The organism is Marinomonas sp. 63XJN7_9_ISO-PGPR-S23-217 (assembly GCF_056173515.1).
Genome location: NZ_CM149678.1, coordinates 1,263,186 through 1,352,500, shown reverse-complemented (window position 1 = coordinate 1,352,500; position 89,315 = coordinate 1,263,186). Strand labels below are relative to the sequence as shown.

92 protein-coding genes and 5 tRNA genes (2 of these 97 cut by a window edge) are annotated in these 89,315 nt (G+C 43.4%); 39 read left to right on the top strand and 58 right to left on the bottom strand.

Going from position 1 to position 89,315, the window contains the following annotated elements; genetic code table 11:
- Positions 1-889: the 3' portion of a peptidoglycan DD-metalloendopeptidase family protein gene (locus AC0VYI_RS06310; RefSeq protein WP_475448046.1), read on the top strand. Its footprint begins 473 nt before the window's first position; only the last 889 of its 1,362 coding nucleotides appear in the window; its start codon lies beyond the left edge, outside the window; its stop codon occupies positions 887-889.
- An 85-nt stretch (positions 890-974) separates the two neighbouring features.
- Here the strand turns inward: AC0VYI_RS06310 and trxA are convergent, their stop codons facing one another.
- The 6 genes from trxA to lptM all read right to left on the bottom strand — a co-directional run bounded on the left by trxA (position 975) and on the right by lptM (position 5,013).
- Positions 975-1,301 carry a thioredoxin TrxA gene (gene trxA / locus AC0VYI_RS06305; protein WP_199477008.1) on the bottom strand — a complete coding sequence of 109 codons (327 nt, stop codon included), beginning with the start codon at positions 1,299-1,301 and terminating at the stop codon, positions 975-977.
- 101 nt (positions 1,302-1,402) lie between these two features.
- Positions 1,403-2,116 (bottom strand): HAD family hydrolase, encoded by a 714-nt coding sequence (locus AC0VYI_RS06300; protein ID WP_475448044.1) that lies wholly within the window; start codon positions 2,114-2,116, stop codon positions 1,403-1,405.
- Positions 2,113-2,778 carry a DUF484 family protein gene (locus AC0VYI_RS06295; RefSeq protein WP_475448042.1) on the bottom strand — a complete coding sequence of 222 codons (666 nt, stop codon included), beginning with the start codon at positions 2,776-2,778 and terminating at the stop codon, positions 2,113-2,115. The genes AC0VYI_RS06300 and AC0VYI_RS06295 overlap by 4 nt, the downstream gene beginning before the upstream one ends.
- Before the next feature lie 7 nt (positions 2,779-2,785).
- A complete protein-coding gene (gene dapF, locus AC0VYI_RS06290) occupies positions 2,786-3,616 on the bottom strand; it encodes a diaminopimelate epimerase (protein WP_475448040.1) in 831 nt (276 codons plus the stop codon).
- A 10-nt stretch (positions 3,617-3,626) separates the two neighbouring features.
- Positions 3,627-4,880, bottom strand: coding sequence for a diaminopimelate decarboxylase (lysA, locus tag AC0VYI_RS06285; protein WP_199477004.1), 1,254 nt, complete (start codon positions 4,878-4,880; stop codon positions 3,627-3,629).
- Positions 4,881-4,890: 10 nt separating this feature from the next.
- Positions 4,891-5,013 (bottom strand): LPS translocon maturation chaperone LptM, encoded by a 123-nt coding sequence (gene lptM / locus AC0VYI_RS06280; RefSeq protein WP_199477003.1) that lies wholly within the window; start codon positions 5,011-5,013, stop codon positions 4,891-4,893.
- Positions 5,014-5,217: 204 nt separating this feature from the next.
- On the opposite strand from lptM, the gene AC0VYI_RS06275 reads away from it, so the two are divergent.
- The gene (locus AC0VYI_RS06275) at positions 5,218-6,114 is read left to right on the top strand and encodes a hypothetical protein (RefSeq protein WP_475448037.1); all 897 of its coding nucleotides are present in this window, start codon (positions 5,218-5,220) and stop codon (positions 6,112-6,114) included.
- Between the two features lie 49 nt (positions 6,115-6,163).
- On the opposite strand, the gene AC0VYI_RS06270 is transcribed toward AC0VYI_RS06275, so the two are convergent.
- From AC0VYI_RS06270 to argH, 6 genes are all read right to left on the bottom strand, one after another.
- A complete protein-coding gene (locus AC0VYI_RS06270; protein WP_475448035.1) occupies positions 6,164-7,156 on the bottom strand; it encodes a family 8 glycosyl hydrolase in 993 nt (330 codons plus the stop codon).
- A gap of 23 nt (positions 7,157-7,179) precedes the next feature.
- Positions 7,180-10,944 carry a cellulose biosynthesis protein BcsC gene (locus tag AC0VYI_RS06265; RefSeq protein WP_475448032.1) on the bottom strand — a complete coding sequence of 1,255 codons (3,765 nt, stop codon included), beginning with the start codon at positions 10,942-10,944 and terminating at the stop codon, positions 7,180-7,182.
- Complete coding sequence (gene bcsA / locus AC0VYI_RS06260; RefSeq protein WP_475448030.1) at positions 10,937-15,253, bottom strand: UDP-forming cellulose synthase catalytic subunit; 4,317 nt, start codon at positions 15,251-15,253, stop codon at positions 10,937-10,939. The genes AC0VYI_RS06265 and bcsA overlap by 8 nt, the downstream gene beginning before the upstream one ends.
- A 21-nt stretch (positions 15,254-15,274) precedes the next feature.
- The gene (bcsQ, locus tag AC0VYI_RS06255) at positions 15,275-15,994 is read right to left on the bottom strand and encodes a cellulose biosynthesis protein BcsQ (RefSeq protein WP_475448028.1); all 720 of its coding nucleotides are present in this window, start codon (positions 15,992-15,994) and stop codon (positions 15,275-15,277) included.
- The gene (locus tag AC0VYI_RS06250; RefSeq protein WP_475448026.1) at positions 15,994-16,317 is read right to left on the bottom strand and encodes a hypothetical protein; all 324 of its coding nucleotides are present in this window, start codon (positions 16,315-16,317) and stop codon (positions 15,994-15,996) included. Before AC0VYI_RS06250 ends, bcsQ begins: the two co-directional genes overlap by 1 nt.
- A 499-nt stretch (positions 16,318-16,816) precedes the next feature.
- On the bottom strand, positions 16,817-18,220 hold the full coding sequence (argH, locus tag AC0VYI_RS06245) for an argininosuccinate lyase (RefSeq protein ID WP_475448024.1): 1,404 nt from the start codon (positions 18,218-18,220) through the stop codon (positions 16,817-16,819).
- Positions 18,221-18,386: 166 nt separating this feature from the next.
- Between argH and hemC the strand changes: the two genes are divergently transcribed.
- From hemC to AC0VYI_RS06225, 4 genes are read left to right on the top strand one after another with little or no spacing between them, the layout of a single operon-like run.
- On the top strand, positions 18,387-19,310 hold the full coding sequence (gene hemC / locus AC0VYI_RS06240) for a hydroxymethylbilane synthase (RefSeq protein ID WP_475448023.1): 924 nt from the start codon (positions 18,387-18,389) through the stop codon (positions 19,308-19,310).
- Positions 19,311-19,319: 9 nt separating this feature from the next.
- Positions 19,320-20,108, top strand: coding sequence for a uroporphyrinogen-III synthase (locus tag AC0VYI_RS06235; RefSeq protein ID WP_199476999.1), 789 nt, complete (start codon positions 19,320-19,322; stop codon positions 20,106-20,108).
- Positions 20,098-21,438 (top strand): uroporphyrinogen-III C-methyltransferase, encoded by a 1,341-nt coding sequence (locus AC0VYI_RS06230; RefSeq protein WP_475448021.1) that lies wholly within the window; start codon positions 20,098-20,100, stop codon positions 21,436-21,438. The genes AC0VYI_RS06235 and AC0VYI_RS06230 overlap by 11 nt, the downstream gene beginning before the upstream one ends.
- Positions 21,435-22,664, top strand: coding sequence for a heme biosynthesis HemY N-terminal domain-containing protein (locus AC0VYI_RS06225; RefSeq protein WP_475448019.1), 1,230 nt, complete (start codon positions 21,435-21,437; stop codon positions 22,662-22,664). The genes AC0VYI_RS06230 and AC0VYI_RS06225 overlap by 4 nt, the downstream gene beginning before the upstream one ends.
- A gap of 108 nt (positions 22,665-22,772) precedes the next feature.
- Here the strand turns inward: AC0VYI_RS06225 and AC0VYI_RS06220 are convergent, their stop codons facing one another.
- The 3 genes from AC0VYI_RS06220 to AC0VYI_RS06210 all read right to left on the bottom strand — a co-directional run bounded on the left by AC0VYI_RS06220 (position 22,773) and on the right by AC0VYI_RS06210 (position 25,706).
- Complete coding sequence (locus AC0VYI_RS06220) at positions 22,773-24,323, bottom strand: methyl-accepting chemotaxis protein (protein ID WP_475448017.1); 1,551 nt, start codon at positions 24,321-24,323, stop codon at positions 22,773-22,775.
- 240 nt (positions 24,324-24,563) lie between these two features.
- Complete coding sequence (locus AC0VYI_RS06215; RefSeq protein WP_475448015.1) at positions 24,564-25,349, bottom strand: hypothetical protein; 786 nt, start codon at positions 25,347-25,349, stop codon at positions 24,564-24,566.
- Between the two features lie 174 nt (positions 25,350-25,523).
- Positions 25,524-25,706, bottom strand: a complete 183-nt coding sequence (locus tag AC0VYI_RS06210) for a hypothetical protein (RefSeq protein WP_199476994.1) — start codon at positions 25,704-25,706, stop codon at positions 25,524-25,526.
- A 91-nt stretch (positions 25,707-25,797) separates the two neighbouring features.
- Here AC0VYI_RS06210 and yaaA point away from each other — a divergent pair, with 91 nt between their 5' ends.
- Positions 25,798-26,580 (top strand): peroxide stress protein YaaA, encoded by a 783-nt coding sequence (gene yaaA / locus AC0VYI_RS06205; RefSeq protein ID WP_475448013.1) that lies wholly within the window; start codon positions 25,798-25,800, stop codon positions 26,578-26,580.
- 189 nt (positions 26,581-26,769) lie between these two features.
- Positions 26,770-27,288: an ATP-binding cassette domain-containing protein gene (locus AC0VYI_RS06200; protein ID WP_475448011.1), complete on the top strand. Its 519-nt coding sequence runs from the start codon at positions 26,770-26,772 to the stop codon at positions 27,286-27,288.
- Here AC0VYI_RS06200 and eno read toward each other — a convergent pair.
- Genes eno through hemA form a run of 5 tightly spaced genes read right to left on the bottom strand, consistent with a single transcriptional unit; the run spans position 27,241 to position 32,236 of the window.
- Positions 27,241-28,530, bottom strand: coding sequence for a phosphopyruvate hydratase (gene eno / locus AC0VYI_RS06195; protein WP_475448009.1), 1,290 nt, complete (start codon positions 28,528-28,530; stop codon positions 27,241-27,243). The genes AC0VYI_RS06200 and eno overlap by 48 nt on opposite strands.
- Positions 28,531-28,549: 19 nt before the next feature.
- Entirely contained in the window at positions 28,550-28,981 is a 432-nt protein-coding gene (locus AC0VYI_RS06190; RefSeq protein ID WP_475448007.1) for an adenine nucleotide alpha hydrolase family protein, read from the bottom strand.
- Between the two features lie 32 nt (positions 28,982-29,013).
- A complete protein-coding gene (gene prmC, locus AC0VYI_RS06185) occupies positions 29,014-29,877 on the bottom strand; it encodes a peptide chain release factor N(5)-glutamine methyltransferase (protein WP_475448005.1) in 864 nt (287 codons plus the stop codon).
- A complete protein-coding gene (gene prfA / locus AC0VYI_RS06180) occupies positions 29,877-30,965 on the bottom strand; it encodes a peptide chain release factor 1 (protein WP_199476988.1) in 1,089 nt (362 codons plus the stop codon). Before prfA ends, prmC begins: the two co-directional genes overlap by 1 nt.
- A complete protein-coding gene (gene hemA / locus AC0VYI_RS06175) occupies positions 30,962-32,236 on the bottom strand; it encodes a glutamyl-tRNA reductase (RefSeq protein WP_199476987.1) in 1,275 nt (424 codons plus the stop codon). Before hemA ends, prfA begins: the two co-directional genes overlap by 4 nt.
- 222 nt (positions 32,237-32,458) lie before the next feature.
- Here hemA and AC0VYI_RS06170 point away from each other — a divergent pair, with 222 nt between their 5' ends.
- The 13 genes from AC0VYI_RS06170 to AC0VYI_RS06110 all read left to right on the top strand — a co-directional run bounded on the left by AC0VYI_RS06170 (position 32,459) and on the right by AC0VYI_RS06110 (position 40,551).
- Positions 32,459-34,372: a tetratricopeptide repeat protein gene (locus AC0VYI_RS06170; protein ID WP_475448003.1), complete on the top strand. Its 1,914-nt coding sequence runs from the start codon at positions 32,459-32,461 to the stop codon at positions 34,370-34,372.
- Positions 34,369-34,947 (top strand): lipoprotein insertase outer membrane protein LolB, encoded by a 579-nt coding sequence (lolB, locus tag AC0VYI_RS06165; RefSeq protein ID WP_199476985.1) that lies wholly within the window; start codon positions 34,369-34,371, stop codon positions 34,945-34,947. The genes AC0VYI_RS06170 and lolB overlap by 4 nt, the downstream gene beginning before the upstream one ends.
- 5 nt (positions 34,948-34,952) lie before the next feature.
- A complete protein-coding gene (gene ispE / locus AC0VYI_RS06160; RefSeq protein WP_475448001.1) occupies positions 34,953-35,807 on the top strand; it encodes a 4-(cytidine 5'-diphospho)-2-C-methyl-D-erythritol kinase in 855 nt (284 codons plus the stop codon).
- A gap of 69 nt (positions 35,808-35,876) precedes the next feature.
- Complete coding sequence (locus AC0VYI_RS06155) at positions 35,877-36,824, top strand: ribose-phosphate diphosphokinase (RefSeq protein WP_199476983.1); 948 nt, start codon at positions 35,877-35,879, stop codon at positions 36,822-36,824.
- Between the two features lie 67 nt (positions 36,825-36,891).
- Entirely contained in the window at positions 36,892-37,470 is a 579-nt protein-coding gene (locus AC0VYI_RS06150; protein WP_475447999.1) for a 50S ribosomal protein L25/general stress protein Ctc, read from the top strand.
- 18 nt (positions 37,471-37,488) lie between these two features.
- Positions 37,489-38,073: an aminoacyl-tRNA hydrolase gene (gene pth / locus AC0VYI_RS06145; protein ID WP_199476981.1), complete on the top strand. Its 585-nt coding sequence runs from the start codon at positions 37,489-37,491 to the stop codon at positions 38,071-38,073.
- Between the two features lie 26 nt (positions 38,074-38,099).
- Positions 38,100-39,191, top strand: coding sequence for a redox-regulated ATPase YchF (gene ychF / locus AC0VYI_RS06140; RefSeq protein WP_475447997.1), 1,092 nt, complete (start codon positions 38,100-38,102; stop codon positions 39,189-39,191).
- Between the two features lie 112 nt (positions 39,192-39,303).
- Positions 39,304-39,378, top strand: a tRNA-Gln gene (locus tag AC0VYI_RS06135).
- Between the two features lie 10 nt (positions 39,379-39,388).
- Positions 39,389-39,465 (top strand) — tRNA-Met (locus tag AC0VYI_RS06130).
- 13 nt (positions 39,466-39,478) lie between these two features.
- A tRNA-Gln gene (locus AC0VYI_RS06125) sits at positions 39,479-39,553 on the top strand.
- 10 nt (positions 39,554-39,563) lie between these two features.
- Positions 39,564-39,640, top strand: a tRNA-Met gene (locus AC0VYI_RS06120).
- 11 nt (positions 39,641-39,651) lie between these two features.
- A tRNA-Gln gene (locus tag AC0VYI_RS06115) sits at positions 39,652-39,726 on the top strand.
- A gap of 150 nt (positions 39,727-39,876) precedes the next feature.
- Positions 39,877-40,551: a TIGR04219 family outer membrane beta-barrel protein gene (locus tag AC0VYI_RS06110; protein WP_475447995.1), complete on the top strand. Its 675-nt coding sequence runs from the start codon at positions 39,877-39,879 to the stop codon at positions 40,549-40,551.
- 76 nt (positions 40,552-40,627) lie between these two features.
- On the opposite strand, the gene clpB is transcribed toward AC0VYI_RS06110, so the two are convergent.
- The 3 genes from clpB to rluD form a co-directional block, all read right to left on the bottom strand.
- A complete protein-coding gene (gene clpB / locus AC0VYI_RS06105; RefSeq protein WP_475447993.1) occupies positions 40,628-43,222 on the bottom strand; it encodes an ATP-dependent chaperone ClpB in 2,595 nt (864 codons plus the stop codon).
- A 119-nt stretch (positions 43,223-43,341) separates the two neighbouring features.
- Positions 43,342-44,106, bottom strand: coding sequence for a peptidoglycan editing factor PgeF (gene pgeF / locus AC0VYI_RS06100; RefSeq protein ID WP_475447991.1), 765 nt, complete (start codon positions 44,104-44,106; stop codon positions 43,342-43,344).
- A gap of 103 nt (positions 44,107-44,209) precedes the next feature.
- A complete protein-coding gene (gene rluD / locus AC0VYI_RS06095; protein WP_475447989.1) occupies positions 44,210-45,193 on the bottom strand; it encodes a 23S rRNA pseudouridine(1911/1915/1917) synthase RluD in 984 nt (327 codons plus the stop codon).
- Between the two features lie 159 nt (positions 45,194-45,352).
- Here rluD and AC0VYI_RS06090 point away from each other — a divergent pair, with 159 nt between their 5' ends.
- On the top strand, positions 45,353-46,201 hold the full coding sequence (locus AC0VYI_RS06090; RefSeq protein WP_199476975.1) for an outer membrane protein assembly factor BamD: 849 nt from the start codon (positions 45,353-45,355) through the stop codon (positions 46,199-46,201).
- A 73-nt stretch (positions 46,202-46,274) separates the two neighbouring features.
- Here AC0VYI_RS06090 and AC0VYI_RS06085 read toward each other — a convergent pair whose 3' ends face one another.
- Positions 46,275-46,964, bottom strand: coding sequence for a glutathione S-transferase (locus AC0VYI_RS06085; protein ID WP_475447987.1), 690 nt, complete (start codon positions 46,962-46,964; stop codon positions 46,275-46,277).
- A 213-nt stretch (positions 46,965-47,177) separates the two neighbouring features.
- Between AC0VYI_RS06085 and istA (AC0VYI_RS06080) the strand changes: the two genes are divergently transcribed.
- Positions 47,178-48,710 carry an IS21 family transposase gene (gene istA / locus AC0VYI_RS06080; protein ID WP_475443424.1) on the top strand — a complete coding sequence of 511 codons (1,533 nt, stop codon included), beginning with the start codon at positions 47,178-47,180 and terminating at the stop codon, positions 48,708-48,710.
- Positions 48,711-48,720: 10 nt separating this feature from the next.
- Positions 48,721-49,443 (top strand): IS21-like element ISVch3 family helper ATPase IstB, encoded by a 723-nt coding sequence (gene istB / locus AC0VYI_RS06075; RefSeq protein ID WP_475443426.1) that lies wholly within the window; start codon positions 48,721-48,723, stop codon positions 49,441-49,443.
- 275 nt (positions 49,444-49,718) lie between these two features.
- Here istB (AC0VYI_RS06075) and AC0VYI_RS06070 read toward each other — a convergent pair whose 3' ends face one another.
- On the bottom strand, positions 49,719-49,931 hold the full coding sequence (locus AC0VYI_RS06070) for a cold-shock protein (RefSeq protein WP_067017047.1): 213 nt from the start codon (positions 49,929-49,931) through the stop codon (positions 49,719-49,721).
- Positions 49,932-50,231: 300 nt separating this feature from the next.
- Between AC0VYI_RS06070 and AC0VYI_RS06065 the strand changes: the two genes are divergently transcribed.
- Positions 50,232-50,684, top strand: a complete 453-nt coding sequence (locus tag AC0VYI_RS06065) for a DTW domain-containing protein (protein WP_475447985.1) — start codon at positions 50,232-50,234, stop codon at positions 50,682-50,684.
- A 105-nt stretch (positions 50,685-50,789) separates the two neighbouring features.
- Here AC0VYI_RS06065 and AC0VYI_RS06060 read toward each other — a convergent pair whose 3' ends face one another.
- The 5 genes from AC0VYI_RS06060 to AC0VYI_RS06040 all read right to left on the bottom strand — a co-directional run bounded on the left by AC0VYI_RS06060 (position 50,790) and on the right by AC0VYI_RS06040 (position 54,782).
- Positions 50,790-51,503, bottom strand: coding sequence for a fumarylacetoacetate hydrolase family protein (locus tag AC0VYI_RS06060; RefSeq protein ID WP_475447983.1), 714 nt, complete (start codon positions 51,501-51,503; stop codon positions 50,790-50,792).
- 42 nt (positions 51,504-51,545) lie between these two features.
- Positions 51,546-51,830 (bottom strand): cupin domain-containing protein, encoded by a 285-nt coding sequence (locus AC0VYI_RS06055; protein WP_475447981.1) that lies wholly within the window; start codon positions 51,828-51,830, stop codon positions 51,546-51,548.
- Positions 51,831-51,861: 31 nt separating this feature from the next.
- Positions 51,862-52,602 carry an IS21-like element helper ATPase IstB gene (gene istB, locus AC0VYI_RS06050; protein ID WP_475443432.1) on the bottom strand — a complete coding sequence of 247 codons (741 nt, stop codon included), beginning with the start codon at positions 52,600-52,602 and terminating at the stop codon, positions 51,862-51,864.
- A gap of 9 nt (positions 52,603-52,611) precedes the next feature.
- Entirely contained in the window at positions 52,612-54,144 is a 1,533-nt protein-coding gene (gene istA / locus AC0VYI_RS06045) for an IS21 family transposase (RefSeq protein ID WP_475443430.1), read from the bottom strand.
- 95 nt (positions 54,145-54,239) lie between these two features.
- Positions 54,240-54,782 (bottom strand): cupin domain-containing protein, encoded by a 543-nt coding sequence (locus AC0VYI_RS06040; RefSeq protein ID WP_475447979.1) that lies wholly within the window; start codon positions 54,780-54,782, stop codon positions 54,240-54,242.
- A gap of 235 nt (positions 54,783-55,017) precedes the next feature.
- Between AC0VYI_RS06040 and AC0VYI_RS06035 the strand changes: the two genes are divergently transcribed.
- The gene (locus AC0VYI_RS06035; protein WP_475447977.1) at positions 55,018-55,449 is read left to right on the top strand and encodes a hypothetical protein; all 432 of its coding nucleotides are present in this window, start codon (positions 55,018-55,020) and stop codon (positions 55,447-55,449) included.
- A gap of 223 nt (positions 55,450-55,672) precedes the next feature.
- Here the strand turns inward: AC0VYI_RS06035 and AC0VYI_RS06030 are convergent, their stop codons facing one another.
- The 3 genes from AC0VYI_RS06030 to AC0VYI_RS06020 all read right to left on the bottom strand — a co-directional run bounded on the left by AC0VYI_RS06030 (position 55,673) and on the right by AC0VYI_RS06020 (position 58,054).
- A complete protein-coding gene (locus AC0VYI_RS06030; protein ID WP_475447975.1) occupies positions 55,673-56,698 on the bottom strand; it encodes a porin in 1,026 nt (341 codons plus the stop codon).
- A 418-nt stretch (positions 56,699-57,116) separates the two neighbouring features.
- Positions 57,117-57,665 (bottom strand): DUF2058 domain-containing protein, encoded by a 549-nt coding sequence (locus AC0VYI_RS06025; RefSeq protein WP_475447973.1) that lies wholly within the window; start codon positions 57,663-57,665, stop codon positions 57,117-57,119.
- 179 nt (positions 57,666-57,844) lie between these two features.
- The gene (locus tag AC0VYI_RS06020) at positions 57,845-58,054 is read right to left on the bottom strand and encodes a cold-shock protein (protein ID WP_024024079.1); all 210 of its coding nucleotides are present in this window, start codon (positions 58,052-58,054) and stop codon (positions 57,845-57,847) included.
- A 402-nt stretch (positions 58,055-58,456) separates the two neighbouring features.
- On the opposite strand from AC0VYI_RS06020, the gene AC0VYI_RS06015 reads away from it, so the two are divergent.
- Complete coding sequence (locus tag AC0VYI_RS06015) at positions 58,457-59,452, top strand: 2-hydroxyacid dehydrogenase (protein WP_475447971.1); 996 nt, start codon at positions 58,457-58,459, stop codon at positions 59,450-59,452.
- Positions 59,453-59,603: 151 nt separating this feature from the next.
- Positions 59,604-60,482 carry a LysR substrate-binding domain-containing protein gene (locus AC0VYI_RS06010; RefSeq protein WP_475447969.1) on the top strand — a complete coding sequence of 293 codons (879 nt, stop codon included), beginning with the start codon at positions 59,604-59,606 and terminating at the stop codon, positions 60,480-60,482.
- 80 nt (positions 60,483-60,562) lie between these two features.
- On the opposite strand, the gene AC0VYI_RS06005 is transcribed toward AC0VYI_RS06010, so the two are convergent.
- Positions 60,563-60,955, bottom strand: coding sequence for a GFA family protein (locus AC0VYI_RS06005; protein WP_199476965.1), 393 nt, complete (start codon positions 60,953-60,955; stop codon positions 60,563-60,565).
- Positions 60,956-61,170: 215 nt separating this feature from the next.
- On the opposite strand from AC0VYI_RS06005, the gene AC0VYI_RS06000 reads away from it, so the two are divergent.
- Positions 61,171-62,142, top strand: coding sequence for a LysR family transcriptional regulator (locus tag AC0VYI_RS06000; protein WP_199476964.1), 972 nt, complete (start codon positions 61,171-61,173; stop codon positions 62,140-62,142).
- 45 nt (positions 62,143-62,187) lie between these two features.
- On the top strand, positions 62,188-62,577 hold the full coding sequence (gene gloA2, locus AC0VYI_RS05995; protein WP_475447967.1) for an SMU1112c/YaeR family gloxylase I-like metalloprotein: 390 nt from the start codon (positions 62,188-62,190) through the stop codon (positions 62,575-62,577).
- Positions 62,578-62,706: 129 nt separating this feature from the next.
- On the opposite strand, the gene AC0VYI_RS05990 is transcribed toward gloA2, so the two are convergent.
- Together AC0VYI_RS05990 and grxD are read right to left on the bottom strand one after the other, a co-directional pair.
- Complete coding sequence (locus tag AC0VYI_RS05990) at positions 62,707-63,330, bottom strand: peroxiredoxin (RefSeq protein ID WP_475447965.1); 624 nt, start codon at positions 63,328-63,330, stop codon at positions 62,707-62,709.
- Positions 63,331-63,405: 75 nt separating this feature from the next.
- A complete protein-coding gene (gene grxD, locus AC0VYI_RS05985; protein ID WP_475447964.1) occupies positions 63,406-63,747 on the bottom strand; it encodes a Grx4 family monothiol glutaredoxin in 342 nt (113 codons plus the stop codon).
- Positions 63,748-63,970: 223 nt separating this feature from the next.
- Between grxD and argF the strand changes: the two genes are divergently transcribed.
- Together argF and AC0VYI_RS05975 are read left to right on the top strand one after the other, a co-directional pair.
- Positions 63,971-64,876: an ornithine carbamoyltransferase gene (gene argF, locus AC0VYI_RS05980; RefSeq protein WP_199476960.1), complete on the top strand. Its 906-nt coding sequence runs from the start codon at positions 63,971-63,973 to the stop codon at positions 64,874-64,876.
- Positions 64,877-64,963: 87 nt separating this feature from the next.
- On the top strand, positions 64,964-65,890 hold the full coding sequence (locus AC0VYI_RS05975) for a LysR family transcriptional regulator (RefSeq protein ID WP_233407817.1): 927 nt from the start codon (positions 64,964-64,966) through the stop codon (positions 65,888-65,890).
- A gap of 41 nt (positions 65,891-65,931) precedes the next feature.
- Here AC0VYI_RS05975 and AC0VYI_RS05970 read toward each other — a convergent pair whose 3' ends face one another.
- The 6 genes from AC0VYI_RS05970 to AC0VYI_RS05945 form a co-directional block, all read right to left on the bottom strand.
- On the bottom strand, positions 65,932-67,452 hold the full coding sequence (locus tag AC0VYI_RS05970; RefSeq protein WP_475447961.1) for an ATP-binding protein: 1,521 nt from the start codon (positions 67,450-67,452) through the stop codon (positions 65,932-65,934).
- A 7-nt stretch (positions 67,453-67,459) separates the two neighbouring features.
- Positions 67,460-68,182 carry a response regulator gene (locus AC0VYI_RS05965; protein ID WP_199476958.1) on the bottom strand — a complete coding sequence of 241 codons (723 nt, stop codon included), beginning with the start codon at positions 68,180-68,182 and terminating at the stop codon, positions 67,460-67,462.
- A 44-nt stretch (positions 68,183-68,226) separates the two neighbouring features.
- Positions 68,227-68,685, bottom strand: coding sequence for a DUF1499 domain-containing protein (locus AC0VYI_RS05960; protein ID WP_199476957.1), 459 nt, complete (start codon positions 68,683-68,685; stop codon positions 68,227-68,229).
- A 76-nt stretch (positions 68,686-68,761) separates the two neighbouring features.
- On the bottom strand, positions 68,762-69,655 hold the full coding sequence (gene rluB / locus AC0VYI_RS05955; protein WP_475447958.1) for a 23S rRNA pseudouridine(2605) synthase RluB: 894 nt from the start codon (positions 69,653-69,655) through the stop codon (positions 68,762-68,764).
- Positions 69,656-69,772: 117 nt separating this feature from the next.
- A complete protein-coding gene (locus AC0VYI_RS05950; RefSeq protein WP_199476955.1) occupies positions 69,773-70,393 on the bottom strand; it encodes an L-threonylcarbamoyladenylate synthase in 621 nt (206 codons plus the stop codon).
- Between the two features lie 169 nt (positions 70,394-70,562).
- Positions 70,563-71,411: a PHP domain-containing protein gene (locus AC0VYI_RS05945; protein ID WP_199476954.1), complete on the bottom strand. Its 849-nt coding sequence runs from the start codon at positions 71,409-71,411 to the stop codon at positions 70,563-70,565.
- A gap of 66 nt (positions 71,412-71,477) precedes the next feature.
- On the opposite strand from AC0VYI_RS05945, the gene AC0VYI_RS05940 reads away from it, so the two are divergent.
- Together AC0VYI_RS05940 and AC0VYI_RS05935 are read left to right on the top strand one after the other, a co-directional pair.
- A complete protein-coding gene (locus AC0VYI_RS05940; protein ID WP_199476953.1) occupies positions 71,478-72,014 on the top strand; it encodes a septation protein A in 537 nt (178 codons plus the stop codon).
- Between the two features lie 2 nt (positions 72,015-72,016).
- Positions 72,017-72,319, top strand: coding sequence for a YciI family protein (locus AC0VYI_RS05935; RefSeq protein ID WP_199476952.1), 303 nt, complete (start codon positions 72,017-72,019; stop codon positions 72,317-72,319).
- A gap of 97 nt (positions 72,320-72,416) precedes the next feature.
- On the opposite strand, the gene AC0VYI_RS05930 is transcribed toward AC0VYI_RS05935, so the two are convergent.
- A complete protein-coding gene (locus AC0VYI_RS05930; protein WP_199476951.1) occupies positions 72,417-72,704 on the bottom strand; it encodes an Rdx family protein in 288 nt (95 codons plus the stop codon).
- 116 nt (positions 72,705-72,820) lie between these two features.
- Between AC0VYI_RS05930 and AC0VYI_RS05925 the strand changes: the two genes are divergently transcribed.
- A complete protein-coding gene (locus AC0VYI_RS05925) occupies positions 72,821-73,375 on the top strand; it encodes a peptidylprolyl isomerase (protein WP_199476950.1) in 555 nt (184 codons plus the stop codon).
- Positions 73,365-75,368 carry a bifunctional tRNA (5-methylaminomethyl-2-thiouridine)(34)-methyltransferase MnmC2/FAD-dependent 5-carboxymethylaminomethyl-2-thiouridine(34) oxidoreductase MnmC1 gene (mnmC, locus tag AC0VYI_RS05920; RefSeq protein ID WP_475447955.1) on the top strand — a complete coding sequence of 668 codons (2,004 nt, stop codon included), beginning with the start codon at positions 73,365-73,367 and terminating at the stop codon, positions 75,366-75,368. The genes AC0VYI_RS05925 and mnmC overlap by 11 nt, the downstream gene beginning before the upstream one ends.
- Before the next feature lie 85 nt (positions 75,369-75,453).
- On the opposite strand, the gene AC0VYI_RS05915 is transcribed toward mnmC, so the two are convergent.
- Positions 75,454-75,783, bottom strand: a complete 330-nt coding sequence (locus AC0VYI_RS05915) for a hypothetical protein (RefSeq protein WP_199476948.1) — start codon at positions 75,781-75,783, stop codon at positions 75,454-75,456.
- 116 nt (positions 75,784-75,899) lie between these two features.
- Between AC0VYI_RS05915 and cysE the strand changes: the two genes are divergently transcribed.
- The gene (cysE, locus tag AC0VYI_RS05910) at positions 75,900-76,721 is read left to right on the top strand and encodes a serine O-acetyltransferase (protein ID WP_199477018.1); all 822 of its coding nucleotides are present in this window, start codon (positions 75,900-75,902) and stop codon (positions 76,719-76,721) included.
- 27 nt (positions 76,722-76,748) lie between these two features.
- Here cysE and AC0VYI_RS05905 read toward each other — a convergent pair whose 3' ends face one another.
- From AC0VYI_RS05905 to ccmA, 12 genes are all read right to left on the bottom strand, one after another.
- A complete protein-coding gene (locus AC0VYI_RS05905; RefSeq protein ID WP_475447952.1) occupies positions 76,749-76,985 on the bottom strand; it encodes a YheU family protein in 237 nt (78 codons plus the stop codon).
- Positions 76,986-79,076, bottom strand: coding sequence for an NAD-dependent DNA ligase LigA (gene ligA / locus AC0VYI_RS05900; protein WP_475447950.1), 2,091 nt, complete (start codon positions 79,074-79,076; stop codon positions 76,986-76,988).
- A 78-nt stretch (positions 79,077-79,154) separates the two neighbouring features.
- Positions 79,155-80,216, bottom strand: coding sequence for a cell division protein ZipA (zipA, locus tag AC0VYI_RS05895; protein ID WP_475447948.1), 1,062 nt, complete (start codon positions 80,214-80,216; stop codon positions 79,155-79,157).
- A 64-nt stretch (positions 80,217-80,280) separates the two neighbouring features.
- Positions 80,281-81,462: a tetratricopeptide repeat protein gene (locus tag AC0VYI_RS05890; RefSeq protein ID WP_475447946.1), complete on the bottom strand. Its 1,182-nt coding sequence runs from the start codon at positions 81,460-81,462 to the stop codon at positions 80,281-80,283.
- Positions 81,459-81,890 (bottom strand): cytochrome c-type biogenesis protein, encoded by a 432-nt coding sequence (locus AC0VYI_RS05885; protein ID WP_475447944.1) that lies wholly within the window; start codon positions 81,888-81,890, stop codon positions 81,459-81,461. Before AC0VYI_RS05885 ends, AC0VYI_RS05890 begins: the two co-directional genes overlap by 4 nt.
- Positions 81,887-82,396 carry a DsbE family thiol:disulfide interchange protein gene (locus tag AC0VYI_RS05880; RefSeq protein WP_475447942.1) on the bottom strand — a complete coding sequence of 170 codons (510 nt, stop codon included), beginning with the start codon at positions 82,394-82,396 and terminating at the stop codon, positions 81,887-81,889. Before AC0VYI_RS05880 ends, AC0VYI_RS05885 begins: the two co-directional genes overlap by 4 nt.
- Positions 82,389-84,335, bottom strand: coding sequence for a heme lyase CcmF/NrfE family subunit (locus tag AC0VYI_RS05875; protein ID WP_475447939.1), 1,947 nt, complete (start codon positions 84,333-84,335; stop codon positions 82,389-82,391). Before AC0VYI_RS05875 ends, AC0VYI_RS05880 begins: the two co-directional genes overlap by 8 nt.
- A gap of 8 nt (positions 84,336-84,343) precedes the next feature.
- Positions 84,344-84,802, bottom strand: a complete 459-nt coding sequence (ccmE, locus tag AC0VYI_RS05870; protein WP_475447937.1) for a cytochrome c maturation protein CcmE — start codon at positions 84,800-84,802, stop codon at positions 84,344-84,346.
- A complete protein-coding gene (gene ccmD, locus AC0VYI_RS05865) occupies positions 84,802-84,978 on the bottom strand; it encodes a heme exporter protein CcmD (protein ID WP_475447935.1) in 177 nt (58 codons plus the stop codon). Before ccmD ends, ccmE begins: the two co-directional genes overlap by 1 nt.
- The gene (locus AC0VYI_RS05860; RefSeq protein ID WP_199476939.1) at positions 84,968-85,714 is read right to left on the bottom strand and encodes a heme ABC transporter permease; all 747 of its coding nucleotides are present in this window, start codon (positions 85,712-85,714) and stop codon (positions 84,968-84,970) included. Before AC0VYI_RS05860 ends, ccmD begins: the two co-directional genes overlap by 11 nt.
- Positions 85,714-86,376, bottom strand: coding sequence for a heme exporter protein CcmB (gene ccmB, locus AC0VYI_RS05855; RefSeq protein WP_199476938.1), 663 nt, complete (start codon positions 86,374-86,376; stop codon positions 85,714-85,716). Before ccmB ends, AC0VYI_RS05860 begins: the two co-directional genes overlap by 1 nt.
- Positions 86,373-86,987 carry a cytochrome c biogenesis heme-transporting ATPase CcmA gene (ccmA, locus tag AC0VYI_RS05850; protein ID WP_475447933.1) on the bottom strand — a complete coding sequence of 205 codons (615 nt, stop codon included), beginning with the start codon at positions 86,985-86,987 and terminating at the stop codon, positions 86,373-86,375. The genes ccmB and ccmA overlap by 4 nt, the downstream gene beginning before the upstream one ends.
- Positions 86,988-87,113: 126 nt before the next feature.
- On the opposite strand from ccmA, the gene fliK reads away from it, so the two are divergent.
- Both fliK and AC0VYI_RS05840 read left to right on the top strand, forming a co-directional pair.
- On the top strand, positions 87,114-88,466 hold the full coding sequence (gene fliK, locus AC0VYI_RS05845; protein ID WP_475447931.1) for a flagellar hook-length control protein FliK: 1,353 nt from the start codon (positions 87,114-87,116) through the stop codon (positions 88,464-88,466).
- Complete coding sequence (locus tag AC0VYI_RS05840; protein WP_475447929.1) at positions 88,466-88,717, top strand: EscU/YscU/HrcU family type III secretion system export apparatus switch protein; 252 nt, start codon at positions 88,466-88,468, stop codon at positions 88,715-88,717. Before fliK ends, AC0VYI_RS05840 begins: the two co-directional genes overlap by 1 nt.
- A 41-nt stretch (positions 88,718-88,758) precedes the next feature.
- Here AC0VYI_RS05840 and AC0VYI_RS05835 read toward each other — a convergent pair whose 3' ends face one another.
- Both AC0VYI_RS05835 and AC0VYI_RS05830 read right to left on the bottom strand, forming a co-directional pair.
- Complete coding sequence (locus AC0VYI_RS05835; protein ID WP_233407815.1) at positions 88,759-89,061, bottom strand: DUF2802 domain-containing protein; 303 nt, start codon at positions 89,059-89,061, stop codon at positions 88,759-88,761.
- 123 nt (positions 89,062-89,184) lie between these two features.
- Positions 89,185-89,315, bottom strand: partial view of a chemotaxis protein CheW gene (locus AC0VYI_RS05830; RefSeq protein WP_233407814.1) — the end only. 364 nt of this gene lie beyond the right edge of the window; the window shows 131 of its 495 coding nt (coding positions 365-495); the start codon falls outside the window, past its right edge — the gene reads right to left on this strand; its stop codon occupies positions 89,185-89,187.

Sequence of the window (89,315 nt, the reverse complement as noted above, 5' to 3'; positions counted from 1 at the left end):
TGAACGAGACAACGACACCTTTCATCGACATACAGTAACTAAAACTCCAGATATTATTCACACTTATAAAGAAGCCACTATTAACGACTCTTTATTTGTTGATGGTATGCTGGCAGATATCGACGAGTCCTTACTTATTAATATGGCGAACATTTTTGGTTGGGACATTGACTTTGCATTGGATCTTCGCAAAGGAGACCGCTTTAGTATTCTCTATGAAGACAAGTTATTGGATGGTCAGCGCATTGGTCATGGTAACATTTTGGCCGCACAGTTTATCAACAATGGACGCGTTTATCAGGCCATTCGCTATCAATCTAAAAAGGGAGCCCATTACTATACCCCTGACGGTTTGGCCATGCGAAAAGCCTTTTTAAGGACCCCTGTCGATTTTACTCGAATATCATCTGTTTTTAATCCGAATAGACTCCATCCGATTTTTAAAACCAGTCGTCCTCATCGTGGCGTGGACTATGCTGCTGCGAGCGGTACGCCAGTCAAAGCAGCGGGAGATGGGCGTATTGCGTTTGCAGGAAAACAACGAGGCTATGGAAACGTCGTCATTATTGATCATGGAAAAGGCTACCAAACGCTTTATGCCCATTTGAAGGGCTTCGCAAGAAACATAAAACGCGGAAAATATACTAAGCAAGGTAATATCATTGCTTATGTTGGACAGACAGGCTGGGCAACGGGACCTCACCTTCACTACGAGTTTCGCATCAATGGTGTCCACAAAAATCCAGTAACAGTAAAACTTCCCAATGATGACCCAATGCCAAAATCAGATTTGAAACGCTACCTACCTTATGCTCAGAAGATGGTCGCTACATTAGCAAGTTCTCATTCCCCAGCTTTTTCTGAGCAATTAGCTTTACTAGAGGATTAAAAGAACAGGACAAGCCAAACGAAAAAAGCAGCCATAGATGACTGCTTTTTTATATTCAAAATGTTATCCAATCTATCACTTCAGATTAGATAGCACCGTTGATAAAGTCTGTAAGTTGTGTTTTAGAGACTGCACCCACTTTCGTACCAACCACTTCACCGCCTTTAACAACTAGCAAAGTTGGGATACCACGAACATTGTATTTAGGTGCCGTTTCTGTATTCTCATCGACGTTCAACTTAACAACTTTTAGTTTGCCTTCGTATTCCGCAGCAATGTCTTCAAGGACTGGTGCGATCATTTTGCAAGGTCCACACCAAGGAGCCCAAAAATCAACAACGACAGGCAGGTCAGACTTCAGCACTTCTTCTTCGAACTGAGCGTCTGTAATTTGGATAGTATTGTCACCCATGGTAATTCCTTAAAATCAGTTTTAACTAATGAATGAGCTTAGTATAACACTAAACACCTAGCGTAAACATGAGTTACTTCTAATAAGACAATAGAAAAGCACTATTGCAATAAAGACCTAATCACATCCGGTAACTCAAGCAACGAATGAACTTCTGCATCTGCTCGCACGCCCCAGGACTCATCCCAGTGCCGAGCACCATGGCGATTAAACCAAATCGCTTTTACTCCTGCCGCTGCTGCCCCAGAGACATCATCAACAGGATGATCGCCAATATGAACCATCTGAGTATAGTCAACTTCTGCTTTTTTCAAGGCTGTTTCAAAAAGTATTGGGTCAGGCTTAGCCGCACCTATTTGATCCGCTCGGATCGCAAAATCAAAATACGATGCCAATCCAATATAAGGATGATATACATCCGCATTTCCGTTACTAATAGCAACTAATTGATAATCCTGGCGAAGTACTTCTAAAACATTTTTTACATGTGGGTATAGATCGACTTTTTGTCGCCACTCAGAAAAAACCATCATCGCCGACTCCGCAACGATGGCAGACTCTTCGCTCGACAATCCAAATTGTTTAAGTGCTTGCTTATAGGTTTCATAGCGTAATAATGTGACATTAAGCCCTAGAGAAGGTGTTTGTGCGATGAGAGCATTACGAATGTCCAAACGATTCGAGGCCGTAAAAAGCGACATAAAACCAGGAAATCGCTCATTAAACCAAGACTCCATAGCGTATTCAGCACGCACAATCACAGGATCAACATCCCATAAAGTATTGTCTAAATCAAAGGCCACTAACTTTTTCATTCGATTAACCTCTGAAAAATCCCACTTAACATCTCAGTAAGATATTGCAAAAAGAGTGTCTCTTTTTCCTTAGAAAACGTATAGGGGGACTGAGATCCCAAAACCAATATACCAATGCAGTCCTTTTCATTTTCTTGGGAGCCAAGAATAGGAACCAATGCCGTCGAGAGGATAAGACGATGGGTTTCAGGAAATAAAAACTGTATTGCTGTTTTGTCTAACAACGCACAAGAGCTTCTTTTTAAACTAGGCAAACCATTAAGGTGTTTATTTCTCTCTTCTTCGGAACAATATCGGATCGACGATCCTCGGTTAGTATCGAATAATAACAAAGTATGGTGAGACGCATCGAACTCCTCCCTCACCATATCATCGATCACAATGACCAAGTCATCCAATGAGGAACAGGCTACCCCAGCCAAAATAAGGCGACGGGTTTTTTGCATGATCGCTTCATTTTGCCGAGCCACCTCAACCAAGCGTTCAAACTCTTGGCGATAACTCGCCGTCGTTTTTCTAAGCAGTGAAACTTGGTACTCAAGTAATGAAATAACATTACCACGCACCGGATGAGGAAGCGTTAAACTCTCCAATAGATCAGGATTTTTAACAAAAAAATCCGGCGACTTTGATAGGTACTGAACGACATCCTCTTCTTTCATATTTCCTCTATAGATAAATTTGCCCTTCAAACACTTTCTCAGCAGGGCCTGTCATTAAAATAGGACAGCCCTCGCCTTGCCATTCGATGTGTAAATCACCACCGCGCAAATGCGCCGTGACTCTTGGAGCCAACCAGCCTTGTTTGATTCCAGCCACAACCGCTGCACAAGCCCCCGTTCCACAGGCCTGAGTCTCCCCAGCACCACGTTCATAGACTCGTAAAGCAATCTCTTCAGAGTTAATGACTTGCATAAAGCCAACATTAACCCGATTTTCAAAGCGCTCATGAGACTCTAATATCGGCCCAACTGTCGATACCAACTCATCAGATAAAGCATCCACTCTTAAAACGGCATGCGGATTACCGACGGACACTGGCGTTATTTGATGGAACTCGCCCCTCGCCTCAATCGTATATAAACCTAGTTGTTGTTCAGCAGTGAAAGGCAAATCTTTAGGGTCAAAACTTGGCGCTCCCATATCAACCGTCACCAAGCCTGCCTCCTCTACACGTAGCTGAATATGGCCTCGCTTGGTTTCCACATTGATAATGCGCTTGTTCGTCAGCTCGCGGTCCAAAACAAACTTGGCAAAGCAACGAGCACCGTTACCACAATGCTCAACCTCAGATCCATCCGCATTAAAGATACGATAACGGAAATCCATATCAGGATGAGTAGGTGGCTCAACGATCAATAGCTGATCAAAACCAATCCCTCGGTTACGATCACCTAAACGCTGAATTTGTTGCTTATTAAAAAATACTTTTCTGGAAACTGCATCCACCACAACAAAGTCATTTCCAAGCCCATGCATCTTGGTAAATTTTAACAACACAGCGTACTCCTTAGTCGGGCAATACTTGCTCGCCGGCCAATTGATGCTCTATTGTTTCTCGAACACGAATCAAGTGAGCGTTGTCCCCATCCACCATCACTTCTGCGGCACGGCTGCGGCTGTTGTAATTCGATGACATAGTAAATCCATAGGCACCAGCAGAACGCACAGCCAGTAAATCACCTGCTTGAATGTCCAACTCTCGATCTTTACCTAGAAAGTCTCCGGTTTCACACACAGGACCAACCAAGTCATAAGTACGTACACCCTCTGGAGTCGGTGCCAGAGAAACGGGAACAATATTCATCCACGCACCGTAGAGAGAGGGGCGAATCAAATCATTCATTGCACCATCAATCACTGCAAAGTTCTTATGAGGTGTACACTTAAGAAATTCGACTTTAGTCAATAAAATACCAGCATTAGCCGCAATAGAGCGACCTGGTTCAAAAGCAAGCGTGACAGGTCTATCTTTCACTTTTTCAAGAATCAGCTTCGCGTATTCCGCAGGCTCAGGCGGCACTTCATCGCGATAACGAACACCCAGGCCACCACCTAGATCCAAATGTTTAATAGTGATACCCGCTTCCGCCAACTCGTCCACCAGTCCAATCAGACGATCAAATGTGTCCAAGAAAGGTGTCAGTTCTGTTAACTGTGAACCGATGTGGCAATCCACACCCATTACATTCAAATTGGGTAGCTTATGGGCAATTTTATAAATGCGTACGGCATCTTGAATATCGATACCAAACTTGTTTTCTTTTAGGCCAGTAGAAATATACGGGTGGGTTTTCGCGTCCACATCGGGGTTTACACGCAACGAAACCGGAGCCACTTTGCCCATTTCACCAGCCACATCATTAAGGCGGTAAAGCTCTGCTTCGGACTCCACATTAAAACAGTGGATACCAACCTCTAAAGCCCGCTTCATCTCATGGGCTTGCTTACCTAAACCCGAAAACATGACTTTAGAGGGGTCACCTCCCGCCTTCAAGACTCGCTCTAATTCACCAATCGAGACGATATCAAATCCAGAACCGAGGCGAGCCAACACATTCAAAATAGCAATATTCGAACAGGCTTTTACTGCATAGCAGATCAACGTAGGATGTGAAGCAAAAGCTTCAGCGTAGGCGTTATAGTGCCGCTCAAAGGTTGCACGGGAATACACGTAGCAAGGGGTGCCAAATTGTTCTGCAATTTGCGTTAATGCAACATTCTCTGCTTGCAATAGGCCATTGTTATAATTAAAAAAGTCCAAAGGGGAATCCTCAATTAGTCGAAGACGATTCTTGCTGGGTCGCTGTCCCACTAGTTGGTAGATAAAGGGGGCCTTTATTACCACAAGCACTGAGAAACACAGCTAAGATAAGCACAGAAAACCATTTAAACATCGTCTTTATCTCTTTAGTTTTTGATTTCAACAGTATACTGGTAGCCATCTCGTTTCCCAACCCTAAGCATACATTTAAAACAATATTCTTTACGAAGATGACAAATAACTTATGGACTTGAATCTGCTATATTGACACCCAGCTATAGAGATACAGCAACAAGGACTAGATAGAGAAGCTTATTTCCAGCTTTCAAACAACCATATGCCCATACACAGAAGCAGCAGCATCAAAAAATCTTGGCTGATAGCCTTATTCTGCGCCATCGCCATCCATGGTCTTATTTTGTTTGCAAGCAAAGACCAAAACTGGTTGGACTTATTGAAGCCTTCAGCTTTAACGTCAAAAAAAACGTTAGAGGTGTCTTTGCTCAAGCCAGAAGAGCAAGCACAAACCTCAACCAATAAACAAGAGCAAACGTCAGCTTTAGACATAAAGACATCTGAACAATCTTCTAACGCCACGGATCCAGAACGTCATATCACCCCAAGGACAGATCCAGCAAAAGCAGCAGACTCAACAACAAAACAAGGTGCGGAGTTTTTCCAAAGTACTTCCCCCTCTGATAGCATCCAGAAGAAGAATAAGCAGGATAGCCAGTTTGGTACAGTAAAGCGTAATGGCATTTCCGTACCCGCAGGTAATCGCCATGGCTTAGATACCCACTTATTAACAAGCCAACAAACAGAAAACCTCATCGACAAACCTGAGCTGTTGGACATCTCCAAAATATCATTATCACCCGATGCCGATATACAAGCGACCAGTAAAATCTTTTCAAAAGAACTACGACAAAAAATAGCGGAATCAAAAGCCGCTCAACAAGAATATTTAAAAGGTGTAGATAAAAGCGACAACACAAACTATCCCATAACAGAAGACGCCGACGGCACACGATATGTCAACATTAAAGGGGTATGCTGGCGAATGCCAAAAGAAGACGCTACTGATGGTTCGAAAAAGGGCTGGGCGATTGTCTTTGATGGTTGCGGCATCAAATCAAAACTGTTTCATTTTGAGTTAAACATCTCCCCTAGCATTTTAACAAACGAGCTATTAGGGCCCGATTCACCCTTTAACCTAGAGCAGCAGCCTAAGTAGGTATTTGAGGACAGTCAAATACCTACTTTCGAATGCAAGAGAGACTTAACTAACGAGACTCGCTAGCTATGCGAGAAAGTAAAAATAACGATGCGCTATAGTAGAGTGCCGTTTTATCTAAATGGGCAGGTATAGGCTGGTCATTTACCAAAGCGATAATTGCCTTCACACCTTGAGATGCTGAATACGACGACTTAGCCCCTGACAAAACATTTATCCATGCTGGCTCACTTCCCTTTTGGGTCTGCCAAAACCGCTTTATAGGTTGTAAGGATGACGACTTCGACATCCCAGCCAAATAAAAGTATAGGGGAATTCGCACGGCATCAAAACCAAAACGAGGAGCCTGATTTGGCGATGGTATGACTTTCCCAGTTTTAGTTACTCGAATCCAGTCTGTTGGCAATTTATCTGCACCAAATTGGCTTTTTTGTAGCAGTGCCTGACCACTATCAATCAACTTTTGCCATTCTTCCCCATCCTCACTAGCAAAGTCTCGTAAAGCCGGCATTATCCAGTAAGCTAAATTAATCTCCATATAATCTTTATGTGCAAACCCTTTTAACCCTGGCAAAATCAGGTCATAGCCTCCAAAATCTACCACTAAGTGCTTTAGTATGGCGGCTCTAATCAGTTTGGAGGCATTCCTATAGTTGGTGTCTCTCCATTGCTTTCCTGCCTCAAACAACGCCCAAGCAATCAGTAAATCCCCATCAGAGGCATCATTTTTATCTATAACGTGGGGAATCGTATTAGGGTCATACTTCCAAGAAAATAACGGCAAATCGTAACGTCCAAGATGCCTCTTAGTCCATTCCCAAATTAGCGAGAAAGTCTGCCTATCATTATAATGAAGGGCTAAGATCAACCCATACCCCTGCCCCTCAGAATGGCTAATGTCATTATTTCCAGTATCCACAATTCGCCCTTGAGGCGATAGAAAGTGCTCTTTATAGAGACTCCAGTTACTATCTTGGGCCAATGCAAAATTACTCAATAGAAAACCCAAAAACCCCAAAAATAACGTAAGATACTGTTTCACCCCCTACCTCCCCCTCAAACAGTTTAGTTTGTTGTACCTATTAAGTATTTTGCACCTAATGAAGCCGACACTTGATTATAATCACCAAAATTATCGTATCCAGCACCAAAGTATACGCTTAACATCGGATTCAGATGGTAGGTTGCCTTTCCTGATAGACTAATACCAAAACCCCGCGTTGTTTCAGAATCGTAAAAGGATTTCTTGAGCTTACTCTTATTCTCTGAAACAAGACTGTTTAGCTGTCCTTGAAAAGACGAATTCTCGGGATAAAAAGGCACGGAGTCTTCTGAAAAACTTTGGAAGCCTGGACTAAACTTAAGCGTAAAATCCATATTTTCATGTTTTTCAGATAACGTGATGGGCAAAGTAAGCGCCGCATAGTTTTGTGGACTAAAATAGCCACCATGCCCTAGTGAGTATTTGCTCACATTATGATCAAAACTAATAATAGTGATATCCATGCCAGCCAACAGCTGGCGTGTCTCATTATTTACAATATGAAAATAACCACCTATAGAAGTTTGAAGCTTAAGGTTACTTTGTACACCATTACCTTGATAGCGGTAAGCACCCGCATTGCCGTATAAGCCGATTACGCTGTTATCAAAGTTAAGGCCCAATGTACCTCCTGTTTTAGTTATCCCTCCCCATTGTTCACGTGTTGTAGGATCAGATGTTCCAGCATACGATAGTAGGCTGTCCTTGACCGCTCGACGCTCAAGGTTGACATTAAGAGAGAGATGATCAGCCAAATACGGCTGCCAATTAACACCTCCAACCAAGTGACTTTCTTGAAATCCTAGTGGTGTTGTACCAAGGTCTAGCTTTAATCTTTGCCACTGTTGAGACACATTAAGCCCAACACCTCCATCATTTTGACTTGGTGTGGCCGCCGTGCTCGCAAACACAGCATTCGTTCCAAATAACTCAGGGTTGTTGGAGTCACTACCAGCATTTAATACGGTTGGCGTGACGGTTAACTGGAAACGACCATTTGCATAAGGCGTATTAACGATAACAGGTGCCTCTATGCTATCGAGTCGGCTCAAGCCTGACTCGCCACTCCTAGAGTGAATCTGTGCCCCTATCTTCAAATACGTCGCATTCTTTTTCTGAATCGCTTTTGTCAATTGATAAACTTGATAAGATAACGACGTTTTGTCTGTATCGTTATTCTGCTTATTAAACACCTCTGACTTCTTAGCTCCATTGCCAGGCAACCAAATTGGCCGTGCAATGCTTTCTGATACTTGATTACCAGACACTTCTCCCTGATTCTCATTAAAGTCAGAATCTATAAAAGGGTTTTTAGAAGTAAAAATATCTGTATTCACTCCAGATACGTCCCCTGAGTAATTTGTCTGCAATACTGCTCTTGCTTGAGACAAAGCCTTCAAGGCATCACTATTATTACCCAGTGCCGATTCAACTCGAGCCTTCAACAACAACACCCTAGGATTATTCGCTATTCCTTTAGGCACATCATCCACAGTAGCTTTTGCCAAATCTAACTTTTGCAATGATAACTCTATCGATACGACACCTTCTATGGCACTTAGGTTTTGAGGGTTTGTTTTGAACACATACTGATAAATCTGCAATGCCTTATCGTCTTTATGACCAGTTCGATACAAACGCCCCATCGCTAACAACAAATCAGCATTATTCGGATACAAACGCATTCTATCGGCTAATAGTTCATAAGCCTGTGCTAACTGTCCATCGTTTCTGAGTTTATCAGCTTGTATAATCGTCAAATCATTACGGATATGATGTATCGCTAGATGATCATCACTAGAAAGCACTTGACGACCTGATAATTGCTGGAGTAAGTGGCTTGCATCATCTGGATCACCAGCCTTGGCCATTACCGTTAACAAAGTACGATAATCCTCAACAGGCTGATCTAAAGCTGGTGGATAAGTCTGCAAATAAGACAAAGCCAAATCATGCTGCCCACTTTGATAAATCGCAGAGGCAATACTCCCCTCATCGGACACACTACTTGGAGTCGTCTGATAAAGTGTCGAAATAATCTTGCGAACCCCCATCATATCACCAACATTTTGAAGCTGTTTAATACGCACTAGTGAGAGCTCCAAAGTTGCCATATTCTTTAGTTGGATAATTTTTTTATCTTGCTGAACCTTTGGAATAGGCTTAAGCATTGCAATAACATCTGACCAGTGTTTTTGCTCTTGTGCATACAAAGCAGCCACATAACGATCAGTTGCTGTACCATACTGTTTAACGCCACGAGCGAGCAATGACTCTGCAGCTTGGGGATTATCTACTTTATTAAGAGTGCGGGCTAAATCTAAACGAATCCATGGATCACTTGGTGCCAAATTAGAAGCCTGCCTTAATGTGCTCAAAGCCATTGATGCGGATTGTGATTCAGCCTCTGATTTGAGTACTAAAGCCTGACTTAAAGCCTCTTGTTTAAATTCTTTTTGAACAGAAGGCGGCAATGTCTGTACTAAGGCACTGGCTTCTCCCCATTCATCTTCCTTTTGTAACACATGCATAAGACCAATTCGAGCAGGAAGATTTGTGCTGTCTTTAATAAGTATACTATTATAAATAATCAACGCTTGCGTCAGCTTATTCTCCTTTTGAAGAATATCCGCCTTAGTGATCTGAGCATCTAATTCCTGTTTATCGTTATAATACTTCAAAGTATCGAGCTTAGATAAAGCGCTATCGTATTGTCCATTTTTAGCTAATTGCTTCACGTCATTTAAATGAGCGTAAAAATAGGCACTGTCTCTCGCAGCAGTCCATTGATCAGCCTCATTAGGCGCTAACTTGATTGCTTTATCCAAATATTCATACGCAACCTTAAGATGATTCAGGCTCAGGTTTACTAACCCAATCCCAGCAATTGAAGCGGCATCATGTTTGTCATATCTCAACGCCAGTCTAAACTCCCTTAATGCAACATCATTCTGGCCTTTTTTATACGCTTTATACCCTCTAACCCTAGCCATTGAACCAGCTTGTGTAGCAGTTAATGTTGTCGCTTTTTTAAAGTGATCAGCCACTTCTTGATCGTTAGGATATTTGCTCAAGTAGGCATCGTACAACCTACGATCTGAGGAGTTAGCCCCTAACCAAAGCAATGCTTGACGCCAACTTTTATCCACATCAGGGTGCGACTTATCTTCTTTTTCTAATATTTCAATTCCCCGTCGACGGGTAGATTCTTTGTAAGTTAGCACCTTAGCGTAAGCAATCTTAAAAACACTGTCATCAGGATGCTCTCGATAAAGTTTATATAAAGCATCACGGGCCTGATCGACCCCGCCTTTGGTGCCAGCCAAAGTTAAATAATATTCAACAGCAAACTCTTCAGGAGGCACATGCCCGTTAAATGCTTTTTGATAATAGCTTACAGCTTGCGAGTATTGCCCTTCAGAAGACAATGACCTAGCTTTGGATAGTAGAGAGCTGTGTGATAAAGGATTCTGTAATCGTTCAAGATACAGACTATCTGGGTCGATACTTTTAATTTTATCAATATACTGTTTTTTTGCCTCAGCATCATGATTCTGAGCCGACAATTGAGCTAATTTATACAAAGCTTTAAGATTATTCGGATCAGATAATAGGATTCGTTGTAAAGAGTCTTCCGCTAAATTAGGGCGCTGTTTTGCCATCCAAAAATCGGCTTGCTGAAACAAAGTATTATATTGATTTTGCTCAGTACTATTCTGAGCACTAAATGCTTGAGAAGAAAACACCATTAGCAGTACAGATACTAGTGAACACTTTTTACTATTCATTTTTTTCTTTCCTTACCTCAGAAAGCCTTTTTACTGCCCTGCGTTTTATAATGGGATAAAGCAACAGTGCTCCGAGTAACACACCCGCCAACAAAATACTGACAAGTAAAAAAACATGTTGGCTAAAGTACCAAAGAGTTCTCTTATACCAAGACAACTCACCATAGCCATAAGTTGCACCTACTTGATAAGAGCGAATATTTTCATTGCCAACAACGACTAAATCACCATGTATGTAAGCACTTACACCAGAAGAAAAAAGGCGCCGTTGAGTCGCAATCAGCTTGTCATCGCTGGATGCTATAATTACCACTGTTTTGGATACACTTTGAGGTGAAGGAAAACTTAACAAACCCGAAAATGCATCCTGTCGTAGGAGATCGCTACTAGCCGCTTTCTCGTCTTTCCCTTCATTGTTAAGTAAAAACAGTTTTAATCTTTGCCAAATAGAACGTTTCGTTAAAATCAAATGACGTTGAATCAACTTAAACGGCGATCCCTGCAACATATTCGAATTTTCTAAACGACTAATACGCCCGATCACTAGAACATTTTTCCCTTGTGTTTCGGGATCAAAAGACAACCCTTGTTTTACATGAACGTTAAACACCGGCGACTCAGTAAAAGCTCCCATTTTGGCCATAGTATCTAGAAATGTGGATAACTCAGATTTCGAGGGATGCTTAGGTAGCACAACAACCGTATCGGACAAATCTGCCATCCGCGTGAAAGGAAACCCAGAACTCACGAAATACGACAAATTAGGTAGTGATGTAAAATGCCTCAACTTTGTAAGATCTAAGGTGGAAGATGGCAATATTCGGCTAACTAACCCTATATTATTAAACTCTTGGCAATCAGCAGCCGTTTTTGGCTTTAAATCAAAATAAAACTGCAAGCTGTTTTCACCATACAATAACGAGGCTGGGATAGAGATGGTGGCACTTTGCTTTCTAATATCATACCCAAGTAACGCTTTCAGACTGGCCCACATTCCAGTTTCATTCACTCTTAAAGAGGTCAAATATTTACCATTTAACGTAACGTCTAGCTTAGAGTTATGCTTGCTAAAACCACTCTCAGGAAAAAGGTAGTTAACCTTCATAAACGCAGATTGATTTCGCCATTGATATAAATCAGGCGGAGCGCGAAAGTAGACATCAATCTCTGAGTGATGTATTCCTTTTGATATTAAATCTGCTGGCTTGGATATCTCAGAGAAAAGTGTAGGGTGATCGATTCTGATCCAGCTCTTCGCATCATAGGGTTGGCTCTTGGGAAGACTCAATTTTGGCACAGAAAATGAATTGCCATTCATTTTTTTGCTTTCTGCAAAAAATTGAGCCGCTTCCTTCAACTCCTTATCATTACGCCCCATTACTAGCATAATCTTAAAATGCCTGTCTTTTGGATTATCAATCAAGCGTATTTCAGGCCCTGATAATGGAGGAAGGTGTCTTCCAAAAAACTTATTACCAATAACCAAAGCAATCGCATTAGCCTCAGGAAAACTATCCTCGCTAATAGGAAATATGACTGTTTTTTGCTTAGCTAGCATTCCAAAGTAAGAGGCTATAACTCCAGCACTTTCAAGAAGACTAGACGGACTTTCTCTTGGCAAAATAATGGGAATAGTACTCCCCATCATCTGATAAGGATCGAAAAAAGGTCTAGGCAAACCAGCCAAATCACCTCCAACAACTAAAGGATGACTAATGAAAGAGAAGCTTGATTTATTACTAATAACTACACGTCTGAGTTTTGTTTTATCAGCCCCTGTACATTGACTACTATTTTTATCTAATATTTTAAAAGAGAGATTATTTTTACTTAATATCAAGTCTGGACTAATGGGAATTGACAAGGAAATACCTGAAGAACTAAAAGTATCTAAAGGCACTTCCTTTATAACTTGTCCATTCAATTTAATTTGCAAAAAGCTATCTTCAGGAAACACAATATCTGGATATTTAAAAGACAAATGAAAATCTGCTTTACTAACATACTCATCTTTTCTTAACGTAATATAAGCACCAATTTGACTACCATTATCATAAAGTTCTAAAGGCTTATGAAAACCCGCAGCTTCAAGTGATAATATTTGGTTATAAACAATGTCGCTTGCCCATACCCTACTTGTGATAGAAATTGATAACAAAGAGATCAAAAAAATAAAAAAAATACGCACTTTCCAATACCCAAAAAACTGTCTACACCATTTCTTCCATCCTGAATTTCGATCACTATTTGAAAACAAGCTAACACTTTGACGTACTACAGTTATTAAAGATGTTATTATCTGATCTTTTTTATCTGATCTATTCAACCAAGCATCCGCACGTCCCATTACAACTTCCACAAGATGTCTTCGCTGTTTTATAGGTAAAAACTTAAAACGAAAACGTATATTTTTTTCATTTGAAAAGATATATTCAACAGGAAATAACAAAGCCTTTCCATCAAAAAAAATCTCTATATAATCTATTTCTTTTGCTTCACTGATAGAAAGTTTTAACGAATCTACTCTAATTCCTCCCATTGACAAATCATAAGATTTTGTCACTAATGTTTTTCCATTATTTAAATATAAAATTGTTTTTAAATCTATATTTATACGGACAGATTGACGCTCTTGTTTGGACTCTCTAGCAACGGACAAAGAAGCCAGAATAATCATCGCACTAAAAGATGCCCAAAAAATATTCAGCAATAAAGAAAATGGCTCTATACTATAGTACTTATATAAAATAGTACGGGTTATCCCCCATACAATAGCAACAATCAGAACTAATAAAATAACTAAATGAGGGCGCACCGATTTTGCGTCAAAAAAACCTTCTTTCAACGTCCCCCCTTTTTCTGTCACATTAAAGCTTCCCTTTTTAGGGTTATAAAGTGTCAATAGAGTAGGTTTTACTAAAGCAAAACATAATACAGTTTCATAAACCTCACCCCAGAAAGAAAAACGATGTCTACCTTGCACTAAAGTGTTGGTTTTAATAGAGTGAATAAGGTGAGGTAATGCGTAGGCTAATAATACAAAAGGCGACGCATGAATAACATTGAGACCAAACAGTAAATAGGCAAGCGGGGCAGTTATAAATACAATTCTTGCTAAGGGAAACTGGAAATGGAGCATGGCATTTAAATAACAAAGTCGTTGGTGTAAGGCCAGCCCCTTACCTAACAAAGGGTTGTCAATCCGAAATATTTGACTCATCCCTCGTGCCCACCGAGCACGTTGCCCAATGTGAAGCGCCAATCGTTCAGTTGACAAACCTGCCGCCAAGGGAATACTCAAATAGGCAGTATTCCAGCCATTACGCTGTAACCGTAATGCCGTATGAGCATCCTCTGTCACGGTTTCTACCGCAAAACCATTAATATCTTCCAATGCAGAACGCTTTATAACCGCACAAGACCCACAAAAGAATGCGGCATTCCAGTAATCATTCCCCTCTTGAACTGGACCATAAAACAACTCAACTTCGCTAGGCACATGACTCGCTTTGTCCATGTTGCGCTCAAATGGATCTGGCGAATAAAAATGGTGGGGAGTTTGCATTAACGCCAACTTAGGATCAGCAATAAATGCACCTACCGTCGATTGTAAAAATAACTTAGTAGCCACATGATCACAGTCGAAGATGCAGATCAGCTCCCCTTGTGTCTGTTTTAGAGCATTATTCAGATTACCGGCTTTAGCATGTTCATTATTAGAACGCGTAATATAACCAACACCAGCCGAAGCTGCGTATTTTCCAAACTCAGGTCGTTTTCCGTCATCTAAGAGATATACTTTTACTTTGTCTTTTGGATAACTAATATTAATGGCGGCTAGCACCGTATCTTGGACAATATCTAAGCTTTCATTATAAGTTGGTATATAAATATCAACGGTTGGCCATGTGTTATAATCTTTAGGCAACGGGTATATTTTTCTCTTTAAAGGATATATAGTCTGCACATAACCAAGCAGCATAATAACCCATGCATAAACCTCAGCCAACAAAAGGCCACAACCTAGAACAAATTCTAATGGTGATGACAATGGTAATGTATTAACCATTCGCCAATATAAATAACGAGTAGAAACAATAACGCTCAATAAAATGAGAACGATTCTTACAAATCTGAACTTTATACCACTCATAAACAGCATAAAGACCACACTAATAATCGCAAAAAGAGTTTGATTACGCAGATCCAGGGGGGTGACAACAACAAGCGCTATAAACAAAAATAAAACAACAAGCAGACCAACACGAAATACATCAAATACCCATTGGTTATGATTTTTTTCATTCACGAAGAAGTCCTTCTTTAAAATTCAAAAAACTCGGCTTAAGCTTCGAGATATAGCATCCAGATCACTAATAAATGACGAATAAGGGGAGTAATCGAAGATGGATTTTTTAATAGAAAAGGATTCTGGTACAGCCTCATCTTTATGAATATTTCCCATTAATAATGAGCCAAGCTTTTGCTCATAAAAATCCGTAATATCTCGATTCAAACGATGAGGGCGAGATACTTTATTAATAATGAAAAAGGTTTTTTTTCCTGCCATTACCAAAGGCAAAGTAACAACAGACTCACCATCAGCTGTTAAAACTATCAGTTCAACAGAAGGCACTTTCTCAATACATTCTAAAGCTCTACTGTCTCCAGATGGTAAATCGATTAAGATAATAGATTTCTCAGGGAGCACTAACTGTCCTAATTTTTCATATAAAAAATTAGGCATACTCGTCAATTTATTATCAAATGCTTTTTTCTGATCTCTATTAGACTGTCCATAGGGTAATATAGAAACGCCACTTGATGTTTCCAATAGATAGCTTTGCCAATTTATCTCAGGACTTAATAAAGTAACTAATCCTCTAGCATCATGCATATCAAGACCAAAATGGTGACGTAAACTGTTTTGAGGATCTAGATCAATGGCGATAACTTGATAGCCTAAACGTTGCATAGAAAGGGATAAGTTAGCCGTTATCGTTGTCTTTCCGACGCCTCCCTTAGGTGAAGAGATATAAGCAATATTCATTAACGTTCACCAATATTAATCAAAGCAAAACGGGAGTTAAATAACGGATCCTCTTTCTCTTTTATAACTGTGTTCACTAATTCAAAATGTTCGTCTTGTGTATTTTCTTCTGGAACAAAAAGAGAATATGAAGAAGGTATGTTTTTCTCTAATGAAGTGTTTAATACGCCTTCGCTATCAATATGAAAGTTTATAGCTTCGTTTATTTCATTAATCACGCCCCAGAAAGAGTTCTTAAACTCTTCATCCCTACTGAAAGCCTGAAAATCTATATTTTTACAATTAGCCTTTTCCTTAAAAGCCTCAAAGTCATTAACATTCATTGTGAACTCCAAGAAAAGTTAACCACGCTCTTTTATGTACTCCTACGCGCTAGACCCCTTCTAACAGCCCGACAGACAAAACGGCCACACTAGGGTTCTCTAACGCCTTCTTCTAGAGTCATCTAGAACGGATAGAACGGATGTGCTAAGTAAACCTTTGGCTATACTATGGAATAGATCATGGCAAATCATGCTCGATATTGTTAAAGAATAACGATGCAATCAAAAAAAAATGTAACTTTATGTTAAAAAACTATATCTATATGTAATTGTGAGTGATTTTTTTGTAATCATGAAAAGGGAAGGTGAGCGCAAACAATTCGTATCTAAATCAACTGACTAGTCTAGATCTTACATAGGAGGCAATCAGACGGGTGCAAGCTAGCAAAAAGCCCACTCTGTGAGTAAACACTAGACTAATATCTTCATTGGTTAAGTGTTTACTCGCAGAGCGGGCTTTCATTTAAACAGCCAATTAATTAAAGCAAACAGGGCAGGATCAATCTCGTAAAGCTAGATCCGACTTTGCTCGCTCAACTGCTTTCAGTACTTGAGCAGGTGCCGTTCCGCCAATATGATCGCGAGCCGCTACAGAACCTTCTAACGTTAAGACATCAAAAACATCGCCTTTGATCATGCTTCCAAAGGACTGCAATTCTTCTAGTGTCATTTCTGAAAGATCTTTGCCCTCTTTCACACCATATCCAACAGCTTTGCCCACCACTTCGTGAGCATCACGGAAAGCCACACCTTGACGAACCAAGTAATCCGCTAAATCCGTCGCGGTAGAGAAACCACGGCGTGCTGCTTCGTACATATTTTCCTGACGAGATTCAATCGCAGGAATCATATCCGCGAAGGCACGTAATGAACCTTTTAATGTATCAACAGTGTCAAACAATGGCTCTTTGTCTTCTTGGTTGTCTTTGTTATAGGCCAAACATTGCGATTTCATCAAAGTCAGCAAGCCCATTAAATGCCCATAGACACGACCTGTTTTTCCTCGTACTAATTCTGGTACATCAGGGTTCTTTTTCTGAGGCATAATAGATGAGCCCGTACAAAAACGATCCGGCAAGAAGATAAAGTTAAATTGAGCTGAGGCCCACATCACCATTTCTTCCGCCCAACGAGACAAATGCATCATGATGATAGAAGCCGTCGAGGTAAACTCAATGGCAAAATCACGATCACTAACAGAATCAAGAGAGTTATAAGTCGGGCGCTCAAAACCGAGTAATTCAGCGGTCATATTTCGATCAATCGGATAAGTCGTTCCAGCAAGCGCCGCCGCCCCAAGAGGTAAGATATTAATCCGCTTACGACAATCAACAAGACGTTCGTAGTCACGCTGCGCCATTTCGTACCAGGCCATAAGGTGGTGACCAAAGGTGACTGGCTGAGCCGTTTGCAGGTGAGTAAAACCTGGCATAATGGTATTCGCCTCTTTTTCGGCCAAGCTCAAAATACCTTGTTGCAAACGGGTAACTTCTTCCAATAAAAAATCTACTTCGTCACGCAAGTAGAGGCGAATGTCGGTGGCTACCTGATCATTACGGGAGCGTCCGGTATGCAGTTTTTTTCCAGTAATACCAATTTTTTGTGTCAGCCGTGCCTCGATGTTCATATGTACATCTTCCAGCTCAACTGACCATGCAAACTCACCACGAGCGATCTCTTCCTCGATTTCTGTCAGACCTTGAATAATCTGATCTCGCTCTTCTTCGGTCAAAACCCCCACACTGGCAAGCATTTTGCCATGCGCTATCGATCCTTGAATATCCTGCTTTGCCATACGCTGATCAAATTCAACAGACGCAGTAAAACGCGCCACAAACGCATCCACAGGCTCAGAAAAACGACCACCCCATTGCTGGTTTGTGGTTTTATTAGTATCAGTCATTCAGTTGGTTCCCACACAAATTCAAACAGACGCACAGAGTACCTTAAGCGTCACGACTTATAAAGTATAGAAAGATGACGCTCTCGACGTTAACGAGTATGATTAGCAGCATTGATCTCAAAGCAGATAGCCCATTTCTTCTGCCCACATTTAACTAGGAGATAGCGTGAAAGATAAGATAGTGATTGCCACTCGAGAAAGTCAGTTAGCCCTTTGGCAAGCCAACAAGGTGAAAGCTCAATTGGAGTCGTTATACCCGACGCTACGCGTTGAGTTGCTAGGCATGACAACGAAAGGAGATCAAATCTTAGATTCACCTTTATCGAAAATCGGCGGCAAAGGCCTGTTCGTAAAAGAACTGGAAAACGCTCTAATGGACGGACGAGCTGACATCGCAGTGCACTCAATGAAAGATGTGCCCATGGCTTTCCCAGAAGGGTTAGGCTTAGCGGTAATTTGCGAGCGAGAAGATCCAACCGATGCTTTTGTGTCCAACCATTTTGCTACCATTGATGACCTTCCTGCTGGTAGCGTCATAGGTACATCTAGCTTGCGTCGCTCTTGTCAGCTTCGCATGAACCGTCCTGACCTGGTTATCAAAGACCTACGTGGTAATGTGAACACTCGCTTACGGAAAATGGATGAAGGCGAATATGATGCCATAATATTAGCAACCGCTGGTCTTATTCGCTTAAACATGCAAGATCGTATTCGCTTGCGTATTCCTGTGGAAATCAGCTTGCCTGCAGGTGGTCAAGGTGCGATGGGAATTGAATGTCGTTCCGATGATATTGATACCATTGAACTCTTAACACCCCTACAACACAATGATACGGCCATCCGTGTGACCGCAGAGCGCGCGGTTAATGAACGGCTCAATGGTGGCTGCCAAGCACCGATTGCCTGCTATGCGACCTTATCAGGAGATGACCTTTTTATCCGCGGCCTTGTTGGTAGCCCTGATGGAAAAACCATGATTGAAAGCCAAACCACTGGCCATAAAGACAACGCGAAAGCATTAGGTGTTGCAGTTGCCGAAGACTTGCTAATAAAAGGCGCTGACGCTATTTTGGCCGCTATTTATCAATAACATGACAATATGCAGTTAACGGAAGGTAAACAGGTGAATAAGCTAAGCATTTTAATCACTCGCCCTGAGCCAGAGAACAGCCTAAGCTGTCAACGAGCTAAGCAACATGGTTATTTACCCGTCCCTCTTCCGATGCTCTCTATTTCGCCCCTTACTGAGCCTAATCAAGTCGCCGCCATTCGCTCTCTTGTCTTTAATATAGATGAGTTCCATTATGTCATCTTCGTCAGCAAAAATGCCGTGCGCTTTGGTGTTGAATGGCTAGATGACTGCTGGCCAATGATCCCCGAAGGCATCCATTGGATTGGCATTGGCAAGGGCACAACTAAAGCATTACAGGAGCAAGGAATTCCAGCCATTGCCAATCCAGGTCATACCTCTGAGGCACTGCTAGAATGGCTGAAACCTGTCAAAATGCGCGACCAAAAAGTGCTCATTATTAAAGGGGAAGGCGGGAGAACGGAGCTCGGAGATCAGTTAATAAAACGGGGGGCGAGTATACAATACTTGTCCTTATATCAGAGACAACAACCTTCTTATGTTGCTCAAACGTTTCTTATGCTCCCTGACATTGATCTTATTTGGATCACCAGTGGTGAAAGCTTGGACAATTTAAACAGCTATACTGAACAATTTAAACCTGAGCTAAAAGCACTTCCCATCCTAACTCCGAGTGCTAGAGTAAACGACCTAGCAATAGAAATGGGCTGGAAACAGGCAAAATGCGCTAATGGTGCCGATGACCAAAGCCTCATCTCAGCGACGGAACTTCACATAGGAAATAAGAATGACAGATAACAACAAAACCAACTTGGAAGAAAACGGCCAACCCTCTAAGGTGCTGCCAGAAGATACTCGATCTGGTGCCCAAAAGGCCCGTGACAGAAAACGTGAAGAGCAGAACTCACAAAGAGAAAAGAACACATTTTCAATGAATCAAACACTGCTTAGCGCTAGTATTGTCATCTCTCTTGCCTCGTTATCAGCAAGTGGTTGGCTGTTTTATCAAGCTCAACACCATAATCCCGCTGGAGCCATTGCACAGTTACAGCAGCAACAGGATAAGATAAACGATCAGCTTGTTGCCTATAACCAATCACGCTCTCAAATCAACACGCTTTCCAGTCAAGTTGCTCAAACAGAGCAACAAATTAAACAGCAAACAGAGCAAGTGGTTAGCGAACAAAGCCAGCAAAGCCAACAAATTAAAACCATCCAAAAACAATTAAGCCGAATTCACAACAATACAAAAGAAGACTGGAAATTAGCAGAAGCAGAATACCTTGTTCGCCTTGCCAACCAGCGCATTCTTTTGGAATCCGACGTAAAAGGAGCCATTGGCTTATTGTCCAGCGCTGACTCGATTTTAGCTGAACTGCAAGATCCCATGTTTTTTGCCGCTCGCAAAGCCATCGCAAAAGACATTCAGGCGCTTAAATCAACGCGACACTTTGATTTGCAAGGCCGCTACTTGCAGCTAGATGCGCTGTATGACCAAGTTAGTCAGCTTCCTCAACGGGAACCGTCTAAAGCTTGGCAACAAGATCATCAAGCGAACAATACAGAACCACAATCTCAAAAAATAACAGACAAAGTCACTGGTGTATTAAGCGAACTTTGGCAGTCGTTAAAATCGCTAGTCATTATCAACTACGATCATACCCCCATTAAAACCTTATTACCGCCAACCGAATACCAACAACTGGTAACAGGTTTGCAACTGCAACTTGATGTAGCACAAGTCGCCATGGTGAAAGGCGAATCAAAAATCTACCAAAATGCTCTTTCTCGTGTCGCCAAAGCCGTTACAGAACATTTTGATACGAAATCACAACAGGTTATTGCCTTCTTGGCCAGCATTACGTCATTGCAACAAGTGAACCCAGCACCAGATCTGCCACAACCTAATGACTCCCTTGAAGCAATGAAAACACTTATGAAGAATTGGAATGAGAGGACCCAATCCACAGAACAACCTCAAAAACCACTACAAGATTCAACTCCTGTAGAATCAACCACGCCTGCGGACTCAGCCCCTCCGGCAACAGAAACAAGCAAACAAAATATCGCTCCCCCTGCAACTCAAAGCTCCCCAAAAAATCAAAGTGATCAAGGAGCGAAAGCATGAGAAAACTTTTATTTATCCTTGTTATTATGATGGTCGTTGGCGGGGTGATTGGATTGCTCATGCGCCAAGACAGCGGCTATGTGCTAATTGCTTATAATGGTGTGACCGTCGAAACCAGTTTATGGGTGTTAGTGGCGGCAATCATTATTGCGCTGTTTGTATTGGGTTGGGTAAAAAAGATTTTGTTTATTGCCCTAAGGCCCAGCAGCTCACTGTCTAAAATTACTGACAGCTTAGCCCATAAACGTGCCGCTAAGAACACCATTCGTGGCATGCTGGAACTGGTCGGCGGAAACTGGAAAAAAGCCGAAAAATTACTAACCAGTAGTGCAGGAAATGCCTCCTATCCACTTATCAACTATATTGGCGCTGCTTACGCTGCCAGTGAACAAGAAGAGCATGAACGTTCTAAAGCGCTACTTCGTACCGCTCACCAATCCACACCGGAGGCAGAATTCGCCATCGGCTTTGCACAAAGTCAAATTCAAATTCGACAAAAACATTACGAAGGCGCCCTCGCCTCTCTGTTACGCTTACAAAAAATCAAACCAAAACACAGGCAGATCTTAAAAATGTTGGTATCAGTCTATACCAAATTAAAAGATTGGGATGCCTTACTCAGCCTCACACCGACGCTAAAAAAAGAGGGGATTTTCGATGAAGAAAATATGCTGGACTTAGAGCGTAATGCCTTTTTGGCTCTTTTGGAAAAAATTAAGTTCCGCAATAAGCTTGGTGAGAGTAATAAGTCGCTCGTCTCGGACGTCGAGTCTTTATGGAATAAACTCGACTCACTGTCCCAAGACGATCATATGCGCAAGCTATATGCCCAAACACTCATTGCCTTTAAAGACGAAGAAAAAGCAGAGTCCTTTATCCGTCAAAGCTTAAACAAAAGATGGTCAGAAGAACTCATCTACGAATATGGCAACTTACGCGAGCTCAATAGCAACAAACTGTTAAACAACTGCGAAAATTGGCTTAAGAAAGAGCCACGTAGCTCAAACCTGTATCTTGTTTGTGGGCGATTAAGTCAATCTATTCGTTTATGGGGCAAAGCCAAAGACTACTATGAAAACGCGTTTAACTTAAATGCAAATAGCGAAGCAATGGCTGAGCTGAGTCGCTTACTTCAAGCAATGGGGGATGCGAAAGGCAGTCAGAACATTGTGATGATGAGCATGAATCAGGCTAGTGAGCGCTTAAAACCTCTCCCTTTACCTTAGTTTCAACTATGCCTCAGTAAAAAGCCGAGTTGTGATCCAACTCGGCTTTTTAGTTTTTAACCCTTTCCATATAACAGTACCTCTGTCCTTAGAAGATCATGAATACATTTACTTAAAGCGAGTCACCAACTCATGCAAGTCTGAAGAAATAGTCAGCAACATCTGAATACTTTCCGAAGAACTGTTTGCCTTATCTAAACTTTCGGTTGCCAAATTAGAGATACGGACGATTTGCTGATTGATGTCCTCCGATACATGGGCTTGCTCCTCTACGGCTGCCGCCATCTGGTTCGCCATATCCGCAATTCCAGAGACGCCAGAAACAATAGACACTAATGAAGCTTCCGCCGCTAACATTTGCTGCACCCCTTTTTCCGCCCCAACTTTACCCTGATTGGCTTTTGCAACTGATTGTTTAGCGCTTTGTCTCAACACTTCGATGATGTCATGAATCTCTTGTGTCGAGCCTTGTGTTCGTTGCGCTAACTGACGCACCTCGTCCGCGACCACCGCAAATCCACGACCATGCTCACCGGCGCGAGCCGCTTCAATAGCCGCATTCAGTGCTAATAAATTCGTCTGCTCAGCAATTTGATCAATCATCTGTGCCACTTGAGCGATTTTCTCCGAGCGATCAGATAACTCTTCCACGGTATCACTGATTTCATTAACGGTTTGACTCAATGCTTCAATGGAGTGACGTGTCTCTTCAATTACTTTTCTGCCTTCTTGTGCGGAGTCTGAGGTTTCCTTTGCTCCGTCAGCAGTACTTTGCACATGGGCAGACACCTCACTGATAGTCGTCGTCATTTGGTGCATAGCTGCCGCCACATCTTGCGTTTCGTGCTGTTGACTCGTCATTTTTTGTGCCGATTCATCCGTCAGCCGATACCCGATATTTGCCTGATCAAATACTTTACTGGACTCATCTTCAATACGGGTTAACACCGCATCTAAACGCGATCTAAGACTTTTAATCCCCACATCCAACTTACCAGTAGAAAGTAATGCATCAGAATAGGTAATTGCCGCAAGAGGGTGCATAAACGAAGTTGATAACCTTTGCGTTAGCGTTTTGACAGAGTTGTTCCTCCCTATAAAAAGCAACGCATTCGACAATAAACTTGCCACTAGGAAAACAGCCATCCCCTCCCAAAGCCCAGCAACAAACCCTCCTACGACACCAAGCACTGCACCAATAATCAATATCAGCATAGGAAGCGAGAGTCCAACACGTGGCATCACGCGCTTTCCAGCATTTATTCTTTTGTAGACTTTTTCAGCTCGTGCTACATCCGCTCGATCAGGCAAGGTTCGAACCGATTCATAACCAACCACCTTGCCATGCTCTGTAACGGGTGTGACATAAGCATCAACCCAATAAAAGTCACCATTTTTACAGCGATTTTTTACCATCCCCATCCAAGGTTCGCCGCGCTTTAAATGCTTCCACATCACATCAAATGCTTCAACTGGCATGTCTGGGTGACGAACGATATTATGAGGACTACCAATAAGCTCTTCTTTATCAAATCCACTAATATCTAAAAACGCCTTGTTGCAATTTGTGATACGGCCTTTTAAATCTGTGGTAGATATAAGCTTTACATCTTTGGCAAAGGTTTTCTCGTTTGTTGTAACCGGAAGATTGTTTCTCATCAATATGGACCTTATTTAGCCACTCTTCTCTTTGTAAGTCTTACATTTCGAAGACAAACATCCTTTTTAATAACAATAACTTGAATAACAATGATTTTTATTGTCGCCTATTCACTTAATTTTTTGTATGAATAATAAAACGACTCGAGACAATTTAATTCATCGTAAGATTAGCTTCTATTCTAAAGCTTTCAAGCATCTACAACAAAAAGTAACCAATTCGAGTATTTACAACAAAACTTAACCAATTTTACGAGAAAGGTAACGTGTAACCACTGGCAATAACGATGTTGGTATCTGAAGTGCGCCCGCAAGAGGCAAAAAAGCAGGCCCTAACAGCCCTCCAGCAATAGTATAGGTTAGTAAAACATTTCGATTGCCCGAAGTTATAGCTGCGGTTAATGCGAACTCCTTTCCTGATTTTCTATAAACCCAATAAGAAACAATAAAAAACACACAACATAACAATACTGCAACCATTAAATAAATGAAAGCATCATGTGGATTCCCATCGAACAGTTTTCTAAAACTGCCTACCAACCCAAAAGGAAAAGCCAATACAAACAATATCGTATAAGGAGAAATTCGATTCAAAATAATATTTAGCGTATTTTTCTGTATGGTTTTGTGAATAACAAATGAAAAAAACATTGGCCCAAATATAAATATAATCAACCGTGACATATAAGACGTTAAGTCAAGAGATATATGCCCAGAATGATATATCAGCAGGGTAATAAAAATAGCGGCAGGTAAAAGAAGGGTCGAAGCGATTGTCATCGCCATGGCTTCAATACTATCGAAGCCAAGCGCTCTAACAATCGCAGGTGTTGCGAATAAAGAGCCCGTTGCCGCCACAGACACCATCGCCAGCTGTAAATTTTTATCCAAATGAAAAAGGCCTGCTATACAGCCAACAAACAGCATGTAAACAGCACTGTGTATGAAAGCATACCCCCAGACACGGATTTTTTTTAATCGACGCAGCAACTCATTTTGTCTAATACCCAACAAGGTTAACGTCATTAAACAAAACAAGGTATAAGGAAGAAAAACAAAAAAATGACCAGAGAGGTCAGGCAGCGCAAACCCTAGTACCGCAGAGAGAAACATAAAAACCAAGGAATGGCGAATAAGAAAGGCAAACATAACAACAATGACCTTAGTCAACACAAAGAGAAGATTAGTTTACAGCCAAACTTACTTTTTGTGGGCGTATTTTTTATTATTTTCCGGTAGCTCTGCAATTTCTAGCGGCCATTGCTCTCGCGCACGATCAAATGCGTCTCGCAATTCGATGAGATCTCTATCACTAATAGCATCATAAAAAGAACACTTGGGTGATCTTTTGTGTATGGGGAGGTAGATCAGATTATCAGCCATATCCTATCTCTATTACCATTAACTCTAGATATCTATCGACACTCTATGGATAATCTTTAACAAACGCAACATTTGAACCGATGGAATGTCTATGAAATTTTTAATATCCCCTGCCAAAACCCTCGACACAAGCTCCAAACCAAGTGTTGATGAAGTGTCTCAACCCGACTATCTGGACGACGCCCAACAACTGATCGAAACCATAAAGCCCTACACCCCCGCGCAAGTGGGGTCTTTAATGAAACTGAGCGATAAGTTGGCTACCCTCAATGTCGAGCGTTACCAATCTTGGGAAAAAACACACAGCAAAGACAACAGTCGTCCTGCTATCTATACCTTCATGGGGGATGTTTATACTGGACTGGATGCCTATAGCCTAAACAACAAAGAGATAAAATACGCCCAAGACCACTTACGCATACTCAGTGGATTGTATGGTCTGCTTAAACCACTTGATTTGATGCAAGCGTATCGTCTCGAAATGGGTACTCACCTAGAAAACCCTCGCGGTACAAACTTATACCAATTTTGGGGTGACACCATTGTCAACGCGCTCAATGAGCAACTAAGCGAGGGGGAATTATTAGTAAACCTTGCGTCTAATGAATACTTTAAAGCGGTCAATATTAAAAAACTCAATGCGCCATTGATTTCTCCAAACTTTTTAGATGAGAAGAATGGTAAATTTAAAGTCATTAGTTTTTATGCAAAAAAAGCGCGAGGTCTTATGGCTCGCTACTTAATTCAAAACCAATGTAAAACGCTCGAAGATATTAAAGCCTTCAACGTAAATGGCTATCAATACGATGATGCCCAATCCACCAGCCAGGTTCCGGTTTTTATTCGCCCAGAAAGTGCCCAACCACAAAAGTAAAAACGTAACTTCCATCAGAAACAAGAAAGCCTTTTCATGATCTGTCTGAAAAGGCTTTTGAAGGACAATACTGTCAGCAGCAATAACCAAAAGACGTGGCTGGCAATGATTGCTGAATTTGAAACAGCCTCTGGAGTGCTGCTGTGGTAGGGACAATCGATTCTGGAGCTGCTGGTAGCCAAGTGGCCTGTGAGCAGTTTGTTTCAGCAGCATAATTTATTTGAGCATTTGACGGTTCAGCAGAATTTAGCGCTAGGAATTAATGGTCGATTAAAGCTTGATCGTCATGAGCAAGCGCATATTGATAAGGTTGCAGAGCAATTAGGTATCGCGCAGTGGCTGGCCAGTTATCCTGGTACTCTTTCCGGAGGGCAGAATCAACGGGCAGCGTTAGCTCGGGCATTGCTTCGTCAGCGGCCGATTTTGTTACTCGATGGGCCATTTAGCGCACTGGATCCGGTCTTGCGGGCGGATTGTTTAACGTTGGTTCGCAATCTGGCCAGTGAGCACCTACTGGCGGTGTTATTGGTGACCCACCAATTTAGTGATGCCTGTGCGATCGCCAATGTGTTTGCATTTATAGAACAAGGGCGGGTCATTCAACAATGCCCGCCTCAAGAGTTACAAACCAACCCGGCTAATGCTCAGGTGGCTCAATTTTTAGCAATTGCGGATAAAGGCATTTTTCCCAGCAAAGACTGCAGCTGAGCCTAATTGTTGTTCAATCCGCATAAGCTGATTGTATTTTTCCACACGTTCACCACGACATGGTGCGCCTGTTTTGAGGTGTCCGGCGCGCATGGCAACGGTCATATCAGCGATGAAACTGTCGGTGGTTTCGCCACTGCGATGGGAGATAAATGTGCCCCAGTTGTTTTGATGACACAGGTTGACCGCATCGAAGGTTTCAGACAGTGAACCAATCTGATTTAATTTAATTAGGGCAGAATTGGCCAGCTGTTCATCAATCCCCCGTTGGATATAGGTAATATTGGTTACAAATATGTCATCACCGACGAGTTCAACGCGCCCAGCGAGTTTCTTATACAGAACTTTCCAACCTTCCCAGTCATCTTCGGCTAAACCGTCTTCAAGCAGAACCACTGGAAAATCATCGATCAGCTTCGCATAGTAGTCACTCATCTGCGTGGCGTTCAGTTTGGCATTTTCTGTTTTTAGGGTGTAAATCCCGTTCTCAGCGAACTCACTAGAAGCTGGATCTATGCAAATTGCAACATCTTCTCCGGGTTTAAAGCCAGCGGCTTCAATCGCTTGGACAATGTACTCAAGTGGTTCACGGTTTGATTTAACTTGCGGTGCAAAACCACCTTCATCACCGATCCCTGTTGAGAGTCCTTTTTCTTTAAGTACATTGCGCAAGGCTTGATAGACTTCACTGCCCCAACGAACGGCTTCGCTGATACTACCTGCGCCCCAAGGTGCAATCATAAATTCCTGAAAGTCAGCACCCTGCCAGCGGGCGTGTACGCCACCATTAATAATGTTCATGCAGGGGACCGGTAGCAGGTTGGCACCAGTGCCGCCAAGATATTGGTACAGTGGTAAATCGGATTGCAAAGCCCCCAGTCGGGCACAAGCCAAGGACACACCTAAAATGGCGTTCGCACCAAGTTTAGCTTTGTTTTCAGTCCCATCTAATTCGATCATCTTGGCGTCAATCTGGCGCATTTGGCGGGCATCGCAGCCAATCAACGCCGGAGCAATGGTTTGGTTGATGTGTTCAATTGCTTGTAAAACACCTTTGCCGCCAAAACGACTTTTGTCATTATCTCGAAATTCAATAGCTTCGCGAGAGCCTGTGCTGGCTCCCGATGGCACAGATGCACGAGCACTTCGCCCTGCCGTATCAAACACGTCGACTTCGATGGTAGGATTACCACGAGAGTCAAGTATTTCACGGGCTGTGATCTGCTGAATTTGGTTATTCATAAAGCCTCCATTAAGGATTTTATTTTTTACTGTGAATATGTTGCACCAACACATCGATATCGATGCGATTAATAAACTCAAACGAATAGGATGATAAAACACCAAATAGACGGTTTTTATGACCGACGATTAAAAGGTCGATTGGGCGTTCGCTGATGAGATGATCGATATCTTTAAACCGAGTAATGCTGGCCAGCTCTTCAATTCCAGCCGGAAAATCAATGTTTTTGGCAAGTTCTGAGAACATTTCTTTGGCTTCAATCACATGCTTGGATTGCTTATCAACAATGGTATTATCGTTGAGATACTGCAGTTCTCGGTAGTCAGAGCGAATGTGGCCAATGGTAAGTTTTGTTCCCAGAGCATGAGCCATTTTGCAGCCATGAGTGAGTAAAACTTCTCCATCAATTGCATCGTGAGCAAGAACTAGGGCGTGGCGATAGTAGGTCATAACGACTTCCTTCTATATTAGAACTCTTCTCTCTAACTTTCTCTGCAACCTACCGTCACCCTGTCGTTTCCACCCAAATCTTGATACGTCTTAATACAACCATATCCTTTTGCTTCAAACAGGGCTTGTACCGCTTGAGATTGATCATAACCATGCTCTAATAACAAATAGGCACCGACTTTAAGAAAGCGTGGCGCGGTCTCGATAATATGCTCAATATCCGCAAGACCATGATTCCCTGCAACCAGTGCACTTTTAGGTTCAAAACGCACATCCCCTTGGGATAAATGCGCATCATTAGGATCAATATAGGGAGGATTGGAGACGATCAAATCAAACAACTCATGACTTTCCAGTTCACTGCCTTCCAATACGCTAAACCAACAACTTTGCCGAAAGTCGACAATCAGCTGGTTTTTCTCCGCATTACGCCGAGCAAGCGCTACCGCCTCATCAATTAGATCAACCCCCACCACTTGAGCATTAGGGCATTCCGATGCCAGCGCCAACGCAATGGCGCCTGTCCCAGTGCCTAAATCCAAAATTCGCAGCTTTTCACGGGGATTAATAAGCGACAGAGCCGTTTCTACTAAACATTCTGTATCCGCTCTTGGGATCAAAGTACAGGGGGCGACCTCTAGCGACAATGACCAGAACACCTGTTGCTTAATTAAATAGGCAACCGGCTCACCTTGTTCTCGCCTTTTTAGCAGCGCCTCAAATTCTGCCGACGCTTTTTCATTCAGCCGCTTGTCTGGCCAAGTATAAAAGTAGGCAGTCGTCACACCCAAGACATGGGCTAATAGCAACTGAGCATCCAGTTGCGTGGTATCAGACACAAAACGAAGGCGCTCGTAAGCGCCTTTCAAGAGTTCATCAATTCGCAACCCTGCCATTAATTATCGCCACTTAGAGCGGCCAACTGCTCAGCTTGGAACTCGTTCACCAGCGGGTTAATCAGCACATCTAGATCGCCTGTTACGATCTCATCTAATTTATACAAAGTTAAATTAATGCGGTGATCAGTAACACGACCTTGAGGGTAGTTATAGGTTCGAATACGTTCAGAACGGTCACCACTGCCCACTAAAGATTTACGCGTTTCAGATTGTTCACTTGCCGCTTTCTCTTGTTCAGCTGCTAGCAGGCGAGAAGCCAGCAGTGACATAGCTTTAGCACGGTTTTTATGTTGCGAGCGTTCTTCTTGGCATTCCACCACCACACCGGTGGGGATATGAGTCAAACGAATCGCTGAGTCGGTTTTGTTGACATGCTGACCACCCGCACCAGAAGCACGGAAGGTATCTATACGCAGATCATTTTTATTAATCACAATATCTGCTACCTCATCCATTTCCGGCATAATAGCCACAGTACAGGCAGAAGTATGGATACGCCCTTGAGATTCGGTAGCCGGCACCCGTTGTACTCGGTGTACACCAGACTCAAATTTCAGTTTGGAATACGCCCCCTCACCCACTATTCGAGCAATAATTTCTTTATAACCACCATGCTCACCGTCACTTGCACTAATGACTTCGACTTTCCATCGTTGCGTCTCTGCATAACGAGAGTACATACGGAATAAATCGCCAGAAAAGATAGAGGCTTCGTCCCCCCCCGTCCCTGCCCGTACTTCTAGAAAGACGTTACGCGAATCATTTGGGTCTTTCGGCAATAACAGCTTTTGTAAAGCCAGCTGCAATGTCTCTTTTTGTTGCTCACCAGACTTCATTTCCTCTAAACCCATTTCCTTAATATCAGGGTCTGGGTCCGTCATCATCAGCTCAGCTTCTGCTAAATTTTCTTCCACTTGCTGGTATTCATTGAAACAATTTACCACAGGCTCCAGCTCGGCATATTCTTTTGAGTAGGAGCGGAATAGATCCTGATCCATAATCACCTCGGCGTCGCTTAATAAAGCGGCCAATTCATCATAACGATCAGACAAACTTTCTAACTTAAACTTGATCGAATCTTTCATTTTAAATTGTCTTTATCTTCATTTAGGCCCAATACATTTGCGGCAATGGTTAATGCTTCTTGATTTGATTCGGCTCCGGCATCCCGTAAATAACGCGTCGGGGAATGAATCAATTTATTCATCAGACCATGTGCAAGCTTATTAATCACTTGCTCTGGCGATTGGCCGGACTCCAAACCTTTCAATGCTTTTTCTAATTCTGCGTTTTTTATTTCATCCGCCGAGCGTCGGTACTGTACAATTAAGTCCGACACCTTTCTTGACTCAACAGCACGTCGGAATGTGTCAACGCCTTCCTCAATGATCAATTCAGCAGCTTGCGCGGCATCTTGCCTTGCTCGCACATTTTCTTCAATCACTGAATGCAAATCATCCACTGTATAAAGGTAGGCATCACTCACCTCCTCAACTTCTGGCTCAATGTCTCTAGGCACAGCAATGTCAATTAACAGCATAGGTGCAAAACGACGTTTTGATATAGCCTTTTCAACCAAGCCCTTACCAATAATGGGCAGTTGGCTCGCCGTTGAAGAAATAACGATATCCGCCTCGGATAAATGATCGCCAATATCTCCCAGTAAAATGGCTTCAGCACCTAATTCATCTGCCAAGCACTGAGCCCGGGCCAAAGTGCGGTTCGCAACAATGATACGCTTCACGCCTTGCTCTTTTAGGTGTCGAGCCACCAGCTCAATGGTTTGACCCGCCCCGATTAGCAGCGCTGTATTGTCTCTGACATCAGCAAAAATACGCTGTGCTAAACTGACTGCAGCAAACGCAATAGACACGGGATTTTCGCCGATGGCCGTATCAGTGCGCACCCGTTTAGCAACAGAAAAGGTTCGTTGGAAAAGAGACTGTAGGTCTGGCCCTATGCACTCCCCCTCTTTAGACACGGCATAAGCGGATTTGACCTGCCCCAAAATTTGCGGTTCACCAAGAATCAACGAATCCAACCCTGATGCAACACGCATAATATGACGCACGCTATCATCGTTAAGATGAGCGTAGCAATACGGCTTAAGTTCTTCAAAATCAATTTGATGGTATTCACTTAACCAACGGACAATACTCTCAACATCGGCATCATTTTCGATAGAACAGTACAATTCCGTACGATTACACGTAGAGACGATGACGGCTTCTGACGCTTTTTTCCCGGAAACCAAAGACGACAAAGCGTCAATCATTTTTTCGGGAGCAAAAGCGACACGCTCACGAATCGCAACTGGCGCTGTTTTGTGGTTCACACCCACTGTAATTAGTGACATTCAGAAACTCTTCTCAAAGGTCGAGATATCAAGGTCAGGAAAGGAGGAACAAACACCCCACACGACTCTTTACATAAAGAACACACATTATACGAGGAATTCGCTTATTTTCGCACCCCATAGACTCAATAAATGTAATAGGATTAGTTTATAGTAAGTACTGACATCCCTCACAGCTAAAGATACCATAAGGACATTATGAATTTCGCACCGGGAACGCACATGCCATCATATTTGCACTACGCAACAAAAGTTTCGTCGAAATACACACACATTCGATTGCTACCTTCTTACCTATTAGTCTTTTGTACCTTAACGCTTTTAGGTTGTAGTCAGACACCTGTTTCCCAACAGAAGGTAGCACAAGAGCATCGCAACTCGGTATCGTCATCTGGCACATCCCCAATTACCTCTAAAAGTAATATAACAAATAAAGGCGACACCACCAGTACGACAAAAGAAGCCGGGGACAAGCCCTCCAAAGCAGCCGAAGATACAACAACAGCGCAAATCAGTGACAAATATTTAAAAGCCGTTCTGGAAGCAGAATTCACCTTGCAACGAGAAGGCACGGAGAGAGCCTTCGGGCCTTTTTATAAACTCACTGAGCAAACTAGAAATACAGCATTAGCAGAACATTTGCTGCGCATTGCTACTGCGACTCAAAATAAACAAGACATCGAAAAAAGTGCTGACTTGGTCATGTCTATAGCACCGCAGGATCAGCAAGCCTATGCCCTCAAATTTCAAGTGTTGGCACAATCCCAACGCCCTAGAGACGTTGCAAATTTATTGGAGAGCGCTGTACGACATAACGTTAAGCTTGATTTTTTACCCGTCTACGCGGATGAAAACATTCGTTCTGATGAAATAATGGGCACTTTATCTGACACCTTTCTCTTGCTACCAGCCAAAATCAAACAAAATGAATTTGTCCAAGCCACTAAAGCGCGCCTGCTTTTCAGCCAAGGCCATTATACAGAATCCGCAGCGCTGGCTAAAAAACTTATATCAGCAAGCAACCATCTACACAAAGCGCCTATCTATTTGATTCTTGCTTATAGTCAAGATCAATTAGGTAAGCGAAATGAAGCCATCAAGACCCTAGAACAAGGTTTCACTAAGTACCCGAGCGAACCCCAAATCATTACCCCATTACTGAATTTTTTAGTGCAAACGCACCAATTAAAAAAATCTGAGCATGTTTATCAGAACACTAAGCTTACACCGCTAGAACGAATCCAAACGGGTATTCGCTACAGCAATACATTACTCACCAATCAATATCCAGAACTCGCTCTTAAGACATTAAATCAATTACCTGCTAACCATTATGGTTTACAAGATCAAATCCTCTACCTAAAAGCAACCGCGCTCTACCATACAGGTAACAAACAAGCTGCCATCCAGGCAATGCAAAATGTAAAAGGCGCCCTACTAAACAGCGCCACCAACCAAATGGCACTATGGATGTACGATGAAGGAAGACCAAAAGACATTAACAAAATGGTCCTAGAGCGCACGCCACGTCAATATATTTCTGACGTTGTCACTGCGATCAGTCAACTGCATGAAGAAAAACATCATCCAGATTTATCTTGGCAATTACTCACAGAGGCGCTAAAAAAATACCCTCAATCCAATGCGTTGCGATACCACAAAGCACTTTTAGCTGAAGGCATGGATCACTGGCACGACACCATCAAAGAGTTGAAGTTTTTACTCTCTAAAGAACCACACAACCCTCAGTATTTAAATGCGTTAGGCTATACCTTATTGACTCGAACCCCGAATACGAAACAAGCTATGGATTACATTCAAGAAGCTTATAAGTACGACCCGAAAGACCCAGCAATTGTTGATAGTTTGGGGTGGGGGTATTTCATGCAGGGCAAATTAAAACAAGCCACACACTATCTAAACCAAGCTTGGCAGCTGTATCCGGATTCAGACATTGCCGCCCATTTAGGAGAATCTCTATGGCAACAAAAAAACTACTCTCAAGCCGATAATATATGGCAACAGGCCCTACAAATACGTCAGTCATCACCTTTACTCATGGACACAATCAAACGTCTCAACCCTTCACTTATCGAGAAACACGTCACACCTCAGAAAAAGGAAAGTACACAATGATCTTGCGCTTCTTAGCCGTCACTGTTATCGCCAGCTTATTATCGGCTTGTAGCATGTTTCAAACGGCCCCAAAGCCACCTGCGCCTAAAAGCGTTCAAGCGATTACTCAGTGGGATACAGAAGGAAGAGTCGGTATTCGTACTCCCAATGACGCCGTCTCAGGAAATTTTAATTGGCATGAAAGCCCAACGAAATTTTCCCTCAATATATATGGCCCTTTTGGCCAAGGCGCAACCAAATTGAGTGGTATAAATGGCAAAAAAGTTACTCTAGCCTATGAAGATCAAACCATCATTGGCAAAGATGCTGCATCGTTACTAAAACAAAAACTTGGCTGGGAATTTCCGGTGAATCAAGTCACCTATTGGATGCGTGGCTTACCTTACCCGTATACGCCCCACCACTCAAAACGTAACGCCAAAACTCATCTTCTAGAACAATTACAGCAGGATGGTTGGACAATTACTTACAAGAAATTCTCTGAAGTAGAAGGCTTACAATTGCCACAAACGATGCAGGTATCGCGCCCACCTTACCGCGTTAACTTAATTATCACCGATTGGACGGTTCAGTAATCGTTATGAAGTTGCCCTCTCCAGCAAAACTCAACCTTTTTTTACACATCATTGGTCAACGAAAAAATGGCTATCATGACCTTCAAACTCTATTTCAAATTATTGACTTATGTGATCAGCTGACCTTTGCAATAAACCACGACAATGTTATTCGGCTATCACCTGCTATTGAAGGGGTCGCACTGGAAGATAATCTTATTTATAAAGCAGCATCACTGCTCCAAAAACATCGTCAAGATACGTCCCTTGGGGCTGATATTTTTCTTGAAAAACAACTTCCTATGGGAGGCGGCATTGGTGGTGGAAGTTCTAATGCTGCCACCACACTACTCGCCCTAAATACACTTTGGGAATGTCATTTATCATTACCTGAATTGGCTGAAATTGGATTACAGTTAGGTGCCGATGTACCAGTCTTTGTTATGGGGCATTCTGCTTTTGCTGAAGGTGTTGGCGAGCGCTTACAGAGGGTCGAACTGGAGACGCCGTATTTTTTGTTACTAAAACCCAACTGCCATGTCTCAACTGGTCAAATTTTTACCGATAAATATTTGACAAGAGACACCCCTCCGATCAAAATATCGCACGCCTTGAAGCTGGGTGGGCATAATGACTGTTTAAATGTTGTAAGAAAACACAATCCGCAGGTCGATGAAGCCTATTTATGGTTGAAAAATCATGGTGATGCTAAGTTGACTGGAACGGGGGCTTGTTTGTTTATCGCATTTAACCACAAGCAGGACGCTGAACGAGTAAAAGCGTTGACTCCCGAAAAATGGCAGGCTTGGGTTTGTCAGGGCTGCAACCTTTCCCCAACTCATTACGCATTAAACCAGTGGATTGAGCAAAACAGGGGATAAGCAACACTTTTACACAAACCTCCCCAGCCAATCTATATTCATCGCTACAAAATACAAAGGGTATACACAGTGTCCAAGTTGATGGTTTTTACCGGTAATGCCAACCCTGAACTCGCTCGCAGGGTGGTTCGCCGTCTAGGTCTGCCTATTGGAAATGCCACCGTAGGTAAATTCAGTGACGGTGAAATTACGGTCGAGATCAATGAAAACGTACGAGGTAAAGACGTTTTTATTATCCAGTCCACATGTGCACCAAGTAACGACAACTTGATGGAATTGATTGTCATGGCAGATGCTCTGCGTCGTGCTTCTGCAAGCCGTGTGACCGCTGTTGTTCCTTATTTTGGATACGCTCGCCAAGACCGTCGTGTACGATCTGCCCGTGTCCCGATTACCGCAAAAGTAGTAGCGGATATGATTTCTGCTGTTGGTATTAATCGCGTGTTGACCGTGGATCTTCACGCAGACCAAATCCAGGGATTTTTTGATATCCCTGTTGACAACGTCTATGCCACACCATTACTGCTTGATGATTTGCAACGCCAAGGCCATGAAAACATCGCGGTTGTTTCTCCAGATGTAGGCGGTGTGGTGCGCGCACGCGCCTTTGCAAAGTTACTAGACGATGCAGATTTAGCCATCATCGATAAGCGTCGCCCCCGTGCGAATGAAGCGCAGATCATGCATTTGATCGGTGATGTCGCAGGCAAAACATGCGTCCTGATTGATGACATGTGTGATACTGGTGGCACTTTATGCGCCGCCGCAAAAGCATTAAAAGAACACGGGGCGGCCAAAGTACTGGCCTACTGTACACACCCTGTTCTTTCAGGCAAAGCCATTGAAAACATTAAAAGTTCCGTGCTCGATGAGTTGGTCGTGACTGATACCATCCCATTGACACAAGAGGCGCAGAATTGCCCTCAAATACGCCAATTGTCGATGTCCGACATTTTGGCGGAAGCTGTTCGTCGCGTCTGCAACGAAGAGTCTATCAGTGCTATGTTTGGGGCCTAAACCAAACACTAACGCTCGGAACGGGTCGCAGTTCTGGGCACCATTTATTATTAACTAGGAAATTATCATGACATTATCTCTTAATGCCGTTGCACGTACTAATGAAGGTAAAGGTGCGAGCCGCCGCCTTCGTAACGAAGGCCTAGTGCCTGCTGTTATCTATGGCGCTGGCGTCGAGCCAAAATCTGTTGCAATGAAAGACAACGAAGTATTTAAAGCTGTGGGCACACCAGGCTTTTTGACTAGCGTTGTTGAAATTGTTGTTGAAGGTACGACTGAAAAAGTGATCGTTAAAGCACTTCAACGCCACCCTTCATCAGGTGACGTTATGCACATCGACCTTCTTCGCGTTTCTGAAGACAAAGTCATCACGACTCGTGTTCCTCTTAAATTCATCAACGCTGCCAAAAGCGAAGGTGTTAAGAGCCAAGGTGGTCGCTTGACTGTTGAAGCAAAATTAGCTGAAGTTCGCTGCCTACCAACCAACCTTCCAGCAGAATTGATTGTTGACACTATCGATGGTCAGCTAGGTCAAATTTTCCACCTATCTGATGCAATCCTTCCTGAAGGCGTTGAATTGGTTGCTTTGCTTAAAGGCGAAGACCACAACCAACCAATCGGTCGTATCGACAAATCAAAACGTTAAGATATTGAAGGCGGCATTGTGACAGGTTTCAAATTATTAGTTGGTCTGGGTAACCCAGGTAGCGAATACGAGAATACTCGTCATAATGCAGGCGCTCAATGGATTGAAGCATTGGCTCGTCAGAGCCAATGCTCTTTGCGTACTGAAAAGAAGTTTTTTGGTCAATTTGGCAAAGTTTCTATAGCTGGTGAAGAATGTTATCTACTGATTCCCACCACCTATATGAATTTAAGCGGCAAAGCGGTTCAAGCAGTTTGCCAGTTCTATAAAATTCCTCCAGAAGAAATACTCGTCATTCACGACGAACTCGACATTCCACCCGGTACAGCCAAACTCAAAAAAGGCGGTGGTCATGGTGGTCATAATGGCTTAAAAGACATCATTGCAAGGCTGGCTAACAATCGAGAATTTGGTCGCCTGCGAATTGGTATCGGCCACCCAGGTCACGCCAGTCAAGTTGCGAATTACGTTCTTAAAAAAGCCTCCCCAGATGAATACCGCAAAATAGAGCAAACGATTGATGAATCTTTGCGTTATATTGATGATATTGTCGGTGGCAACCTAAATGCTGTAATGAATCAGCTGCACAGTTTTAAAGCATAATCACTTAATTATTCAGGAATCTCACTATGGGTTTTAATTGCGGCATCGTTGGGTTACCCAACGTTGGTAAATCGACTCTTTTTAACGCGCTAACCAAAGCGGGGATTGGCGCAGAAAACTTTCCATTTTGCACCATCGAGCCAAACGCAGGTGTGGTCGCAATGCCAGACCCACGACTAGATGCTTTAGCAGAAATTGTAAAGCCAGAACGCGTACTGGCCACCACCATGGAATTCGTAGACATCGCGGGTCTAGTGGAAGGCGCCTCTAAAGGTGAAGGCTTGGGCAATAAATTCCTCGCCAACATTCGTGAAACCGATGCCATTGCCCATGTTGTCCGTTGCTTTGAAGACGAGAACGTTATCCACGTTTCTAACCATGTGAATCCAAAGCTAGACATTGAAGTCATCAATCTTGAGTTAATTTTTGCTGACATCGAATCCATCGACAAGCAACTTTTACGTACTGCGAAAAATGCCAAAAGCGGCAACAAAGAAGCGATTGCTCACAAAGCTTTCCTAGAAAGTATTAAAGAGCACTTAGAGAATGGTCAACCTGTACGCTCTATGCAACTGACCGATGATCAAAAGAAAGAGGTAAAATTGCTTCATCTTTTGACAACGAAACCCACTATGTACATTGCCAACGTCGCTGAGGACGGATTTGAGAATAATCCTTATCTAGATCAAGTGCGTGAAATCGCTGAAGCAGAAGGCGCCATGGTCGTCCCTATCTGCAACCAGCTTGAAGCGGAGATCTCCGAACTCGATGCCGAAGAGATGCAAGAATTTCTAGACGAAATGGGAATGGAAGAGCCAGGACTGGATCGAGTGATCCGCGCAGGTTATGAGCTTCTAGGCCTTCAGACCTACTTTACAGCAGGTGTAAAAGAAGTACGAGCTTGGACTATAAAGCAAGGCGCAACCGCTCCACAAGCCGCTGGTGTGATCCACACAGACTTTGAGAAAGGTTTTATCCGTGCTGAAGTGGTTGGCTACAACGATTTCATTCAATATAAGGGTGAAAACGGCGCTAAGGAAGCGGGTAAGTGGCGCCTAGAAGGAAAGGAATACATCGTCAAAGACGGTGATGTCATGCACTTCCGCTTTAATGTTTGATTTTTTTAAAAGTTTTCAACAAAAGACTTGACCCATTAACGGGTTATATGAATAATATCGCGCCACAGAGACAGAGTATCTTTTTAGAAAATTTGTTTCTGTGTCAGTCTGTTGGGGTATAGCCAAGCGGTAAGGCAACGGGTTTTGATCCCGTCATGCGTTGGTTCGAATCCAGCTACCCCAGCCAACAGACGAACGGCTATGTAGCTCAGTTGGTTAGAGCACATCACTCATAATGATGGGGTCACTAGTTCGAATCTAGTCATAGCCACCAACAATTAGGCAATTGGGGTATAGCCAAGCGGTAAGGCAACGGGTTTTGATCCCGTCATGCGTTGGTTCGAATCCAGCTACCCCAGCCACTCTCTTTAAGGCTATGTAGCTCAGTTGGTTAGAGCACATCACTCATAATGATGGGGTCACTAGTTCGAATCTAGTCATAGCCACCAATAAAAATTGATGGGGTATAGCCAAGCGGTAAGGCAACGGGTTTTGATCCCGTCATGCGTTGGTTCGAATCCAGCTACCCCAGCCAATATCAACTCTTGTTAACTCTCCTAAAAATCGCATAATACGTCTGTAATTTTTACCTCATATCTAATTTGCTCCTCATTCGACTGGATTTTGTATTCTAAAGATCTATAATGACGTCAAACTGTCTTTTATGATCTATGGATGCACAATTATGAAAAAAGCGCTTCTTCTATCTACTCTTTTATTTGCTGGCGCCGCCAACGCTGACTTTCTTGGCGTTACTGCCGAAGCTGGTGCATTCTCACCAGATGTTAGCAATGCTAAATACGCCACACACGGTAATGTAAGCAGCCCAATGGATCTTGACGGCAAGACAGGTGCTTATTTTGGTATCGCCTTGGATCATCCCATTCCATTGATCCCAAACATTCGCTTACAACACGTCTCTTTAAAAGCAGATGGCAGTATGGGCTCAGCCCCTGCTAAGCTGGATTTATCCAATACGGACTACACCCTTTATTATCGCTTCTTAGACGGTCTATTCTGGTTAGACTTTGATGCTGGTGTCTCATTACGAAAAATTGATGGTTCTGCCACTATTAGCGGTAGTAAACATGACTTATCCGATACTCAACCATTAGGCTATGTTTCAGCTTTTGTGACACTCCCAGGTACCAGCTTGTCTTTTGGCGGGGAAGTAAAAGCAGGTGGTTATGGCGGCACAAGCATTACCGACACCACATTAAAAGTGAAATATGAAACACCTTTCTTTGTTGGTCTAGAAGGCGGATACCGTGCTATCTCTATGGATTTGAACGACATCGATAATCGTGATGTGAAAGCGGATTTCAAAGGTGCCTTCATTGGTGCCTTTGTTCACTTCTAAAGATCCATCAAAAAGCAAAAAAAGCCCTGTTACCAAAAGATAACAGGGCTTTTTTTATACCCAAGTCTAGCAATTTCTATTGCAAGAGCTGACCTTTTGCAAATACGATCTTCTCATTCTCAACATCAGCAACAATATTATCGCCCGTGACAAAATGTCCAGACAATAACTCATTAGCTAGCGGGTTTTCGATCCACTGTTGAATCGCCCGCTTTAACGGTCTTGCTCCATAAATAGGATCGTAACCCACTTCCGCCAAACGGTCTGAAGCCGCCTCTGAAAGCGTGAGCGTCATGCCCATTTCAGCCAATCGCTCGTTGAGATGCAGCAACTGAATTTTGGCAATACCTTTAATTTGCGATTGCATTAACTGATGGAAAACTACTGTTTCATCGATACGGTTAATAAACTCCGGACGGAAATGCATTCCCACCACTTCCATAACCTTAGATTTAATCTCTTCATACTGATCATCTGAACGATACTCCTGAATGACATCCGACCCTAGATTCGAAGTCATAACAACAACGGTATTTCTAAAATCGACCGTTCTGCCTTGTCCGTCTGTCAAACGACCATCATCCAACACTTGCAATAAGATATTAAAGACATCTGGATGCGCCTTCTCTATTTCATCCAACAACAACACAGAATAAGGACGACGACGAACCGCTTCCGTTAAATAGCCACCTTCTTCATACCCAACATAACCTGGAGGCGCACCAATTAATCGAGCGACGGAGTGCTTCTCCATAAACTCTGACATATCAATGCGCACCATGGCTTGTTCCGTATCAAACAAGAACTTAGCCAATGACTTACAAAGCTCGGTTTTACCGACACCAGTAGGCCCTAGGAAGAGAAAGGAGCCATTGGGGCGGTTAGGGTCTGCCAAACCTGACCGAGAGCGCCTTACCGCATTAGACACAGCATGAACCGCCTCGTCTTGACCGATAACCGATTCATGCAATGCATCTTCCATACGCAGCAACTTATCACGCTCCCCCTCCAGCATTTTATCGACTGGAATACCTGTCCAACGAGAGACCACTGTCGCAATCTCTTCTTCGGTGACTCGATTTCTAAGCAATTTAGTTTCCGACTGTTGCTCTTCTGCCTTACTGGCTTTGTCGATTTCTGCTTCCAGCATAGGAATCACGCCATATTGCAACTCAGACATTTTCGCCAAGTTACCATTGCGACGCGCCTCCTCCATCTCTTGCTTAACAGCTTCCAAGTCTTCTTTGAGTTTCTGCGCTCCTTGAACCGCCGCTTTCTCAGCATTCCAGATTTCTTCTAAGTCTGAATATTGTTTTTGCAGTACATCAATTTCAGACTCAAGCTCTTCTAGACGCTGTTTTGAGGCCTTATCTTTTTCTTTTTTCAAGGCTTCTTGCTCAATCTTCAATTGAATCAAGCGACGCTCTAAGCGATCCATGTTTTCTGGCTTAGAATCCATTTCCATACGAATACGACTTGCCGCTTCATCAATCAAATCAATCGCCTTATCAGGTAACTGACGATCAGTGATGTAACGCTGAGACAACTTAGCCGCCGCAATGATCGCAGCATCAGTAATGTCCACACCGTGGTGCACCTCGTAGCGTTCTTTTAAACCACGCAAGATAGCAATGGAATCCAATACACTTGGCTCTTCCACTAAAACCTTTTGGAAACGACGCTCCAGTGCCGCGTCTTTTTCAATATACTGACGGTATTCATCCAATGTGGTCGCCCCCACACAGTGAAGTTCACCGCGTGCTAGAGCAGGCTTTAACATATTGCCCGCATCCATAGAGCCTTCGGATTTACCCGCACCCACCATGGTATGAATTTCATCAATAAAGAGGATAACTTGGCCCTCTTGTTTCGACAGCTCACTCAATACCGCTTTTAGACGCTCTTCAAACTCACCACGGTATTTGGCACCAGCAATCAAAGCGCCCATATCAAGTGCCAATACACGCTTATTTTTTAAGCCCTCTGGCACCTCAGCATTGATAATTCGCTGGGCCAACCCCTCGACAATAGCGGTCTTACCCACCCCAGGCTCACCAATTAATACAGGGTTATTTTTACGGCGACGCTGTAAAACCTGAATGGTACGACGAATTTCATCGTCCCGCCCAATCACAGGATCCAATTTACCTTCCGCCGCACGGGCCGTTAAATCCACGGTATACTTATCCAGCGCTTGGCGATTCTCCTCTGCATTGGGGTCATTCACAGAATCCCCGCCACGAACATGATCAATTACAGAAGCAATATCCGCTTTGGTTACCCCCGTTGCTTTCAATGCTTTAGCAAGATCGTCTTTACCATCAAACATAGCCATCAAAACTAATTCCGACGATATATACTGGTCTTTGCGCTTTTGCGCTTCTTTATCCGCAAGATTGAGAAGGCGACCCAATTCTGGTGACATTTGCACATTACCATCATGATCATTGACGGTAGGCAGACGAGTCAGTAACTCGTTTAGACTCTCACGAAATTTGGCGACTTGAACACCAGCTTGCTGGAGAATAGGACGAGTACTGCCGCCCTGTTGATCCAACAACGCTATCATCAAGTGAATAGATTCGATATAGGAATGGTCTTGGCCAAGCGCGATGGACTGCGAATCAGAAAGAGCCAGTTGTAGCTTGCTTGTTAAACGGTCAATTCGCATAGGAACGTCCTCATTGTAAATAGAAAAAATACGATAGTTACAACCTTAATAGGTACGCTTATTCGCTTTTCAATGAGGGAGTGTCATTTTTTTGACACCCATCAATAAAATCCACCGCCTTAAGTTTCAAACCAAATAACGGATGCCATGCGTCCCGTTTGACCATCACGCCGATAAGAATAAAAAAGTGACGACTCACTAAAGGTACAATGATCCCCTCCGTAGATTTGCACAACACCTTTAGCCGCAAGACGCTGTTTGGCAATCAGATACAAATCTCCCAGCCATTTGCCGTTTTCTTTGGCCTTAAACGCCAGCTCAGCTTGCGATTGCACAGCGACAAAAGCCTCCCGAACCTCTCCTCCCACTTCAAAAGCATTAGCTCCTATCCCAGGCCCTAACCACACCATGACTTTTTCAGGAGCATCAAAACACGCCAAAGTCTCTTCTAACACGCCAGCGCACAAACTCCGCCAACCTGCATGAGCCACCGCCACTTTCTGCCCCGTCTCATCACAAAAGAAAACGGGCAAACAATCTGCCGTTAATATGGTACATACTTGGTTCTTTTGCTGAGTAAATGCAGCATCCGCACTTTCAATATCACTATCAAACGGTAGATGTGCCACTGTCACGCCATGGACTTGATTTAGCCATTGCACCGAATCGGGCATACTCGTTGCCAGAGCAAATAAGCGACGATTCTCATTGACATGCTCAATATTATCTCCCACATGTGCCCCTAAATTTAGCGCATCAAAAGGTGACTCACTGACACCGCCAATACGTGTCGAAACAAAGGCTTTGATTTGTTTCGGGGCAGGCCATGTCGGCGAAAGAAACAACCCATTTGATACCCGTAACGCACGGTCTACATTACTCACACAATACCTCCAACACATTGACCTTCAGCCGCTTTACTCTTATTAAAGCATCCTTTCAAGACAAGAAAAAAGCAGCCGAAGCTGCTTTGTCCATTTTGCCTTCTTAAAAATAATCCGAGTCTTCACTACCCGACTCGACCATGTCTTTTTTCAGCGCATCCAGCAAGTGCTGCATATCATCGGGAAGATCAACTTCCCAAGCCATCCACTCCCCTGTTACCGGGTGGGACAATTCTAGTCTTTTAGCGTGCAACGCTTGTCGACGGAAACCACGCAAGGCCTCTTGCAACTCAGGCGAGCAAGCTTTAGGCATTTTCAAACGACCACCATATTGTGGATCCCCCACTAATGGATATTGTATGAATGCCATGTGCACACGAATTTGGTGGGTTCTGCCCGTTTCCAACTTCAAACGAATGTGTGTGTGATTTTTAAAACGCTGCACCAGACGATAATGAGTCACCGCGTCTTTACCGTTAACCGGCTCAACCGCTTGCTTTTGTCGATTATGTGGATGGCGCCCAATGGGCTCATCGACAACACCACCGCCAGTCATTTCACCAATGGTAATGGCTTCGTATTCCCGCCCCATACTGCGTTCCTGCAGTTGTGCCACCAGATCTGTTTGCGCTGCCAACGTTTTAGCAACCACCATCAAACCTGTTGTTTCTTTATCCAGACGATGAACAATACCTGCACGAGGAACATGAGCCGTTTCAGGAGCATGATGCAAAATAGCATTCATCAAAGTCCCGTCGCGATTACCAACGGCTGGATGCACAACCAACCCTGCTGGTTTATTAATAACAATAATGTCATCATCTTCATAAACGATATCTAATGGCATCGCTTGTGCTTCATGTTCAGCCTGATCTTCCAGCTCCACATCCAAAACCATTCGCTCACCACCAAACAACTTTTCTTTTGGTTTGGTGACTTTGCCATCCACCAATAGCATCCCATCATTAATCCAGATTTTGATTCTAGATCGAGAATAGTCACTAAACAGCTCCGCTGCTATCTGATCAAATCGATTCCCTCCCAACTCAAACGGGACCTGGGCTTCTCTTACTATGCGCTCTGCCATACAATGTACTTTTATCGGTTGTTTTCAGCCTTATGGTTTAATCATAGTGACTGAAAGTGAAAAAAACGTTAGCATCTTGCCTATTACTGTTTTCGCTATAAAACGCAACAACATGCCGATTGAGGCTAATTTACCACAATATCAAGGTTTTGATTATACATGGGATTTCATCACTCGTTGCTTCGATTCGCAGGAATCGCAAGTTTTTCTTTGCTGATCGCCGCCTGTTCTAGCACTCAGGTTCAAACACCAGACCTTCCAGAGCATGTTTATTATGAAAAAGCTCAAAAAGCACTGGCCGACGATCTACCATCCACAGCCATAAAATACTTACAAGATCTCGATAACCGCTACCCCTTTGGTGAATACAGCACTCGGGCAGAGCTTGATCTTATTTATGCGCAATATAACGCAGGGGATTATGTATCTGCTCATGCCACTGCCGAGCGTTTCATTAAAGATCATCCAGACTATGAAACCCTTGACTATGCCTACTACATGCGTGCTTTATCAACCTTCACAGGCTCTCAAACTCTGTTAGAACGCTATCTAGATAGCGATCCAAGTAAGCGCGATATCAGTGATTTACAAAAAGCTTTTCAAGAGTTTGCCGATTTTCTTGCTCGCTACCCGAAAAGCAAATACGCTCCTGATGCAAAAGCTCGCATGATCTTTTTACGCAACACTATTGCACGCCATGAAATCGATGTTGCTCGCTATTATCTTAAACGCCAAGCCCCTTTATCGGCTCTACGTCGTGGACAAGTGGTTATTGACCATTACCCAAGCTCAATGTCTGTAGAAGATGCACTAGCCATCACAATTCAATCTTACAATGATCTACATCTACCTCTCTTAGCCAACACCAACCTAGAGGTTCTGAAAAAGAGCTACCCTCATTCCTCCTATGTTGACAAAAATGGTCACTTCATTCCAATACCATTACCAAGCGATGCCGACCCAGGATTCTGGTATTGGATCAGTTTTGGCTTAATCAGCAAAAACTAAGATCAACAAGCGATAAAAAAAGAGCCATGCGCTCTTTTTTATCCTACCTTTTTATCCTTAACAAGCTGTCACTCTAGCTCCCTATTTTCTCTGGTGGGAAATAAACGGTCTCTTGACCTTCTTTCCAAGCTGGCCATTTTGTCATGACATTCTGAAATAAGACACCCCCAACAAAGCTGGAAAGCCAAGACCTTACATTAGAGTAACGCGATGACTCAAACCACTGTTGATTCACAGCAGCAAATTGGCGCACAAAAGGAAACAGGCAAATATCGGCCAATGACATATCATCTGCCAATAAATACCGAGATTGAACTAGACGCCTTTCTAAGCGCTGCAAGAATCGCTCACCTTGTTGTCGATAATACATCTCCGTCTGCTCTGGGTATCGATCGGCGTATTTATATCGATCCAACCAATGTTTAAAAAAACGATCATTATAATGAATCCATGCCATAATCTTGTTCTGCCCCACCGTCTGACGGCGCCAAAGTGTCTCCTTTAGCTTATCATTTGAGCAATGCTTTAATGCCCAAAAAATGATATCCAAACTTTCAAGATAACGCTGACCATTGCGATCAATTAATTGCGGTACACTAGAACGACCGCCTAAGCGAAGTAAAGCCTCAGGTTTTGATTTGAGAACAACCTCTCGTAACACCACCTTCACACCGACTAACGCCAACACGTAACGAGCGCGAATAGCATAGGGACAACGTCGAAAGGAATATAAAACAGCAGTCAAGTGCATATTTCGGAGCATTCCGAACAGCCATTTCGGAATGAACCGAACACCTATTTCGGTTTAATCCGAACGCACATTCCGCGATTATCCGAACACTTTTAGGCGAACTCCGAAATCAGCGTTCGGAATAGCGAAAAGCCCGTTCGGAATGTCCGAAATCCTAATTTTTTCTCTTTTAAATCAATCACTCGCTATTCTTTATCTCTCAAATCAGAAGGTAAGGAAGCGACCATGGCTAAAAAGAGAACTCCAATGAAAAAAATCAAAGAGATATTACGACTCAAATACGACTGCGGTCTGTCCTATCGTCATATCGCTAGTTGCCTCAATGTCAGCCTTGCAACTGTCTCAGAACTTATCGCGCGCTTTAAGCAAAGTCAGATAGGTTGGCCCCTCCCAGAAGACTGTAGCGATACCGATCTCAATCAAGCGCTTTATCACTCAAAGAAAGCCAGTCGTCATAAAGTCATGCCGGACTTCGTTCAGTACGCTGTCGAACTCAGGCGTAAAGGCATGACGAAGATGCTGCTCTGGCAGGAATATCATGAACAATATCAAGAGCAAGCTTACGCTTACACTCAGTTCTGCGAGTACTTCATTCGCTGGTTCAAAACCCAAAAGCGCAGCATGCGTCAGCTTCATGTGGCGGGGGATAAGCTGTTTATTGACTATTGTGGACCTAGGCTTCAGGTGGTCAACCCTGACACAGGCGAAGTGCGAGAAGCGGAAGTGTTCGTGGCGACCTTAGGTGCGTCCAATTACACTTATGTTGAAGCCTTCCCAAGCCAAGGTAAATCCTATTGGCTAGAAGCCCATGCCAATGCGTTCGAACACTTCGGCGGTGTTCCCCAACTTTTAGTCCCCGATAATCTGCGCAGCGCGGTCACCAAAGCGAACCGCTATGAGCCAAGGCTTAATGACAGCTATCAAAAACTGGCGAATCATTATCAAACCGCGGTGATGCCAGCTCGCCCTTACAAACCAAAAGACAAAGCCAAGGCTGAAAATGCCGTGCTCCTAGTGGAACGTTGGATCATGATGCGATTGCGTCACCAAACCTTCCATACCTTCAAAGAACTGAACCTAGCCATCCGCGAACTTATGAATGAGCTAAATCAGCGAGAGATGAAACAGTACGGTGCGAGTCGCCAAGCATTGTTCAACAAACTCGATAAGCCAGCGTTAAAACCATTGCCCAAACAGCGTTATCTGTATACCGAAACCAAACGCGCCAAAGTTGGGCCGGACTATCACATCGAATATCGCCGCCATTATTACTCCGTTCCCCATCAACTGGTCGGCCATCATGTTGAACTGGAAGCCTCTAATCGTCTAGTGCAGATCTACCACCAAGGTAACTTGGTGGCTCAGCACCCACGCAGTCAAAGGGAGCGCGGAAACAGCACACAACCCGAGCACATGCCAAGTCATCATCAATATCAAAAGTGGTCACCTGGGCGCTTGCTCAACTGGGGAGCGAACATAGGACCAGCGACCCGAGAAGTCATTAACAAAATGCTCCACTCCAAGCCTCATCCAGAGCAATCCTATCGTTCCAGTCTGGGGTTGCTCAATCTGAGTAAAGTGCATGGAGAGTCGCGTTTAGAGCAAGCCTGTAACGATGCCTTGATGCTAACAAAACCTAACTACACCTTCATCAGTAACTTGCTTAAAAACAACCGCGAAGGACAACTGGATAAAGGCAAAACGAGCACACCTAACCTTGTTCATAGCAATGTCCGTGGCCCGAACTGTTATCACTAGGAGAAGATAAATGAACGCACTCGACGAGAAACTAAAAACCCTCCGCTTGAGCCATGCAGCGAAAGCACTAGAGCAGCAACAAGAGCAACTGACCACCTACGCAGAACTGAACTTCGAGGAACGGTTAAGTCTGCTTCTAGAAAGTGAGATATTGAATCGTAACCAGACCAAAATCCAACGCTTAAAACGACAAGCCAAGCTAAGAATGGACGCACAACCGAGTCAACTTATCTATAAAGAAAGGCGAAACCTTAACCGAAAACAAATGAGCGAATTACTCACTGGCAGCTACCTACACAAACATCAGAACATCTTGATAACAGGCCCAACGGGCGCAGGCAAAACCTATCTAGGCTGTGCACTGGCAACCAGTGCCTGCGATCAACAACACACCGTTAGGTACTATCGATTAACTCGCTTGCTTGATGACCTAAGTGCAGGTCGTCTCGATGGCAGCTATCAAAAACAGCTTCAGTCTCTGGCTAAAAAAACCTTACTGATCCTCGACGACTGGGGGATGGAAAAACTGACTCAAGAGCACTCAGGTCATCTGCTGGAAGTGCTTGAGGATCGTTACCAAAACAGCAGCACCATCGTCATCAGTCAACTTCCTGTAAAAGAGTGGTACAGCATGATCGACAACGCCACTGTAGCAGACGCCCTAATGGATCGATTGGTACACAATAGTCATCGAATAGAATTAGGAGGTGAGTCAATGAGAAAACTGGCGTAATCCGAACAGTTAGAGTAAAAATAAGGAAAGAGAAAAAAAGTAGGTTCAGGTGTTCGGAATAAACCGAAATGAGCGTTCGCAATCACCGAAATACGCAGTCAAGCCAAATACCTCATGAAAACAAGCAAAACAAAAAGCAACGAGAATGAACAGAGCAGACACTCATTATTTCAATAATGAAGAGAAAAGTACTTCCACAAGCATGACAATACACAAAACACGGACATAAAAAAACCACGCGGTTTAGCATGGTTTTTCAGGAACAGGATTCAGACTTAGATAACAGAAACGTTTTCTGCCTGAGGGCCTTTTTGACCTTGTGTTACTTCAAAAGACACTTTTTGACCTTCCAGCAATGTACGACGGCCAGTGCCGTTAATAGCACGGAAATGAACGAAAACGTCTGGACCACCCTCACGTTCGATGAAACCAAAGCCTTTTTCATCGTTAAACCATTTAACAATACCGGAAACTAATTGACCTGACATAACAACCCCATATCTCACTTCTGCTGCTCTAAAAAGCAATTTACTTTTATAATCAAAACCTAAAACGGTTTTAACAATTTTTAGCTACTGAACCCATTAAACAATGGCATATATCACATATCAGTCGTTTGATAATAAGGGGTTCAAGACAAAATGGAAGATATATGCTTGAATAGTTTGTTAAAAAACGTAAACATTAAATTCAAAAAAATGAGAATAATATGTTTTATAATTTTATAATATAACTGACTTGACGGACAAATTACCGATACCATCAAGACTCAAAAAGGACCACCTACAGTGAAAATTTGGCTATTAACCCATAGCGAAGAGAAGAAAAAGAAAACAGGGACAGGCAAACTAGTGAAAGAAATATTAACGGATGAATGTAATATCATTGAATGGTCACGCGTTTTACCAAATAAAGACATCTTACAGCTTGATATAAGCCGTACCATACTGCTTTATCCGCAAGAAGATAGCTGCCAACAGGCGACTATCATGCAAGACATTGAAAATATTATTATATTAGATGGAACCTGGCAGCAGGCACGGAAGATGTATAATCAATCTCCTTACCTGAAATTTTTTCCCCATTATGAAATACAGGGAAAAGCCTCAGAATACACCAAAAGACGCAACCAAAAGCGAACAGGGCTATGCACCGCTGAAACGGTCATTCATCTACTAGAACAAAAAGGGCATATTAAAGCACTTAGTCTAAAAAAGCATTTCGATGATTTTAATAGATAACCATTAAAATCATCAAGTAAATGTCACCTAAAACAATATTTTAGACAATTAAACCCATACAACCAGGAAAGGCTTTTTATAGCGACTTATCCAATACCCTTGCAATCAAGAAGGACTCACCACCTGTACAGAAATCTTTCCTAATCCTTCTATACTTGCTTCCATCACATCCCCAGTAACAACCGGGCCTACATTTTCAGGAGTGCCAGTCATAATTAAGTCTCCCGGACGCAATTCAAATGCTTCTGACAACTTACACACAACCTCTTCGATAGACCAGGTAAGATTCGCGATATAGCTTGACTGCTTTACTTCCCCATTTACTTTTAGAGCAATCTGACTTCGAGAAACGGCATCATCAGGTAGGTCTTGCTTGAGAAAAATGGGACTAATGGGCGCAGACTGAGAAAAGGATTTACCAATCTCCCAAGGTCGACCTTTCTTTTTCGCTTGAGATTGCAAGTCTCGCCTCGTCATATCCAACCCTATCGCATACCCCAAAACAGCATCGTTTGCTTGCTCCATCGTCAGATTTGAGCCCCCTTTTCCCAAAGCCACCACCAGCTCTACCTCATATTCAAATTGAGAGGTCATCGAGGGATAAGTAATGGTATTTACCTCATCAAAGAAAACCGGGACCACACAGGAGGCATCTTTACAAAAGAAAAATGGCGGATCACGATCTGGATCATCTCCCATCTCTCTCGAATGTTCCGCATAATTTCGTCCAACACAATAAATACGGGCAACTGGAAAATGCTGATTACGCCCTTTAATCGCTAAAGACACTCTCGGTGATTTTTCTATTATATAGTTCATTTGATACTCTTACTCAAAGAATAATTTTCTGCAAAGCAGCCATTAAAAATGCCCTGTTTTAAGCCAAAAAAAACAGGATGTTTGAACAATCCATTTACTCAAATCAAAATCAGCTAACCTTAGCCACACACCAGGCCTCAAAGACAAGCCATCATATTCGGCCTGCCCCTCTAAAACAAACAGTTCAGCAGATGCAGCAGGAACAAGCGATTTCAAGTGGGTTGAAAGATGATCTTCTCGAACGAGATAAACACGCTCCGTACCATATTCATACAGTGGTGCATATTCCGCTGATTCCGGACACCGGTACCGTTTTAATCCGGACACCTTTTTCTCTTCATTTTCTCAGTCTCTAGTTTTACTCCATGTGTCCGGATTGCGCCAGTTTTCTCATCGATTCTCCTCCTAGTTCTATGCGGTGACTGTTGTGGATTAAACGGTCCAGTAAAGCGTCCGCAACCGTGGCATTGCCTATCATGTTGTACCACTCTTTCACTGGCAGTTGACTGATCATGATCGTGCTGCTGGTTTGGTAACGATCTTCTAAAAGCTCTAATAAATGGCCTGCATGATCGGCACTGAGTTTTTCCATCCCCCAGTCATCGAGTATCAGCAGCTGCTTTTTGGCGAGGGCGGCAAGTTGTTTTTGATAGGTGCCGTCTAAGCGGCCAAGGCTGAGGTCATCCAGCAGTCGACTCAGGCGCAGATAGCGAACGCTATAAAGTTGCTCGCACGCCTGTGAGGCAAGGGCGCAGGCAACATAGGTTTTGCCCGCGCCCGTTGGGCCTGTGATGAGGATATTTTGATGCTTTTGCAGGTAACCTCCTGTCAACAGTTCTCCTAGTTGGATGCGCTTTAGTCCACGCCCTTCTTTGTAGAGTAGTTGGCTGGCGCTGGCTTCTACGCGCAGTTTTGCTTGTCGTTTGAGCCGTTCGATTTTGCCATGATTTCTGCCTAGCAGCTCACTGTCAAGGAGCAGTGTGAGACGTTGCTCGAAGTCCAGTTCTCCATAGGTGGTTAACTGTTCTCGTTGTTGTTCTAACGCGGTAACGGCATGACTCAGTCGCAGCATTTTGAGTTGTTCAGTCAGGTGATTCATGTTGTTCTCCTAGTGGTAGCAGTGTGGCCCGCGAACATTGCTGTGCGGGGTGTCGGGTGTCGAGTCAGAAGGAAGAGACAGTGTGCCTTCCCGATGATGATCGAGCAGATTTCGGATAAAGCGCAGAGAAGGTTTGTTGACCAGTAAGGCATCCTGACAGGCTTGCTCTAGGCGGACATCCCCATGTTTGCGCGCGAGACTCAGTATGCCAAGACAGCGACGAGTGGCTTGGGCTGGATGGGCTTTGGACAGGATCTGTTGTTTGATGACGTTTTCGGTGGCGACACCAATCTGCTTGCTCCATCCGATTAAGCGTTCTGGTGACCATTTTTGATGTTGATGATGGCTCGGCATATGTTCCATGTGGGTGCTCAGACCATAGTCTTTTCGGCTGATTGGGTGAGACGAGACGGGCTGACCTTGATGGAAGATTTGTATGATCTGCGACGTCGCTTCCAGCGTCACATATTGACCCACAAGCTGATGCGGTACCGAGTAATAATGCTTTGCGTACTCAATGTGGTAATCCGGTCCCACTTTGGCGCGTTTATGTTCTGTGTAGACATACTTCTGCATCGGTAACGGTTTCAACGCGGGTTTATCGAGGGTGTCAAAAAGGGCTTGGCGACTCACGCCAATCTTTTGCATCGGCCGTTGGTTCAGAGCGTTCATCAGCTCTCGAACCGCATTATTCAGCTCTCTTAGGGTATGGAAGGTGCGATGACGAAGGCGCATCATGATCCAGCGTTCGACAATCAGAACCGCATTTTCGGCCTTGGCTTTGTCTTTGGGTTTATAGGGACGAGCCGGCATAATGGCGGTTTGATAGTGATGCGCTAACTGACGATAACTGTCGTTGAGTTTCGGCTCATAACGATCTGTTTTTGTCACGGCAGCTTTTAAGTTGTCTGGCACCAATAAAGCGGGAACGCCACCGAAGTGTTCAAACGCATTGGCGTGACACTGTAGCCAATGCTCCAGCTTTTGACTTTCGCTGGCTTCAACGTAGGTGTAGTTAGACGCTCCCAGTGTGGCGACAAACACTTGTGAGTGGCGAACGTCGCCCGTTTCCGGATTGACGATCGGGATAGTCGGTCCGCAATAATCAATGAATAACTTGTCACCTGCGGTATGGAGTTGACGCATACTGCGTTTTTGTGTGGCGAGCCAACGACGGAAGTACTCGCAGAACTGGCTGTAGCCATAAGTGCGCTCTTGGTGCTCGGCAACATATTCTTCCCACAACAATTGCTTCGTCGCCCCTTTGCGCTTGAGTTCGATAAAAAAGTACGCAAAGTCCGGCATCACTTTCAGGCGATTAGCCGGTTTTTCTTGATACAGCGCTTTAGACAGATCGGTATCGGAAACGTCACTGGCAAGGGGCCAATAATAGTCACTTTGTTTGAAACGAGTCAGGACATCGGACACGGTAGAGCGGCCGACATTCAAACAAGAAGCAATCTGCCGCGTGGATAAATGGCACTCATGTTTGAGACGCAAAATCTCTTTAATATTGGTCATTGAGGTTCTCTTTCTGGTCATGATCACTTCCTGGCAACGTATTAGGTGTAACCAAGTGTAGTGAGCGATTGATTTAAAAGAGAAAACGAAGGGATTCCGGTGAATCCGGACAGGGTTTACGCTAATCCGGACAGGGATTCCGGGGAAAGCCAAAAAGTGTCCGGTTTAGAGCGTAATAGGTGTCCGGATAAAAACGGAATGGGTGTCCGAGTTATATCGGAATGGGTGTCCGGATTGCTCCGGTATATGCACAGTGGCACATAAGTAGACTCCCCCACTCCCCAAATTGCAGAAGCATCAATCGACACACTATTGAGATCAAATGGGGCGAATTGATGGAGCTTGACTAACAGTAAGCAACCTTGCTTGCTGTAGGGTGCATGACTCGAACCCGGGGGATTACGAAAATAACTTCCTTTATGATAATCCCCTGAGTCATCAGAAAAGACGCCATCCAAAACCAATATCTCCTCACCTAAAGGGTGAGGATGGGGACGAAAAATAGAGCCTGCAGAATAGCGAACAAGACTCGTCGCATGGCCTCTTTCTGCCTCTTCTCTCGCCAAAGGCTTTCTATCCACCCCAGGTAGAGGACTATTTGACCACTCAGTCGCGTTTGTATCGACATAGACTAATCTAGAAAAATCCATGTTAAGCATCAGCATCACCAAGTGTCAGTAAACGTTCAGTTTACCGTCTTGTTCAAATAACAATCAAGAAAAAAGCGGCAAGTCTATGCCCATACTATGCCATTTTCATTACTTATCAATAAAGCCTCCCTCCTAGATAAAGAATACCCAAGATAAGACAATAAGTTAGCAAACTAAAGATAATACACAAAGTGGCACAAGCTTTGCTGTACAAAATAATCCAGTGCAAAAAGAGTTAAATACGATGAATCAAGCTAAAAACAACATAGTTTATAATGCAGACTATGGTGATAAAAAAAACGCAAAACGTTGCGTGAAAGCATTATTCGAAACAGAGCAAAGCCATTACCCCACAAAGCTAGAAGAAGCTCTCCCCTCGGAAAGCGAATTACAGTATTTAATGGCGCGAATCACAGAGAAGACCGATAGAAAAGCTCTGCCAGATGACACCAGCTTTTACAATGAATTAAGAGACAGACTTTGCTATAACTTTCGAGAAGCCCTGCTTAATTGGCTGGATAATAGACCTAACACAACGAATTGCACAAGACAGCAATTTATTAATCTAAACGGAGAAAGAATCGCGAAAAGCACACTAGACAGTGTTAGAAATGAATACCAAGCATCAGACTGTGCAAGATCCTATTGGGGAGAGAAGGTTGGTTATTTCTCTTAAATCAGGCATAACATCAGAAAAACAACACTTAATCAGAGAGAAACAACTCCAACCAAAAAAAAGCGCTAGACCTTAGAAGACCCAACGCATAATACTACTCATTATTCATCTATAAGAATAATTCTGTTACACATCTTGTTTAACATAAGGCTCCCTAAAGAAGCCTTAGAGTAAACAAGATCAAAGCCTAAAGAAAGCTCTCTAGGCTAGACAACTTTGCTAATTAGAAGTTGTAAGTCACACCCATCGCAGTGGTTTTAGCCTCATTAGCACCAACAGTACCTAGCTCAGTGTAAACATACATAGAAGAGTTGATACTATAAGTCACACCAAATGCGTATTCATTGTAAGTATCATGGCCATATATGTTATTTTTATTGTTTTTACCCATGTCAACATTCTCATAAGAAGCGTACATATCACCCATGCCGTAGCCATAGCGAGTTGCTAAACCAAAAGCTTTTTGACCCGCATCAGATGAATCTGCGTCAGTCGTTTTTTCATACTTAGCCGACACAGATAGATTCTCAATAGGCATAACGGTTGCTGTTATACCCATAGTATCGCCAAGAGCTTTAGTAGCGCCTAGGATAGCTTTATTTTGGTTTGTTAGGCTATCATAACCCACAGCAACTGTTACAAGGTCGTTAGAGTATTTAACAACACCAGTGTAGGTAGTATTGCTGTTAGATTTGATAGATTTTACGCCGGTACCATCATCTTCACCTAGACCAGCAGATACCTGAACTTGGAAACCAGAAATAGTTGGCGAGAAGTAAGCAACTGTCTTACCTTTGGCAGACGTTTTGTTGTTCGTCATACCAATCCATTCTAATTGGTCAATTGGATCTTGGATAGCGTCGTTATAGATACTGTCGTAAGAACCCACTTTCACGTTACCAAAATCACCCTTCGCACCAACAAAAGCTTTATCCATGGTGATATCAAGACCGTTGTCTGTATCCATGTTACGAGTCGCTGGTATTTTGTATTTCACATAGAAATAAGCAGTGGTCGCATCGCTAACTTTAGACTCGCCTTTAAAGCCAAAAGACGAACCATTATCTTTGAAACCATTAGTTGAGTTGCCAGAAGTAGGCTTTGTAGGATCAGCATATTTAGGATCTGTCGTAACATATGTGTACTGGATGTTACCAAAGAAGCCTACAGTCGTGTCTTCTGCAGCGTGAGCAGAGATAGAAGCAAAAGCAGCGCTAGAAACTGCAAGAGCGACAAGTGATTTTTTCATTCTCATTTTCCCTTATAGATGATGTTATTGCGTTCATTATTATGAGCGCTTGATATGTGCAAGCAACAGTCAAACAATCTAAACATTCCTAGAAAATAGGCAACAATGATTTACCGATTTACACAATTTATCCTTATTTTAATTTTTTTGTTTACATTTTTTATTCACAAAAAAGTCACATTTTTCGTGTATTTGATAAAAGCAATACAAATCAAGCATTTGAATATCATAGTTTTTACCAATAAAGAAAAAATAAAGGAAGGAATCGATTGGAGAGAAAATTAGGCTGATTGATGAGCCACTAAAAGAAGGATTAAAAAAGAAAATATAAAGAAAGGTTTAGAAATCAATAACATACAAACTTAATCGAAAAATGCGACGGAGCAGGACTTTTCACTCCGCCACTTTCTTCTAAGCTTTACCACATGAGGTCATCTGGAATCTGAAAGTCTGCGTAGGGATCCTCTTCGTCCTCCACAGTCTCTACCCGATTGTTACAAACCAAAATGCACTCAGCATCGCGCTCACTGATCTTTACCGCCACTGGCTCGGGAATAAATTCATAAGCACCATCAAGAGCAACAATAGCCAAACGACCTTTCGTTAGGTCATCATGCATACCTTGGCTGATGTAGAGTTTCTTCACTTTTTTGTGATCCGTAAAGTGATAGGCAATGTCGCCATCCTGTTTATTAATACGATTTTGCATAATCATTTGGCGGATTTGCCCTTGAATAGCCTTTTGCTCAAGTTCTCGCTGACGCTCTAAGTTTAGCGCTTTATCTTTCGCCGCCTTTTCCTCACGCTGCCTTTTGAGCTCGGCTTGGCGTTGGGCATCACTTTGATCAACCACCTTGCCTTTTTTTACTTTTTGCTTGTGCTGCAACTTCTCAGCTTTTAACTTATTTACTTTCTTTTTATCGACCAGACCAGCTCCTAGTAGCTGTTCCTGTAATGATTTAGCCATACTCACCCTCTTTAACACTCAATGAGACCATACAATAACACATGAATATGCCATCATTTGACACATGCATCGAAGCTATCTTTATGAGCAACACTCATTTCATCAAGCACAAAAACAAAAAAAGCGACACAAGGTCGCTTTTTTGAGTTTTTTTGCTGAGAGACCTCAGCAACGCTTCCTTATAAAGGAGTAACGTTTTGAGCTTCTGGGCCTTTTTTGCCTTGAGCTACTTGGAATTCAACTTTTTGGCCTTCAGCCAAAGTTTTGAAGCCAGAAGTATTGATTGCAGAGAAATGAACAAATACATCTGGACCTGAATCCTGAGTGATGAAACCGAAACCTTTAGTTTCGTTGAAGAACTTTACTGTACCAGTTACTACGTCAGACATGTCTTTTTATCCTGTAGGTAAGTTAATTTATCCGCTAGCGATGATGCTAGCTCTGTTGTGCTAAAAAAACTCGGTATTACTTATGACTTAACAGGATCGAACATACATGACGTAATATTCGCAACTCTGGACATAAATATTGCCAACTCTTTTAAACGAATTTGATTGTAGACCTGTAACAGCGACTAGGTCAATCATGTTTTCAACAATTTTTTTCAAATAAGGAGACTTCATAATTATTTTGAGATAAATCAACAGACTAGCAAATCGAAACTCGCAAAAAATATATTTTATCTCTAGGCTTAGCGGATAAAGTTCCCGACTTAGACAATAAAATACATATACATCTTTCGCTAGACTGAACATTTTGACTTAATCGGATGATTTAATTGGACGGATATAATGAAAATTGCCATTTTTTCCTGTAAACCTTATGACAAACGCACACTTGAACATTTTTCTCAGACCTCAAAAGAACTTGAATTTAGTTTTTTTGAAAGCCGGCTTAGCCAAGAAACGATGACACTGGCAAGTGGTTTTGACGCCATTTGTTGCTTCGTCAATGATGATGTAAACAACACTGTTATTCGCTACTTAGCCAAACAAGGTATCACCGCCATTGCATTGCGCTGCGCAGGATTCAACAATGTCGATTTATCTGCTGCAAAAGCCTCTAGTATTAAGGTTTATCATGTACCAGACTATAGCCCGACTTCCGTTGCTGAACACGCACTGGCTTTAATCATGACTCTAACTCGTAAAACCCACATAGCCTACCAAAGAGTCAAAGCAGGCAATTTTGCGTTAGAAGGACTATTAGGTTTTAACTTACAAAGCAAAACAATAGGCTGTATCGGTACAGGCCGTATTGGGCAAGCGTTTTGCCGCATTATGAAAGGCTTTGGGTGCAATGTGCTGTGTTACGACGTATCTCCGAATGAAGCACTAATTGACTTAGGTTGCCATTATACCGACTTGGAAACACTTTATAAAAAAAGCGACATAATCAGCCTACATTGCCCATTGAACGCCTCAACCCATCATTTAATCAACAGGAAAAGTCTCAGTAAAATGAAAGACGGCGTGATGCTCATTAACACAAGCCGTGGCGCTTTAGTTAACGCCCAAGAAGCCATCGATGCTTTATACTCTGGAAAAATTGGCTACTTAGGCATGGACGTTTACGAACAAGAAAACAAAATATTTTTTGAAGACATGTCAACACACATCATACAGGATAGCGTGTTTCAGTTAATGCTCACTTTCCCAAATGTTGTTGTGACAGGTCATCAAGGCTTTTTCACTCAAGAAGCCCTAGATCATATCGCCATAACCACTATAGATAACTTGAACAAACATAGAAAAGGTGAAGTATGTCAGAGATTATTGAACCCATAATCTTGACCAACCGCACAGAACTCTAACCATACGAACACAGCATTGAAAGGACGCCATATACTTATAGCCAGTATACTTTGCTATAAAAATAAACGACGGTAACGACAAAAACTACTACTCAAACAAAAGTCATTGCCGTTACAATAGACCAATGAGAATAACACTTAGACAATTACAAATATTTGAGGCCGTGGTTCACACAGGCTCCGTCACAGCCGCAGCCGAAATGGTCTCTATTAGCCAACCGGCAGCTAGCCAAGCGTTACGAGAATTAGAGGCACTACTAGGACGTCCTCTTTTTCGCCGCCATGGCAAAAGGTTGCAAATTACTCCTCAAGCAAGACTCCTTCTACCTCAAGCGCGTTCAGTTCTAAGTCAAATTGAACAAATCGAAAGCATGGGCACTGATGATGAGCTAAGCGGCTCACTTCATCTCGCCTCAAGTGTCAGTGTTGGAAATTATCTGTTGCCAGAGCAGATGGCCTCATTTAGACAAAAGTACCCTAACATTCGCTTCAACTTAGACATAGGCAATACTCAACATGTGATTCAACAATTACTCACAGGCAAGGCCGAAGTCGGCTTTATCGAAGGGTATTGTCAGCATGCAGAGTTAACAACACAAATCTGGCGACGGGATGAACTGGTTGTTTTTGGTTCATCACAGGAGGAACGACCAGAAGACTTATCTTGGGGAGACCTTCAAGAAGCAGACTGGGTGATGCGAGAAGTAGGATCAGGTACACGCAATATTCTTGAGCAGGCCATAGGCAAATCAACGACTCAACTTAATGTTGTCTTATCACTCGCTCATATGGAAGCCGTTAAGCAAGCAGTCATTCATAAAATGGGATTAGGCTGCCTGTCACGCATGGCTATCTCTCAAGAACTCAACTCTGGCCTTATTCGCCTGTATAATACACCTCTTGAGCTGAATCGTAATTTATTGATTGTTATTCCCAAGAATACAACCCTCACCAAAAACGCTCAGGGCTTTGTGGATCAATGCTACGAAATGGTGTCGACTTAGTCCTCTTACCTAAATGAGCATCCCCAACTTTCTCATTTTTAAATGGGGCTTATTATCAGACAACTACAGCTATGGTGATACTACTTTAGCTCATCGTATTGCGGTAAATCATCATGAATGCCATACCATTGAGGCTTACTCTTAACGAATAAGTGGTATTCAGGTGCAATATTCGGCTCTTCATCCAACACCCCTAAAGAAATTTCCATGTGGTTTGGAAAGTCTTTATGGTAGTAATAAATAGGGCTGCCGCAGTCTTTACAAAAACCTCGACGTCCGCGCTCGGATGACTCATAACGACGAATTCGCTTCTTACTGTTTCCCCAGTCAATATCTTCTTTTAAACACGAACCATAAGCGGCTCCGACTCCGCCATGGGTTTTACGGCATTGCGAACAATGACAAATATTAGCACTAATAAAGGGGGAGTTAATTGTAAACTCAACAGAACCACATAAGCAGGATGCTTTCATTTTTACCCCATGGTAGACACAGACAATTAAAGGAAAGGATAGACAATTATGAGACGGCACTCCGTTCAAGCGCTCCAATTATGCCAGCCATTGACCTAAGCAACAATTCCTCAGCAGATTTATTCATACTATCTCGTCTAATTTGTTGTACTTTATGAACAAGCTAATACAATGGATTCACTAAATAGATGTAAACAGCGATAACTATCATAGCGATGAATATAAATAAAATAGACTTAAATCTGCTCATTTACCTCGATGTATTACTCAGAGAGTGCAACGTAACACGCTCGGCCAGTAAGTTAAACATTACACAACCCGCCATGAGCAATGGCTTAAAGCGTCTTAGAGATTTATTAGGTGATCCATTACTGGTTCGTACCAGCGAAGGCATGAAACCGACTGAAAAAGCGTTACGCTTACAGCCCATTGTTCGCAAAGTACTGCTAGAACTGGAAGAAGCGTTACAACCTGAAGCCGATTTCAACGAATCAACCAGTACTCGTGTGTTTCGAATTATGGCCAGTGACTATGCCGCCTCAACCGTCATTCCTCGTTTGCTGAATCGTCTTAGAGAAAAAGCCCCTGGCATTACATTGGACATTATGACCCCAAGCGATGTGACATTCCATGACGTGGAAGCAGGAAAAATAGATATGGCAATCAACCGTTTTGAAGAGTTGCCACAATCCTTTCACGAAAAAAGCATTTGGATGGACGACTTTGTCTGTATGATGAGTGCCTATAATCCGGTCATTGAAAACTTTAACTTGGAAAGCTACCTTCAATCACAGCATATTTGGGTCAGTAAAACAGGATTTGGCATAGGTGTGGGTATGGACCCAACCGACGTGCAAAAACTGGGATGGGTCGATGAAGCCCTCCAGAAACAGAACAGAAAGCGCAGTATACGTGTTTTCACACGCAGCTACCACACAGCCATGCATCTTGCCCTTGAACAGGATCTGATTGCCACCTTACCAAGAAAAGTGGCTCTTATTCAACTTAACAACCCAGACCTAGCAATTATGGAACCGCCTTTTCCCATTGCACCAATTGAATTGAAGATGATTTGGAGTCCCCTACTGCACCACGATGCCAGCCACATTTGGTTTAGACGACAAGTCATCGAATTAGCAGAAGAACTCAAGAGTCAAGGCAACAAGACACTCTCACAAAAACGCTAAGCAATTTTAGCAATACAGCATCCATTGTAGTACACAGGCATTAGCATGTTTCAGATATCCCATATTCACCATGTTGCCATTATTTGCTCAAATTATATGGTCTCAAAACACTTCTATAATCAAATACTTGGCTTCCCTATCATCAAAGAAACCTATCGAGCTGAACGACAATCTTATAAGTTAGATTTAAAAATCAGTGAACACGAACAAATTGAACTTTTTTCTTTTCCCTATCCACCAAGACGTCCTTCGCAGCCAGAAGCTCAAGGATTAAGACATTTGGCCTTTGCTGTCACAGATTTGGAGCAGTGCATTACACATCTACAAGCACATAATATTCCAGTCGAAAACATCCGCATAGACGAACTAACAGGCAAACGTTTCACCTTTTTTGCTGACCCAGACAATCTGCCACTAGAGCTTTATGAGCAATAAACGACGTTTCAAACCAAAAACGCCTGCTCACAGAAATGAGCAGGCGTAATTTGCTTTCTTATATTCAACCAAATCGATTCAATATAAAAGTCTAAAACAGCGATCTAGAAGCCACTTATGGCTTTATAATTAGAGATTTTTGCTGCTTTCAGATAGGTAAGAAGCCACACCTTCTGGTGTATTAACCATACCTTTGTCACCTTTATTCCAGCCAGCTGGGCAAACCTGACCATTCTCCTCAAAGAATTGCAATGCATCGACAATACGAACCAACTCATCCATATTACGGCCAATAGGTTCATCGTTTACGATCTGAGAACGTACGATGCCTTTTTGGTCAATAACAAAAGACGCACGCATCGCCACACCAGCAGGATAGTAAGAATCTCCACCGTCAGACTCAATGCCATAGGCTTGAGCAATCGCATGGTTCATATCCCCTGCAAGTGTGTACTCAACAGGGCCAATTCCGCCTTCCTCTACTGGCGTATTACGCCAAGCATTATGCGTGAAGTGAGAGTCGATAGACACACCGATCACTTCTACACCCATCTCGCGGAATTTCTCCATACGATGAGACATAGCAATGATTTCAGATGGACATACGAAAGTGAAATCTAACGGATAGAAAAACACGATAGCGTATTTTCCCTTGATAGCCTCGGCTAGATTGAAAGAATCCACAATTTGGCCATCAGCTAATACCGCTGGTGCAGTAAAGTCAGGTGCCTTTTTACCAACTAGAATAGACATAGTATAGAATCCCCTTATATACCGTCATTTAACATCAATAAAATCAGCCCGCCTAAACAGTAGGCTGATGATCACTTACTCTTGCTCTTGTTCTTTCTCGTCGCCGACCGCTTCTTTGATCAAGGTCTGCAACTCACCTGTGGAAGCCATTTCTACGATAATGTCACATCCACCTACAAGCTCACCTTTTACCCATAACTGCGGAAAAGTCGGCCAATTCGCATATTTAGGCAACTCCGCACGGATATCAGGGTTTTCCAAAATATTTACAAATGCAAAACGCTCACCACACGACATTAACGCCTGAACAGCCTGAGAAGAAAATCCACACTGTGGCGCACGAGGATTTCCCTTCATGTACAGCAGAACATTGTTATTCTCAATTTGCTCTTTGATGGTGTCGATTGTTGTACTCATAATAGTGCCCTCACTAAATTCTGCTAGCTTACAATAAATACTCTCTATTCATTGTAAGAATCAAATAACTTGCTCCAGTTTATTGGGTCTATGTGTCTGTTTACAACCCCATACCCAACCTTTCCTTTGTTGTTTTCTGTGTCAATTATCCTTTACTCACCTACCTGAGTATATTAAATTGGCCGATTCCCCCTTTTAAAAAATCAGTACTAAGGAGTTTCACGTGTCGCCAAGACATTTTCTTACTCTCAAAGATTTATCTTCTGAGGAGTTAAAACAGTTGCTATCTCGAGCCACAGAGCTTAAGAAAATCCATCGCGAAGGCACACTATACGAACCATTAAAAAATCGTGTGTTAGGCATGATTTTTGAAAAATCCTCAACCCGAACGAGAGTCTCCTTTGAATCTGGCATGGCGCAGTTTGGTGGGCACGCACTCTTTTTATCTTCAAGAGACACTCAACTGGGCCGGGGTGAACCGATTGAAGACAGTGCTCGTGTTATTTCCAGCATGGTCGATGCCGTCATGATTCGAACATTTGAACACAGTATCGTAGAAACCTTTGCCCAATATTCTTCGGTTCCAGTCATCAATGCGTTGACTGATGATTATCACCCCTGCCAATTACTGGCCGACATGCAAACCTATCAAGAGCATCGCGGCTCCATCGAAGGAAAAAAAGTGGTTTGGGTTGGCGATGGCAACAATATGTGTAATTCATACATAAATGCGTCAGCATTATTAAACTTCACGCTAGTCATTGCTTGTCCTAAAGGCTATGAGCCGACCCCATCACTTGTTGAAGAAAACAAAGATCGCGTCACCGTCGTTCACAGTGCAATAGACGCAGCAAAAGATGCCGACTTAATTGTGACAGATGTCTTTGCTTCAATGGGTCAAGAAGATGAACAAGAAAAGCGTTTAAAAGACTTTGAAGGCTTTCAAGTAAATAGAGCTTTAATGGCACAAGCCCATCACGATGCCTTGTTCATGCACTGCTTACCAGCTCACCGAGGAGAAGAAGTAAGTGCAGATATCATGGACGATCCTGACTCCGTCGTCTGGGATGAAGCTGAAAATCGCCTTCACGCGCAAAAGGCACTACTTGAATTTTTGCTGTGCCAATAAGACAATGAACCAAACCCGTGATTAGGCTTTTTCACGGGTTTTTTTCTATTATAAATACTGAATAACTCTCACTTACAGTGAATTATTATGAGCATTATTGAAGTTAGGCACTTAAAAACACTGACCGCACTGCGAGAAACTGGCAGTTTAGTCGAGGCAGCGGAGCGCGTCCATTTGACCCAATCTGCTCTCTCTCATCAATTAAAAGACCTAGAAGAAAAACTGGGCTGTGCACTTTTTATTCGTAAAACCAAGCCAGTTCGTTTCACCAGCGCAGGGCTGCGTTTATTGCAACTCGCGGATGATGTTTTATTAGCTTTTCGCTCGGCACAACGGGATATACAACGCTTTGCTGAAGGAGAAAGTGGCCGTTTACATATCGCCATCGAATGCCATAGCTGCTATGAATGGCTCATGCCCACCATTGATCACTTCCGTGAACATTGGCCAGATGTGGAACTTGATTTATCCACCGCCTTTAGCTTTATGCCATTACCTGCATTGGCTCGCGGTGATCTTGACCTTGTTGTCACATCAGACCCTCAAGAGCTGCCAAATATAGATTACATCCCTCTCTTTCAATACGAGTCCCAAGTTGCCTTATCACGGCACCACCCTTTAGCGAAAAAAGAATTTCTAGTACCTGAAGACTTCATCAAAGAAACTTTAATCACCTATCCCGTTGAGTCTGATCGTTTGGATATTTTTAAGCACTTTTTAAATCCTGCTGGCATCTCCCCAGCAAAAATTCGTCACAGTGAATTAACATTAATGATGATGCAACTGGTGGCCAGTGGCAGAGGTGTTTGCTGCTTACCGAACTGGGCACTAACAGAATACACAAATCGTCAATACGTCATCACTAAGTCACTTGGTGAAGAAGGTGTCTGGTGTAAGTTGTATTTGGCCATTAGACGAGATCAACGCCAAAACGCTTACATGGAAGATTTAATCACAACGGCCAGTAAAACCTGCTTCAAAAACCTAAAAGGCATTCTGTCACCAGAGCTTTAAGATATCTAATATAAATCTAGTTATAACGAAGGACTGTAGTATCATGAAAGGGATTTCTGATGCTGACTTTTCGACCAGATCAAACTGAATTTTGCACCACCATATTGGCTTTCATCAACTAATACCGCACCGCCGTGCCAAAAAGCAATACGCTGCACAATAGCTAAACCTAACCCATAGCCCCCTGATGCGCGTGTTCGACTATTATCTAAACGTTGAAATGGAATAAAGACCTTATCTCTATCCTCCAAAGGTATTCCAGGACCATCATCTTCAATGTCTATTTGCCAGCGGTCATTATCTGAAGAGAAAGCAATACAGATTTGGCTTGTGGCGTATTTCGCCGCATTCAGGATTAAGTTCTGTAGCGCCCTATGCAAGTGATGGGCATCGGCAATGACCTCATCATCACTGGTAATACTAACGTTAACCGTCAAATGCTGTAATAAAGGATCATTATGGCGAATAATGCCTTCAACTAGCTCCCGAATACCTGTTGAAGAAAAGTTCAGCGCAAGAGAGCCTTCTTCTAATTTTCCATAAGTTAACACTTCATCCACTAAAGTGTTAAGCTCCTCAACATCATCCTCTAATGCCGTAATGGTATCAACAGCTGAGCCATCTACTTCATCTTTCACTACCTCAAGACCAAATCGAAGTCGCGCTATCGGCGTCCTAAGCTCATGGGAGATAGCATTAATCATTTCTCTTTGAACCTTAAGCAGCCGTTGAATATGAGATGACATTGAGTCAAAAGAGTAGGCCAATTCTTTTAAGGTACCACTGCTATCCGGAATGCCTTTTGGCAAACCAATTTGACCCCGAGCAATTTGACGAGTGATGTTTTCAAAGGTTTTACGCTTTAAATCCAGCAACACCAGCTCACGCCAGATAAGCCCTATCATGACAGCAATACCAACCGCGACAATCGCCACAATCGCCACTGATAAAGACAGCATTTTTTCAGGTAACAATGAAAGATAATGAAGGTGATCAGAATTAGTCCCGCGCCATAAAAAGCCATATTCATTATGGATACCATGCACCAGTGAAATACCAGTAATACCGGATAAATCAACATATTTAGAGCTAGGGTATGAAGTAATCGAGATGCAAGACATGCTTTTGATTAACGCAATTTTCTCTTCATGGGGAAGAGAGGAATACAAAAGGTCTTTCAGAAGTCTTTCAAATTGATAGACATTACCTTTCTCACTAGTGGCAATACCGGTTATTTCAGGGGAATTTTTAGGGCCAAAAGAAACCTTATAATCCCCATTCGACAACTGCACCCAATGTCTCTGGGGGATAAGCGACACAACCTCCGCCGCAGTTAAGATCTTCTTCGGCTTCTGCCAATCAAATTTAGATTCTGGTAGGGATGTCTTCACACCAGTAGCTAGCAATGCCACACTTAGCTCAGCGTCAAGACACAACAATTGTTCTATACGAGCATTGTCAAAGCGAGACTTAGTAAAGTCTACTGCTACATAGCAGCAGACTAGTATAATCAGACACCCAATAAACAGGTGCAGATATAAGCGCTTAATCTCCTCGCGCATAAAACGCTTAGACCTCTTTTACAAAAAGATAGCCTTTACTGCGAATCGTTTTGATTCTGCGAGGATGAATAGGGTCATCACCGATTTTAGAACGAATACGAGAAATGCGCACATCCACAGAGCGGTCTTGCCCATCGTATTCTATGCCACGTAACTCTCCGAAGATCTCTTCACGACTTAAAATCCGCCCAGCACTGCTTGCTAACAACCACAACAGATCAAATTCAGCACTGGTCAACTCAACCTCTTCGCCCGATAACCAAGCTTCGCGACGAGAGTTGTCCACTACAAGAGGCCCAAAGGTTAGCGTCTGTTCTTTTTTATCGGACGCTTCAGACGTCAGGTCAACATCTTGCGTACTGCGGCGTAACAGGGATTGAATCCGTGCCAACAAAACACGGGGTTTAGCAGGCTTAGACACATAATCGTCCGCACCAATTTCAAGCCCTAAAATTTGGTCAACATCGTCACTGCGAGCCGTCAGCATCAAAATAGGCCCTTTATAGTCATTACGTACACTGCGACATACCGTAAAGCCATCGGCCCCAGGCAGCATCAAATCCAGCACCACCAACGAGGGCTGCTCCTCAACAATGCGTGAAATCGCCGCACGTCCATCTGCTTCAATATCAACAGAAAAACCGTTCTTTTCCAAATACTCTTTGGTTAAAGAGGCCAGTCTTTCGTCATCTTCTACAATTAAAATTGTTTGATTATCATCCACACTCATTTGCCGTCCTCATCCTTATACTTAATACTTCGTTGTTGCTGATATTATTGTTTAGCAAGAAACTCTCTGAGTTGTTCAATGCGCTTACGATTGACTCCCATATCAGAATAACCAACCCGTGAGGCCGAACGTACTTCAATTATTTTTTTAGACTCAGGTAAGTAAAACTCAACATCATCAATATAGCCAATTAGAGCGCTTTTTACCTCAAGATGCACATAGCCAAGGCGACTCGTAACAATGTCCGCATTACCTTTTTTCAAAAAGTATGACTCAATGGCCAATTGCACATCTTTACGATTCCCTGTGTAAGGTATGGAATCAGTGTAGTGGACTTTATCTGTTTTTTCAGCCTGACTGGACACACAATTCGGAGAAGTTGGGCAGGATTTAAACAGTCCGGCCGTCATACCTAAATCATCAGGCATTCGGTTATTTAACTTCACATAGACAAAGAAGCCTATCACCAAAGCAACGATGATTACTGCCATCCAACGAAACATGTTCTACTACTCCTAACTCACTTATTTACGCTAAGCCCGGTTTGCAATCATCAAAGAGTCGTTAATCAAACATCTTTTAACGAAAAGATCGCTTACCCGGTTTTTTGGGCTTGAATTCTGGCTTATCACTGCTTTGCCAATCAAACCCTTTCGGGCGACGAGCCCCACCCGCTGTCGTCTTACTTTGCTGACGTTTGACTTCTTGTTTCTGCTGCTGTGTTTTTGGCTTACTCGTGACTTGGATATCAACCATGGCACACAAGGCATTGACCTCTGCGTCATCCATTTCCACCCAGCGGCCCATTTTCGCTTTTGATGGCAAGAAAACCGGACCAAAACGAACTCGCTTCAAGCGGTTCACTTTCACCCCTTGAGACTCCCACAAACGACGGACTTCACGATTACGACCTTCCATTAAGCACACATAAAACCAGCGGTTAATGCCTTCACCACCACCATCAACAATGTCGGTAAACTTAGCAATGCCGTCGTCTAACGTCACTCCTTTTTTCAGTGCTGCAATGTTTTCTTCAGAAACATCGCCCATCACTCGCACCAAATACTCTCGATCAATTTCAGTCGATGGATGCATCAAGCGGTTCGCTAACTCACCATCGGTGGTAAACAAAAGAAGACCAGATGTGTTGATATCCAAACGGCCAACAGCAATCCAGCGCTCGCCACGTAACTTAGGAAGTTTATCAAATACCGTGGGGCGGCCTTCTGGATCTTTGCGGGTACAAACTTCACCTTCTGGCTTGTTATAGATGATGACACGGCGCCCTTCCCCGGCTTCCGTCACTTTAACTGGATAGCCATCCAGCTCGATAACATCAGTCAAACTGACGCGATCCCCTAATGTTGCTACCGCACCATTAACTAGAACCCGCCCTTCACGAATACGGTTTTCCATTTCTCGACGCGAACCTTGGCCCGCTCTCGCTAATACTTTTTGTAATTTCTCGTCCATTACGAACCTCTTAGAGGGAATGCTTCTCAGCAACCCATTATATAAAACGGTATAACACAAATATGGGCAGCATTATAATCGTACATGGCATCGCATAACAGCGCCCTACCACACAATTTACTCAAATACGGACGGATCACCGGCGCCAACACGCACTACTTCAATCTGCTCCGAGTCCATCGCTACCACGGTAGTCGGTAATAAGCCACAAAAGCCGCCATCAATCACCAAATCCAACGCATGCTCTAAGCTGTCTCGTATATCATAAGGATCCGTTAACGGCTCGTTTTCACCCGGCAAAATCAACGACACACTCATGATGGGCTCGCCTAGTTCTGCCAATAAGGCAGACACTATTCGGCTATCTGGTACACGGATACCAATGGTTTTCCGTTTAGGATGAAGCAACCGCCTTGGCACCTCAGAAGTAGCAGGAAAGATAAACGTATAAGGACCTGGGGTATTGTTTTTCAATAACCGATACAAGTGATTATCAAAGCGTGCATAGGTGGAAATCTCTGATAAATCACTGCACACTAAGGTAAAATTATGCTTATCGTCGAGACGTCGAATGGCTCGAATACGATCCAATGCCGACTTATCGCCCAACTGGCATCCAAGCGAATAACCACAATCTGTTGGGTAAGCAATAACGCCACCACTGCGAATCACCTGAACGGCCTGCTTGATCAAGCGCGCCTGAGGGTTTTCTGGATGTATTTGAAAAAATTGACTCACTGCTTACTCCATCATTCGGCTAATCTTTGACATTTTCGGAGCCATAAATTATTACTGCACCTTAGAGCCAAAACAGTGGCTCCAAAAGATCAATAAAAATGCTCTCACATCAATTACATACTAGACTATAACGCGTCGAAAACCCAATAGATCTGCTCTTATCGATTCATCACCAATATTGATGAACCAAATCTATCCCCGACTCATTCACCTGGGTAAACTTTCCCACTTGTGTCCAAGGGCCAAACGGCCCGTGGAAATCGCTCCCCATCGATGCTTCAAGAGCGTATTCTTGAGACAAACGTTCCAATAGACGAACACTATCTGGCTTTTCATTGCCAGAGGCGACTTCCATGGCTGTCCCTCCCCATTTTTTAAAATCCGCTAACAAGTGTTTCAACTTGGTCACCGTCAACGGGTATCGTCTGGGGTGCGCTAGAATCAACGCCATATTTTGCTCTTTCAACTGCGTTAATACACTTTCCAAATCAAGCCAAACATCACGCAACTGCCCCAACCGTTTATTCCCTAGATATCGATCAAAGGCTTTATTAGCGTCTTTGACCAAACCTTTTTCAACCATCAAGGAGGCAAAGTGGGGGCGACCAAGTTGGCTAATTCCTGCCAACTCAACAGCTTCATCAAATAAATCCGGCAAGCCTTGTTTTACCAATAAATCCGCGATGCGACGCGCCCGCTGCAGGCGTATCGTTTGATTAGACTGAACAATCGCTAATAACGCCGAATTATCTGGTTCAAAATTCAGAGCAACCATATGCAATGGAATCCCCTTCCACTGGGTAGACAGTTCGACACCATTAATAAAACTCAACTGTTGCTGCTCTGCCCGTTGTCTGGCTTCTGGCAATCCATCTAATGTATCATGGTCAGTCAAGGCAAATAAGGATACCCCTTGCTCAACAGCTAGATCCACCAGCTCTGTGGGTGACAAACGCCCATCGGAACAAATAGAGTGTGTATGAAGATCAACTTTACGATAGCTCGCGGCTTCTGTCATAGATAGACTGTTCTTTAATGATAATGATGGTTATTATAAGTCCAGCATACATAAATTGGTTTTTATATGAAATTACTATTCGACTTTCTTCCTATCGTAGTGTTCTTTGTTGTCTACAAAATAACTGGGAATATTATTTTAGCCACCGCCATCTTGATCCCAGCGAGCATACTGCAAGTTGGCTACAACTGGTTCCGCCATAAAACAGTAGAAAAAATGCACTTGGTTTCTTTAGCTCTGGTGATTCTGCTGGGTGGTGCCACTGTACTGTTTAAAAACAGTGAATTTATCAAGTGGAAGCCCACTATTGTGAATTGGTTGTTTGCCCTAGCCTTTTTAGGCAGTCAGTTCATTGGTGATAAAAATATCATCCAACGTATTATGGGCGATAAAATTGACCTTCCTTTCAAAGTCTGGCGCACCTTAAACCTCGCATGGGTTGGCTTTTTCATCCTATCTGGTGCGGTGAATATTTATGTGGCCTTCTCATTCAGTGAGGATATCTGGGTTGATTTTAAATTATTTGGCCTACTCGGTATGACAGTGGTCTTTATTATCTTACAAGGCATCTACCTTTCTTCTCATATGCAAAATAAGGAATAACCATGCTCTACTCCATTATTAGCGACGACGTCGAAAACAGCTTACCGGCACGTCAGCAAGCTCGCCCTGCTCATTTAGAGCGCTTGCAAGTATTACAAAATGCAGGACGTCTCGTTCTAGCTGGCCCCAGTCCAGCCATCGATTCCGATAATCCAGGTGACGCAGGCTTTACAGGAAGTGTGGTGGTAGCAGAATTCCCCAGCCTAGAAGAAGCGCAAAAATGGGCCGATGCAGACCCTTATGTCGCCGCTGGCGTGTATCAGCGTGTCGTGGTAAAACCATTTAAACAGGTTTTTCCTAACTAGGCACTGCTTGCTTACTTGCCATGCTTTGCAACAAAAAACGCGCTTAGCGTCCACATAAGAACATAAGCGCGTTTTTTGGTTGGCGTATTATAGCGCCTTAACTTGAGGTTTTTACATCTGAATGCCCCAAGTTCCGCTCTGGATCAATCACATCTCGCATTCTCTGTTTTAGCACTTTCGCTTCCGGAAACCCGCCTTCCGATTTACGACACCAAATTTCTTCACCATTCACCCGTACTTTGAAGATACCACCCTGCGAAGGAATCAGTGTGACGCTTTTAATGTCATCGTCAAATGTGGTCAATAGCTCCTGAGATAGCCAGGCTGCCCGCAACATCCAACGGCATAAGGTACAATATTCAATTTCAACAATGGCTGTTCGCATGCCATTTCTCCTGTAAAATACCCATTTTGAAACATACTGACAGTTTGACCAAACCGCTTGGCGTACGGTTATGCTCCCCATATTATGGGATTATTCACCATTTAAGGAAAACCACAATGCGCAAGACTCTCATCACAGGGCTTATTTTGACCAGCCTCTGTTTATTACAAGCCAATGCAACGGAAGTCGACATACAAACCAATAAGGGAACCATTCGGGTCGACCTTAATGATAAAGCCGCCCCTAAAACCGTCAAAAACTTCCTCAATTATGTTGATCAAGGCTTTTACAACGGCACCATTTTTCATCGTGTTATTCCAGGGTTTATGATTCAAGGTGGTGGATTCACAAAAGATCTAAAACAAAAAGCCACCCACGCTCCCATTGACTATGAAGGGGATAATGGCTTGCCGAATAACCGAGGAACCATTGCCATGGCTCGCACACAAGATCCAAACAGTGCCACCTCTCAGTTTTTCATCAACCTAAAAGATAATGACTTTTTGAACGATGGTGCGAGTGGTGGTCCTGGCTACACCGTATTTGGTCACGTTATTTCAGGTATGGCGGTCGTTGACGATATTGCTAACGTCCCCACAAAATCCGTAGGCCCGTACCGTAATGTACCAACCTCACCTGTCATTATTAAGAGCATCAAACGTGTTAACTAGCTACCGATTAGCACCGCCTACACTGACTTGGGGGGAAGATGGCGCCCCTCACTCAAACCAGTTTGATGATGTGTACTTTGATAAAGAAGCAGGATTAGAAGAAACCCGTTATGTCTTTTTGCAACACAATCATTTATCTGAACGTTGGAAAAACTTAACCACTCCTTCTTTTGCCATTGCTGAAACAGGCTTTGGTACCGGATTAAATTTTCTATGTGCGTGGCAGGCTTTTATTGAACAGGCTCCTGTGGATACGACACTGCATTTTATCTCAGTTGAAAAGTTCCCGCTCTCCAGGGAACAACTTATCAATGCCTTAAAAATGTGGCCTTCTCTTGCAAATCAGAGCCAAGAGCTGATCAAACATTACCCGCAATTAAGTCATGGTTTTCACCGTATTGAATTGGCTCAGGGGCGCATTCAGCTAACTCTTTGGTTTGGCGAAGCGCAAGACGGCTTATCGGAACTTAATGCCGACATCGATGCCTGGTTTTTGGATGGCTTCGCGCCGAGTAAAAACCCTGACATGTGGTCTCCCTCTTTATTCAAGCACATTAATCGTTTAAGCCATCAAGGCACTACTTTTGCGACCTTCACGGCGGCGGGCATTGTTCGCCGTGGCCTACAAGACGTTGGCTTTGAGGTACGCAAAGTCAAAGGCTTTGGTCATAAAAGAGAAATGGCAGTGGGAGAACTTAATCAATCAACCGCTTCGTTCCCAGAGCGCATGGTGCAAGGGCAAGCCTGGTTTAATGTTCGGTCAAACCATCCGCATGCTCATAAAGCATCTAAACATGTTTTAGTGGTAGGCTCTGGCTTAGCAGGGGCAACCACCGCCGCGTCACTGGCTGATCAAGGCATCAAAGTCACAGTATGGGAGCAAGGCAGAGAAATTGCTTGTCAAGCATCAGGTAACCCACAAGGCATGCTTTACCCTAAACTCAGTTCGCAAGACACCACTATCAATCGCTTTTATTTAGCCGCTTACCTGTTTGCTGCTCGGCTTTATTCGACCCTTGATGAAAATAAGGTGTTTTGGGATCAATGTGGTTTGATCCAACGACCAAACAATGAAAAAGAGCGTGCCCGATTCGCAACGATGTTAGCCAGCGAGCTTTACCCTGACACGGTTATGCAAGCTAAACAGGATGAAAAAGACAGCCTCTTTCTTCCTTTATCTGGCTGGGTTGTGCCTACTCGTCTGTGTGAAACACTGCTTAGCCATAAAAACATAGAGGTTCAATTAAATACGCAGCTTGTATCTCTCAACAAAGCGGAACATCCTTCGCTACCTTGGCAAGCGAGTCATCAAACGGGGACACACGCTTTTTCCGATATTGTCTTCTGCACCGCCAACGACACAAATCGTATTGATTATTTACCGAATACACCTGCTTACCCTATTCGCGGCCAAGTCTCTTACTTGCCATTAGAAGCGGCTCAAGCCGCCTGTGAAGACCAAAACGAGTTACACACGCCCTATGTTATTTGCCAAGAAGGGTATGTTTCTCCCGCTCTTGGAGATACCTTTCATTTTGGGGCAACTTATGACCTAAAAGATCAAGATGAAAACGTCCGAGAAGAAGGCCATGCTAGAAACCTAAGAATGCTGGAAACCCTCCTAAAGCTCAAAGCGAATACTCTAAAGGTGAAAGATTGTGGTGGTCGGGTGTCCTTTCGTTGCGCGATTCCAGACTACACGCCGATGGTTGGGCCTGTCTTTAACCCTGAGATAATCGAATCTCATTACGCAACATTGAGCAAAAATGCCAAATGGAAAAGCGATAAGGTGGCGCAGATGAACAATGGATTATTTCTAAACATTGGCCATGGCTCCCGTGGCCTAGTGTCCACACCTCTTAGTGCCTGCTATTTAACCAGTTTAATTACCGGTGAGGCCGCACCAATTGAGCAAAGAATTATCAATCGATTGCACCCTAGTCGATTCATCGTGAGAGATCTGAAACGTCAAGAGGCTGTCCAAAACAAGTAAACTAACGAGAGCACTTTACCCGAGGTAATAGGCAAAGTGCTCTATGTTTTACCTCTTACTGGTTTGCCTTACTCTTTAAACATTATTAACGCTCAAACAAGGTGCAAGCACTTGGAATTAACTCAATAAAACGATTGCGGGTTTGTGGACGTAATACGCATCGATTCAAATCTGGTAACAACCCTTTTAACTGATCACTTAATTGCAACACGCCCAAATTAATGGATTCATAAGGATAAATATGATCTTGCATACTTAATTTATGCAATTCGTCCAGCTCATCTTGTAGGATCATTTTCATCGCAAAAAAACGATCCTTCTGATTAATATCGTTGGTTTCCCAATAAGCATCTGCAAACGTAGAGTTTAACTCGTAAAAGATATGCAGTGCATCGGCAACGGTTTTTGTAGTCATACTATCTCCATAAATCATTGGCAATCTTCGCCTTGGCCCTTGTTTTGTTTCGTCCTAACCCATAACCTATATTCTAGCCTCGAATCAACATAGGTAAATAGCTCTTGAGTAACACTATGTACAATGCCGTGACATCTGGCAACTTATGGTCGTCTTTACAAGCAGAAGCGGAGAAGCTTTCGCTCGATGAGCCCATCCTTGCCAGCTATTTTAATACCACTATCTTACGACACGATGGTTTAAGCTCAGCATTGAGCTTTTTGTTAGCCAGCAAGCTCGACAGCATTTCTATTCCTGCAATGGTTCTTCGAGAAGTATTTGAAGAAGCCATGGGAGATTCGCAATCTGGCATTGTTCCGTGTATTGAGCAAGATATTATATCAATAAAAGAACGCGATGCCGCCTGTGATTGCCTCACCACGCCTTTACTTTTCTTTAAAGGTTTTCACGCTTTACAAACCTATCGCGTGGCAAACTGGCTGTGGAAGCAAAATAGAAAAAGCTTAGCGCTGTATTTACAAGGCCAAATGTCCATGGTCTTTGGCGTAGATATTCACCCAGCCGCCACCATTGGTTGCGGTATCATGTTAGACCATGCAACGGGTTTGGTAGTCGGTGAAACCTGTGTCATTGAAGATAACGTCTCCATACTGCAATCCGTTACATTGGGAGGAACAGGGAAAGAGCACGGCGACCGCCACCCGAAAATTCGCTCTGGCGTGTTAATTGGCGCAGGCGCCAAAATTTTAGGCAACATTGAGGTAGGTGAAGGCGCCAAAATCGGCGCAGGTAGCGTGGTGCTAGAACCAGTCGAGCCTTATACAACCGTCGCAGGCGTTCCCGCTAAAGTCGTTGGCCACAATACCGGAACGCAGCCTGCTAGGGACATGGACCACAACATCAACCATTGTGTTCGTGATCCTCAAGAATGCAATTAGCACAAAAACGTTCCTAACATTACGACTTCACGAGAAGTCGTAATGGCTTAGTGTGTCTTGCGGCACCATTTTAATGGTTTCGCTTTCTGTATCAAACAGCAACACGGCTTTACCGGATGTTAGCGCCCTGAGCGCTTGCTGACGTTTCTGATCGGCCGATAAATCATAGTCACCATAGTCCGTCCCTTCACGCGAAACAATATCGTCTAATATTGTTTCTAACGTGTCTTTTGCTAATGAGTCGTATGGAATCAAAGTATCCAATTAAAGTGCTCCATGTTCTTGCAATAATGCGATGACACCTGCTTCATCAATCACAGGCACATTGAGAGATTGGGCTTTGGTTAACTTTGAGCCAGCCTTCTCCCCCGCTACCAGACAATCTGTTTTCGAAGAGACTGAGCCACTCACTTTAGCCCCTAGGGATTGCAACTTGTCTTTCACTTGATCACGGGAAAACTGACTTAATGAGCCCGTTACCACATAGGTTTTTCCCTCCAAAGGACGTTCTGAGGAGGCTTCTATCACCTTAGTCTCCCATTCAATACCCACTGCTAACAAGCCTTTAATCGTTGTGACATTCTGCTCTTGCTCGAAAAAGAGTTGTACATGCTGCGCCACAATGGGCCCAACATCATCGACTTTTACCAGAGCCTCTTGATCTGCAGACATCAAAGCCTCCAATTCAACAAAATGCGTCGTTAAGGCACGTGCAGTAGCCTCACCCACTTCACGAATACCAAGTGCGTAGATAAAGCGATTAAATTGCGTTTTCTTAGACTTCTCAATAGCGGCCAATAAATTCTCTACTGACTTTTGCCCCATTCTTTCCATAGACAGTAACGTGTCTTTTTTCTCATGAAGGGTAAAAATATCGACTGGCGTTTTCAATAAGTTTTGTTCAACTAACTGTTCGATTAATTTATCGCCTAGGCCATCAATATCCATGGCTTTACGGGAGACAAAATGTTTGAGAGACTCTTTTAATTGCGCACCGCAGACCAATCCGCCCGTACAACGCACCACCGCTTCCCCTTCGACTTGCTCAACATCCGAGCCACAGACCGGACAATTGTCTGGAAACACAACGGCCTTGCTTTGCGATTCATCACGACGCTCGAATAGCACCTGTACTACTTGAGGAATGACATCTCCGGCTCGGCGAATTACCACATAATCGTTCACCTGAACACCAAGGCGTGCAATCTCATCCTTGTTATGGAGTGTCGCATTTGACACCGTCACCCCACCGACAAAGACAGGTTCAAGACGTGCCACTGGCGTGATGGCACCGGTACGACCCACCTGAAAATCCACGCCTAAAATGCGTGTAACTTCTTCTTGTGCTGGAAATTTTCTAGCAATCGCCCAACGCGGTGCTCGGGCAATAAACCCAAGCGTCTCTTGAAGAGAGATATCATCTACCTTATAGACAATGCCGTCGATGTCATAGGGTAAGGCAGGACGTTTGTCATTGAGCATTTGGTAATACTCAATGCAGCCTTGTGCCCCTGAGACGGTTTGCATCAGATCATTCACTCGAAACCCCCACTCCCCCAATTGCAGCAGGCCTTCGTAATGGCTAGCAGGTTGATCCCAGCCTTCCACATAACCGATAGAATAGGCACACATTACCAAGGGTCTAGAGGCTGTGATTTTCGGGTCTAACTGACGCAGACTGCCCGCCGCCGCATTGCGCGGGTTCACAAAGGTTTTCTCTCCCCGTTCGGCGGCTTGCTGATTCAGCTTTTCAAACCCCTCTTTGGTCATATAAATCTCACCTCGTACCTCAATAACAGGAGGAGGCGTCTCAGTACGCAGCCGCAATGGGACGGAATAAATGGTTTTGATGTTTGATGTAATATCTTCGCCTGACAAGCCATCACCACGGGTGACACCGCGAACGAGTTGACCATTTTCATAACGCAAACTAATCGCCAAACCATCTAACTTTGGTTCACAACAGTAGGTAACACTGGACTCATCAAATGCCAGTTGCTCATCGTCCTCTAAGGATTCGCGAATCAATTTACGAATGCGCTGGTCAAAATCACTTAATGATTCATCATCAAACGCATTGTCAAGAGACAACATGGGAACAGTATGGGCAATGTTGGCAAAACCACTGTCTGGCTTTTCTCCAACACGCTGAGTTGGCGAGTTGGATTGAACCCAGTCTGGGTGCTCTGCTTCAATGGCTTGTAACTGACGATAACAGCGGTCGTACTCAGCATCAGGTACCAATGGGTTATCTTTTACATGATAGGCATAACTGTAGTCATTCAACGTATTAATCAGATCAAGCATTTGCTCTTGGCTAATTTGATTAGATGGAGGAGTAGACTCTTTGCTCATAGAAAACACTCGATATAAAAACAGGAAAGAGATTAGAAACAATCAAGGCCCCTTAGGGCCTTGTAAAAACTTATGGGTTTATGATTTACGTCGTGTCAACCGACGCCTTTCAAAATCACGAATACGTTGTCGACAATGGGCAATCGTTTGTTCGCTCATCGGACTACGTCGTTCATCACGTAACTCACCACCAAGATTACGTACCAAGGCCTGCGCTGTTTCCAACATAAAATCAAAGGCCTTCATACTGTTCTTAGGTCCAGGCAAGCCCATAAAGAAACTCACACCTGGGCAATCGCTTTCTCCCATGGTATCAAGATCAAACGTACCAGGCTCAATGGCGTTGGCCATACTAAACTGTACACGACCACGATCAAAGCCTTCTTCATGTCGATGAAAAATATCCATTTCACCATAACGCATACCGCAATTAAGAACCAATTGAAGTAATTCAATGCCCGAAAAGGTTTCGCCTTCTGGGGCAAATACGTTAATAACGATGACTTCTTCAATCTCCGCCACATCATCACGGTTACCAGACGTATCATCGTCATCGAGACTCCGGCCCTGCAACGACGGCTGACCCATATCAATACTGGAATAGTTCCGCTCATAATCGTTGTCCTCCAGCTCATCAACGGCCTCTTCACGGTCTAGCAAACCATCGTCCTTTACCGTTACATCCAGATCATCATAGTACTCATCGTATTCCTCTTGCTGAGTATCGGTATCTGAGTAATCATGATGAGATCCCCCCGTCTGCCTATTATCCCGCTCAGGAACCAAACTGGCTAACTCATCTAAATGCATTTCATCGTCTCGGTCTAAAGCAGGGCCCGAATAGACTTTATGGGGTACATCTGCCAATGGTGAATTAACCGTTTTGCGGGCATTTTCAAACGCATTGGCAATTGGATCAGTCTGTGCTTTCTTACTTTTTGACGATGCCGGACGAGCTCCACCATTTGGCAGTTCACTTTTAATCACCGCCTCTTTAGCAAGATCATCAGGGTCGAGAAACTCCTCATCTTCTTGGCTAAAGGTTTGCCCTTTTTTATACCGACGAAAACCATCTATCAAAATGACGATGATGATTAAGACGCCTATTAAGATTAGCCACTCACGCAAGCTAAATTCCATTACATTTTCCGAATAAGATCAATAAAGTTGACTGTATTATCAAACGAAGCTCGATAGGATTCAATTACAAGCTGACTTTGATTGAATAAATCGACTCACTGTTTGAAGGCAAAGCCCTTCTTATACCAATTACGCGCCCTTTTGTCAGGTCAGATGAATGAATACTAGACAATTTTACGAAAACATCGACCTTTTTTGTACTTGCCAGCGTCTGCGTTGACATTAAATTATCCAGATTTGTTAGTACGATGGGGCTATTAAGCGCTTGTGGTGATATTTTACGGATAGCAATGGGGATCTTCTGACCTGGAATACAAGCGTACACCAATAAAATATCATCAGCATGCCACGTTACCTTACTCGGATCCCATTCCACTTTCATCGCAATGGCATTCGTGATCACAGGAGGGACGTCCTGGTAAGAAATATTGCCTTCCTCTCTCGCTTTCATAATCGCCGATAATAAGGTATTTCGCTCCGTAATATTATGATTATGACGAGCGGCATTTTGCCAGGCTATTACCGCCTTTTTGTAGTCTTTATTAGAAAAATAGGCGACTCCTTGAAGCCCAAGTGCTGTCGCTTGGTTGGGGTCAAGCGCTAACGCCTCGTGCACCACTTTTTCCATTTTTGACGAACTTTTATTGCCATTAGCGTAAAATATGGATTGAGCATAAGCCACTAAGACATTCACGCGATCAGGCGACTCTTCAGGCAAAAGCGCTAGCGTTTTCAAATAAGATGCCTCTGCTTTGGCGTACTCACCTTGTTTCATATAATTATTCGCTTCGTAGTACCAATCCGCAGGTCGATTATAGCGATGACTACGGTAAGACAAAAAGGCTTCTACTTGCTTAGGTGTAACGGTTTTCGCTTGCAACTGTTCGGTAAACACTACCTCTTTGGCATAACCTAAGTATTGATAAAGACATACACTGCCCAGTATCACAAACGACGCCACAGCAGTTAACACAAAACGAGAAAAACGCGGTTCCATGATATTAAAGGATCTATGCTGCTCCTGTGCACGTCTCGTTTCTGAGGCAAGATCTTCCAATAATTGAGTCGACTCCTCATGAGACAAGCGCCCCACCTCTTCTTCCACCTGTATCTCGTAACGTCGCACATTATCAAATGTGTTAGCACTTACTTCCGATCGCCGCGTTTGCTCTTTTTGAACACTCGTAAATAAATACGCAATACTGACGACCAACATAAACGCCATTACCAACCAGGCGGTCATCATATACTCTCTCCTTTGCGACGAAGTCGGTTCCTAATAATGACAACCGCAAAAATAACCAAACCGACTCCTAACAAAATAAAGGGACCATACCAGAGTGCAAAAGTCGCTGCATTGTGTTTGGGACGATACAGCACAAAATCGCCATATCGGGCGACCATGTAATCCACAATTTCCTTATCCGACTGACCGTTTTCAATCATGTCGTGAATTTTATGTCGAAGATCTTTCGCAATCCCCGATCCCGAATCGGCTATGTCTTGATTTTGGCATTTAGGACAACGTAACTCTTTCACTAACGCGTCATAACGCGTCTGATTAACAGGTGAGCTAAATGTCATCAACTCCTCTGCTTGCCCATAAGCAGTATAGGATAGGACCAGCCATACAATAAGTTTCATCAAACGACGAAAAATGACGGCGTCAATCATTGCATATACCCCTGAATGGTTTTCCAAGCCACATCATCTACCGCACCTTGATGTCGATATACAATGATCCCCTTACTATTGATAACAAAGGTTTCTGGTGCGCCCGTTACGCCCATATTGACGCCGAAATTCCCCAGTTCATCCAGCAACACCATTTTGTAGGGGTTGCCCTTATTACGTAACCATTGCTCCGCCCTGGCCTTGTCATCTTTGTAATCAATACCGATAATGGGTACTCCCTGTTTTTCCAGTCTCATCAAATAGGGATGCTCTATTGCACAAGTTGGACACCAAGTTCCCCAAAAATTGATTAAATAGGGCCCTTTTGGTAACTCCACATTAGTGACAACTTGATCGGTGTCGAGCGAGACCAAGTGGATCTTTGGCACAGGCTTACCAACCAAAGCAGAGGGCATGTATTCAGGATTTTTGCCAAGCTGAAGATAAAACACGATCCCTAGCGCGATAAACACGACGAGAGGAATAAAAAAAATAACCTTACGCATGACGTCCCTCTACTCGAGTTCGATAACGCTTATCTAAAGCCGACAACACACCACCACACATCATTAAAATGCCACCAAACCAAATCCAACGAACAAAGGCTTTAACATAAATACGCATGCTCCAAGCCTGATCATCAAGCTTTTCTCCCAAAGACACGTAGATATCTCGAGTCATCCCCGCATCGAGAGAGGCCTCCGTCATCACTTGACGACGCGCTTCGTAAAAGCGTTTTTCCGGTTTAAGTTGTGTCACCAACTTACCGTCCTGATAAACCGCAATATCAGCTTGATCCGCCACATAATTGGGTCCTTTTAGAGACTCAAATTGATTCAAAGTAAATTGATAACCTGCAAAGGATACCGTCTGTCCCGCCGCGATTTTTACTGTGGTTTCTTTACTGCAGGTACTGACCATCAAAATGCCGATCAAACTCACTACCAGCCCTAAATGGGCTAACATCATGCCATAGTAATTACGCGGTAGTTGTCGAGCTCTGGGAATGATCCCTTTCGACCCTGAGGAAACCTTTAAAAACCAATCTTTACACGTTAATAACACCACCCAAAACGCCACCGACAAACTCAGCCAAGCCATGCCACCTAAGTGATAAGCATAGCTAATAACACCAGCAAGCAAGATAGAGACAACGCCAGGCCACACACATAAACGCACTAATAAAGAAGGCTTGGTGTTATGCCATTTAGACAGAGGGCCAATTGCCATAAACACCATTAGTAATAAGGCAAGGGGCGAGAAGACAGTATTAAAATAAGGCGCCCCAACCGAGATACGCCCAAGATCAAGAGCCTCAAACAACAGGGGATAAAGCGTGCCTAACAATACCGTCAGAGTGAGTACTGTTAGAATAATATTATTCAACAGCAACCAAGCTTCTCGACCAGTTACCCCAAAAGCCACTCCCGCTTTTACTTGGGATGCTCGTAAAGCGTACAACAACAAGCTGCTGCCGATTAGCACAATCAACAGGGCAAGAATAAAAACGCCACGTGTTGGATCCGCCGCAAACGCATGCACAGAGGTTAATACACCAGAACGAACCAAAAAGGTGCCTAGCAAAGACAGGCTAAAAGTGAAAATGGCTAATAAGACCGTCCAACTTTTAAACACCCCGCGCTTTTCCGTCACGGCTAGAGAGTGAATCAACGCCGTGCCTGCCAACCAAGGCATAAGGGACGCATTTTCGACTGGATCCCAAAACCACCAGCCGCCCCAACCCAGTTCGTAATATGCCCACCAACTGCCTAGCGTAATCCCTAAGGTTAGAAATGCCCACGAGACGGCCGTCCAAGGACGTGCCCAGCGCGCCCATGACGAATTTAGGTTACCTGTAATTAACGCTGCAATCGCAAAGGCAAACGCCACTGAGAAGCCGACATAACCCATGTACAACATGGGCGGATGAATCACCAGCCCAACGTCTTGCAAAAGCGGATTTAAGTCCTCACCATTGGCTGGCACATTAGGCAAGTCACGAACAAAAGGCGATGATGTGAATAACATAAAAAGTAGAAAACCCGTTGCTACCATTCCCAACACACTCAGAACAATGGGCCCCACCTCTTTAGGTAAGGTATGACTTTTCAAGGCAACAGCGGTACTCCAACCACATAGAATCAGCACCCACAGCAACAAGGAGCCTTCATGACTACCCCAAATGGCACTGAATTTATACCAAATAGGCAGGTTATTATTGGAATTTAAACTCACATACAAAACAGAAAAATCATTGGTCAAGAATGCAATGGCCAAAACAATAAAGCTTACCAAGACAAAACAAGACATTAATAAGGTCAAAGGACGTGCCGTGGATAACAAAATAGGGTTATGGCGCCAATAGCCAATAATGGGCACAATTGCTAAACTGCCAGCGAAGAACAGAGAGAGTATAAGAGAAAAATTACCCACTTCAGGAAGCATAAAAAAGCCTAATTATCATTATAGGGGTTGGATGGAGTGTTATCTTTGGCTTGTTTAAGTGCATTAGCGACATCGGGCGGCATGTATTTTTCATCATGCTTTGCCAACACTTGAGACGCGAGGAACGTACCATTTGACAACAACTTCCCTTGGGCAACAATACCCTGACCTTCACGGAACAAATCTGGCAAAATACCATGGTATTCAATGTGAACAGTATGCTTAAAATCGGTGACATTAAAGGAGACGAATAAGGTATTAATATCACGCTTAACACTCCCCTTCACCACCATCCCACCCGCACGAATATTGACACCTGTCGGAGCGTCACCCAAAGCAATTTGGGTCGGCGTATAAAATAAATTGATATTTTGCTGCAAAGCATACAGGACTAAGCCTATGGCACCGCTTAGCACCAATACAATAATAGCAATCGTAATAAGGCGTTTTCGTCTGACAGGGTGCACTAGGATTTAGACTCTCTTATATAGCGCTTTTTAAGCTTGTTAATTTCTTTGCGACAACTTATCAAGGTTTCCAACCCCAAGCCAACCAATGCCAACGCCCCTAATCCATAGGCAGACCATACATATACCCCATAGTTCCCCATTTGGAAAAAAGCGGTCCAACTATCAAATGCCATCGCCAACCACCTCTGTTTTCAGCCAGCTAGCACGATGTTCACGACGCAATATCTCCGTTTGCATGCGCCATATAACCAAACCCGCAACAAACAAATAAAAACTCACCACACAGATCAACAAAGGCATCCACATAACTTCAGGCATATCCGGCTTTTTCATAAAACTAAAAGTGGCAGGCTGATGAAGCGTATTCCACCAAACGACTGAATATTTAATAATGGGCAAATTAATGACCCCCACTACACAAATGACCGCAGCCGCTTTATCCGCTAACACCCTATCATCTAAGGCATTCTGGATCGCGATGATCCCCATATAAAGCATAAACAAAACCAATACTGACGTAAGTCGAGCATCCCAGACCCACCAAGTTCCCCAAGTGGGCTTCCCCCAGATCGAGCCAGAAAATAACGCAATGGCTGCCATTACTGCACCTATAGGAGCCATGGCTTTAATAAAAATGGGGGCCATTTTCATTTGCCAAACCAGAAAAACAAAACCTGCTATACCAAGTGATAAATAACAAGACTCAGCCAAAATAGCACTTGGCACATGCAAATAAATAATGCGAAAGACATTACCCTGTAGATAATCTTTAGGGGCGAACGCTAGCCCCCACGCCGTTCCTACTACTATGCCAAGCACTCCTAAGCAAAAAACGGGGGGCGCCCACTTTTTTGACCATTGGAAAAACCACTTTGGAGAGCCTAATTTATGAAACCAGCTCCAACTCATTAACGTACGCTCGCTTTTAAACAAATAGGTGTCATTAACGGCGACATAACCAGTGCTAATAACGATATGGCACCAATAATTGCTAATAATCCGCTATATGGCAGACCGGAGGCCACCGCCTGTATAGCCGAAGTAGAAAAGATAATAATCGGAAAATAAAAAGGCAGAATAAGCAACAACATCAATAACGCACCTTGCCTTAAGGATACCGTTAAAGAGGCGCCAATTGAACCAATCAAAAATAACCCAGGGGTACCAAGCAACAATGTCGTCATGAGTACGCCCAACACACCGTCAGGGAGAAATAACATCTCAGAAAATATCGGTGTTAACAATAACAAGGGAATTATCATCCCCAACCAATGAACCAACACCTTGAGTAACACTAACCAAGAAATGGATAAGCCACTGACTAAAAGCTGTTCTAAAGAGCCATCGGCGTAGTCTTCTTTGAACATACTTTCTAAAGAAATCACCGTTGCCAGTGCCGCTGCGCACCAAATAATCCCCCCTGCTGCAGGGGCTAAAAATGCCTTAGAGGGATCCACTCCAAGAGGGAACAGCACAATCACTAACGCAAAAAACAATAAAGCATTCACAAGATTTTGCTTGCGACGAAACAATACTAGGCACTCGGCTTTAAAGTAAGAAAAGTACGTCATGCCGTTAACTCTACCCGCCTTGGCGATAATAGCGTTACGGGTTGATGAGAGGTAAAAAAAACTATTCCCCCCTGTTCAGCATGTTCTCTTATCCGTCCCTCCAATAATTGAATACTTACCATATCAAGAGCAGAAAAAGGCTCATCTAGAAACCAAATCGGTAACTCCGACAACCACAGCCTCGCCAAAGCAACCCGTCGAGTTTGTCCTGCCGATAGAGCTTTAATCGGAACGTCAAGGTAGCCCTCTATTTTCAATAAGGACAAGACACGCGCAATATCCGCTTCTGACACTTTAGGGAAGTACCAACGGATGTTCTCAAGCACAGTGAAGACACTCTTTAACCCCAAGGCATGACTAATATACAGAGACTGCTTCAATAATGGATCCCGGTAGCTCAATACATCCTCACCATTCAGTTGTACCTCGCCTTCTACAGGCGATACAAGCCCAAATAATGTTTTAAACAAAGAGCTCTTACCCGCGCCGTTGTCTCCAAGGATATGAATAATATCGCCCGATGTCGCCGTTAAAGAAAAACCTTTACAAAGATCTCTGTCGCCGCGCTCGATCCATAAATCTGATATGGTTAACGATATATTAGATTGCAAAAGAAATGTCCATTTGATCCGTTAAGGTCATAATAACGCCATTGTGTGTTTTGAAAACCCCAAGAATAGGTAAAAACGCCTATTATAAGAGAAAGTTCGTCAAATACCGAATGAGTATGTCTGCCTATGCTACCCACTATTAAAGGATCCAACACCCAGACAGCAAATCAGTCCAATGCCCAACCAGTGGTACAAAAACAAATTGGCCTTATCAGCAAACTCAACAGTGAGATAAAGCTGATCGAAAGCATGAGCATGATTCGCCTCACGGGCAGCGAAAAGCTCACTTTTCAGGGGAAACCCGCGCAACTTTTGCAGGCAACCACGCCACAAAACACCACCTTTAGCCTGATCAATACCGGCAAACCAATATCTATTTCAGGTAATGAAAACACGCAGATTCGATTAAATGGCGCCCACCAAGCCAGCCTCACTCTGCCACAATCAACAGCCAACAACCTTGTTTTAGCGTCTCGTGTGGTCAACTTAACCGTCCTCTCTGCCACGTCCCAAACCAACACCAATGGTCAAACACAGTACAGTGCTCAAGTATCAGATGGCCAAAATCACTTTACAATCACCTCGCAGACGTCGGTCAAAAAAGGCGATGTCCTCAGAGTGTTTGTTGATAATAAAAATCAGCTACAGGTCTTACCCTCAAATAGCTCACAAGCAAGCAACCTGACTATTGAAGCCCTTAAACATAGCCTCCCTAAACAATTATCGGCCAGCGAAATGGCCCAATTATTAAAACAGTTGCAGTCTATTCAACACTCTACTACTGCGCCACTCCCCCCCAAAGTACAGCAGGCGCTGACGCAACTTATTCAGAACCTGCCCAATATCGATACACTAACCCAGTCACCAAACGCCATGAAGCAGGCGCTACAAACAAGTGGACAGTTTGCAGAGTCGCTGCTTAAAAACAACCATCCATTAGCCGCAGCAGATTTAAAACTTAATCTCTCAAGATTAAATACAACACACCAAGAAACAAGTTCGATAAAACCGTTCCCAACTGACCAAATTGCCAATGCCATTGAGCGTATCAGCACAAACCAATTAAGGCACTTTGCCGACAGCAATCAGTCCTATGCACAAATGTTCCCTATGCATATTGATTTACCCATCAAAGAGGGACAACAAAACCATCTTGTACAATTGGATATTGATCAAGATGCGTCAACCAAAGAGCTTCCAAAAGAAGAGCGTCGCTGGCTAGTAAAGCTGAAGTTCGATTTTGAAGAAACGGGACGCTTTGATACTCGTCTCAGTATTCAAGGTAATAAAGTGGGTATTGTCTTTGCTGCCGAGCAAAAAGCCACTCAAACAGCGATTCGACAGCACATGGAAGAACTGAAACAAAAGCTTAGAGAAAAGGATATAGATGTGGAACGTTTGGACGTTTTCCAAAGTAAACTAAAAGATGATCCGCCCGTCAAACCCAAAAATACTACTTTGATCGATGAGAGAACTTAATGAAAAAAGCCGTTGCCCTTAAATACGATTACGCTGGCGCGCCTAAAGTCACAGCGAAAGGGGAGGGTTTAATTGCCAAGCGCATTTTAGAAATCGCGGAAGAGCACGATGTTATGCTTCATCAAAGCCCTGAACTCGTTGAAATGCTCAGCACCATTGAATTAGGCGAGGAAATTCCCGAATCACTCTATTTAGCGGTTGCAGAAATCATCGCCTTTGCTCACAACTTAAAGAAGCATCGCTGGTCGTGACAAGACTGAGACAAGCGTTAACTGCAAAAGTAGAAAGCACGTTAGTGATAGTCTGAATTACGGCGCGATTCTTTCTTCAACAGACTAATTAACTCCGCTTCCGCTCTAATCAAGCCACACTTAGACACTAAATCATCGACAGTTGCCCCCATATCCAACAAATCCATCGCTCGATTATAGGAAATATTTCCTTCTTTAGAGAGAAGCTCTGACTGTCGCTCAACGGCGATATTCAATTTCTTCTCAATGGCAACCAAACGTCTTCCCATACCGATTGATCCAGACGCTAATACTTGAACTTGCTTTTTTTGATTCAAATCGGCTTCATGATGCATTTGTTGCATGCGCTTTACACGCCTAGATAAACGAAGTCCCCAAACAGCTAACGCAACTAACATTATAAATTGAAGCACGAGAAGAAGGTTAAACAACCATTGAGATTCCATCGAGTACAACTACCTTCGAATTTACATTGAACCTATGTCAGACCACTCATCTTCCGATAGAAGCTTATCGAGATCCACGAGAATCAACAGAATATCATTTTTATGGCATACACCTTGAATAAATTTTGAAGATTCGTCATTACCGACACTTG

Bases quoted from the DNA above. Each gene is read 5' to 3' on its own strand.
- rluD (WP_475447989.1), bottom strand. From the start codon at position 45,193: ATGGCAGAGCGCATAGTAAGAGAAGCCCAGGTCCCGTTTGAGTTGGGA.
- AC0VYI_RS05945 (WP_199476954.1), bottom strand. From the start codon at position 71,411: ATGACAGAAGCCGCGAGCTATCGTAAAGTTGATCTTCATACACACTCT.
- AC0VYI_RS05835 (WP_233407815.1), bottom strand. From the start codon at position 89,061: ATGCAACAAATGCATCATGAAGCCGATTTGAATCAAAAAAAGCAAGTT.
- AC0VYI_RS06010 (WP_475447969.1), top strand. From the start codon at position 59,604: ATGAGAATAACACTTAGACAATTACAAATATTTGAGGCCGTGGTTCAC.
- ligA (WP_475447950.1), bottom strand. From the start codon at position 79,076: ATGAGCAAAGAGTCTACTCCTCCATCTAATCAAATTAGCCAAGAGCAA.
- AC0VYI_RS06020 (WP_024024079.1), bottom strand. From the start codon at position 58,054: ATGTCTGACGTAGTAACTGGTACAGTAAAGTTCTTCAACGAAACTAAA.
- AC0VYI_RS05925 (WP_199476950.1), top strand. From the start codon at position 72,821: ATGCGCAAGACTCTCATCACAGGGCTTATTTTGACCAGCCTCTGTTTA.
- fliK (WP_475447931.1), top strand. From the start codon at position 87,114: ATGCTACCCACTATTAAAGGATCCAACACCCAGACAGCAAATCAGTCC.
- AC0VYI_RS06035 (WP_475447977.1), top strand. From the start codon at position 55,018: ATGAATCAAGCTAAAAACAACATAGTTTATAATGCAGACTATGGTGAT.
- AC0VYI_RS06265 (WP_475448032.1), bottom strand. From the start codon at position 10,944: ATGAATAGTAAAAAGTGTTCACTAGTATCTGTACTGCTAATGGTGTTT.
- eno (WP_475448009.1), bottom strand. From the start codon at position 28,530: ATGAATAACCAAATTCAGCAGATCACAGCCCGTGAAATACTTGACTCT.
- AC0VYI_RS05860 (WP_199476939.1), bottom strand. From the start codon at position 85,714: ATGAGTTGGAGCTGGTTTCATAAATTAGGCTCTCCAAAGTGGTTTTTC.
- clpB (WP_475447993.1), bottom strand. From the start codon at position 43,222: ATGCGAATTGACCGTTTAACAAGCAAGCTACAACTGGCTCTTTCTGAT.
- AC0VYI_RS06030 (WP_475447975.1), bottom strand. From the start codon at position 56,698: ATGAAAAAATCACTTGTCGCTCTTGCAGTTTCTAGCGCTGCTTTTGCT.
- AC0VYI_RS05970 (WP_475447961.1), bottom strand. From the start codon at position 67,452: ATGCGCGAGGAGATTAAGCGCTTATATCTGCACCTGTTTATTGGGTGT.
- AC0VYI_RS06250 (WP_475448026.1), bottom strand. From the start codon at position 16,317: ATGAATGTTAATGACTTTGAGGCTTTTAAGGAAAAGGCTAATTGTAAA.
- AC0VYI_RS06085 (WP_475447987.1), bottom strand. From the start codon at position 46,964: ATGCTCCGAAATATGCACTTGACTGCTGTTTTATATTCCTTTCGACGT.
- AC0VYI_RS06015 (WP_475447971.1), top strand. From the start codon at position 58,457: ATGAAAATTGCCATTTTTTCCTGTAAACCTTATGACAAACGCACACTT.
- AC0VYI_RS06005 (WP_199476965.1), bottom strand. From the start codon at position 60,955: ATGAAAGCATCCTGCTTATGTGGTTCTGTTGAGTTTACAATTAACTCC.
- AC0VYI_RS06225 (WP_475448019.1), top strand. From the start codon at position 21,435: ATGAGAAAACTTTTATTTATCCTTGTTATTATGATGGTCGTTGGCGGG.
- lolB (WP_199476985.1), top strand. From the start codon at position 34,369: ATGATCTTGCGCTTCTTAGCCGTCACTGTTATCGCCAGCTTATTATCG.
- ychF (WP_475447997.1), top strand. From the start codon at position 38,100: ATGGGTTTTAATTGCGGCATCGTTGGGTTACCCAACGTTGGTAAATCG.
- AC0VYI_RS06040 (WP_475447979.1), bottom strand. From the start codon at position 54,782: ATGCTTAACATGGATTTTTCTAGATTAGTCTATGTCGATACAAACGCG.
- AC0VYI_RS05960 (WP_199476957.1), bottom strand. From the start codon at position 68,685: ATGTTTCGTTGGATGGCAGTAATCATCGTTGCTTTGGTGATAGGCTTC.
- istB (WP_475443432.1), bottom strand. From the start codon at position 52,602: ATGAATCACCTGACTGAACAACTCAAAATGCTGCGACTGAGTCATGCC.
- cysE (WP_199477018.1), top strand. From the start codon at position 75,900: ATGTACAATGCCGTGACATCTGGCAACTTATGGTCGTCTTTACAAGCA.
- ispE (WP_475448001.1), top strand. From the start codon at position 34,953: ATGAAGTTGCCCTCTCCAGCAAAACTCAACCTTTTTTTACACATCATT.
- istA (WP_475443430.1), bottom strand. From the start codon at position 54,144: ATGACCAGAAAGAGAACCTCAATGACCAATATTAAAGAGATTTTGCGT.
- istB (WP_475443426.1), top strand. From the start codon at position 48,721: ATGAACGCACTCGACGAGAAACTAAAAACCCTCCGCTTGAGCCATGCA.
- AC0VYI_RS05880 (WP_475447942.1), bottom strand. From the start codon at position 82,396: ATGCGTAAGGTTATTTTTTTTATTCCTCTCGTCGTGTTTATCGCGCTA.
- AC0VYI_RS06150 (WP_475447999.1), top strand. From the start codon at position 36,892: ATGACATTATCTCTTAATGCCGTTGCACGTACTAATGAAGGTAAAGGT.
- ccmB (WP_199476938.1), bottom strand. From the start codon at position 86,376: ATGACGTACTTTTCTTACTTTAAAGCCGAGTGCCTAGTATTGTTTCGT.
- AC0VYI_RS06295 (WP_475448042.1), bottom strand. From the start codon at position 2,778: ATGAAAGAAGAGGATGTCGTTCAGTACCTATCAAAGTCGCCGGATTTT.
- AC0VYI_RS06000 (WP_199476964.1), top strand. From the start codon at position 61,171: ATGAATATAAATAAAATAGACTTAAATCTGCTCATTTACCTCGATGTA.
- prmC (WP_475448005.1), bottom strand. From the start codon at position 29,877: ATGGCAGGGTTGCGAATTGATGAACTCTTGAAAGGCGCTTACGAGCGC.
- AC0VYI_RS06110 (WP_475447995.1), top strand. From the start codon at position 39,877: ATGAAAAAAGCGCTTCTTCTATCTACTCTTTTATTTGCTGGCGCCGCC.
- rluB (WP_475447958.1), bottom strand. From the start codon at position 69,655: ATGGACGAGAAATTACAAAAAGTATTAGCGAGAGCGGGCCAAGGTTCG.
- AC0VYI_RS05915 (WP_199476948.1), bottom strand. From the start codon at position 75,783: ATGACTACAAAAACCGTTGCCGATGCACTGCATATCTTTTACGAGTTA.
- grxD (WP_475447964.1), bottom strand. From the start codon at position 63,747: ATGAGTACAACAATCGACACCATCAAAGAGCAAATTGAGAATAACAAT.
- yaaA (WP_475448013.1), top strand. From the start codon at position 25,798: ATGAAATTTTTAATATCCCCTGCCAAAACCCTCGACACAAGCTCCAAA.
- ccmD (WP_475447935.1), bottom strand. From the start codon at position 84,978: ATGGCATTTGATAGTTGGACCGCTTTTTTCCAAATGGGGAACTATGGG.
- bcsQ (WP_475448028.1), bottom strand. From the start codon at position 15,994: ATGAATATTGCTTATATCTCTTCACCTAAGGGAGGCGTCGGAAAGACA.
- prfA (WP_199476988.1), bottom strand. From the start codon at position 30,965: ATGAAAGATTCGATCAAGTTTAAGTTAGAAAGTTTGTCTGATCGTTAT.
- AC0VYI_RS06025 (WP_475447973.1), bottom strand. From the start codon at position 57,665: ATGGCTAAATCATTACAGGAACAGCTACTAGGAGCTGGTCTGGTCGAT.
- AC0VYI_RS05885 (WP_475447944.1), bottom strand. From the start codon at position 81,890: ATGATTGACGCCGTCATTTTTCGTCGTTTGATGAAACTTATTGTATGG.
- AC0VYI_RS05875 (WP_475447939.1), bottom strand. From the start codon at position 84,335: ATGCTTCCTGAAGTGGGTAATTTTTCTCTTATACTCTCTCTGTTCTTC.
- AC0VYI_RS05840 (WP_475447929.1), top strand. From the start codon at position 88,466: ATGAAAAAAGCCGTTGCCCTTAAATACGATTACGCTGGCGCGCCTAAA.
- AC0VYI_RS05940 (WP_199476953.1), top strand. From the start codon at position 71,478: ATGAAATTACTATTCGACTTTCTTCCTATCGTAGTGTTCTTTGTTGTC.
- zipA (WP_475447948.1), bottom strand. From the start codon at position 80,216: ATGGAATTTAGCTTGCGTGAGTGGCTAATCTTAATAGGCGTCTTAATC.
- trxA (WP_199477008.1), bottom strand. From the start codon at position 1,301: ATGGGTGACAATACTATCCAAATTACAGACGCTCAGTTCGAAGAAGAA.
- argH (WP_475448024.1), bottom strand. From the start codon at position 18,220: ATGACTGATACTAATAAAACCACAAACCAGCAATGGGGTGGTCGTTTT.
- AC0VYI_RS06235 (WP_199476999.1), top strand. From the start codon at position 19,320: ATGCAGTTAACGGAAGGTAAACAGGTGAATAAGCTAAGCATTTTAATC.
- AC0VYI_RS06090 (WP_199476975.1), top strand. From the start codon at position 45,353: ATGGGATTTCATCACTCGTTGCTTCGATTCGCAGGAATCGCAAGTTTT.
- hemA (WP_199476987.1), bottom strand. From the start codon at position 32,236: ATGTCACTAATTACAGTGGGTGTGAACCACAAAACAGCGCCAGTTGCG.
- AC0VYI_RS05965 (WP_199476958.1), bottom strand. From the start codon at position 68,182: ATGAGTGTGGATGATAATCAAACAATTTTAATTGTAGAAGATGACGAA.
- gloA2 (WP_475447967.1), top strand. From the start codon at position 62,188: ATGTTTCAGATATCCCATATTCACCATGTTGCCATTATTTGCTCAAAT.
- AC0VYI_RS05990 (WP_475447965.1), bottom strand. From the start codon at position 63,330: ATGTCTATTCTAGTTGGTAAAAAGGCACCTGACTTTACTGCACCAGCG.
- AC0VYI_RS06275 (WP_475448037.1), top strand. From the start codon at position 5,218: ATGCCCATACACAGAAGCAGCAGCATCAAAAAATCTTGGCTGATAGCC.
- istA (WP_475443424.1), top strand. From the start codon at position 47,178: ATGGCTAAAAAGAGAACTCCAATGAAAAAAATCAAAGAGATATTACGA.
- AC0VYI_RS06070 (WP_067017047.1), bottom strand. From the start codon at position 49,931: ATGTCAGGTCAATTAGTTTCCGGTATTGTTAAATGGTTTAACGATGAA.
- AC0VYI_RS05975 (WP_233407817.1), top strand. From the start codon at position 64,964: ATGAGCATTATTGAAGTTAGGCACTTAAAAACACTGACCGCACTGCGA.
- AC0VYI_RS05935 (WP_199476952.1), top strand. From the start codon at position 72,017: ATGCTCTACTCCATTATTAGCGACGACGTCGAAAACAGCTTACCGGCA.
- AC0VYI_RS06220 (WP_475448017.1), bottom strand. From the start codon at position 24,323: ATGAGAAACAATCTTCCGGTTACAACAAACGAGAAAACCTTTGCCAAA.
- AC0VYI_RS06210 (WP_199476994.1), bottom strand. From the start codon at position 25,706: ATGGCTGATAATCTGATCTACCTCCCCATACACAAAAGATCACCCAAG.
- AC0VYI_RS05930 (WP_199476951.1), bottom strand. From the start codon at position 72,704: ATGCGAACAGCCATTGTTGAAATTGAATATTGTACCTTATGCCGTTGG.
- AC0VYI_RS06300 (WP_475448044.1), bottom strand. From the start codon at position 2,116: ATGAAAAAGTTAGTGGCCTTTGATTTAGACAATACTTTATGGGATGTT.
- AC0VYI_RS06215 (WP_475448015.1), bottom strand. From the start codon at position 25,349: ATGACGTTAACCTTGTTGGGTATTAGACAAAATGAGTTGCTGCGTCGA.
- AC0VYI_RS06190 (WP_475448007.1), bottom strand. From the start codon at position 28,981: ATGACCTACTATCGCCACGCCCTAGTTCTTGCTCACGATGCAATTGAT.
- AC0VYI_RS06060 (WP_475447983.1), bottom strand. From the start codon at position 51,503: ATGAACTATATAATAGAAAAATCACCGAGAGTGTCTTTAGCGATTAAA.
- lptM (WP_199477003.1), bottom strand. From the start codon at position 5,013: ATGTTTAAATGGTTTTCTGTGCTTATCTTAGCTGTGTTTCTCAGTGCT.
- AC0VYI_RS06230 (WP_475448021.1), top strand. From the start codon at position 20,098: ATGACAGATAACAACAAAACCAACTTGGAAGAAAACGGCCAACCCTCT.
- AC0VYI_RS06170 (WP_475448003.1), top strand. From the start codon at position 32,459: ATGCCATCATATTTGCACTACGCAACAAAAGTTTCGTCGAAATACACA.
- AC0VYI_RS05890 (WP_475447946.1), bottom strand. From the start codon at position 81,462: ATGATGACCGCCTGGTTGGTAATGGCGTTTATGTTGGTCGTCAGTATT.